Raw genomic sequence first — 115,343 nt, 5'->3', positions numbered from 1 at the left:
AACGGCCTTCAAGCAACGCATTGCCCACCTGAAAGCTGATGCACGTGTGCTGGCGGTCCCCACGGCAGAGGCCAACACCGCCGGCAGCTTGAAAAAACGTCAGGAGCTTGAGGCAGCAGGAGAGTCGCTGTTATTTTTCGCCGCGTCCTTCATACCGGTCATCGGTGAAGTGATGCTGGCGGTAACAGCGTTGCAGTTACTTCACTCGGTCTATCACGGCGTTGCCGCCTGGAGTCGTGGCGATACCGATGAAGCGTTGAATGATCTGCTCGACGTCGCAGACGCCGCGGCTCTGGGCATCATCACGGCCGGCGCAATAAAAACCACCGGGATCGCCACTCACCTGGTGAAAATCAGGTTGAGCGACAATAGCGAACGACTCTGGCACCCCGATCTGATGCCCTATCGGAATACACTTCAACTCCCTGAAAACATCCATCCCAACGCTCAAGGTTTGTATAAACACAACGCAAAAACCTATGTAGCACTGGAAGACCATTTCTATGAAGTAAAGGTCGACATCGCCACCCGGCAGTGGGAGCTGCAACACCCTTCTGATCCAAACGGGTATGCACCACAGATGGTACAAAACGATGCCGCCGGATGGCGCCATCTGCACGAGGCCCCGCACACTTGGGATGGGTTGAAACTGATCAGGCGTCTTGGCCCTGTCGCACGCAATATCCGCCAAGAAGCCGTCGAGCCCATTCTGCTGGTCTGCGGATTAGACAGATTGGCTCTCATTGAACTTCATCTGAACACCCAACGTCCGCCGGCCCTGCTGACCGATGTGTTGAAGCGCTTTGATTTGAGGCAGGAAATAAATGATTTCAAGATAGAACGCAGCAAAGGTACTAAAACCGGCACTTACTCACCGTTCATCTTGCTGCACCTGCTCACCACACTGAGCGGCTGGCCAACCACTCGATACCTGACCGTAGTCGACGGGACTGAAACACTCTTTGCTTTTGGTGACTCCGCCGATGCAACACTGCCAGAACTTAGATTGACCTACGCCCAACTCAGAAACGGCGAACTGACTGACGCTGTTGTCGAGAAGCTGGAAACTGAAGAGCTCAGTGAGCTGCTCAAAGAGCTGGCGCCCTCCACTGCCTCTAACGCAGAGCGCCTGGCACAGTGCCTCGAGATCAAACTTGCGGCGACAAAAGCTCTGCTGTTTTCAAAAGTTTATGCGCTGACCGATCAACCGGAAAACTCGATACAGGAACACATTCGCACCAAGTATCCAACGCTGCCAAAAAGCTATCTGCAACAAATGACACTTAGCCTCAGCACACTGGAAAAACAACAAATCGTGCGCAAAGGGCAGTTGCTGCCACTCATGGAAAAGGAAGCAGCCGAATATTCCAAAGAAGTCGAAACCGCACGTACTTATGAGGGGCTTTATCTTGATTCGGCTCGCCCGCTCGACACCGACAAACTCATCCTCACGAACCTCAAGCACTTGCCTCACTGGGCTGACTCGGTGCACATCGAAATGCGTGATGCAACCCTCAACGGCACATTGCTGAGCAGCGTCGGCAGTGACACAGCCGTTCATCGCAGAGTTCTGGTTCGAGTAGGCACGCAGTACAGGGCTTATGATGCTGCGGGAAATTCGCTTAATGGATTGGCCGACCTCTATACCTCGATCAAAGCGGCCCTGCCTGAAGCCGAGCGCTTTGCCATTGCCAATCGCTGGACTGACCGTGTCAAAACCGCGCTCAACAACGTCATTGAGCATTTACACAAACAACCTTTGGCTATTCGGGAAGCTGATGCGTCATGGGCTACCGAGCCCGTCACTCCAGGCGTGCCTCTTGATACCTATTTTGCCCGGCAAGAAACACCGACGAACCTGTCGTTGCGCGCAGATGGCGTTTATGAACAGCGCCCCCTACAAGGTGGCACGCACACGTATTACGTGCAGGAAAACCGCCTGTACTATCAAGTGCAATACGCCAAACCGGGTTGGCAAGTCATCGATGCGCGCAGCCCCTATCGAGCGTACAAGCCCTATGTGCGGAAAAAGGCTGGGGGTGGTTGGGAGATCGATACCGATAGCGGCTTACCGGGCGGCACTCCGGGCGTTGGCTCGTCCAGGCACCTCGATATTCCGGAGGAGGCAAGCGGCAGCTATCACAGCGCCACCGAATACATCATGCCTGTGCCATTCACTGCCGCCGAACGCGAGCGAATGTCCAGCATCAGATCCTTTCAACAGGCCATCAACACACGCGGCAAATATGATCGCGCCAACAACGGCCGTTACCCCCTCAGGGACTTGAAAGGGCAACCGTTACGCATCAAAAAAATTCAGCAGCAGGCCAGATCGGCTGATGGGGGTACCCGCTACCAGGCCGCGGCAATCAAACCTTACATTCAATGGGAGGGCTTCGAAGACGTAGCCAACCTGTACGAAGAGAAGCTGGCGCTACGCACATTCACCGCCGCCGACTGCAAGATGCCTGAGGAAAGGACCTTGATCGGGCAAGACATGGTGAGCAACAAAAAGCCGCTGGTTAAAGGGGAGATTCTTGGGGTCTATGGGGGAGGATTGATACCCGGTTATGTCGGTGTCGCCAGAAAGGACCCATTCCTCATCGATGTACTGCCCGGGAAGCTGTTCACCCACGCCCGACCTTCTACCGTTCTGTTGTCTGGAGACAATGTGCTGTCCCGAATGAATACTCTCTTCGAGTATGAACAGGGCAAGCCGGCACGACAGGCAACAACGGGTTACAACGTCGAAGCCGTGCCGTTCGATGTGGTGGTTCAAGCCCAAGGCGCAGGCAAGGAAAAATACTTGCTGTACGCCTTCTTTGCCACCGACGACATTCCCGTCGATAACGAGCTGCGTTGGAACTATGGCTACACCGAGCAAGCGATCAGAGCCCTGTTCGCCTGAAACACAGCTATCAACCGGACACCCTTGACGTTACTCGTCGTCGAAGTTGTAGCTGCCCGGCGCCAGGTTTTCGAAGCGGGTGTACTTACCGATGAACGCCAGTCGTGACGTACCGATCGGCCCGTTCCGCTGCTTGCCGATGATGATCTCGGCGATGCCCTTGTGCTCGGTTTCCGGGTGATACACCTCGTCCCGGTACACGAACATGATGACGTCGGCATCCTGCTCGATCGCTCCGGATTCCCGGAGGTCGGAGTTGATCGGGCGTTTGTTCGGTCGCTGCTCCAGGGAGCGGTTGAGCTGGGACAGCGCCACCACCGGGCAGTTGAATTCCTTGGCCAGGGCTTTCAAGGAACGGGAAATCTCGGAAATCTCGTTGGTCCGGTTGTCACCGCCAGAACCCGGGATCTGCATCAATTGCAGGTAGTCGATCATGATCAGCGCGATATCGCCGTGTTCACGCACCAGACGCCGGGTCCGCGCGCGCATTTCCGAGGGGCTGATACCGGCCGTATCGTCAATGAACAGCTTGCGATCGTTGAGCAAGTTGACCGCCGATGTCAGGCGCGGCCAATCGTCGTCTTCCAGGCGACCGGCACGAACCTTGGTCTGATCGATCCGGCCGAGGGACGACAACATACGCATGATCAGCGATTCGCCTGGCATCTCCAGCGAGTAAACCAATACGCATTTGTCGCTGCGCAGCACGGCGTTTTCCACCAGGTTCATCGCAAAGGTGGTTTTACCCATGGATGGACGGCCGGCGACGATGATCAGGTCAGACGGCTGCAGGCCGCTGGTCATACCGTCGAGATCGGTATAACCGGTGGACAGGCCGGTAATGGCGTTGTCCGTATTGAACAAGGTGTCGATGCGGTCGATGGCCTTGGTCAACAGGTCATTCACGCTCACCGGGCCGCCGGTTTTTGGCCGGGCCTCGGCGATCTGGAAAATCTGCCGTTCGGCTTCGTCGAGAATCTCTTCAGCCGAGCGGCCTTCCGGGTTGAAGGCGCTGTCGGCGATTTCGGTGGCGATGCCGATCAACTGCCGCAACGTCGCCCGCGCACGAACGATCTGGGCATACGCCTTGATGTTGGCGACGGACGGCGTGTTTTTTGCCAGTTCGCCAAGGTATCCGAGGCCGCCAACTTGCGACGTCTGGCCTTCCTTGTCCAATTGCTCGGCAAGGGTCACGACGTCGATCGGCGAGTTCTGGTCAGCGAGCTTGGCGATCGCGCGGAAGATCAAACGGTGGTCATGTCGATAGAAATCGCCGTCCGACACCTGATCAAGCACGCGTTCCCAGGCGTTGTTGTCCAGCATCAAACCACCGAGCACGGCCTGTTCGGCCTCGATGGAATGCGGCGGCACCTTCAGGGCAGCGGTTTGCAGATCGTATTGCTCGGGAGCGGAGATATCGTTCATGGCCACTTGGAATTAGATGTGAAAATCAGGAACTGCAGAAAGACAAAGGGCACGACCTGTAAACAGGATCGTGCCCGATGTTACCGGCAAGCACCCGAGGGCACCAGCCGACAAGTGCTGCTTAAGCTGCTACCACGACAACGCGTACGGTGGCTTCAACTTCGGCGTGCAGGTGCACGGCTACGTCGAATTCGCCTACGTTGCGGATAGTGCCGTTCGGCAGACGAACTTCGCTTTTTGCAACTTCAACGCCAGAGGCGGTCAGTGCATCAGCGATGTCGTGAGTACCGATCGAACCGAACAGCTTGCCTTCGTCGCCAGCGGTGGCAGTGATAGTCACTTCCAGCTCAGCCAGTTGGGCAGCGCGGCTTTCAGCCGAAGTTTTACGATCTGCTGCGGCTTTTTCCAGCTCAGCACGACGCTCTTCGAACGCAGCCAGGTTGGCAGCGGTCGCAGCGGTAGCTTTGCCGTAAGGCAGCAGGTAGTTACGACCGTAACCAGCCTTAACGTTCACTTTGTCACCCAGGTTGCCCAGGTTGGTGACTTTTTCCAGAAGGATCAGTTGCATGTGAAAATCCTCTTAACTTTTAACCTTCACCGTTCGCGCTATCGACGTCTTTCGGCGTCGAACGACCGCGAAAATCAATCAGGCTGTCGACGATGGCCAAGACCACCAGCAACGGATAGATCAGCTGCATGAACAGCAACAGCGTGACGTACAACCCCACCAGCCAGAACCTGGCCAGTCGCTTTTGCGCCACCAGCCCGTGAATCAGGGCCAGCCCGGCGAACACCAGCGGTACACTGCACAACGGCGTCAACATGGCCATCTGTGGACCGATGTTCGGTCCCAGAAGCATGAACGCCAGCAGCAACATCGCCAGCCCCAGCGGGAATCGGATGGCGCGAAACTCGCGACCAAAACCACCCGGGTTGTACAACAACGCCTGCCAGTAGCGCCCGACAAGCAGGCTCAGCACACTGACGATTTGCAACAAGGCCGCAATCAGGCCGGTCAGGACCGGTGCGATCAGGGACGCAAAATGCGCTTGCTCGTCTACCGACAACTTCTGGTAGACATCACCGAGTAGCGACGGCATGACTTTTATCAAAGCCTGCGCCAGCATCTCGATTTGGGGACCAAAAGCCGTCCCCAGCACCACTGAAAACACCACTCCCATCGCTATGCTGACCAGCAGCACGCGGTTCCAGGATTCGCTTGCGCGCAAAACCAACGCAAGGCTCCAAGACCCCAGCAGCACCAGAAGTGCCCGTGGGTCATCGGAGTAAAGCCACCAGATCAACGCCGGCAGCAGTCCCAGAGCAAGAACGCCCAGGGCGTCCTTCAATCCGCGCCGCAGGAGCACAAGGCAACCCGCGGCAGCACCCAACCAATACAACAACGGCAATGTTGCGCATCCGGCCACTACTAGAGTGGCCTGCATACGGCCGCGCATGATGAACTCAGCTATGGCACGCATGCTTTCAATCCTTTGCTACGTGTCGACTGCCCGGTCTCAGCGGCCGTGGCTGTCGGTGTAGGCCAGCAGGGCCAGGAAGCGGGCGCGCTTGATAGCGGTGGCCAGCTGACGCTGATAACGTGCTTTGGTACCGGTGATGCGGCTTGGAACGATTTTGCCGGTCTCGGATACATAAGCTTTCAGAGTGTTGAGATCTTTGTAATCGATCTCTTTCACGTCTTCAGCGGTGAAGCGGCAGAATTTACGACGACGGAAGAAACGTGCCATGTAATAGGCTCCTCAAAAGGTCCGTGGATTACTCGTCAGCGTTATCGCTGTTGTCGCTGTCATCACTGTCAGCGCTTTCAGCGCCTTCGTGCTCAGGACGGTCGCGACGCTCACGGCGCTCACTGCGGTTTTCTTCAGCCTTGAGCATCTCGGATTGGCCGGTAACGGCTTCTTCGCGACGGATGACCAGGTTACGGATCACTGCATCGTTGTAGCGGAAGTTGTCTTCCAGCTCGGCCAGGGCCTTGCCAGTGCATTCAACGTTCAGCATCACGTAGTGAGCCTTGTGAACATTGTTGATTGCGTAGGCCAGTTGACGACGGCCCCAATCTTCCAGACGGTGGATTTTGCCGCCGTCTTCTTCGATCAGCTTGGTGTAACGCTCTACCATGCCGCCGACTTGCTCGCTTTGATCCGGGTGGACCAAAAAGATGATTTCGTAATGACGCATGAATGCTCCTTACGGGTTGTAGCCTGCCGCTCAAAAGCGGTCAGACAAGGAGTGAATGACACTTATGGACTTGCTTGCGATAGACACATGCGTGCCTGCCGTCACAGCAAGGGGCGCAATTGTAGAGAAGGGACAGAAGAGGTGCAAGGCAATTGGTGATTATTTGAACAGCCACGACTATTTGCCCAAAACACAAACCACTGTGGGAGCTAGCCTGCTAGCGATGAGGAAAAAACATTCAATATTGATGTTGAATGTGACTCCGCCATCGCTAGCAGGCTAGCTCCCACAGGAGGGGGGGGGGTACCGCTGGATCAGGACTTCTTGGCGGTTCCGGCAGCCTTGACGCCGCGCTGGCGCTGGGCTTCAAACAGGCAGACGCCGGTCGCCACGGAAACGTTGAGGCTGCTGACGCTACCGGCCATCGGCAGGTGCACCAAGTAGTCGCAAAGATCGCGGGTCAGGCGACGCATGCCGCTGCCTTCAGCACCCATGATCAGGATGGTCGGGCCGGTCATGTCGTGCTGATACAGACTCTGCTCAGCCTCGCCCGCCGTACCGACAACCCACAAGCCACGCTGCTTGAGCTTTTCCAGGGTGCGCGCCAGATTGGTTACCGCAACCAACGGAATCACTTCCGCCGCGCCGCAAGCCACTTTACGTACCGTCGGGGTCAACGTCGCCGACTTGTCCTTCGGAACGATCACCGCCAGAGCACCGGCCGCATCGGCCGAACGCAGGCAAGCGCCGAGGTTGTGCGGATCGGTCACGCCGTCGAGCACCAGCAACAGCGGTGCGCCTTCGGTGCGATCGAGCAACTCGTCGAGCATCGCCTCGCCCCAGACCTGGCTCGGACTCACCTCTGCCACCACGCCCTGGTGCACGCCTTCAACCCAGGCATCCAGCTCACGGCGTTCGGCGTTGCCAACGGCCACGCGGTTTTCGTTAGCCAGCTCGATCAGCGTCTGAACACGCGGATCACTGCGGCCTTCGGCCAACCAGATCTGCTTGACGCGTTTTGGGTGGTGACGCAGCAACGCTTCTACAGCGTGCACGCCGTAGATCTTTTCCAACTGACTCATGACTTGGCCTTCGGTTTACGCGCCCCGCCGCTTTTGGCGGCTGGCGCAGAACCCGCTTTTGGCGGGCCTTTACGGTGTTTGCTCGTTTTGGCTGGCTTGCCGCCGGGAGCCTTGTCAGGCGCCGACCGTCCGGTCTTTCCCCCAGACGCCGCTTTACCGCCGCTTTTCGCTTCAGACAATAACGCCTGCTTCAATTCGCGGCTTTTGCGCAATTCGGCATTTTTCGCCGCAGCATCGCTCGGGCGATAGGCTTCGACAGCCTTTTCCTTGGCAGGACGACGACCGGTTTTCGCCGGGGCCGGCTCTGCAGCCGTTTTGGTAGCTGGCGCAGCGGTTTCAGTCCCGCGTTTCTTGCGACCAATCGGCGCACTGATGGTTTTTTCAGCCATCTCGAAGTCGATCTTGCGCTCGTCGAGGTCGACGCGCATAACGCGCACCTCAACGGTATCGCCAAGACGGAAGCTGCGACCGGTACGCTCACCGGCCAGGCGGTGGTGCACAGGATCGAAGTGGTAGTAATCGCCCGGCAGCGCGGTGACGTGCACCAGGCCTTCGACGTAGATATCGGTCAGTTCGACGAACAGACCAAAACCGGTCACGGCAGTGATCACACCCGGGAACGACTCGCCCACACGGTCTTTCATGAACTCGCACTTGAGCCAGTTCACGACGTCGCGGGTCGCTTCGTCGGCACGGCGCTCGCTCATCGAGCACTGCTCGCCGAGCTGCTCCAGGATCGCTTCGTCGTACGGGTAGATGCGCGCTTTCGGAATGGTCATCGCGCCAGCACGGCGAACGTGCGGGGTGTCCATTTTCGAATGGATGACGCTGCGAATCGCCCGGTGCGTGAGCAAGTCCGGGTAGCGGCGGATCGGCGAGGTGAAGTGGGTATAGGCTTCGTAATTCAGGCCGAAGTGGCCCTGATTATCGGCGCTGTACACAGCCTGGCTCAACGAACGCAGCATAACGGTCTGGATCAGATGGAAATCCGGACGGTCCTTGATGCTCGCCAGCAATGCCTGGTAGTCCTTCGGCGACGGGCCGTCCTTGCCTTTGTGCAGGGACAGACCGAGCTCGCCAAGGAAAGCGCGCAGTTTTTCCAGACGCTCCGGTGGCGGGCCATCGTGGACGCGGTACAGCGCTGGGATTTCGTGCTTTTTCAGGAATTCGGCGGTGGCCACGTTGGCCGCCAGCATGCATTCCTCGATCAGCTTGTGCGCATCATTACGAACGGTCGGACGGATTTCGGCAATCTTGCGCTCGGTCCCGAAGATGATCCGGGTTTCCTGCGTTTCGAAATCGATCGCGCCACGCACGTGACGAGCGGCCAGCAGCACTTTGTACAGCGCGTAAAGCTGCTTGAGGTGCGGCAGAACGTCGTTGTACTCGCCACGGAGCTCACGCGCCTCGGTGAGTTTCGGCGTTTCCAGCATCGCGCTGACTTTGTTGTAGGTCAGGCGAGCGTGGGAGTGAATCACCGCTTCGTAGAAGCAGTAGTCGGTCATCTCGCCGGATTTGGAGATGGTCATCTCGCAAACCATGGCCAGACGATCGACGTGCGGGTTCAGCGAGCACAGACCGTTGGACAGCTGCTCAGGCAGCATCGGCACGACGCGCTCAGGGAAATACACCGAGTTGCCACGAACCTGGGACTCGTTGTCCAGCGCCGAACCGATTTTCACGTAGCTGGAAACGTCGGCAATCGCCACGTACAACTTCCAGCCGCCGGAGAACAGGCGCAGCTTGCCCGGCTTGGCTTCACAGTAGACCGCATCATCGAAGTCACGCGCATCTTCACCGTCGATGGTCACGAACGGCAGATGGCGCAGGTCGATGCGCTTCTCTTTGTCTTTCTCTTCGACTTCCGGCTTGAGCTTGGCGGCCTCTTTCAACACAGCCTCAGGCCAGACGTGAGGAATGTCGTACGTGCGCAGGGCAACGTCGATTTCCATGCCCGGCGCCATGTAGTTACCCACGACTTCGACCACGTCGCCTTGCGGCTGGAAGCGTGGCGTCGGCCAGTGAGTGATCTTCACTTCGACGAACTGACCGATCTGGGCGTTGGCGTTACGGCCCGGCGTCACCAGCACTTCTTGCTGGATCTTCGGATTGTCCGCAACGACGAAACCAATGCCGCCCTCTTCGAAGTAACGGCCAACGATGGTCTCGTGGGCACGGGACACCACTTCTACGATCATGCCTTCGCGGCGACCGCGACGGTCGAGGCCGGAAACGCGGGCCAGGGCACGATCGCCATCGAACACCAGACGCATTTGCGCCGGGCTCATGAACAGGTCGTCACTGCCGTCGTCCGGGACCAGGAAGCCGAAGCCGTCACGGTGACCGCTGATGCGGCCCAGGATCAGGTCGAGCTTGTCCACCGGCGCATAGGTGCCGCGACGGGTATAGATGAGTTGAGCGTCGCGCTCCATGGCGCGCAGGCGGCGGCGCAGGGCTTCGATCTGGTCTTCTGTCGTCAGACCAAACTCTTCGACCAGCTGCTCGCGGTTAGCAGGCGAACCCCGATCAGCAAGGTGCTGAAGGATCAGTTCGCGGCTAGGAATAGGGTTGTCATATTTTTCCGCTTCACGAGCGGCCTCGGGATCGAGGGACTGCCAATCGGCCATTAGAGAGTTTTCACCTTGTCTATATGCGGGTTAGTTTGGCATAGGCGTAATGAAACGGGAAATTTCAGGCTATGAGAGCCCATCTAAAGCCCTTTATCGACAGCGCGAAGCTGAATTAAATGCCACTGGTAAAATTTTCCAGGTTTTTTCGACTTCAGGGGTTTACAGTTAAAAAGACGCTCCGTATAGTGCGCGCCATCGACGACGCAGACGCATTGTCGATAATGCCCAGATGGTGAAATTGGTAGACACGCCAGCTTCAGGTGCTGGTGACCGCAAGGTCGTGGAAGTTCGAGTCTTCTTCTGGGCACCAATTTCGAGCTTGAGATTAGATCAATTTCAAGGCTCACACAAAAACCCGCGAAAGCGGGTTTTTTGCATTCCAAGCCCCTGAATTATTAAAACTAAATCAGGGGTTTACAGATCAAAAAGCTCTCCGTATAGTGCGCCACATCAACAGCGGCAACGCTGAAGATTATGCCCAGATGGTGAAATTGGTAGACACGCCAGCTTCAGGTGCTGGTGACCGCAAGGTCGTGGAAGTTCGAGTCTTCTTCTGGGCACCAATTCAAATTTCAGAGTCGATCTGAAATTTCACAAAAACCCGCGAAAGCGGGTTTTTGCGTTTCTGGCTTTCAAAAATCTTATGAGAGCCACTGCGCGCCTTCTGTAGGAGCACGGCTTGCCAGCGATGGCGTCCTTGAGATCGCCATCGCGAGCAAGCTTAGCTCCTACAGATTGAGCGTTATGCCCGAGCCCGCTCTAGCAGAGCCGTCTTCGCCCCGCAAGGCGCACTTGAGAAACAATATCGTTTATCATTGTTTCAAGTTTTTGCAATGCGACAGTGAGGAACCTTGCGAATGATGTTTCGAAATACCCTGCGCCGCGGCCTGACCATGACCCTGCTCGGCCTGGCACTCGCCACTCCCCTCACCCAAGCCGCCGAACCGGTTTCCCTGACACTCTATAACGGTCAACACAAAGAAGTCGGCGATGCCATCGCCAAAGCCTTCGAAGCCAAGACCGGGATTCACGTCAATGTGCGCAAAGGCAGCAGCAACCAGCTCGCCAGCCAGGTCGTCGAAGAAGGTGCTCGCTCCCCTGCCGACGTGATCTACACCGAAGAATCGCCACCACTGAACAAACTCGGCGAACAAGGCCTGCTGGCGCAGACCGATGCTGCCACCCTGGCCGTTCTGCCCAAAGACTACGTCGCCGGCAACGGCACCTGGATCGGCATCACCGCGCGAGTCCGCGTCGTCGCCTACAACCCCAAGCTGATTGACGAAAAAGACCTGCCCAAGTCGGTCATGGAGTTCTCCGATCCGAAATGGCAAGGCAAGGTCGGCTTCGTGCCCACCAGTGGCGCGTTCCAGGAACAGGCCGTGGCAATCATCAAAGTGCACGGCATGGACGCGGCCGAAGAATGGCTGACCGGTTTGCGTGCTTTCGGCAAGACCTACAGCAACAACATGGTTGCATTGAAGGCAGTGGAAAACGGCGAAGTCGCTACCGTGCTGGTGAACAACTACTACTGGTTCGCCTTGCAGCGTGAAAAAGGTCAGCTCGATTCGAAACTGCATTACTTCACCGGCGGCGACGTCGGCGGGCTGATCACTGTTTCCAGTGCGGCCGTGCTGAAATCCAGCAAACATCCAAAAGAAGCCCAGCAATTCCTCGCTTACATGGCCAGCGAAGAAGGTCAGCGCGTGATCACCCAGACCACCGCCGAATACCCGCTGCACAAAGGCATGGAATCGGATCGCGGGCTCAAGCCGTTCAGCGAACTTGAGGCACCGAAGGTCACGCCAGCCGATCTCGGCAATGCCGAGCAAGCCCTGGACCTGGAACGTGACGTTGGCTTGAACTGATGAGCGTATCGTTATCCGCCCCCGTCGCGCGCGGGGGTTACGCGCCACGGCGCAAGCGGCCATCGATCTGGCTGCTGCTACCGGTTTTGCTGCTGGTGGTGCTCAGCCTGTTGCCACTGGCGTATGTCGGACTCAAAACCTGGCAGGCCGGCTGGGCTGAGGCGCTGCATTTGTTGTGGCGCCCTTATGTGTTTGGCCTGCTGCGCAACACGTTGGCGCTGATGGTCGGTGTGACGCTCGCTTGTGGCGTGATCGGCCTGTCACTGGCCTGGCTGCTTGAGCGCAGCAACTTGCCGGGGCGGCGCTTGTGGGGCGTGATTTTATGCCTGCCGTTCGCGGTACCGGCGTTTGTCAGCAGCTTTACCTGGGTCTCACTGAGTGCTCATTTCGAAGGCTTGGGCGGGGCGATCCTGGTGATGACCCTGTCCAAGTATCCGCTGATCTTTCTGCCGGTCGCGGCGACCCTGCGCAATCTCGACCCCTCCCTCGAAGAATCCGCCCGCACACTGGGGCAGAATCGCTGGGGCGTGTTTTTCAGAATTACCCTGCCGCTGCTCTGGCCATCACTGCTCGCCGGCTCGCTGCTGATCGCGCTGCACATGCTGGTGGAGTTCGGTGCTCTATCGATCATCGGCCTGCAGACGTTTACCACCGCAATCTATCAACAGTTCGAACTGGAATTCAGTAACGCGAATGCGGCGATGCTTTCCGCCGTGTTGCTGGCGCTGTGTCTGATGCTGTTGTGGCTGGAACTGCGCGTACGCGGCAAGGGCCGACACGTGCGCACCGGTCAGGGCGCGGCTCGGCATGCGGAACAGGTCCGGCTGGGGCCTTGGGCTGCCGTCGGACAACTTTATTGCCTGGCGCTGGCGATCATCGGCAGCGGTATTCCGCTCGGGATGCTGGCGTACTGGCTAGCAGTGGGTTCGTCGGCAGCATTCCCGGTGGCGGCGATCAGCGAGGCGCTGCTCTCCTCCCTGGCGTTGTCACTGGGCGGCGCGGCGCTGTGCCTGGTGCTGGCAGTGCCGGTGGGATTGCTGGTGGTGCGCCACAAGGGCCAATTGGCGATCTGGGCCGAACGCTTGCCGTATCTGCTGCATGCGCTGCCAGGACTGGTGATCGCACTGACGTTGGTGTATTTCGCCCTGCACTATGTGCCCGTGCTGTACCAGACTTCGGCATTGTTGCTGATCGCTTATGCGTTGCTGTTTTTGCCGCTGGCTCAGGCGCCGATTCGTACGGCGCTGAACAAGGCTGCGCCGCAACTGGAAGAGGCTGCGCGCACGCTGGGCGCATCGTCTTTCAGTGCGTTTTATCGGGTGACGTTGCCGATCATTTTCCCGGCGCTGGGCGCAGCGTTTGCGCTGGTGTTTCTGGATGCGATGAAGGAACTGACGGCGACGCTGCTGTTGAGTCCGACCGGGCTCAATACCCTGGCGACGGAAGTCTGGGCGCATACCGCTAATGTGGAGTTTGCGGCGGCGGCGCCTTATGCGGCGTTGTTGATTTTGGTGTCGGGGCTGCCGGTTTATCTACTTACTACCCGGATGTATCTGAGCCGCTGACATTGCCTTCGCGAACAAGCCCGCTCCCACATTTGATCTGAAGTGTTCACAAATCTTGTGTCCACCAACAATCACTGTGGGAGCGGGCTTGCTCGCGAAGAGGCCCGCCCAGTCGATACACATTTAAGCCCTGAACTGCCCCAGACTCGCCTTCAACTGCGCCGCCAATCCATCCAGTACCTTGCCGCTGGCCGTGGTTTCCACCACCGCTTGAGCCGCTTTCTCAGCCTGTGCATGAATGGTTTCAACCCGACCGCGCACCGCTTGCGCACCTTGCGCCTGATGCGCCGCTGCCTGCGTTGCCAGACCAATCGCCGCATGAACCTGCTCGACCGACGCCTGCACTGATTGCTGCAACCGCGCACTGTCACGCAGCACCAGCAAACCTTCGCTGGCCTGACGCCCGGCCTGACCGATCGCTGCCACCGCCTCACGCGCACCTTGTTGCAAGGCAACGATATGCGCCTGAATGTCGCCAGTGGAGCTCTGCGTCTTGCTCGCCAGCGCTCGCACTTCATCGGCGACCACGGCAAACCCGCGACCGGTCTCGCCCGCACGCGCCGCTTCGATCGCCGCGTTCAGCGCCAGCAGGTTGGTCTGCTCGGCGATCCCGTGAATCACCGTCAACACCACTTCAATTTGCTCACTCTGCTGCGCCAGCCGCTCGATGACTTTCGCCCCGGTGTCGACCTGCCCGGCCAACGCCTCGATCAGGCTGCCGACTTTCGCCGACGTCCGCGTGTTTTCATCCGTCGCCGAACGAATATCCACCACTTGCTGCAAGGCCGCCTGCATGGCATGACTTTCCGACTGGGCTTCATCAGCCATTTGCGACAACGCACGCAGGCTCTCGGCCACTTCATCGCGCTGCATGCCCGCCGCTTTATCGGCCCCGGCATTGCGCAAGGTCATCGCGCCGATTTCCACACCGGTACGCTGGGCCACATCGCCCGCTTCGCGCACGATCGGCTGCAACTTATCCACAAAGCGATTGACCGCCGAGGCCATGTCGCCGATTTCGTCCTTACTGTTGATCTGCACCCGCTTGGTCAGGTCACCCTCGCCCGCCGCCAGGTCATCCATGGCAACGATGAGCAGCTTCAAGCGATTGACCACTCGACGACCCAGCACCACCGCGAGCAACAGCAGCACACCGCAACCGACCAACGCGAGCCCCATGCCAATGCGCCAGCGCAAAGTGCCTGCCGCTTCCTGCACGGTGCTGGTGATGTTGGCCTGCATCGCTGAAGCCGTGGACTGCGCCGACTTCAGGCGCGCGCCCATCGCTGCAGCACTATCAGCCGCCGCGCCTTTGAGGCTGTCGCCGACCAGTTGATCACTGCTGGCGATCAGTGCCAAAAAGCGTTTGTCGAGGGCTGCCAGATCGACTTCCACGGAAGCGGTGGAAACACCCATCAAGACCTTGCCGATTTCCACGCCATTGGGGCTGATTGAGGCTTCGAGGTAGTAGACCGATGGATCGTTCTTCGCCGCATCCAGCACTTTGTCCAATGCGCGCTCGCCCTGGCCTTTCTCCAGCAGCGCTTTGTTGATCGGGTTCTCGCGGTTCAGATAGCGCGTCAGGTGCTGGCCAGTAGCGTCGTCGTAGATCACGAACAGCACGTTGGGATTGCGCTGGGCCCGGCGGGCGAATTCGGACAAGGTTGGAACGTCGCTGTCCCACATGGCGCGAGGTGCGACCGAAGCCAGAAGCTGCGCCATATCGTTGGCGGAGTCCTTCAGATCCTTCTCCAGCGTTGCACGCAGTTGTGCTTGCTCGTCCTTCAAACGTGACGACAGGCCGGCGGTGAGTCGCTGACGGGTATTGGTCGACAGGCTGTCGAGGCTCGACGTGACTTCCCGCCCCGCCTGCTCCAGTTCCCCGGAGAGCTTTTGACTGTCAGCACCCAGGCGAACACCTAAATCAACTTCCAGTGCGGTCACTGTGCTCCGGGTCAGGGCGACAGCTACAAGCACTTGCACCAAAAGGGCGATACCAAGGGTAACGAACACTGGCCGCAGAAGACGGCTTTGTAACAGTGAGAGAATGGCTGACACTTAAAATCCCTCTGCTTGGCGCCATTAAATTGATGGCGCACTGGAAGCGATGCTTTTAATCAACATCACAGCAAAGGTCGTGCCGCCCGACAGGCAGATACGACAAAGGCCCCAAATGAGGGGCCTTTGTGTTTTACATCAACGACTTATTAAGCGAACGGATGACGCAAAACGATGGTTTCGTTGCGGTCCGGGCCCGTCGAAATAATGTCGATCGGCGCACCGATCAGCTCTTCGACGCGCTTGATGTAAGCACGGGCGTTAGCTGGCAGCTCTTCCATGGTTTTGGCACCCACAGTCGACTCGGTCCAGCCCGGCACTTCTTCGTACACAGGCTGCAGGCCCACGTAGCTGTCAGCATCAGTCGGGGCAACGGCATTGCCTTGCGCATCTTTGTAGCCGACGCAGATGTTGATGGTTTCGAGGCCGTCGAGCACGTCGAGCTTGGTCAGGCAGATGCCCGAGATGCTGTTCACATCGATGGCACGACGCAGGATAACGGCGTCGAACCAGCCGCAACGACGGGCACGGCCGGTGGTAGCGCCGAACTCGTGACCTTGTTTGGCCAGGTGAGCACCCACTTCGTCAAACAGCTCAGTCGGGAATGGACCCGAACCTACGCGAGTGGTGTAAGCCTTGGTGATGCCCAGAATGTAATCCAGGAACATCGGACCAACGCCCGAACCTGTCGCCACGCCACCAGCGGTGGTGTTGGAGCTGGTCACGTACGGATAGGTACCGTGGTCGATGTCGAGCAACGAACCTTGGGCGCCTTCGAACATGATGTCTTTGCCGGCGCGACGCAGGTCGTGGAGCTCGGCCGTCACGTCCAGCATCAGCGGCTTGAGCAGTTCAGCGTATTCTTTGCACTCGGCCAGGGTTTTTTCGAACTCGATGGCAGGCTCTTTGTAGTAACCCACCAGCATGAAGTTGTGGTAGTCCACCAGTTCGCGCAGCTTGTCTTCAAAGCGCGGCATGTTGAGCAGGTCGCCCACACGCAGGCCACGCCGTGCAACCTTGTCTTCGTAAGCCGGGCCGATGCCGCGACCGGTCGTACCGATCTTCAGTTCGCCACGGGCCTTTTCACGGGCCTGGTCCAGCGCTACGTGGAAGGACAGGATCAGCGGGCAGGACGGGCTGATACGCAGGCGCTCGCGCACCGGTACGCCTTTCTCTTCCAGCTTGATGATTTCCCGCAGCAGAGCGTCGGGTGCAACCACCACGCCGTTGCCGATCAGGCACTGCACGCCTTCGCGCAGCACGCCCGACGGGATCAGGTGCAAGACGGTTTTTTCGCCATCGATCACCAGGGTGTGACCAGCGTTGTGGCCACCCTGGTAGCGCACTACGGCGGCAGCATGTTCGGTCAGCAGATCAACGATCTTGCCTTTGCCCTCATCACCCCATTGGGTGCCCAGGACTACGACATTCTTACCCATAACACTTGTCCTCATTCGCGCAAACTTGGTGCCGGCCGCAGCCGACAGGAAAACTCAAGAAGCCAGTGGCGATACTTGCCAAAGCCCGTTCTGCTGAATCAATTGCCGGTCGCAGTCCGCTTCACGGGCGGCGGCCAAAGGTTGCCCAGGCAACGCCTGAACGACACGCTGACCCTCACTGCGCAACTGGCAAACCTGCTGCCAGAGTGCTGCATCCGTACTGTCAGGCATCCAGATACCGCCAGACGGTAACTCGATCTCAGCACGCCCCAGGGTCACCAGGGTTTTCAAATCGGTAGAGAAGCCGGTTGCCGGACGGGCACGACCGAAGTCGGCACCGATGTCGTCGTAACGACCGCCCTGAGCAATGGACTGGCCAACACCCGGTACGAACACCGCGAACACCACACCGGTGTGGTAGTGGTAGCCGCGCAACTCGCCCAGGTCGAAATACAACGGCAACTCGGGGAAACGCGTGGACAGACGCTCGGCAATCGCCAGCAAGTCGTCCAGAGCGGCCAGTACTGGCGCCGGTGCATCCGCCAGACGCTCGCGGGCAGCGCTCAAGACTTCACGGCCGCCACACAGGTCAACCAGCGCCCGCAACATGCCCGACAGATCGGCAGGCAGGCCTTCGGTCAAGGTAATGACCTCGTCGATGGCCTTACGTTGCAACGCGTCAAACAACTGTTGCTCGACTTCACCGGACAAACCGGCGGCGCGAGCCAGGCTGCGGTAGATACCCACATGACCGAGGTCCATGTGCACATCCGGCACATCGGCCAGTTGCAGCATAGCCAACATCAGGCTGATGACTTCCACGTCGCTGCTCGGGCTGGCATCGCCGTATAACTCGGCACCCAGCTGGATCGGACTGCGCGAGGACGACAAGGCGCGCGGTTGAGCGTGCAGCACGCTACCGGCATAGCACAGACGGCTCGGGCCTTCGCGACGCAAGGTGTGCGCATCGATGCGCGCCACTTGCGGCGTAATGTCGGCACGGAACCCCATCTGCCGGCCCGATTGCGGGTCGATGACCTTGAAGGTACGCAGATCGAGGTCCTGGCCCGCGCCGGTCAGCAGGGATTCCAGGTACTCGATATGGGGAGTCACGACAAACTCGTAACCCCAGCTCTGGAACAGATCCAACACCTGACGACGCGCGACTTCAATGCGCGCCGCTTCTGGTGGCAGTACTTCTTCGATGCCATCTGGCAGCAGCCAGCGGTCTACCGTTGCCATTACGCCATTCCCCTATGATCCGGGCGGCAAGCCTTTGGGCGAGCCTTGAGTGAAGCAGAAAATGATCGGCTCATGCGCACAAACAACGCGCATGAACGACGCGGCGAAAAGCCTGAAATCGGCTTCACCAACCACTTTCCTCGAAAAACCTGTCGAGTCATTTCAACTCGGACGCCTGCATAAAAAACAGCAATCAAACGTGCAGACGCAAAAAAGCCGGGAATTTCCCGGCTGCCGCATCATACACACGTTTTCCCAAAGGATCACCCCGCCCGAGGCGTTAGCCGCCAGGCGGGGGATGATTCAGGTCAACGACGTATCAAGGCTTGGCTTTTTCCAGGTAACGGAAGAAGTCGCTGCTTGGGTCCAGGACCATGACGTCGGATTTGTTCGCGAAGCTTTCACGGTAGGCACGCAGGCTACGGTAGAAACCGTAGAACTCCTGATCCTGGCCGTAGGCCTTGGAGTAGATTGCAGCGGCCTGGGCATCACCATCACCACGAACCTCTTCAGATTCACGATAGGCTTCAGCCAGCAACACGCGGCGTTGACGATCAGCGTCGGCACGAATGCCTTCCGACAGCTCGTTACCCTTGGCGCGGTGCTCGCGAGCTTCACGCTCACGCTCGGAACTCATGCGTTCGAACACGCTGCGGTTCACTTCCTTCGGCAGATCGATGGCCTTGACCCGAACATCGACAACTTCGATACCCAGCTCTTTTTCCGCCATCTTGTTCAGCGAAGCCGTGATATCGGTCATCAGCGCATCGCGCTCACCGGAAACCACTTCATGCAGCGTGCGCTTACCGAACTGGTCACGCAGGCCCGACTCCAGACGACGGGAAAGACGCTCGTCAGCAATCTGCTTGAGGCCGGAAGTCGCGGTGTAGAAGCGCTCGGCATCTTTCACGCGCCACTTGGCGTAGGCATCGACCATGACGGCTTTCTTTTCCAGCGTCAGGAAGCGTTGTGTCGGTGCATCCAGCGTCATCAGGCGTGCGTCGAATTTGCGCACCTGGTTAACGTAAGGCACTTTCACATGCAGGCCCGGCTGAACATCAGTCTGGACTACACGACCGAACTGCAGCAGCACCGCACGCTCGGTCTGAGCCACGATGTAGAAGCAGTTCCAGGCAGCGATCGCCACGACGACGCCGACAATAAGGGCGATCAGCGATTTATTGCTCATCAGCGACTCTCCCTGGTACGTGCTTGCTGTTGCTGCAGATCGGCTGCACGCACATTCGCTTCATTGCTGGTGGCTGCCGCGCCGGTCACCGAAGTGCTGGTGTTGCGACCGCCTTCGACCATCTTGTCCAGCGGCAAGTACAGCAGATTGCTCTGGCCATTCTTGTTGCCGGTCACGAGAACCTTGCTGGTGTTGCTGAAGACTTCCTGCATGGTGTCCAGGTACAGACGCTGACGGGTCACTTCAGGTGCCTTGCGATACTCGCTCACCAGCTTGGTGAAGCGATCAGCCTCACCCTTGGCGCGCGAGACGGTTTCGTCACGGTAACCATTGGCATCTTCAATGATGCGCTGGGCCTGACCACGGGCTTCCGGCACGACACCGTTGGCGTAGGTTTCAGCCTGGTTACGCGAACGCTGCTCGTCTTCACGGGCGCGGATCACGTCATCGAAGGCTTCCTGCACTTCACGCGGTGCGGCTGCGCTCTGTACGTTGACCTGAGTGACGGTGATACCGGTGCGATAGGTATCCATGAAGCGTTGCAGACGCTCCTTGATTTCGCTGGCCATCAATTCACGACCTTCGGTCAGCACCTGGTCCATCGCGGTGGAACCCACCACATGGCGCAAGGCACTTTCGGTCGCGTGCTGCAGGCTGATTTCCGGCTGATCAACGCTCAGCACGAAGTCCTGCAGGTTGCTGATCTTGTACTGCACGGTCAGCGGCACTTCGACGATGTTCTCGTCTTCAGTCAGCATTTGACCCTGCTTGGTATAGGCACGCTCACGCGTGACGTTTTCCAGGTACTTGCGATCGATCGGCGGGAAGTAGATGTTCAGGCCCGGGCCAACGGTTTCGTAGTACTTGCCGAAGCGCAGCACCACGGCTTGCTCCTGCTCGTCGACTACATAGACCGCGCTGTACAGCCACACGGCCGCCAACACGACCAGGCCGATGCCGAGCAGACCGCCGAAGCCGCCACTCCTGCCCGAACCGCCACCGTCATCACCGCGTTTCTTACCACCACCGAACAACCCGTTCAGGCTTTCCTGCAGCTTTCGGAAGGCCTCGTCGAGATCCGGTGGTCCCTTGCGGTCGCCGTTATTGCGGCGTTTGCCACCCCAAGGATCCTGATTATTCGAGTTGCCACCCGGCTCATTCCAAGCCATAGCGCTCTCCATCTGATAAAGCAAAGACGCACCCACGGCGCGCCGACCAATGCTACAGAATGCCTGTCACCGCGGCACAACCGCTTTTTCAGGCTTTTATTGCAAAGTGTGTTGTTCGATGAATTCCATCGGTTGCAGACCTTCGCGACTCACCAGTCGATTCAACTCGACCCGTGGCAAGCGAACGGCCAGCAGGCTGATGCCTTCTTCGTCGTGTTCCTCTTTCTGCACCGCACCGAGTTCGAAAAACTGCGCACGCAGTCGAGCAAAACGTTGCGGCAAGCGCAAGGTGCCGATAAACAAATCACTGCCGAGTAACTCGGCAATGGCTTGCTCAAGCAATTCCAGACCAGTGCCATCACGCGCCGACAGCCATACCCGCTGGGGTTTGCCGTTTTCGTCGCGCTGGATTTGTGGCTCAACGCCTTCAAGCAAATCGAGTTTGTTATAGACCTCGAGGATCGGCAAGTCCTGGGCACCAATCTCGCCCAGCACCACCATCACCTGCTCGATCTGCAACATGCGATCGGGTTCGGCCGCATCGATCACGTGCAACAGCAGGTCGGAGTTGCTCGACTCTTCGAGGGTAGACCGAAAGGCCTCGACCAGCTTGTGGGGCAAATGGCGAATGAAACCTACAGTGTCCGCCAGGACAATCGGCCCCAGATCGTCCAGTTCCAGACGGCGCAGGGTCGGGTCCAACGTGGCAAACAATTGGTCAGCCGCGTAAACGTCGGATTTCGTCACGTTATTGAAGAGCGTGGATTTACCGGCGTTGGTATACCCCACCAGCGACACGGTAGGGATATCCGCACGCATACGCCCACGTCGCGACTGTTCGCGCTGACTGCGCACTTTCTCCAGCCGACCCTTGATCTGCCGCAGACGAACCCGCAGCAAACGGCGGTCGGTTTCGAGTTGGGTTTCACCCGGGCCACGCATGCCGATACCACCACCCTGACGTTCAAGGTGGGTCCAGCCACGAACCAGCCGCGTGCTCATGTGGTCAAGCTGGGCCAGTTCTACCTGGAGCTTGCCTTCATGGGTACGGGCACGTTGGGCGAAAATATCGAGAATCAGACCGGTACGGTCGATCACGCGACACTCGAAAACACGTTCGAGGTTACGTTCCTGACTGGGCGTGAGGATGTGATTGAAAATCACCAGATCGGCCTCTTCGGCCTTGACCAGGTCGCGCAGTTCCTCGACCTTGCCGCTGCCAATCAGGAATTTGGCGGTTGGCCGATGACGCGGCACGTTAAAAAACGCAACGGTCTCGGCGCCCGCCGAATTAGCCAGTTCCTGAAACTCCTGCGGATCTTCGCGCGCCTCAGGGTCCTGTCCATCCAAGTGAACGAGGATTACTCGCTCACCACCACCGTGGCGCTCAAAGAACAAAGGAGACTCCTATCAGGCGTTACCTGGCTCAGCGTCACCTGCTTCGGATTCGGTTGCGCTAGGCAGACGAATTGGACGAACCGGCACCACTGTAGAGATAGCGTGTTTGTAAACCATCTGGCTGACGGTGTTTTTCAGCAGGATAACGAACTGGTCGAAAGACTCGATCGTGCCTTGCAGCTTGATCCCGTTGACCAGGTAGATGGAAACCCCCACTTTCTCTTTACGTAAAGTATTCAAGTAAGGGTCTTGTAGCGAATGCCCTTTTGACATGTGCCGCACTCCTTTAAGGATTCAATATAAAAAATAGGTAAACAATGGCTTGTGGCCGTCACACCCCCAAGGATAGACGGCAATTGCAAGGACTCAGCTCAATATGGAGATGGTCCCAAGGTATTTCAAGGCGCGCGGCAGATTGTCGCAATCGAGGCTGTCCAACCAATGTAAATCAGCCCAACTGCGCAGCCAGGTGAACTGGCGCTTTGCCAATTGGCGCGTGGCAATGATTCCACGCTCCTGCATCTCGGCTTGCGTCAGCTTGCCATCCAGGTAGTCCCAGACTTGTCGGTAGCCTACTGCACGTATAGACGGCAACCCGGCATGCAGGTCACTTCGCTTACGCAGGGCTACGACCTCGTCAATGAATCCCTGTTCCAGCATATTCGTGAATCTTTGTTTAATTCGCTCGTGCAATACCTGGCGATTTGCCGGAGCAATGGCCAAGTTCGCGACAGTATAGGGCAATTGTTGCAGTCCCGAGGCGGCTGCTTCAGTACTTTGCGCAGATTGTTGCAACCTTAGTGCAGTCATGCTCTGACCACTGACGCGATAAACTTCCAGCGCCCGACTGAGTCGCTGCGGATCGTTCGGATGAATACGCGCCGCAGATTGCGGATCGATGACTGCCAATTGATCGTGCAAGGCTTGCCAGCCAAGGCGTGCAGCTTCTTCTTCGATCTGCGCGCGAATGGCCGGATCGGCCGCCGGCATGTCTGCCAGACCTTCAACCAAAGCCTTGTAATAGAGCATTGTGCCGCCCACCAGCAGCGGAATTTTGCCCCGCGCGGTGATCTCGGCCATGGCTTGGAGGGCATCACGACGGAAATCGGCGGCCGAATAGCTCTCTGCCGGGTCGAGAATATCGATCAACCGGTGTGGAAATTCAGCCAGAAGCTCTTTTGAGGGCTTGGCGGTGCCGATGTCCATGCCACGGTAGACCAGCGCCGAATCGACGCTGATCAGCTCGCAAGGCAAGACTTTAGTGAGTTCGATGGCCAGGTCGGTCTTGCCGGCGGCGGTCGGCCCCATCAGGAAAATCGCAGGAGGGAGCTGGCTCATCAACGACCGCGCAAAAACAGTTTGTCCAGATCGTCCAGGCCCAATTGGGTCCAAGTCGGTCGGCCATGGTTGCATTGACCGCTGCGTTCGGTGTTTTCCATGTCCCGCAGCAGACCGTTCATTTCCGGCAGGGCCAGGCGTCGATTTGCCCGAATCGCGCCATGGCAGGCCATTGTCCCGAGCAGCTCGTTCAGGTGCGCCTGAATCCGGTCGCTGGTGCCGTATTCCATCAGGTCCGCGAGGACGTCACTGACCAATCGATTGGCTTCTGCCTGCTTGAGCAGTGCCGGGATCTGCCGGATGGCCAGGGATTCCGGGCCCAGACGCTGCAATTCAAAGCCCAGGCGCTGGAACCACGCGACGTGTTCTTCGGCGCAATCGGCTTCACGCTGACTGACAGCCAGGGACTCCGGCACCAGCAGCGGCTGACCGCTCAGGCCTTCGCTGGCCATGGCGATTTTCAGGCGTTCGTACATGATCCGCTCGTGAGCCGCGTGCATGTCCACCAGCACCAGGCCCTGGGCGTTTTCCGAAAGAATATAGATGCCTTTGAGCTGCGCCAGTGCATAACCCAGCGGCGGAATGTCGTCCTGACCGGCCGGCAGCGCTACCGCGTTGGCTTCTGGCAAGGGTGCAAAAAACTCGCGATAAGCGGCCTGGGCCTCAGCCACCGGCACGCCGGACTGAGGCCGCGGCGAGTACTGATATTGATAACCGGCACCCGCACCCGAGCCGGCCGGCGTATTGAACGACGGCTGGGCCTGAGGCGGTTCCAGCAAGGCATTGGCCGCCAGACGCATTTCGCCCTGCGGACCGAACTCGCCAGCATCAATGCCGGTAGGTCGAACGATGGCCGTCGCGACAGGCGCGGCCAGATGGTCTTCCGGCCGCACATCGCCCAAGGCGCGGTGCAGGGTGCCGTAGAGGAAATCGTGAACCATGCGCCCGTCACGGAAGCGCACTTCGTGCTTGGTCGGGTGCACGTTGACGTCAACGCCTGCCGGATCGACTTCAAAGAACAGCACGAACGTCGGATGCCGGCCGTTGAACAGCACGTCGCGATAGGCCTGGCGCACCGCGTGGGCCACCAGTTTGTCGCGTACGGCACGGCCGTTCACAAAGAAATACTGCAAGTCTGCCTGGCTGCGGTTGAACGTCGGCAAGCCGACCCAGCCCCACAAATGCAGGCCATTGCGCTCGATCTCGATCGGCAGCGCCTGCTCGAGGAAACCCGAACCGCAAATCGCCGCCACACGCCGGGCACGGGCCGCGTCGTCATGGGCTTCATGCAGGCTGAGGATGGTCTTGCCGTTGTGGCGCAGATGGAACGCCACGTCAAAACGCGCCAACGCCAGACGCTTGATCACTTCTTGCAGGTGATCGAATTCGGTTTTTTCGGTTTTGAGAAACTTGCGGCGGGCCGGGGTGTTGAAAAACAAGTCACGCACTTCCACCGACGTGCCCACCGGATGGGCCGCTGGCTGCACGCGAGGCGCCATGTCCCGGCCTTCGGTTTCGACCTGCCAGGCTTGATCGGCCTCTTTGGTGCGGGACGTCAGGGTCAGGCGTGCCACGGAGCTGATCGACGCGAGGGCTTCACCGCGAAAGCCCAGGCTCATGACCTGCTCGAGGTCTTCCAGGTTGCGGATTTTGCTGGTGGCATGTCGCGCCAGGGCCAGCGGCAGGTCATCGGCAGAAATGCCGCTGCCATCGTCGCGCACCCGCAGCAGCTTGACGCCGCCCTGCTCCACATCGACATCGATACGCCTGGCGCCGGAGTCGAGGCTGTTTTCCAGGAGCTCCTTGATCACCGAAGCCGGGCGCTCAACCACCTCACCGGCGGCAATCTGGTTCGCCAGTCGCGGGCTGAGCAGCTCGATGCGAGCCGTGTTGGTCAGCACCTGGTTCATTCTTTGGCCGCCAGTTCAGTGCCGGGGATGGTCAGGTTCTGACCGATTTTCAGCTCGTCACTCTGTAGGTTGTTGGCGCTGCGCAGGGTGGCCGGAGACACCTGATAACGCACAGCGATCATCGCCAACGTCTCGCCCGGGCTCACCCGATGGTCACGTGGACCTTGAGCGATTTTGCCGGAATCACGTAGCCAGGCGATGTAGGTGCCCGGTGGCGGATTCTGCTGGAAGAACTGGCGAACACCGGCGCTGATCGAGCGTGCCAGCGCCTGCTGGTGGCTCGCCGCCGACAGTTTCGAGGCTTCGTTGGAGTTGGAGATGAAGCCGGTTTCCACCAGGATCGACGGAATGTCCGGCGATTTCAGCACCATGAACCCGGCCTGCTCCACCCGTTGTTTGTGCAACGGCGTGACCCGGCTGATGTTGCTCAAGACCTTTTGGCCAACGTCCAGGCTCGAAGTCAGGGAAGCGGTCATCGACAGGTCGAGCAGCACACCGGCCAGCATGCGGTCCTTGTCGTCGAGGCTGACGCTGCCAGCACCACCGATCAAGTCGGAGCGGTTTTCGCTGTCGGCCAGCCAACGGGCGGTTTCCGAGGTGGCGCCGCGATCGGACAAAGCGAACACCGACGCACCGAAGGCTGCCGCAGACGGCGCTGCGTCGGCATGGATCGAGACGAACAGGTCGGCGCCCTTCTTGCGGGCGATTTCGGTACGGCCACGCAATGGGATGAAGTAGTCGCCGGTGCGGGTCAGTTCGGCGCGGAAGCCTTTCATACCGCTGACCTGACGCTGCAATTCGCGGGCGATGGCCAGCACCACGTCTTTCTCGCGCTGACCGCGAGAGCCGGAGGCGCCCGGGTCTTCGCCGCCGTGGCCAGCGTCGATCACCACAACAATGTCGCGTTTGCCGGCCGGGGCTGGCGGCAGCTTCACCGCAGGCTCCACCGGAGTGACCGGGACAGGGGCGACCGTCGCGACGTTGGTCGGCGCCGGAATTGGCGCGGCATCGGCGGCGTTGTCGAACAAGTCGACCACCAGGCGATTGCCGTACTGGGCGTTTGGCGCCAAGGTAAAACTTTTCGGCGTCACGGCTTTTTTCAGGTCGATGACCACCCGCAGATCGGTTGGCGTACGTTGAGCCGAGCGCATGGCGGTGATCGGAGTGTTCGAACTGTTGACGTTCAGCGGCGCCCCCAGAGTCGCGCCATTGATGTCGATGACCAGCCGATCCGGTGCGGTCAGGGTGAAGACACTGTGCTGGACAGGACCGCTCAGATCGAACACCAGTCGTGTGTTGTCTGGAGCCCGCCACAGGCGAACGCTGTTGACCTTCGTCTCGGCCACAGCGTCGACGGTCACCGCCAAAAACAACAATCCTACGGCAGCTACCATCGCGCGAAAGCGCATACCTAACCCCATCATTTAATTGGTTTCCAATGCCAAAGCGGCACACCACGACTCGCCACGCGAGCCCTGGGACAAAATTTTCAGCGAACGCCCGCTGTCTTGCGGGCCAATGGTAATGGTCAGGTCAGGCTTTGGCAAAAAGCCTGCACCCTTTTCGGGCCATTCGATCAGGCACAACGCATCGTCGTCGAAATAGTCACGGATCCCGAGGTACTCCAGCTCTTCAGGGTCGACCAGGCGATAGAGGTCGAAATGGAAGGCCCGGATTTCGCCAATCTCGTAGGGTTCGACCAGGGTGAAGGTCGGACTTTTTACCGCGCCTACATGCCCCAAGCCACGAATGATGCCCCGAGACAGCGTGGTTTTCCCCGCCCCCAGGTCCCCTTCCAGAAAAATCAGACCGTGCCCTTGAGTGGTTTTTGCGATGCGCGCGCCAAACGCGGTCATCGCCTCTTCATCAGCCAGGTACAGGGTTATTTCAGACACGGTGCTTGCTCCTCCAACAACTGACGAATGGCTGGAATCAGATCACTGGCCGCCAGCCCACGGCCCGATTTACCTTCTTGCGCGCCAGCATTGGCGTGCAGCCAGACGGCCAGGCAGGCGGCGTCGAACGCCTCCATGCCTTGCGCCAGCAACGCGCCGACCAGACCGGCCAGCACATCACCCAAACCGGCGGTGGCCATCGCAGGATGGCCCTGATGACACAACGCCAGACGCCCATCGGGGCTGGCGATCAGGCTGCCGGCGCCTTTGAGCACCACGACAGCTGTATATTTTTTGCTCAATGCGCGAGCCGCCGCAGGACGATCGGCCTGCACTACGGCAGTGCTCACCCCCAACAAGCGCGCCGCTTCGCCTGGATGCGGCGTGATCACACAGTCCTTGGGCAAGCTCACGTGCTCTGTGGCCAGCAGATTCAATGCGTCGGCGTCCCAGACTTGCGGCAGCGGCGCCTTGGCAGCCGCCGACAAAAGGCTGCGCCCCCAGGAAGCCTGACCCAAGCCTGGGCCGACAACCAGCACGGAAACCTTTTGCAGCAGTTCCATCAGTTGATTGGCCGACGAAGTGCCCAACACCATGGCTTCAGGAATTCTCGCCAGCGCGGCCGGAACATGTTCACTGCGCGTGGCCACGGACACCATGCCCGCGCCGCTGCGCAGGGCACTTTGTGCGCTCAGCAGGATGGCGCCACCAAAGCCGCGATCACCGCCGATCAGCAGGACGTGGCCGAATTTGCCTTTATGGGAGGTTGGAGCCCGGCCCGCCAGACGCGGCAACGAACTGGCCGTCAGGCGACGTGCACTGATGGCGACGCCGTTAAACGACTCGGGGGAGGCCTGCAGATCGTTGAACACCAACGCCCCAACCACGTCTGCAGCATCACCAGTGAACAGACCCAGTTTCAGGCCGATGAACGTCACCGTCAGGTCAGCCCGCACCGCAGCGCCGAGTATTCGGCCGGTATCAGCGCACAACCCCGAAGGGATATCCACCGCCGCAACCGGCAGCCCGCTGCCGTTGATCGCCGCAATGGCGCCCGCGTAGGGTGCTCGCACCTCACCCGTCAGGCCGGTGCCGAGCAAGGCATCCAGCACGATACCGTGCAACTCAGACTGTGCGCTCCAGGCTTGAACCGCGACACCTTCGGACACGGCCTCGGCATGGGCTGATGCCGCATCACCCTGTAAACGCTTGGGATCACCGACCGCCAACACCCGCACATGCCAGCCGGCACGTCGGGCCAGCACGGCCACCAGATAACCGTCGCCGGCGTTATTGCCATGACCGGCCATGACACTCAATTCATTCGCCGACGGCCAATGGCGGACCAGCGCACGCCAGGTCGCCCGCGCCGCGCGCTGCATCAATTCGAAGCCCGGTGTGCCGGCCGCAACCAGGCTTGCATCGAGGGCTCGCACTTGCGCGGCGCTATACAGCGCGTCGGGTAAATCATCTTTAGTGTGCGGCATGCGTCTTCGGGCTCCGATGTCTGGCAGAATTATACGCACCTCAGCTCCGGTTTCTCTCGCCTCATGCCCGCAATTACCACAGACCTGCCCGCCCTCGCCCAATCCATCAAGGACTGGGGCCGCGAGCTGGGCTTTCAGCAAGTCGGCATCAGCGGCCTCGACCTGGCCGAGCATGAGCAGCACCTGGAACGCTGGCTCGCGGCCGGCTACCACGGCGAAATGGACTACATGGGCGCCCACGGCAGCAAACGCTCACACCCGGACGAGCTAGTGCCCGGCACGCTTCGGGTGGTTTCCCTGCGCATGGACTACCTGCCAGGTGACACCGAAATGGCCAAACGCCTGGCACAACCTGCAAAAGCCTACGTCTCGCGTTATGCCTTGGGCCGCGATTACCACAAATTGATCCGTAAACGCGTGCAACAACTGGCCGATAAAATTCAGGCCGAAATCGGCCCGTTTGGTTTCCGCGCCTTCGTCGACAGCGCGCCGGTGCTGGAAAAAGCCATCGCGGAACAGGCCGGTCTGGGATGGATCGGCAAAAACACCCTGGTCTTGAATCGCAAGGCCGGCAGTTACTTCTTTCTCAGCGAACTGTTCGTCGACCTGCCGCTGCCCGTCGACCCGCCTCACACTACCGAGCATTGCGGCCGCTGCACCGCATGCCTCGACATCTGCCCGACCAACGCCTTCGTCGGCCCGTACGTGCTGGATGCCCGACGCTGCATCTCCTACCTGACCATCGAACTGAAAAGCGCGATCCCGGAAGATTTGCGGCCACTGATCGGCAATCGGGTATTTGGCTGTGATGACTGCCAGATTGTCTGCCCGTGGAACCGCTTCGCCCGTCCGTCCGGCGAAAGCGACTTCAAGCCACGGCACAATCTGGACAACGCGGAGTTGGCAGAGCTGTTCATGTGGGATGAGGAGAAGTTTCTCAGCAGCACTGAAGGTTCGCCGTTACGCCGGGCGGGTTATGAGCGATGGCTGCGAAACCTGGCGGTTGGCCTAGGCAATGCTCCGTCGAGCATTCCGGTGCTGGAAGCGTTGAAGGCTCGCAGGGATTATCCGTCAGAGTTGGTGCGAGAGCATGTGGAGTGGGCGTTGAAGCAACATGACCAGCGCGCTGGCAACGAAGGATCTCGCCCTTAACAAATGGGGTAATTTGATGATGAACTACCCCATTTGAAGTCGAATTACCCTATTAAGAGCAAACCGCCAGGACTAGCAATCTTCGTTCAAGCCTCGTCGTTATAAACAAACTTCGGCATTTCCCAATGAAACCGGATCGCCAGCAACCGCAGCAGGAAGCCGCCAAACAGCGTGATCAAAATCGCCTGTTCACCCGGCAATTGCAGGTAAATGCACAGCATGTAGCACCACGCCGCCGCGAACGAGACGCTGGCGTAGAGTTCGCGGCGGAAGATCAGCGGGATGTCGTTGCAGAAAATGTCGCGCAGGATGCCGCCGAAAACCCCGGTGATCACACCGCTGACGGACGCTACGAGCATGCCGTGGCCCATTTCCAGCGCGGTCATGCAGCCGATCAGGGTAAACGCCACCAGGCCCACAGCATCGAGCACCAGAAACAGCGAGCGCAGATGGCGCATCCAGCGTGCGGCGAAGACCGTGAACATCGCCGCCACCGAGGTTAGCACCAGGTATTCCGGGTGTTTGACCCACGTCAGCGGGTAGTGGCCAAGCAGCACGTCACGCACCGAACCCCCACCCAACGCCGTGACGCAGGCAATCAGCACCACGCCAAACCAGTCCATTCCGCGACGGCCGGCAGACAGGGCACCGGTCATGGCTTCGGCGGTAATGGCAATCAGGTAAAGCATCAGCAACATGGTGGCGGTCCTTGCAAGAAGGCGCGCAGTCTAGCCATTTAGTCCCGGCACCAAAAGAGGGCAAAACAGACACTGAGACCTGTGGCGAGGGGATTTATCCCCGTTGGAGTGCGAAGCGCTCCCCTGCATTCTTTCAGTGGCAACGCATTCGCAGGTTTTACGACTGCTTCGCAGCCGAACGGGGCGGTGCGACGTTTCGATAAATCCCCTCGCCACAGAAAGCCCCCTCGCCACAATGGCCAGCGAGCACCCAATCAGAACTTGATGAAGTTCTTGCGATAGTGCTGCAGCTCGGCGATCGATTCGCGGATGTCGTCCAGGGCCAGGTGAGTGCTGCCCTTTTTGAAGCTGTCGCGCACGTCCGGCGCCCAGCGTGCGGCCAACTCTTTCAGAGTCGACACGTCAAGGTTGCGGTAATGGAAGAAGCTTTCCAGGGATTTCATGTGCGTATAAAGGAAGCGACGGTCCTGGCAGATACTGTTGCCACAGATCGGCGACTTGCCCTTCGGCACCCATTTTTCCAGGAAAGCGATGGTTTGGGCTTCAGCTTCGGCCATGCTGATGCGGCTGTCGCGAACGCGCTGGGTCAGCCCGGAGCCGCCGTGTTGACGGGTATTCCACTCGTCCATGCCAGCAAGAATTTCGTCGCTGTGATGGATAGCGATCACCGGACCTTCGGCCAAGGTGTTCAGGTCGCTGTCGGTAACGATGGTGGCCATTTCAATGATGACGTCGGTATCAGGGTTCAGACCGGTCATTTCCAGGTCGATCCAGATCAGATTCTGCGGGTTTTGCATGTGTCGGCTCCTAGGCAATGCTGCGCAGTTTAGCCTAGGGCGGCGGCCGGGCGTGCTAAACTCGCGGCCGTTTTACCTAATCGCTGCATTCTTGATACGGAACACCCATGGCCAAACGCCAACTCAATCGTCGTCAAAACTGGCGCATCGAAAAGATTCAGGGCGAACGCGCTGCCCGCGCCGCCAAACGCGAGTCCTCGGCTGTCGAGGCACTTGAGGGTGGCGATCTGGGTCCGGAACAGACCGGCCTGGTGATCGCGCACTTCGGTGTGCAGGTCGAAGTCGAAGCCCTCGATGGCGATCTGGCCGGCCAGGTATTCCGTTGTCACTTGCGCGCCAACCTGCCGGCGCTGGTGACCGGCGATCAGGTGGTCTGGCGTGCCGGCAACCAGGGCATCGGCGTGATCGTGGCGCAACTGCCGCGTAAAACCGAACTCTGCCGTCCGGACAGCCGTGGTCAGCTCAAGCCTGTAGCGGCCAACGTCGACATGATCGTCATCGTCTTCGCGCCGCTGCCCGAGCCTCATGCCAACCTGATCGACCGTTATCTGGTCGCTGCTGAGCACGCAGGGATTCGTCCGCTGCTGCTGCTCAACAAGTTCGACCTGATCGACGAGCAGAACGCCCCCGCGCTGAATGCCTTGCTGGCGGTTTACCGCACGCTGGGTTATCCGGTGCTGGAAGTCTCGGCGCACCACGGCAATGGCATGGAGCAATTGCAGGCACAACTGGACGGGCACATCAGCGTATTCGTCGGCCAGTCCGGCGTCGGCAAATCCTCGCTGGTCAACACTCTGTTGCCGGAAGTCGAAGCCCGTGTCGGCCCGCTGTCCGAGCTCTCCGGCCAGGGCACTCACACCACCACGACCGCGCGGTTGTTCCACTTCCCCGGCGGCGGCGAGTTGATCGACTCCCCGGGTATCCGCGAATTCGGCCTGGGCCACGTCAGCCGTGCCGACGTCGAAGCCGGCTTCATCGAGTTCAACGACTTGCTCGGCACCTGCCGCTTCCGCGACTGCAAGCACGACCGCGAACCGGGTTGCGCCCTGCTCAAGGCCTTGGAAGAGGGTCGCGTGCAGCAGCAACGGATGAACAGCTATCGCTCGATCATCGCGAGTTTGCCGGAAACCAGCTATTAATTAGCCGGGATCATTTTCGTGACGCCGCGAAAATGATCGACAGACAGCAGAGACAAAAAAGCCGCGATCATCTCGCGGCTTTCTGGTTTCAGGGTATTGTTTTTCAAGCTTCCAGTCCGAGGCGTCGCAGCCATCCCGAATCAACAAATGTGAAGCAATGAATTAATTGAGGCTAAAAGCTTCTTGAATGGACTTGATCAAGCGATCGCCATCCACCCCTTTGTAACCTAGGGGGTTTGACGCAAGCTCAGCGAGCACTTGGCTGAGAAATGACGTCATATCGAGAGCAATTCGTTCGGGGAGCTCGGTCATTCCTTCTGTAAGACCGACAGAAAGCAAGATCACATCTTTGAAGTGCTTTTTGATATCACGACTGTCCACTTGTACGCCGTTCTCGATCTGCGCCTTCTTGTTAAGCCAGGCATGGGCTTTGAGCGGAACGAGCCTATCAGCCCCAATGTGACTAATTTCACGTGTGTGGTCGACGCCGGTCAGGAGAAAGTTGTAATACTCATCATCTAGGATGATCGCAGAAAGGCTTGCGGCTTGCTCTTCTACGGGGACTTTGGTCATTCGGGCCGCTTCTTCGTGCTCCAGGCCATCTGGCACACGAGAAAAAAGCTCAACCTGAACTGGAAAAGATTTGTCCTCAGGGTTCTGGAAACGATAGAAAACAGGGGAGCCCCCTTCACTGTCTCCATTTTGGCGAATGGCATACCCGCCGTCCTTGATGAACTTCCAGAACTGACCTACAAACTCACGATTGAGAGCCTCAACAACTAGTACAACATCCAGATCCTTGGTAGCTCGAAATTTCTCATCCAGAAGCTCCATGGTAATGGATGCTGCCACCCCGCCAATCAGAACGTAGCTACCTTGGTAGTCTTTGAAATACTCTCTAAAACGGTCGATACCCACTACCATTTCACGTTCTCCATCATTTCATCTAAACACATTTGCACCCGGTCATCATGTTCATCCTTGAGACTCAGGTAGAGAGAAAATGGGTCTACAGTCCCAATGGCTGTGTTGCTTTGCGGAGGGGCATAGCTCCAAAACTGAATGCAACACGCTGCATGGTTTTGCGGCACCTCATAATAGGGGGATGTGGTCTCAAATTTCGATTTTGCAGTCTTTGATACTGAGCCCCAAACGCCGAACTCGTCTCCATATGCCGCATTCATCTTCCCTCCGTGCTCGGACTGAGCGAGCTTTCGAATGTGATCGAACTGCCCAGTCGTCATTGCGAAACCAGGTACTTTTGGACTAGCGAGAAGGCTCATCTCTGCCAGGGCCGCCTCCCCCGTCATCAGCATGGGGGTGTCAAACGCCTCAGGAATTGCATTTAACCAAAGCGTTTTTTTAACCGGTGTACGCATGTAGGCCTTCGACACATCCCAAGTCTCCTTGGGAGACAAGTGGAAAAAGATCGCGGTTTCACCCTTTTCCTTTCCAATCTGAACGATGTCCAAGTCGGTCAGCTCCTTGATGGCTCTGGTGACGGTCATTTTCGCGTAGGTAAAGGATTTTTCGAAAGTTGAGCGAGTGGTAAGTAGCTCGCGCTGCCATCCTTTAATCAAGAATTGAATAAGCATGGATTGGGTCGCGGGGCTCAGAACCTGAGGTTTTTCCAAGCGCTGCCTATAGTATTCACGCAAATCCATTCCAAAGGCCGGAAGGTAAAGCTGGTTTCCAGGCACGATGAATTGAACGCCTTTCTCGACCAGTCGCTTTCTGTCATAGCTCGGGATCGTGTCTGTGACGAAGATCATGAGGTCGCCGGTTTCGGGCGACTTCTTGAGCATCTGAAGGTTGTTGATTGCCTGCATATGCTTGGCGATATCAGCAACGCTAGCTTCTCGCTGTGGACGTTCCTTGAGGATGAGGCACCTGTCGCCCAAGATTTCCGTGACGAAAAACTCGTAACGGTCACGCAGCGCATACGGAAGGATTTTGACGTGTTCCCAAGGTTTCAAGCGCAGCTGTAAGCCAAGCACGCTTTCTACATAGGCCTTGAGTTCGATCAGGTCACGTCTCTCAGGGAGGTCGTGGTCATCTCTGGTGAAATCAACCATAGTCATTCTTCCGTATCACGATTTCATCACGATATCAGAGGCTCTGATAGCGTGCAAAATTCCTGATATTCCTCCGCGGATTTTGATGCAGGTCCTGCGAAGCGAGATAAAAGATTGGGCGTGAGTGACGCGAGCGTCCGCCCACGCAGTGCTGGCTCTCATGGTGCCCCGCTTATTGAGGCTAAAAATGGCGTCCACTTAGGTGGACACCATCGCCCTAACCGTTGGGATCAGGAAGGTGGCTTGGCCGGACGCGCGTTCAAGTGACCTGAATTACGCGATGATCTCGGCTTTCTGATCTTCAGCGTGCAGCTTTTTCCAGCGTCCACCCCAGCACATCCAAGGCATCACAGCCATCCTGGATCAACATGTGCGCAGTATTGGCGAAATGCTCCAGATCATGGCCTTCGGCGTTTTTGATGCACAGGCAGGTGACGCTGTTGAGCAGATTACGCGCGGCTTTAAGTCGATGGACGGCGGTTTCAAGAAGATCGGAAGCGCGGGCTTCGGTGTCGATGTACAGCGTCGGGCCGACGCTGAAGTTGCCTTGGAGCGGGTGATACTTAGCCATGGGTCAAAACTCCGGATAATTTCGAGAGATTTCATCTGTGGTTCGACCGGCTAAGATCGGTCACCGCGTTGGCAGCAACGGCGGAACTATAGTCAGATGTTTGTACGACTGAGAACCCCAGCACGAAATTTCAGATCGTTCCTATAGCCACCACCAACGCACAAACAACAGACACAAAAAAGCCGACATCTCTGTCGGCTTTTTCATGGGTCACTGCTTCGGCGGTTCACCCGGCTTCGGCGCCGGGTTGTCGAACAAATTCAACCGTTCACGAAGCTCATGCGCCGGCAACGGCTCTTTATCTGCCGGTAACGCGTTAGGGTCGGCTGGCTTGGCGGGTACTTCGCCCGGGCCGCCCTGCCCTTGCGCCGGCGTTGTTTCTGGAGCCGGTTCCGCACCTTGCGAACCTTCGATGGCACGCTGGGCTTTCTTGGTCAGCACAATAATGTCGATACGGCGATTGATCGGATTGAACGGGTGCTCGCGATCGAACAACGCCGATGAGGCATAACCGACGACGCGCGCCACCTGCGCATCCGGATAGCTGCCGGCGACCAGCGCACGACGGGCAGCGTTGGCACGGTTGGCCGAAAGCTCCCAGTTACCAAAGTCACCGGTGCCCGTGTACGGCTTGGCATCGGTGTGGCCGCTGATGCTGATCTTGTTCGGCACTGCTTTGATGGTGTCGGCCATGGCCAGCAGGATGTCTTCGAAGTACGGTTTCAGACGAGCTGAGCCTGAGTCGAACATCGGCCGGTTTTCGGCGTCCACGATCTGGATGCGCAAACCGTCCGGCGTGATTTCGAAACTGATCTGGTCTTTGAATTTCTTCAGCTGCGGGTTCTCTTCGACCTTGGTCTGCAGTTCTTGCAGCAACAGCTCGAGACGCTCCTTCTCGACCTGCTCGGCCATGCCTTCAACCTGCTCGGTGTCGATGGTCACCTTGTCTGGCTGCGGCTGGGATTTCACCTCGGGGTTGAGGGTGTTCTCCGGCGCCAGGGTCGGTGTGCCGCCCAGGTCGATGATGTACGGCGTGCCGCTTTCGGAAAAGCCGACCGGGTCCTTGAAGTAACCGGCAATGGCGATCTTCTGTTCAGGCGTTGCGGTCGACAGCAGCCACAGCACCAGGAAGAACGCCATCATCGCCGTCGCGAAGTCCGCGAAGGCGATTTTCCAGGCGCCCCCGTGATGCCCGCCGGCGATGCGCTTGACGCGCTTGATGATTATCGGCTGGTTATTTTCCATGAATTAACGTCCGCGGACCGCTTGTTCCAGCTCAGCAAAGCTAGGACGGTGCGCCGGGTACAGAACTTTACGACCGAACTCTACCGCCAGCGATGGCGGCATGCCGGAAGCCGAAGCGACCAGCGAGGCCTTGATGGCTTCGTAGATGTTGAGTTCTTCCTTGGCATCGTGGGCCAGGGAGTGGGCCAGCGGACCAAAGAAACCATACGCCGCGAGAATACCGAAGAAGGTACCGACGAGGGCTGCACCGACGTGCAGGCCGATGGATTTCTGATCACCTTCACCCAGGGAAGCCATGGTCACCACGATACCGAGTACCGCCGCGACGATACCGAAACCCGGCATGGCGTCGGCAATACCGTTCACCGCGTGGGATGGATGCTCGAGGTCTTCCTTGAGGCTGTAAAGCTCCATGTCGAACAGGCCTTCAAGCTCATGGGGCGCCATGTTGCCGGAAGACATGATGCGCAGGTAATCGCAGATGAACGCGGTCATGCGTTCGTCTTTTAATACCGCAGGGTATTTGGCGAAGATCGGGCTCGCAGCGGCGTCTTCAATGTCGCCCTCAATAGCCATCATGCCTTCGCGGCGGCTCTTGTTGAGGATCTCGTAGATCAGGCCCAGCACTTCCAGATAAAAAGTGTGGTTGAAACGCGAACTGAACATGCCCAAGGATTTCTTGAGCACGTGCATGGTCATGTAACCGGGGTTGGCCTGCAGGAATGCACCGAGGGCCGCACCACCAATAATCATCACCTCAAAGGGCTGAATCAGGGCGGCAATTTTGCCGTGGGAGAGCACGTATCCGCCGAGCACGCTCGCGAATACGACGATGATGCCGATTAATTTAGCCATAGGTAGGAGAGCACTTACTGAGTCGGGTTCAAGGTCATATTCGGAAGTTAAAAAATCTCTTCTTCTACTTATCGGCAAAACTGCGCCAGACTATAGCCAGTTCAGGCGAAAAGCCAATTTGGCCCGCTCCGGGCATAGGTAATGCAGACGATGATCGCGTCCAGACATGGCTAACGAAACGAACGTTCCAACTCCAAAACCGACCACTCTCGAAGGCTGGGTCAAGCTTCTCGATGGCGTGCGCCTGCCGGTTCCGCAAGCCAGTCATGACCGTGTCTGCAAGGCCATCGCCAACAGTCGCAGCTCCCTGCGCGATATCGCCGAACTGATACAGGACAGCCCGGCGCTGGCCTTGAGCGTGATTCGCGAAGCCAATCGCCACACCCACGGCAGCATGACCGAGCCTGCGGAAAACCTTGAGGTGGCGATCAATCGCCTCGGTTTGAAGCGCACCGAAGAACTGCTCGCCCGGTTGCCTGCCCAGCCGCAATCGGAGATCCCGATCGCCCTGCGTCAGCTACAGCTGATCAGCCAGCACGCGACCCAACAGGCCAACGGTTTTTTCGCCAGTCGCCTGGCGCGGCTGTGGCAGGACATCCACTGGGGCAGCCTTTTGTTTCTCTCGCCGCTCTGGCCGATGGCGTTGACTCATCCGCAGTTGCTCGAAGAGTGGGAGCTGCGGGTCATCCACAAAGGCGAGTCGGCGCGCAAAGTCGAAAAGCAATTGTTCGGCGCGCGCCTGCTGGATATCTGCCTGGCGCTCGTGGACATCTGGCGCCTGCCGATCTGGGTGCAGCAGGGTTACCGGCTGCTGCTCAACGAGCAACGTGAGCTGGTGAAAGTGCTGCGCATCGCGCGCGACAGCGATCATCCATTGCGCCAGCAGAACCGCCTCGATGACGATCCGACCCTGCGCCGCTGGCTCAATCAACCGGCCAATACGGTGCTGCTGGCCAACGGTCTGGCGCTGTCGGCGCAACAGGCCTGGGACAGTCCGCACAGTGAACGCTGGCAGTACCTGACCAGCCTTTACCTGCAAATGCCGATGGACGAGGTGCAGCAGCAGTTGCACCAACAGGCCGCCAACAGCGCCCGCCATCACGCCATGCCGGACCTTTGGCACCCGGCCGTTTCACTGATCTGGCCGTGGGGCATGATCCGCGTGCACGCAGGCTTGCTGCCGGCCCCGGCGCCGACGGCCGAAGACCTGGCGAAATGGCGCAGACAGTGTGCCGAGTTGCTGGTCGAGCCCAGCCGCTTCACCAATGCCATGCACTTGACCACCTCTGCCCGGGACGCTTTGGTCGCGTGCGGCATGCGTCGGGTGATGATCCTGATGGCCGACCGTACTCACGCCAATCTGCGGGTGCATCAAACGGCCGGGCTGCCAAAAGAAGTGGCCGGTCTGAACTTCGTCGTCAGCCAGAGCACCGTGCTGCAACGCCTGCTTTCGCAACAGGCCCAAGTGCGCCTGACGCCGGCCAACAACGCACAATTCTCGGCCATGCTGCCGGCCAGCCTGCGCTCACAGTTCGGCGGCGAACACTTGCTGCTGCGTTCACTGGTCAATAATGGTCGGGTGATCATGATTGTGGTGGCGGATCAGGGCGGCGGGCCGTTCTCGGAAATCACCGTACAAGCCTTCGGCAAAACCGCGCAGTGCATCGAAAAGGCACTGCACAGCTTTAGTCAGCGCGGCCAATGACGCTGCTATACAATCCTCCCTTTTGTGCTCTGGAGACCTCACATGTCTGACTTCTCTGGCTTGCCGCTGGTGATCGAGCCGAGCGACTTGCTCCCTCGTCTTGACGCCCGCGAACTGATTCTGGTGGACCTGACCAGCAGCGCCCGCTATGCCGAAGGGCATATCCCCGGTGCGCGTTTTGTCGATCCGAAACGCACGCAACTCGGTCACCCACCTGCGCCGGGGCTGATGCCGCCGCAAGCGGCGCTCGAAGCATTGTTCGGTGAGCTGGGACACAACCCCGATGCGGTCTATGTCGTCTATGACGACGAAGGCGGCGGTTGGGCCGGGCGCTTTATCTGGCTGCTGGATGTCATCGGCCATAGCAAGTACCACTATGTCGACGGCGGCCTGAAGGCCTGGCTGGCAGAAGGCTTGCCCATGTCGATCCAGATCCCGGCGCCGGTCGGCGGCCCGGTTGCGCTGACCCTGCACGACGAACCCACGGCCACCCGCGAGTACCTGCAAAGCCGTCTCGGTGCCGCCGATCTGGCGATCTGGGACGCACGCGGGCCGCTGGAGTACTCCGGCGAGAAAGTCCTGGCGGCCAAGGCCGGGCACATTCCCGGCGCGGTCAATTTCGAATGGACTGCAGGCATGGATCAGGCGCGCAACCTGCGCATCCGCACCGACATGCCGCAGATCCTGGAAAAACTCGGGATCAGCAAAGACAAAGAAGTGATTACCCACTGCCAGACACACCATCGTTCTGGCTTCACCTATCTGGTGGCCAAATCCCTCGGTTATCCGCGGGTCAAAGGCTACGCCGGTTCCTGGGGCGAATGGGGCAACCACCCCGATACGCCCGTAGAGATTTAAGGTTTTTAAGGACAGTTAATGAATAAGCGTTTGTTTATCCTCAGCCAATACCTGCTGCCCCATCACCTGCTGTCGCGCCTGGCCGGCTGCATCGCCGAATGCCGCGTACGCTGGTTCAAGAACGCCTTCACCGCCTGGTTCGCCAAGCGTTATCAGGTGGACATGTCGCAGGCGCTGGTCGAAGACCTGACCGCTTACGAGCACTTCAATGCGTTCTTCACTCGCGCCTTGAAAGACGGCGCTCGCCCGCTGGACGAGACGCCTGGCGCGATCCTCAGCCCGGCCGACGGCGCGGTCAGCCAACTCGGCCCGATCGAACACGGTCGAGTGTTCCAGGCCAAGGGCCACAGCTTCAGCGTGCTGGAATTGCTGGGCGGCGACGCTGCCAACGCAGCGCCGTTCATGGGCGGTGACTTCGCGACTATTTATCTGTCGCCGAAGGACTACCACCGCGTGCACATGCCGTTGGCCGGCACCCTGCGCGAGATGGTCTACATCCCCGGCCGGATCTTCTCGGTCAACCAGACCACCGCCGAAAACGTTCCGGAACTGTTCGCCCGCAATGAGCGTGTGGCGTGCATTTTCGACACCGAGCGCGGGCCGATGGCCGTGGTGCTGGTGGGCGCGATGATCGTTGCGTCGATCGAAACCGTTTGGGCCGGGTTGGTCACGCCGCCGAAACGCGAGCTGAAAACCTTCCGCTACGACGAAGCTGCCCGTGCACCGATCCATTTGGAGAAAGGTGCAGAACTGGGCCGCTTCAAACTGGGTTCGACCGCTGTCGTGCTGTTCGGGCCTGATCAAGTGAAATGGGCTGAAGAGCTGGCGGCCGGTTCGCCGGTGCAGATGGGCCAGGGCATGGGCCTGGCAAAAGCCTGATCCCTGATCCGAACCCCGCGAACGTCTTCGCGGGGCCGGACATTTCGGTGGGTGCCGTTACTCTATCTGTCCACGGAAGCCGATCGGCCCTTCGTTAGCGTAGGTATTGGTGCCACTGAGGTTTTTCCCTCCATCACTGGAGGTCACGCTCAACGCCACAACGTTCTGATTATCACGGCCGCCGATGACCCATTTGCCACCCGGATGCCATGGAGCGTCGTTGCCGCCCCACTGATTTTCAACGTTGTACTGGTTCTGGCCCGTGCGCTGAGCCTTGAAGCCAATGGGACCTTCACCCGCATACGTCATGGTGCCGGTGAAACTCTTGCCGCCATCGCCCGATTTGATCTCGATCGCGACAACGTTCTGGTTGTCCCGCGCGCCTAGCGTCCAGTCTCCGCCCGGATGCCAGGGTGCCGAACTACCGCCCCATTGATTTGCCACTACATATCTAGACATAAACTTCATCTCCTTGAAGTTACAAAGAGACCTGCCCTGCGTAGGCAGCAGGCCGTACGACCGTGCGTATCCAGTCGCACGACTGTCAGATTAGTAGTACGCCCGGATGGCACTCGACTGACAGACAAACGGTAAAAACCCATAGCTGCTACAGTCAGGTCATTCACTGCCCATTTACCGGTTGGAGTTTTTTCACGGCATGAATGAGACCAGCCCCCATCTTCTGCTACGCGCGCCCGTCCCGCTGCAGGTGCGTCTGTCGTTCTGTGAAGCCACCCCGCGCGACCTCAAGCGCTGGATCGCCAATCTGCCCAAAGCCAACATCGGCGAAACCGCTCGCCAGCTGTATCAAGGCTTGAGCGAACTCAACCAGCTGTTCACGCCCAGTGACAATCGCCTGCAATTGCTCGAACTGCTGCGGCCCGAGGTGTATTACGTCTGCAAACACCTTGAGCAGCATTTCCTGCATCAGTCGATTGTCCTCGACGAGCGTTCCCGCAAGATCGCCAACCTCTGCCAGGCGCTGCAAAGTCACTTGGCCATTGGTTATAAACAAATTGTCGTGCGCATCACACCAACGTTCAGCAAGGACCGTGCGCCGCTGCTGACCCAGGCGCTGCAACGGGCGCTCCATTGCCTGAACGGGTCGCTGATTCGCGCGACCAAACTCTATTGCCCCGTGCCGGAAGGCCTGTGGCTGGAGCTGCATCAACTCTACCGGATCGCCTGCGCGCACCGGCTCCAGCACACGAGCCTGCGCGATGAGCTGGCCAACCAGACGCAAACCCTGAGCATCGAACAGACGTACGTGGTCGCCTTGCTGCTGGGCGCCTCACGCTGCAACCAACTGCGCCAGCACCAGATTGCCCGGGTGGCCGAAGTGCTGGAACCCTGGAGCCAATGGATCAAGCTGCAACCCGGCAAACCGGCCACCGGGTTATTTGCCGTCGCGCCAGACCTCGACACCGGACCGCGTTACCGCACCAAGTTCCGCGCCGAGCAGCAAGAGAGCTTGTTGGGGATTGATCCGCAGCCGTTGGTCGCGGCAATTGAAGCTCATTTGCAAAAAAACGACAGCTCATCGCCACTGCCCATGTCGACAGGGTTAAGCCTGGACTCGTTGCAACACCTTCATGCCGCCTGGGGCCAGACGGCCGAGCGCAGTTTCCATCGCACCGTTGGCCAAGGCACGTTGACCCTGTGCATAGGCATGAGTGCGCTGCACTTTTATCTGGGTGGGCAACGCTCATTCAGCGACATCCTGAAAAACCAGGGCGCCCGGCCTGCAAAGTTTTCGGTAACGTCAGCGACCGGCCGGGAAAAGGACCAATGGCACCAGGCCTTCGACGCCGCGCCCCAAGGCAATGCAGACGCTCTGTTGCCCTACGAAGAGATCGAATACCCGCAGCTTCAGAATGACGACAGCCACGCAGCATCCGACCGCAATCAGCACTTCCCGACCCATGTTCTGTCAGTGATCAATCACAGCCCCGGCGGTTACTGCCTGGCCTGGCCCGGCGCTGTGCCGGCCGAGTTACAGGCAGGCGAGATGGTCGGTATCGAGGATTCTGCCGGTCAGGGTTGGAGCATCGCGGTGGTGCGCTGGATCCGCCAGGTGCGCGGCGGCGGCACGCAAATGGGCATCGAGCAGGTTGCGCCCTGCGCCGAGCCTTGCGGCCTGCAATTGGTACGCACCCGTGATGACCACAGCCAATACCTTCGAGGTCTGTTGTTGCCGCAAATCAGCGCCATCGACGTGCCGGCCACCCTGCTCGCGCCGCGCCTGCCCTTCCAGGAGGGCAATAAGGTCATGATCAATACCCACGGCGAGGAACGTCGGGTCGGGCTGGAGCGGCGGGTGGCGAGCACCAACAGTTTCAATCAGTTCGCCTACCGCCCACTGGAGGCCGCGAAAAACGACAACGCCGCAGTGAGCGGCGCTGAGGAGGATTTTGATTCGTTGTGGAAAACACTTTGAGGGAGTAGCAGATCCCTGTGGTGAGGGGACTTGTCCCCGTTGGGCTGCGAAGCGGCCCCCAGCGTTCTCTCAGGCAGACCGAGTTATCTGGATTTGCGACTGCTGCGCAGCCGAACGGGGTGGTGCGGCATTCCGATAAATCCCCTCGCCACAAATGTGAACACCCGCGCTTAAGTGAACAGCATTACTCACCACAGAGGCCCTTTTAGTCAATGCAAGACTTAAAGCTGCCCGTCGCGATCCCGGAAGCCCAGCAGATACAGCACGCCATCCAGCCCAAGGGTGGAAATCGCCTGCTTCGCCGACTGCTTGACCAGCGGCTTGGCACGGAACGCCACGCCCAACCCGGCAATCGCCAGCATGGGCAAGTCGTTGGCGCCGTCGCCGACCGCAATGGTCTGTTCCAGACGCAAACCTTCCTTGTGCGCCAGTTCCTTCAGCAGATCCGCCTTGCGTTGCGCATCAACAATCGGCTCGACCGCCACGCCAGTCACTTTGCCGTCCACCACTTCCAGTTCGTTGGCGAACACGTAGTCAATGCCCAGCTTGGCCTGCAATTGCTTGGCGAAGTAGGTAAAGCCGCCCGACAGGATGGCGGTCTTGTAGCCCAGACGCTTGAGTTCGGCGAACAGTGTTTCGGCACCTTCGGTCAGACGCAGGGAGGCGCCGATGGAATCCAGCACGCTGACGTCCAGCCCTTTCAACAAGGCCAGGCGCTCCTTGAAGCTGGCGCGGAAGTCCAATTCGCCGGCCATCGCCCGCTCGGTGATCGCAGACACCTGATCGCCCACGCCGGCAGCCTTGGCCAGTTCGTCGATGACTTCGGCCTCGATCAGCGTCGAGTCCATGTCGAACACCGCCAGGCGACGGTTACGACGGAACAGTGAATCTTCCTGGAAGGCGATATCAACGTTCAGTTCCTGCGCGACGCTGAGGAATTCGGCCCGCAGCGCTTGCGGATCCGCCGCTTCGCCACGAACGGAAAACTCGATGCAGCCCTTGCCCTGATCGGCCGGGGTGTCCAGCGGCATGCGCCCGGACAGACGATCGATGTGGTCGATGTTCAGGCCATATTTGGCGGTAATCGAACTCACGGCCTGCAATTGCCCGGCGGTCACTTTGCGAGTCAGCAGGGTCACGATGTGGCGTTTCTTGCCCTGATTGCCAACCCACTGCTGGTAATCCTCTTCGGACACCGGCGTGAAACGCACCTGCTGATCGAGCTTATACGCCGTGAACAGGATGTCCTTGAGCACCGACTTGCCTTGCTCGGTGTCAGGAATTTCAACCAGGATGCCGAACGACAAGGTGTCGTGGATCACCGCCTGACCGATGTCGAGAATGTTCACACCACCCTGGGCCAGAACGCCGGTAATGGCCGCAGTCAGACCCGGACGGTCGACTCCCGTGATGTTTATCAGGACGATTTCGCGCAAGGCGCACCCCCGCAGGTGGAAAAAAACCGCATTCTACCCACATTCAGTGACCATCGGGCACCGTGAGCGCTTTGACGGTCTAGGGCCTGTCGCTATACTGCGCGTCAACTCCACGGACAAAAGAGCCGAGCTCAAGTGAACCGGCCCACGCCAGTAAAAACCGATAACTTCTTTCTGCTGATCTTCCGTGCACTGCGCCACCGCCGTGTACCGATTGCATTGCGCATCGCCAGCCATAACGTGATCCTGGTCGCTCTGGCCCTGGTGATCTATGCCTGCGTGATGGGTTTGCAGTTCAAGCAGGCCATGCACGAGCAGGCGGATGCGCTGGGCGAAAGCCTGACCACCCAGACTGCCACGTCCGCCACAGAGCTGTTGGTGTCCAACGACATCCTCAGTCTCAATGTGCTGCTCAACAACCTGACCAAAAACAAGCTGGTGGCTCACGCTGCCATCTACAGCGTGGATAACCGCATCCTCGCCGAAGCCGGTCAGCGCCCCAAGCACAGCCTGCTGGGCGAAGCCGAAGGCATGTACCAGAGCAAGATCACTTTCCAGGATGTGACCGCCGGGCAACTGCGCATCAGCCTGGACATGGATCAGTTCCAGCAGCCGATGACCATCAGCCTGCAAAGCATGGGCATTTTGAGCGCGATTCTGCTGGCGCTGTCCCTGGCCTTGAGCCTGCGCCTGGGTCGGCACATCTCCACGCCGTTGCTGCAATTGCGGGTGTGGCTGCGCCATATCGACGAACACACCCCGGCCACCGAGCGTCAGGATGAGATCGGCGATCTGGCCCGTCAGCTGCACGCCGACTTCGCACCAGAGCCCGCCGAGCCGGAACCTGCTCCCGAGCCTGAATACGACGAAAGCGACTACGAAGACGCGGACGATAACGAGCCAACCTTCGAAGTGCGCAATTTGCGTGACCCGAGTTTCGATGAATCCAAGCCTGTGGCCGGCCTCAAACCTGCGCCACGTCGCATTGTCAGCACCGTTGAAGACGATGATGACGACGATGCATTTGCCGACTTGCGCGATGAATCAGCTTCGACCGCACCGAAACCGGTCGCCAAACCGCAACTGTCGAACGTGCCGCAGCACAGCGCGGTGCTGGCCGTGCAACTGGGCGCTCAGGATCAGCTGCGTCGTCTGCCCCGCACACGCCTGGAAGAACTGCTCAAACGCTATCGCGACTGCCTCGATCAGGCCGCCTCGCTCTACCAGAGCGAGCTGCACACCCTGAACGATGGCAGCACGCTGATGTTGTTCCATACCGAAGACAGCGGCGACGACTACCTGACCAATGCCATCTGCTGCGGTGAGTTGTTGCGGGCTCTGGGCCATCAGTTGCAGATCGAAGTCGCCGACAGCGGCATCACCCTGCAATTGCAACTGGGCCTGACCCTGGGTGACGAACTGTTCGGCCTGAGCCAGATCGATCTACTGCTGACCGAAACCGCCCAGGATGCGCTGGCCCTGTCGCAACACAGCCGCAACCTGTTGCTGGTGGAGCGCAAGATCGGTGACGACGCGCTGATCCGCCAGCGCGCTCGAATCCGACCGATCGCAAGCCCGGAAGGCGCTTGTTGCGTAGAGCGGCTGATGGAGCCTTATCCGTCGATGCTTGAGCGGCAACTGGCGCGGATGCACGAACGTCGGGCGTAATAGCCCCGTTATGAAAAAGCCCGCAGACGAGTAATCGTCTGCGGGCTTTTTATTGCCTGCTCTGGCCTCATCGCGAGCAGGCTCGCTCCCACAGGGATCTTCTGTGGACGCATCCTCTGTGAGTCATCAGATATCCCCTGTGGGAGCGAGCCTGCTCGCGATGAGGCCCTCAGCAGCAAAGGAGATCCCCAACCCGCAGAAACAACAAAGCCCGCATCTCTGCAGGCTTTGTGTTGAATCCATCCAGGCTCAGAACCTGAACACTTCCATATCGGTCCTGATCGGCGACGCCATCGGGATCTTCGGCTGTTTGTCCTGCTCGGCAGCAGGGGCCACAGGCTTAGACGACGGTTTGCGCGGCGCTTCGGCGATCGGCGGCTGATTCGCCAGCGGCTTGAGGGCCGTCGACAGTTGCTGGGCCAGACGCTGCAACAACACACCCTGAGCCTGAACCTGAGCCGCCGTGCCACCGGCATGTTGCTCTTGCAGGTGAATGATGCGGTTATCACGAACCTGGCCACGACGGTCGATCAGACGCCATTGCGCATCAAGGATCGCCGGTTGCGCCTCACCCGAGTCCAGGCGAGTAATCGTCAGGAGAACCTGCACATCCGGCGTGAAGCCCACTGTCGCTGGCGCCAGCACTACGCGCTGGCTGTCCAGATGACCGGCGACCTGACGCAGCAGCAGTTGATCGATATCCGACGACAGGCTACCCGCCCAACGACCGTCAGCCGACGCTTGCAGGCTGCCATCCGGCTGTCGCTGCAACAACGTTTCGCGTTGCAGATAATCGGCTACCGTTACCGGACCCAGCAATACAGCCATGCCCGCGCTTTGCGCAGGCTGAGCCGGACTTCCGCTGTCCAGCTGATACAGCGACACCGGTTGGTGAACGCTGCAACCCGCCAGGCCAAGTACGCCAGCGAGCATCAAAATAAAAGGAAGGCGCAGAGCAGTCATCGTCCCATCCAGGTGGTTGCCACAAGGCTAACCACAGTGAAAATACTCAATAAATATGAAGAACGCTCGGCCACGCCGGCGCTTGAAAGGCCATATCATCCGTGAATATGCGTTCCGACTCCAGCGCCAAAGCGTCGATCTACGCGTTAAATCGTAGATCGAGCGCTCTAGGACGCCTAATTGAGGTTTTCGACGAGCAGCGCATCTACCCTCTGAAAGCCACGTGGCAATTTGTTCCCACGACGTCCACGCTCACCTTTGTAGTGTTCGAGGTCGTCCGCTTTTAGTGACAAGGTACGTTTTCCGGCCTGCAGCACCAATGTGGCGCCATCCGGCAGAACGGCGATGTCCGTGACATATTCTTCCCGGCTGGCAACACGCTCGCCGGAAATCCCGATGATCTTATTACCTTTACCTTTACCTAATTGTGGCAGATCGCTGATTTTGAAGATCAGCAGGCGACCTTCGGTGGTCACCGAGGCGAGCCAGTTTTGCTCACGATCAGCCACCGGACGCGGCAGAATCACCTTGGCGTTGTTCGGCAGACTTAACAGCGCCTTACCCGCCTTGTTCTTGGCTTGCAGGTCCTCACCTTTTACCACGAAACCGTAACCGGCGTCGGACGCAATTACATACAGCGAATCGTCTTCCGGCATCAGCACGCATTCGAAGCTCGCCCCTGGCGGCGGCGTCAGACGACCGGTCAGCGGTTCGCCCTGGCCTCGGGCCGATGGCAGCGTGTGCGCGGCCACCGAATAGCTGCGACCGGTGGAATCGATAAACACCGCAAACTGGTTGGAACGTCCGGGCGCCAAGGCCTTGAAACCATCCCCGGCCTTGTAGGAAAGACCGGTGGCGTCGATTTCGTGACCTTTGGCGGAACGAACCCAGCCTTTTTCCGACAGGACGACGGTCACTTTCTCGTTCGGCAGCAGATCGTGCTCGGTCAGGGCCTTGGCTTCAGCGCGTTCGACGATTGGCGAGCGACGGTCGTCGCCGTAGGTTTCGGCGTCCTTGATCAGCTCGGTGCGCACCAGTTTTTTCAGCTTGGCTTCGCTGCTCAGCAGGGCTTGCAGCTTGGCCTGTTCCTTGAGCAGTTCATCCTGCTCGGCACGCAGCTTCATTTCTTCCAGTCGCGCCAACTGACGCAAACGGGTGTCGAGAATGTAGTCGGCCTGGATTTCGCTCAGGGCGAAACGTGCGATCAGCGCGGCTTTCGGGTGCTCCTCGGTGCGGATGATGTGGATCACTTCATCCAGGTTGAGGTAGGCGATCAACAAACCGTCCAACAGGTGCAGGCGACGCTCGACCTTGTCGAGGCGGAATTGCAGACGACGACGCACAGTCTGGACCCGGAACTCCAGCCACTCGACCAACAGCGCACGCAGGTTTTTCAACTGCGGCTTGCCGTCCAGACCGATGATGTTGATGTTGACCCGGTAGCTCGACTCCAGCTCGGTGCTGGCGAACAGGTGGGTCATCAATGCATCGTGGTCAAAGTTTTTGCGTGCGCCCGGAATAATCACGATCCGACACGGGTTTTCGTGGTCGGATTCGTCTCGCAAGTCAGCGATCTGCGGGGCTTTCGACGGTTTGGCCTGCATCATGGCCGCGATCTGTTCCAGCACTTTGGCGCCAGACACCTGATGCGGCAGCGCCGTGACGATGATGTCGCCGTCTTCGATGTGGTACACGGCGCGCATGCGCACCGAGCCCTTGCCGGTTTCGTACATTTTCAGCAGGTCGGCGCGCGGCGTGATGATTTCCGCTTCGGTCGGGTAATCCGGCCCCTGGATGTGCTCGCAGAGCTGTTCGACCGTGGCTTTGGGCTCATCGAGCAAACGCACGCACGCCGTGGCGACTTCGCGCAGGTTGTGCGGCGGTACGTCGGTGGCCATGCCCACGGCGATGCCGGTGGTGCCGTTGAGCAGGATGTTCGGCAAACGCGCCGGCAACACCAGCGGCTCGTCGAGGGTGCCGTCGAAATTCGGCCCCCAGTCCGCAGTGCCCTGGCCCAGTTCGCTGAGCAGCACTTCGGAATACCGCGATAGCCGCGCCTCGGTGTAACGCATGGCGGCGAAGGACTTGGGATCATCCGGCGCACCCCAGTTACCCTGGCCGTCGACCAGCGTGTAGCGATAGCTGAACGGCTGGGCCATCAGGACCATGGCTTCGTAGCAGGCCGAGTCGCCGTGCGGGTGGAACTTACCAAGTACGTCACCGACGGTACGCGCCGATTTCTTGTGCTTGGAATCGGCGTCCAGCCCCAACTCGCTCATCGCGTAGATGATGCGCCGCTGTACCGGTTTCAGGCCGTCGCCGATATGCGGCAAGGCACGGTCCATGATCACGTACATGGAATAGTTGAGGTAGGCATTTTCGGTGAAGTCAGCCAGTGACCGGCGTTCTACACCGTCCAGGCTGAGATCAAGGGAGTCGCTCATGCGGGCCTCATCGGTTCGTTGTCTGGCGCAGCAGCATGGTGCCACCGCGCTGGGTAAATTCAAGTTTGTTCAGCGCGCTCATTCCGAGCAGCACTTGCTTGCCATCCAGGCCTGGCACGACGAGGGCGCGCACATCACGCAGCACAATGTCGCCCAGTTGCAGCCGGTCGATGCGGGTTCGGTAACCCTGGGTTCGACCGTTGGCTGTGCTCAGGGTCACCCCGAAGCCTTTTTCCAGTTTCAGCCGTTCGGCCAATTCCGCCGGGATCGACACGTCGGTCGCCCCGGTATCGAGCATGAAATCCACCGGCTGGCCGTTGATCTGGCCGCTGGCGACGAAGTGACCCTGTGTGTTGCTGGCCAGTTTCACTTCGATAAAACCTTCGCCCTGCTCAGAGCTGATGACGGTGTTGGGGTTCTGCTGACGTGCCTCCCACTGACCGAAAAACCGCGTCGCCAGAAACAGCGCCGCGCACCAGGCCAGCACCATAAATACCCGGCCGGCGCGTTTACCCGGCGTTTGCTGGCTCACGGCTTGGCGCTCCAGCCGCCCTCAGGCGCGGCAAAGCGCCAGACGATCGGACGTTCCTCGCCATCGGCGCGGGCATCGTTGTTGTTGTCGGTGCCAATCCACGCGCCCTCGGCGTCAACAATCAACGCTTCGGTCAGGCCGTAAGGATTGGAATAGCGGCGATGCGCCTGCAAGGCTTCATCGGCAAACGACCAGCAGCGCTCGACCTTGGCCGTCACCGGATCACGGCGGCAGATCTGGTAAGCGTTGCGCTCAAGGGTAAACAGCTTGCCGTTGAACAGCGACAGGTCGGAAAAGTCTCTGGACACTGCTTTGGCTCGGGGAAACTGCGCCGGCTGCATTTCTTTCCCGGCTTCGCTCAGCAACACACAGCCACCATCGCAATCCCATACCGTTTGTTTGCGCTTGATCAACAACAATCCACGGCTCTGACGCTCGGCGGCGAGCCACAATTGATCACCCGCCGGATTGATCGCCAGCCCCTCGAACAACGCATTGAAGTGCAGCAGCATGCCGCTGGCCCGGGCTTCGCGAATCAGCATCGGCGAGATCTTCAGCCAGGACGATGGCCCAACGGGCGGCACTTGCAGAATCGCCGCATGGGATTCGCTGACGATATAGCGGTTACCGGCGCTGTCGCAGGTGATGCCTTCAAAATCCAGATCCCCGCCACGGACAAACGACGCCAGCCAGGTCCGCGAACGCAGGCCCCAGGGCAAACCGCTGTCTGGCACCGGCGGCACGCCGATGCCCACGGTTTCGGCTTGCCATACCCTGTCGCGGGTATCGAGCCGGTAAATCTGATCGTCGTCGCGATCCGACACCGTCCACATATCCTTGCCGCACTGGGCCAACCCTGACAGGTTGCCGCCGCGCATACCGTCAACGGGATGCTCGGACAACAGGCGCAGTTCCGGCACCGGTTCGGCAAACACCGAAACCGAGGTCAGAAGTAACGCACACGCCAGGGCAAAGCCAACCCGCATCAGCCAAGAACCTCGGCCAGATTGCCTTTGGATTCCAGCCAGGATTTGCGGTCACCGGCGCGTTTCTTCGCCAGCAGCATGTCCATCATTTCCGAGGTCGCTTCAAAATCGTCCAGCGTCAGCTGCACCAGACGCCGAGTGTTCGGGTCCATGGTGGTTTCGCGCAGCTGTGGCGGGTTCATTTCACCCAGACCTTTGAATCGTGTGACCTGCGGCTTGCCGCGTTTCTTCTCGGCCACCAGACGATCGAGGATGCCATCGCGCTCGGCTTCGTCCAGGGCGTAGTAAATCTCTTTGCCCAGGTCGATACGGTACAACGGCGGCATCGCGACGTAGACGTGACCGGCATCCACCAACGGGCGGAAATGCTGGACGAACAACGCGCACAGCAACGTGGCGATGTGCAGACCGTCGGAGTCGGCGTCGGCGAGGATGCAGATCTTGCCGTAACGCAGCTGAGCGATGTCCGCCGAGCCCGGATCGACACCGATGGCCACGGCGATGTTGTGCACTTCCTGGCTGGCCAGCACTTCGCTGCCATCGACTTCCCAGGTGTTCAGGATCTTGCCGCGCAACGGCAGGATCGCTTGAAATTCTTTGTCTCGTGCCTGTTTGGCCGAACCGCCGGCGGAATCACCTTCCACCAGGAACAGCTCGGAACGCATCGGGTCCTGCCCGGCGCAGTCGGCGAGTTTGCCCGGCAGTGCCGGCCCCGCCGTGATGCGCTTGCGCTCGACCTTCTTGCTGGCCTTCAGACGACGGCCGGCATTGTTGATCGCCAGTTCCGCCAGCAACATGCCGGTTTCCGGGTTGGCGTTGAGCCACAGGCTGAACGCGTCCTTGACCACACCGGAAACGAATGCCGCCGCTTCACGGGACGACAGACGCTCTTTGGTCTGGCCGGAGAATTGCGGCTCTTGCATCTTCATCGACAGCACGAAAGCGATGCGTTCCCAGACGTCTTCCGGCGCCAGCTTCACGCCGCGTGGCAGCAGGCTGCGGAATTCGCAGAACTCGCGCATCGCATCGAGCAAGCCCTGACGCAGACCGTTGACGTGGGTACCGCCCTGCGCCGTCGGGATCAGGTTGACGTAGCTTTCCTGAACGCTGTCGCCACCTTCCGGCAACCACAGCAGCGCCCAATCGACCGCTTCTTTGTTACCGGCCAGGCTGCCGCAGAACGGTTCGTCCGGCAGGCGTTCGAATTCGCTGACCGCGTCCACCAGATAGGAGCGCAGGCCGTCTTCGTAATGCCATTCGACTTTCTCGCCGGTGGCCTTGTCTTCAAAACTGACCAGCAGCCCCGGGCACAGAACGGCCTTGGCCTTGAGTACGTGCTTGAGGCGGCTGATGGAGAATTTCGGCGAATCGAAGTACTTCGGGTCCGGCGCGAAGAACACGCTGGTACCGGTGTTGCGCTTGCCGACGGTACCGATGATTTCCAGCTCGGTTTTCTTGTAACCGTCGGCGAAAGTCATCTGGTATTCGTTGCCGTCACGCTTTACACGCACCCGGACTTCGTTCGACAAGGCGTTGACCACGGAAATACCTACCCCGTGCAGACCGCCGGAGAACTGGTAGTTCTTGTTGGAAAACTTGCCGCCCGCATGGAGCTTGGTGAGGATCAGCTCGACGCCCGACACGCCTTCTTCGGCGTGGATATCCACCGGCATGCCACGGCCGTCATCGCTGACTTCCAGGGAGTGATCGGCGTGCAGGATGACCTGCACCGAGGTTGCGTGCCCGGCCAAGGCTTCGTCGACGCTGTTGTCGATGACTTCCTGGGCGAGGTGGTTCGGCCGACTGGTGTCGGTGTACATGCCGGGGCGTTTGCGCACCGGGTCGAGGCCCGAGAGGACTTCGATGGCGTCTGCGTTATAAGAGCTAGCGCTGGGAGTGGCCATGGGGTCTCGTCGTCCGCCTGTAAAAAGAGTGTTCTGTGAAAAAGAGGTGACGACTCACAGTGCAGTGAAATCAATCGCCTGATACAAATCTGCGCCGATGCCGGCAAAACTCAGCATTGCCGGCAATTGCTCGGCAAAACCCTGGAAGCTATGGTCGCCGCCGGCCTGGATGCGCAAGGCACAGGCCCGGTAATACTGCTGGGCGAGGCGGTAGTCCAGCGTTTCATCGCCGGTCTGCAACCACACCTGATACCGCTGCGGGTCCTGGGGCGCCGGCACTTCCAGCTCGGCCAGGGCCGTCACGTGGTCGTGGGTCAATTCCCAGGCCTCATCGGTATACAGGTTTTTCTGCGTCCCCAGATACCCGTCGAACATCCGGTGCGGACTGACGGCAGGGTTGATCAACAGGGCCTTGAGGCCATGGCGCTCGGCCAGGTGAGTCGCATAGTAGCCGCCGAGTGAGCTGCCGACCAGCAGTGGCCGCCCAAGCTCCTCAATCGCCTTGTTTAGCTGACCGATGGCCTCACGCGGATGGTGATGCAAGGCCGGGACGCGCAACTGATCGCTCAAGCCCAGACGCTCCATTACCTGTACCAACTGCGTGGCCTTTTTAGACGAAGGCGCACTGTTGAAACCGTGAATATAAAGGATCGAACCAGACATTTGAGCTCCCTGTGCGTCGGGTAAAGAGGCGCAGTTTACAGGGTGTCGGGGGAATCGGGGACATCCGCAGAAATGAGGGTGTCTGTGCCGCCGCCTTCGCGAGCAAGCCCGCTCCCACATTGGATCTGTGTCGTTCACAAATCCCCTGTGGGAGCGGGCTTGCTCGCGAAAGCCGCGACTCGGTCCTGCTGAATGACAAAAAAGTCAGTAGCCGCTGGAGCCGTAATCCACCTGGAAGTCGAAGCCGGTGACACGTTCCACGCCGGTTTCCAGCTGGCCATCCGGCAACAGTCGCAACCACCGATACCCCGGCGCCTGGTCACTGACCTTGAAATCATCACTGCCCGGTTCGAACTGAATACACGTCGAAGGCGAGGCGATCAGCCGCACGCCATTGCGATCCTGGTCGATCTCCTGATGCACATGCCCCCACAAAACAGCACGTACTTGTGGAAACCGATCCAGCACCGCAAACAGCGCCTCAGGATTACGCAATCCAATGGGCTCCATCCACGCACACCCGATCGACACTGGATGATGATGGAAGCACACCAGATGATGCCGCTCCGGCGCCTCACTCAACGAGCGGGCCAGCAACTGTAGCTGCTCATCCTGCAAATACCCCGGCACCGAACCCGGTACGGCCGAATCGAGCAACGTGACGCGCCAGTTACCGATATCCACCACCGGCTCCAGCAAGGCACTCTGCACGGCAGCCTCAGCCATGATCTGCGGCTCATCATGATTGCCGGGAATCCAGCGCGCCGGCGCATCGAGTTGCCGCGTCAGGTCGCGAAACAGTTGATAGGACTCCAGCGTTCCGTCCTGAGACAGATCGCCACTGGCAATGATCAGGTCGATCTGCGGCTGCTGAAGCCGCACCAGCTCGATGACTTTTTGCAGGCTGTCACGGGTATTCATGCCCAATAACGTCCCGTCCGCCTCGGCAAACAGATGACTGTCGGACAGTTGCACCAGCAACGCCGAATCGGCGGTGGTCAATGTGGATACGCTCGGCAAGGCGTTCTCCCAGGGCTGAATCACGGGATGGATGAGTGCCGCAATTATGCTGGGGGATGATCAAAAGGGGAAACCTGTGAAGCTGACGCAGTTCACAACTACCGCTACCGCACAACCGCATACTCGTGTCCGCAGGCCAGGCAATGGCTCAGCCATTCACCCAGGAACATATTCAGCTGGGCCTTTTCGTCCGGCTGATGCATTGAGGCATTCGGGTAAGGATAGATACCGCGAAAGCGTCGCGCATGTTCGGCGCTGACGACTTCGGCCATGCACGCGTCGTGATAGACCTGAACTTCCAGTTGCGGCACCGGCAGCCACGGCAGGCTGTGTTCCTGGCGCACTTGCAAGGTTGTGGTGTACGGGCAGACTTGAAGGACTTCGAGGGCCAGCACGCCGAGCATCTGATCGCCGTGGGTCACGGCAATGCGCCGCGCCTCCGGTTCGTTGCGCATGTCCGGCAGCAGTCGCATCAGGCGCGCGTAGTTGGCCTCGCAGGAGGCTTGCAGCCCCACGAGGTCGACCCTGTAGCGATCGCGCAGTTTGTTTACGACCATAACCCCCTCACTTCAACGCGGTTCAAAGCTAGCCATTGCAAGGCAATGATGCTGGCCGCGTTGGCAATTCGTCCGTCGCGTACGGCCTGCAGGGCATCTTCGAACGCCCAGACCGTGACGCGGATATCTTCTGCTTCTTCCTCCAGCCCATGCAGGCCGCCGACGCCGGTGCTGTCGCAACGCCCCAGGTACAAGTGCACAAATTCATTGCTGCCGCCCGGCGATGGAAAATATTGGGTCATCGGCCAGAGCGCCCCGAACACAAGCCCAGCTTCCTCCTGCGCTTCGCGGTGAGCAACTTCTTCCGGCACTTCATCCTTGTCGATCAGACCGGCGACCAGTTCGATCAGCCATGGATTGTCGGTTTTGCCCACAGCGCCGACGCGAAACTGCTCGATCAACACCACTTCATCGCGCTGCGGATCGTACGGCAGCACGCACACCGCATCGTGGCGAACGAACACTTCACGATTGATCTCGCGACTCATGCCACCGGCAAACAATTCGTGGCGCAAGTGCACACGATCGAGCTTGTAGAAGCCCTCATAGCACTTTTCGCGCCGAACGATATCAATGGCGGTCGGTATGGCGTTGGCAAAATCAGTCATGACAATCCTCGCTTACTGCAAATCCGTTATGAGGCTCCTTGTTTGTTACTTGCAACCTCGACTTCGCGCCATCCTAACGCGCCCACGACCTTTGATGCAGCCCCTTTCCAGTCAGCGGGATAGACGGTGAGGGCGAAACCAACTCTAATTAGCTTAGTGGCGAACTGACTGCTTCGTTGATAGTCGAAGCGGATAACTTTTTGCCTTTCCCTGTTTTATGAAGGACGCCCATGTCGCTTTTTAAAATCGCCTCCGTGGCTGCAATCGCCCTGACCCTGGGCGCCTGCCAGAGTTTGTTCCAACCCAACTACCGGACGCCGCTGGAAACTACCCGCGATGCATCCGAACAGCTGAAACCGGGTTGCACAACAGCTGACTGCCCGCTGGTGAACATCGATACGCTGCACTTCCCTGCCGAACCGCAGTTGGACGGCATCGTCGAAAAACGCCTGCTGCAATTGACCCGCACCTCGCCCGACGCCCCGATAGCGCCGACGCTGGCAGCGTATCGCGAGCAATTTTTGAGCAGTGCCGGCCCGCGTAACAGCAGTTACCTGCAAGCCAAGGTACGTGAGCAGCATGACGGCTTGGTGATCGTCGAATTTTCCAGCTACCTGGACACCGGCGGCGCCCATGGCACGCCGGGCCGCAGTTTCATCAACTATTCGCGCCAGCAACACAAAGTGCTGACACTGTCGGACATGTTGGTGCCGGGGCAGGAAGAGGCGTTCTGGAAAGCCGCGCAGGTGGCGCACAACAGCTGGCTGATCAGCACCAAGCTCGATCAGGAGCCAGAGTTCGTGAAGAGCTGGCCCTTCGCCAAAACCCAAAACGTGGCGCTGACGTACGGCGGGGTGATCCTCAAGTACGAAGTGAGCTCCATCGCACCTTACGCGCTGGGTCACGTCGAACTGAAGATCCCTTACCCTCGCCTGAACGGCATTCTCAAGCCCGAGCTGTTTCCTGGCCGTAACTGAAGGCCCGACCCAGCACGAGTTGCAGCAGCCCTGCCAGAATCAGTGACGGCAGGGTTGCGCCGATGTCCGGGTACAGATTAGCCAGCAAATGATAGGTGCTTACCCCGCCCAACCAGGCGAGCAACGCCGGCCAGCGCAATGCGGCTGACGCCACGCGAGCACCGCGTTTGCGCAGGATGAAGTGATCCACCAGCACCACGCCGAACAGCGGCGCAAACACCGAACCGATCAACAGCAGGAAGTTCTGATACTGGGCCAACGGCGCCAGGCACGCGATCAGCGTGCAGATCACGCCAATCGCCAGCGCCAGATGCTCGACCTTCATTCGCAGCAGAATTCCGCTGGAAACGGCTGCCGAGTGAATGTCGGCGAAGGCATTTTCCGACTCGTCCAACAGAATCAGCAGCAGCGGAATCCCCAGGCCCGCACCGGCCAATGCCAACAGCAAGGCATTCACTTCACCGCTCGGCGCGAACGCCAGGGTGTAGGCCACACCCAGGCTCATCAGCCAGAAGTTGCCAATAAAGAAACCCACTGCCGTGCCGCCAAACACATTTTTCGCACGCTTGCCGAAACGCGAGTAGTCGGCAATCAGCGGCAACCACGAAAGCGGCATGGCGATGGCAATGTCGAAGCCCACGGCGAACGGCATCGAACCATCACCGGCCTGCGCCCACAACGCCGCCAGATCGGCTTTGGCGAACAGGTTCCAGGTCAGCCAGATGCACGCGGCCAGCAGCAACCAGATGCCCCACTTGCGCAGGATCTGACGGACGAACGTCAGCGGACCACTGACGGCCAGTAAGGTCGCCAAACCGCCAAAGAACACGGTCCACAGCAGTGGATTCGACAGCAGGCTGCCTTCGCTGAACGCCCGCGCACCCAACAGGCTGGCGGCGTCACGCATGACGATGATTTCGAACGAGCCCCAACCAATCAGTTGCAGCAGGTTCAGCACGGCCGGCAGGCTCGCGCCTTTTGCACCGAGGCTGAGTTTGAGCGCGGCCATCGACGACAGACCCGTGTCGCTGCCGATCACGCCAACCGCCGCCAGCAAAAGAACACCGACCAGCGTGCCAAGGAAGATGGCCAGCAGCGAGCCGGACAGGCCCAGACCTGGCGCGAGCAGAGCGCCGGTCTGCAGGACCATCAGGCCGATGCCGAGAGAGAACCATAGGGAAAACAGATCGCGGCCGCCGAAGACACGTTTGTCTGGGGGCACTGCAATATCAGGGGAATACGTGCTGGGTTGAATGCTCAAGGGTGTTATCTCAGAGGGACATTTGTTGTTGTGTAGATCGCTATCGCCAGCAGGCTGGCTCCCACAGGGGACTTGTGAACACCACAAATCCAGTGTGGGAGCCAGCCTGCTGGCGATGGGGCAGGTGCAGGCCCCACCGCTTCAGGTCAGATCAAACCTTCTTGTACAGCTGACTGCCTTCCTGCTTGAACCGCTCGGCCTGTTCCGCCAATCCCTGGGCGACTTCGGCATCAACGGTTTCGATGCGCTGGTTGGCCGCGTACTCACGGACTTCCTGAGTGATTTTCATCGAACAGAATTTCGGCCCGCACATGGAGCAGAAGTGCGCGACCTTGGCCGAATCTTTCGGCAGGGTCTCATCGTGATACGAACGAGCCGTGTCCGGATCGAGGCCCAGGTTGAACTGGTCTTCCCAACGGAATTCGAAACGCGCCTTGCTCAAGGCATTGTCGCGGATCTGCGCGCCCGGATGCCCTTTTGCCAGATCGGCGGCATGCGCGGCGATCTTGTAGGTGATGATCCCGGTCTTCACGTCATCCTTGTTCGGCAGACCCAAGTGTTCCTTGGGCGTCACGTAGCAGAGCATGGCGCAACCGAACCAGCCGATCATCGCCGCACCGATACCCGAAGTGATGTGGTCGTAGCCTGGCGCGATGTCCGTGGTCAGCGGGCCGAGGGTGTAGAACGGCGCCTCGTCGCAGCATTCCAGCTGCTTGTCCATGTTCTCTTTGATCAACTGCATCGGCACGTGGCCAGGGCCTTCGATCATGCATTGCACGTCGTGCTTCCAGGCAAGCTTGGTCAGTTCACCGAGGGTTTCCAGCTCACCGAATTGCGCCGCGTCGTTGGCGTCGGCAATCGAGCCCGGACGCAGGCCATCGCCCAGCGAGAAGCTGACGTCGTAGGCCTTCATGATTTCGCAGATGTCTTCGAAATGGGTGTAGAGGAAGTTTTCTTTGTGGTGCGCCAGGCACCACTTGGCCATGATCGAGCCGCCACGGGACACAATGCCGGTCACGCGCTTGGCGGTCAGCGGCACGTAGCGCAACAGTACGCCGGCGTGGATGGTGAAGTAGTCGACGCCCTGCTCGGCCTGTTCGATCAGCGTGTCACGGAACAGCTCCCAGGTCAGGTCTTCTGCGGCGCCGCCGACTTTTTCCAGGGCCTGATAAATCGGCACGGTACCGATCGGCACCGGCGAGTTACGGATGATCCACTCGCGGGTTTCGTGAATGTGTTTGCCGGTGGACAGGTCCATGACCGTGTCCGACCCCCAGCGAATGCCCCAGGTCAGTTTCGCCACTTCTTCTTCGATGGACGAACCCAAAGCGCTGTTGCCGATGTTGCCGTTGATCTTCACCAGGAAGTTACGGCCGATGATCATCGGTTCCAGTTCGGTGTGGTTGATGTTGGCCGGAATGATCGCGCGACCGCGGGCGATTTCTTCACGGACGAATTCGGGGGTGATAATTTTCGGCACGCTGGCGCCAAAGCTGTAACCGGCGTGTTGCTGGTCCAGCAGGCCAGCGGCGCGGGCCACTTCAAGCTTCATGTTTTCGCGGATGGCGACGTATTCCATCTCGGCGGTGATGATGCCTTTGCGGGCGTAGTGCATCTGGCTGACGTTGGCGCCGGCCTTGGCCCGGCGCGGGTTGTTCACGTGGGCGAAACGCAGCTTGGTCAGCTCCGCATCGGCGAGGCGTTCCTGACCGAAGCTGGAACTCAGACCTGGCAGGCGCTCGGTGTCGCCACGGGATTCGATCCACGGCGAACGTACATCGGCGAGACCTTTGCGCACGTCGATGATGACGTTAGGGTCGGTGTACGGGCCCGAAGTGTCGTACACAACGACCGGCGCGTTGATCTCGCCGCCGAAGTCGGTCGGGGTCACATCAAGGCTGATTTCGCGCATCGGCACGAGGATGTCCGGGCGAGAGCCCTGAACATAAATTTTTTGCGAGCGGGTAAACGGCTGAACCGATTGCTGATCGACCTTGGCCGAGTCACTCAAGTTGGTTGCGATTTTTGATTTTGTAGTCATCACGGGCTCTCCAGACACACATCCAGGCAGTGGATTTTTTGTCGGAGCGAACCTGTAAACGAATGGACGCACGGGCGCTGGGAAAACCAGCTGTGCTGTGCTCAGTGCTCGAGGGGTGTTCGATTGTCGAACAACATCCCGGACGAAGCACAAGAGGACTCGCCGGGTGACGAGAAATCTTGTTCCCTACGCAGGCGCTAACCTGATCAGGTTCAACGGGATCCGAAATTATTCGATCTCAGCCTCATAGCAAGGCACCCCGACAAGAACCCGGCCAGTCTAGACACAACCGGCAAAGAACGCCAACACCGCAGTAAACACCATGATGAATGGCGCAATTACAGGATTGTTGCGGCCGTTGCGCACAACTACACTCGCTACGCCATACCGCACCTTGACGCTGTATGAGCCGCGCCGTAGCCTTGGCGCTCAAATTATCAGCGTAATTTTTTAGGGATGGCCTCATGCTGCGCAAACTTTCACTGGCTCTTGCCGTGTCTTGTGCGTCCAATGGAATGGCCTGGGCAGCAGAAGCGCCCTTATCGACCAAGAACGATCTGGTCAGCGTCTATCAGGAAGCGGTGGACAACAACGCCGACCTTGCTGCAGCCATCGCTCAATATGGCGCCCAGAAAGAAGTCGTGCCCCAGGCCCGCGCCGGGCTGTTGCCGAACCTCTCTGGCGGCGCCGAACTTGCCAACGTGCGCACGGTGATCGATCAGCCTTCGGCTACCGCCAACCGTAATGCTCATTCCTATCAGGCGACCCTGGCGCAACCGCTGTTCCGTGCTGATCGCTGGTTCCAGTTCCAGGCCGCCAAAGACGTTAACGAACAGGCTGCATTGCAGCTCTCGGCAACCCAGCAAAACCTGATCCTGCAATCTGCCGTCAGCTACTTCAATGTCTTGCGAACCCAGGACAACCTGGCGTCAACCAAGGCCGAAGAAGCCGCGTTCAAACGCCAGCTCGATCAGTCCAACGAACGCTTCGACGTCGGTCTCTCGGACAAAACCGATGTGCTGCAATCGCAAGCCAGCTACGACACCGCCCGCGCCAACCGAATCGTCGCGCAGCGCCAGGTCGATGATGCGTTCGAAGCCCTGATCACCCTGACCAACCGTCAGTACAACTCGATCTGGGGCATTGCCCATACCTTGCCGATCCTGCCGCCAGCACCGAACGACGCCAAGGCCTGGGTCGATACGGCAGCCAGACAGAACCTCAATTTGCTCGCGAGCAACTACGCCGTCAGCGCCGCCGAAGAAACCCTCAAGCAGCGCAAGGCCGGCCATGCACCCACCGTGGATGCCGTGGCGAAATACGAGAAAGGTGACAACGACGCTCTGGGCTTCAGCAACCCGAACGCCTTCGGCCAGCCTTACGGTGGCAACGTCGAGCAAACGACGGTTGGCCTGCAACTGAACATCCCGATCTACAGCGGCGGCCTGATCAATTCCCAGGTGCGTCAATCGTATGCGCAGCTGGATCAGTCCGAGCAGCAACGTGAATCCTTGCGCCGGCAAGTGGTGGAAAGCACCCGCAATCTGCATCGCGCCGTGAACACCGACGTCGAGCAGGTGCAGGCGCGCAAGCAGTCGATCATCTCCAACCAGAGCGCGGTGGAAGCGACCGAAATCGGTTATCAGGTGGGCACACGGAACATCGTCGACGTGCTGGATGCCCAGCGTCAGCTGTACACCTCGGTGCGCGACTACAACAACACGCGTTACGACTACATCCTCGACAACCTGCGTTTGAAACAGGCCGCGGGCACGTTGAACCCGGGGGATTTGCAGGACCTGGCGCGTTACCTCAAGGCTGATTACAACCCGGATAAAGACTTCCTGCCGCCGGATCTGGCGAAGGCTGCGGCGGAGCAGTTGAAGGCAAATCCGACGCAATAAAAAGAAAGATCGCAGCCTCGTTTCACTCGACAGCTCCTACAGGATGAATACAAATCCCGTGTAGGAGCTGTCGAGTGAAACGAGGCTGCGATCTTTTTGTGTCAAGCGATTCGGTCTAACGCTCGATCAACCGCCCCAACCCATCCAGCAACCGCTGCAACGCGCCCTGATTGGTGCGCATGACTTTCAGCCCCGCCTCCGCCATCCGCTGCGCATCGCGCGGCAACTCGAACAGCCGCTGCACCGCCAGCGCCAGACCTTCGGCATCCTCCACTTCCTGCAACGCCCCGGCACTGCGCAGTTGCGCGGCGATTTCGAGGAAGTTAAACAGGTGCGGTCCGCTCAACACAGGTTTGGCCAGAGCCGCCGGCTCCAGCAGGTTGTGCCCGCCGTTCGGCACCAGACTGCCGCCAACAAAAGCGCTGTCGGCCAAGGCATACAGAAACAGCAACTCACCCATGGTGTCGCCCAGCAGCACCGAAGTTTGCGCGGTGACCGGGTCGCCAGTGGAGCGACGGACCGTGGCGAAACCCTGTTGCCGACACAGCTCGAACACCGGGTTGAAACGCTCTGGATGACGCGGCACCAGAATCAGCAACGCATCGGGATGATTGGCGAGCAACTGGCGATGAGCCGCCAGCACTACTTCGTCTTCGCCTTCGTGCGTACTGGCCGCAATCCACACCGGACGCTCCTGCGCCTGCCATTGCGCACGCAACTCGGCGGCACGCTGAAGCAGTGCCGGGTCGATGGTCAGGTCGAACTTGATCGAGCCGGTCACTTCCACGGTTTGCGAACGCGCACCCAAATTGCGGAAGCGCTGGGCCTCGGTCTCGGTCTGCACCGCGAACAGGCTCATCTCGGCGAGCATCGGCTGGGTCAGTTTGCCGAAGCGGCCATAGCCCTTGGCCGAACGCTCGGACAGTCGCGCATTGGCCAGGGCCACGGGAATCCCACGCCTGGCGCACTGATGGATATGGTTCGGCCAGAGCTCGGTTTCCATGATCACCGCCAGTTTCGGCTGGACCCGATCAAGGAATCGCTTCGCTGCGCAAGGCAAGTCGTAAGGCAAATAGCAGTGCTGGATGCGCGGCTCATTGGCGAACAGCGCGTGGATGCGCTCCGATCCGGTCGGGGTCATGCAGGTCACGGTAATGGGCAACTGTGGATAACGCTGCAGCAAGGCGCGAATCATCGGCGCCGCGGCAATGCTTTCGCCCACCGACACCGCGTGCACCCAGATGCCGCCCGTTTTCATCGTCGGTAACCCGAAGGAGAAACGTTCGCCAATGCGCTTGGCGTACGCCGGCGCCTTGCGCGCCCGCAGCCACAGCCGAATCGCTACCAATGGCAGCCCCAGGTAAAACAGCGCGGTGTAGAGAGTTCTATTCATGGCGGCGGAGTTTATCGGCTTTTTTCACCGATCGCCTGCAAGTGCACGGCAAAACGTTCCGCCAGCCAACGAGCCGCCGGCCCCAGAGGCTCATCGCGGCGCCAGACCAGCTCCACCACCAGCGCTGGCGGGGTCCATTCACTGACCAGTTCAATCATTAGGCCCTGATACGCCGGGTACTGCACCACGTGGCGCGGCAGCCAGGCCCAGCCGAGGCCGCGCACCAGCCATTCAGCCATCACGTAAAAACTGTCGGCCCGCCAGACTTGCGGGCTGGCCGGTTCGCTTCCGGGATAGACACTCGACTGTGTGGACATCAGCAACTGACGATGCTGCGCCAGTTGCTGACAATCGACCTGAGCCTGCTTCGCCAATGGATGCCCGACGCCGCACACCGTGACCATTTCAACGCTGCCCAACACCCGCCGCTCGAGCGCTTCGGGAATCTGGTCGTGATAAAACAGCAACCCCAGATCGGCCCGACGCTCCACCAGTTTGCGCGCGACATCGCCTTGGGCTGCGCTGGTCAGCTGCACTTCAAGGCTGGGAAATTGTTGAGCCAGGGCTTCGAAGCTTTCGATGATCGGCTGATAAGGCATCGCCTCATCCTGGGCCACACGCAAACGCGCCTCCTGGCCGCGCATCATGGCCAGCGCCCGACCGTTAAGGCGCTCGCATTGACGCAGCACTTCACGCGCCTCATCCAGCAACGCGTTACCGGCCTCGGTGAGCTTCGGCTGGCGGCCGCTGCTACGGTCGAACAGGCTGACACCCAGGTCCTCTTCCAGCAGCGCAATCGAACTGCTGACCGCCGACTGCGCCTTGCGCTGATCCCGCGCTACCGCAGAAAACGAACGCTGCTCCGCTACGCTGACAAACAGCCTCAGCTGCTCCAGATTCCATTGTGTGTTCATGGATCAACCCATCTTCAGAACAGATAGGTAATGACTTTACCGCATCTGGTGAATCTCTAAAATGCCGACCTCAGAAAGCAACACTTCACACGAGGATGCACCCATGACCGCTTACTACTACCTGGCCATTGCCATCTGCGCCGAAGTGATCGCCACCGTTTCGATGAAAGCGGTCAAAGGCTTCAGCACCCCGCTGCCGCTGATTCTGGTTATTGTCGGTTATGGCATCGCCTTCTGGATGCTCACGCTGGTGGTGCGCAGCGTTCCGGTGGGCGTGGCTTACGCGGTGTGGGCCGGCATGGGGATCGTGATGGTCAGCGTTGCGGCGCTGTTCATCTACGGGCAGAAACTGGATGTGCCGGCGATGATGGGGATGGCGCTGATCGTATTGGGCGTCGTTGTCATCCAACTCTTCTCCAAAACCGCCGGGCATTAAGCCCGAAGGAAAATCCCCTGTGGCGAGGGGATTTATCCCCGTTGGGCTGCGAAGCGGCCCCAAAACATGCAACCGAGTTTTTTCTGACACACCGAGACAACCGAATTTACGACTGCTTCGCAGTCGAACGGGGATAAATCCCCTCGCCACAGGAGTCTTCGCAGCCAAGAGGACATTGATCGCCAGCAAAACCTCCAATCTTCGAGTCTGTATACTGCGCCCTCGTCTTGAACACTGAGGTCGCTGCATGCCATCCGTTATTTCCACCGACGTTTTGATTGTCGGCGCTGGTGTCGCCGGCCTCTGGCTGAATGCGCGCCTGCGCCGCCAGGGTTTTTCGACCGTGCTGGTGGAAAGCGCCAGCCTCGGTGGCGGGCAAAGCTTGAAATCCCAAGGCATCATCCATGGCGGCGCCAAGTACGCATTGCATGGCGCCTTGACCGGCGCCTCGGAAGCCATCGCCGACATGCCTCGGCGCTGGCGCGAAGCCCTGGCCGGTGACGGCGAACTGGACCTGACCGGCGTGCGCCTGCTGTCCGAAGCCCATTACCTCTGGTCCCCCGGCACGATCGCCGGCAATCTCACCAGTTTCTTCGCCAGCAAGGCCGTGCGCGGACGTGTCGATCAGGTCAAGGGCGAGCAATTGCCGCCCGCCCTGCAAGACAAGCGCTTCAAGGGCAAGGTCTATCGTCTGGCGGAACTGGTGATCGACGTGCCGAGCCTGATCCGACGCCTGGCCGATCTGGCGGGTGACGGCCTGCTTGCCGGTCAGAACATCGAACCGTTGCTGGAGGGTGGAAAACTGGTCGGCCTGAAGGTCGACGAGCGCGAGATTCGTGCCCAGCGCATCGTCTTCAGCGCCGGCGCTGGCACGGCAGCGCTGCTCGAAGCCCTGGGGTTGAGCCAGCCCGCCATGCAACGCCGTTCGTTGCACATGATCATCGTCAAGGGTCCGGGGCTCAAACCGCTGTATGCCCACTGCCTGGGCGGCGGCACCAAGCCGCGCATTACCGTGACCACCCATCCGGCCGCCGATGGTCAATGGGTCTGGTACCTGGGCGGCGATATCGCTGAAGCCGAAGGTGTCGCCCGCGAACCCGCCGAGCAAATTGCCACCGCGCAGAAAGAACTCGGCCAGTTGCTGCCATGGATCGACCTGAGCACAGCGCAATGGGCCACCCTTCGAGTGGATCGCGCCGAGCCGTTGCAATCGGGACTGACCCGTCCTGACAATGCATTCCTTGCCGAAGAAGGCCGGCTGCTGGTCGGTTGGCCAACCAAACTGGCGCTGGCTCCGGACTTTGCTGATCGCGTCATCGCGTCCTTGCAGCGCGACGGCATCCAGCCAAGCCATCCGGCGGCGCCGCTGCCCGACCTGCCAAAACCGCCGATGGGCGTCCCTGCCTGGGAGCAACTGCTGCCATGAGCCAACCGACCCTGCACGATCTGCACCGCCCGTTGGGCAGCACCGGCCTGCTGGTTTCGCCACTGGGGCTGGGCACGGTCAAACTCGGCCGTGACCAAGGCGTGAAATATCCCAACGGCTTCCAGATTCCCGATGACGACGAAGCGCGCATGCTGCTCAAACTCGCGCGCGACCTGGGCATCAACCTGATCGACACAGCGCCGGCCTATGGTCGCAGCGAAGAACGCCTAGGTCCGTTGCTGCGGGGTCAGCGCCAGGACTGGGTGATCGTCAGCAAGGTCGGCGAAGAGTTTGCCGACGGCCAGTCGAGCCACGATTTCAGCGCCGCCCACACCCGGCGGTCGGTGGAACGTAGTCTGCAACGGCTGGAAACGGATTTCATCGATCTGGTGCTGGTGCACTCCGACGGCAACGACCTGGCCATCCTCAACGACAGTGAAGTCTATGCGACCCTCGCCGAGCTGAAGAGCGAAGGCAAGATTCGCGGCTTCGGTTTTTCCGGCAAAACCGTCGAAGGTGGTTTGAAGGCTCTGGAACAAGGTGATTGCGCGATGGTCACCTACAATCTGAACCAGCAGAACGAGAAGCCGGTCATTGACTATGCTGCTGCTCACGGCAAAGCCATTCTGGTCAAAAAAGCCCTCGCCAGCGGTCATGTTTGCCTGAGCCCGGGGGTGGACCCTGTCCGCGCCAGCTTCGAGTTGTTGTTTGAACATCCGGGTGTTGCCAGTGCTATTGTCGGGACCATTAATCCGCTGCACCTCGCCCATAACGTCGCGACCGTTGCCCAGGTCCTACGTCGAAACTGATGCCGCCCACGCGGCCTTAAGCAGGAGCCGACATGCCGCGTACGCTCATAAGAAAGAACCCGAGCAACTTCAAGACCCTGCCGTTATTCGTCGAAGCGACTCCCGAAGGCCTGAGTTATCAAAGCGTCGGGATGCCGCTCAATTTCTCCCAGACGCTGCAACGGCGCCGCCCGGTGACGGTCGCCGACACTCAGCGGTTTTCGCTTGAGCTGGCCAATCTCGGGGTTTCGGTGCGCCTGACCCTGCATTGGCAGAACCGCGATTACTGGGTGTTGGTGCGTCAGCGTCGGCAAGACCGCGGCGACGTGGTGCTCAAGCTGATCTCCGGCTACGTGCCCGCCCATGAGCTGAACCTGCCACTGCACACCGCGATTCAGGAAATTGCCGAAGAGTGCCTGCTGGAAACCCCGGAAGGCTGGCTCGGCGGTCGCTTCAATGACACTTGGCTGCCGGCACCCTACTCGTCCGCGCTGCATTACCGTGAAGCCCTGCCGTTTCGCCTGACGCCGTTGTCCGGTTCGGCGCGGCCGGTGCGTTGCGCCAAGATGCAGTTGATCGAACGCCCGCGGGCTTACGTGCATTTGCCGACGGCCTCGCTGCAATTGATCTATGACTTGCGTCTGGACGTGCCCAAGGAGGCCAAATCCCTCAGCCTGTTCCATGTCGACGAGCGACTGGAAGGCGATCAACTGGTGGCCCGCCTGGATCGAAAACGTCCCGATTTGTACTTGATGCCGCTGCAGGATGGCCAACCGATGGCCGAGCTCTACACCTTGAAAAAGGATCAGCTGTACCCGGCGAGTACTCGCGGGTTGTACCTGGCAGAGAGTTTTGCCCAGCAGGAAGGCTGGCTGGTGAGGGATGAGCGGATTCGCTGGAAGGATTGGGTGCAGCAACAGGGCTTGAGCCCGCCGGGGAAAGATTCAGGTTTGGCGCGGTTGCGTGGGAAGGCAAAGCAATTGCTGAAGAAAATCGTACCGCGGAAAAAAGTCAGCTCCTGATTGATCGTTCCCACGCTCTGCGTGGGAATGCAGCCCGGGACGCTCTGCGTCCCAAAGCGGACGCAGAGCGTCCATTGAGGCATTCCCACGCAGAGCGTGGGAACGATCAGAGTTACTCGGACTTGCGGATCTTCTCGACAATCGCGGTAGTCGAGCTGTTTTCCACCAGCCCCAGCACTTTCACCGTTCCGCCGTAAGCGGTCACGATGTCCGCGCCGACAACCTGCTCGATTCCGTAGTCCCCGCCCTTGACCAGCACATCCGGCTTGACCTCGCGCAGCAGGTTTTCGGGGGTGCCTTCAGCGAAGCTGATCACCCAATCCACGGCGCCCAGACCTGCCAGTACGGCCATGCGACGGTCGACGCTGTTGATCGGACGACCCGGGCCTTTCAGGCGGCTGACCGAGGCATCGTCGTTGACCGCCACGATCAAGCGATCGCCCTGAGCCCGCGCCTGTTCGAGGTAGGTCACGTGGCCGGCGTGCAAAATGTCGAAGCAGCCGTTGGTGAAGACAATCTTCTCTTTATGCGCACGCGCATCATCGACCGCCAGCAACAGCTGCTCCAGGCCGAGTACACCGCGCTCCGAACCTTCTTCACGCTGGATGGCGCGACGCAGTTCCGGCGCGCTGATGGCTGCCGTACCCAGTTTGCCGACCACGATACCCGCCGCCAGGTTGGCCAGGGCCACCGCGTGGGGCAGTTCTTCACCAGCGGCAATGGCCGCCGCCAGGGTGGAAATCACCGTGTCGCCGGCACCGGTCACATCGAACACTTCACGGGCACGGGCCGGCAGGTGCAGCGCCGGATGATCCGGACGCAACAGGGTCATGCCGTGTTCGCCGCGGGTGACCAGCAATGCGCCAAGGTCAAGGTCGTGCATCAGCTGCGCGCCCTTGCTCACCAGTTCGTGCTCATCGGCGCAACCGCCGACGATGGTTTCGAATTCGCTGAGGTTCGGAGTGATCAGGCTCGCACCACGGTAGATCGAGAAATCCTTGCCCTTGGGATCGGCCAGCACCGGAATGCCACGGGCACGTGCCGCCTGGATCAGCACCTGATGGTTTTTCAGCGCGCCTTTGCCGTAGTCGGACAGCACCAGCACTTTGATGCCTTCGAGCAATTCGTCGACTTGCTCGCCCAACGCCAGCGCATCGGTGGCGAACGGTTCTTCGAAGTCGATACGCAGCAGTTGCTGATGACGGCTCATGACCCGCAGCTTGACGATGGTCGGTTGGTGCGCAATGCGCTGGAACAACGCCCGTACGCCAGCGCCTTTGAGGCTATTGGCCAGACTGTCGGCGGCTTCATCGTCGCCGGTCACGCCGACCAGCGAGGCTGGGGCGCCGAGGGCGGCAATGTTCAACGCAACGTTGGCGGCACCGCCCGGGCGGTCCTCGATTTGCTCGACCTTGACTACCGGTACCGGCGCCTCAGGGGAAATCCGTGAGGTACCACCATGCCAGTAACGGTCGAGCATGACATCGCCGACCACCAAGACAGGGGCTTGATCGAATCGCGGCATGGACAACTTCATGGAGCAACCCACATACAAAATGAACAGGGGCGCGATATTAACACAGGGTTGGCGTGGGCTTGCGCATGGCATTAATGAGAGGATTTTTTGCGGCCGCCACCCCTCGGTGGCGGCCAGCGGGGGTCAGGCGATACCCGCAGTAACCGGCTCGTCCAGGCCCATCGCATGCAGGCGCGAGTAGTAGCCGTTTTGCGCCAGCAGTTGAGCGTGGGTGCCGCGCTCGACGATTTCGCCATGATCCATGACCAGGATCAGGTCGGCTTTCTCGATGGTCGACAACCGGTGAGCAATCACCAGTGTGGTGCGACCTTTCATGACCTGATCCAGTGCCGCCTGAATGTGCCGCTCGGACTCGGTGTCGAGCGCCGACGTTGCCTCGTCGAGAATCAGTAACGGTGCGTTCTTCAACAAGGCCCTGGCAATCGCCAGGCGCTGACGCTGGCCACCGGACAGCAACACGCCGTTTTCCCCGACCTGGGTGTCCAGGCCCTGCGGCATCTCCGCAATGAAGTCCATCGCGTAAGCATCCTTGGCAGCCTTTTCAATGTCGGCACGGGGTGCGCCGGCCAGGTCACCGTAAGCGATGTTGTTGGCGATGGTGTCGTTGAACAGGGTCACATGCTGCGTCACCTGCGCCACGTGTCGACGCAGATTGCGCAGACGATAGTCTTCGACTTCCACATCATCGAGCATGATTTCGCCGGTTTCGTGATGATAGAAACGCGGAATCAGGCTGGCCAGGGTCGACTTGCCGCTGCCCGAGCGACCGACCAGGGCAATCATTTGCCCCGGTGCCGCGGTGAAGCTGATGTTCTTCAGCACTTCACGCTCGGTCCCTGGATAGGTGAAGCTCAGATTGCGCACTTCCAGATGGCCGCTGACGCGATCGCGCTCGACGGTACCCTGGTCAATCTCGGGCTCGACGTCCAGCTGCTCGAAAATGCTCTCGGCACCGGCAACGCCTTTCTGAATTGTCGAGCTGACTTCCGACAGCTGCCGAATCGGCTTGGGCAGCAGGCCCGCCGCGGTGATGTAGGCCACCAGGTCACCGGCGGTGGCATCGCCGCGCAGGAACAGCACCAGGAACATCAGCACCGCCATGGCGGTGTAGATCACCAATTGCAGCATGGGCGTGTAGACCGCACCGGTCTTGGTCATGCGCAGTTGCTTGTCGGTGTTGCCCTGGCTGGCTTCGGCGAAACGACGCTCTTCATAGCTCTCGCCACCGAAGCTGCGCACCACGCGATAGCCCTGGATGGTTTCGGAGGCCACGTGAGTCACGTCGCCCATCGCCACCTGGATTTTCTTGCTCTGCTTGCGGAATTTTTTGCTGGTGCTGCTCACCATAATCGCGATGATTGGCAGGATCGCCAGCATCACCAGGGTCAGTTTCCAGTTCATCCACAACAGGTAAGCGAACAGGAACACCACGGTCAGGCCTTCACGAATGACCACTTTGATGGCGTCCGTGGCCGCACCGGTGACCATGGTCACGTTGAAGGTGATGCGCGAAATCAGGTGCCCGGAGTTATGGGTGTCGAAATAACGGTTGGGCAATACCAGCAACTTGTTGAACAGCTCGACTCGCAAGTCGTGGACCAGCCCCAACGATACTTTGGCCAGGTAGTAGTTGCCCAGGAAAGACCCCAGGCCTTGCCAGGCGGCGATCAGGATGATCAGCAGCGGCACGGCCATCAGCAACTGCAAGTCTTTCAGGTAGGGAACAGTCGGGAAGAGCACCGCTTCAGGGTTGCTCAGACCATCGACGAAATATTTGAGAATCCCTGCGAGCATGGGCTGCGTCGAGGCAAAAATCACAAAGCCGACGATACTGATGGCAAACATGCCCCAGTACGGGCGCACATACGACAGCAGGCGCAGGTAAATCTTCAAGCTCGACGGCGCAGGCGAATCAGGGCTGGTCATGAGAACCCGTTGTATGAGAAAAGAGCCCGCGAGTGTAACACAGGCCATTTTAGTCGCTGAGCTGCGGTAACATGGCCGGCTATCCATGCCTCACGGCGCCCAACCCGGAGTATTGATGCAAGCGCTTGATCACACCCGATATCTCGCCCTGCGCGAGGGAGCACAAGTCCTTGAAGCGGATGGTTCGGGGGACAAGGTTCTGCGGTTGACGGACGGTTCAATACTCAAACTGTTTCGCCGCAAACGCCTGCTGACGTCGGCCGCGTGGTACCCGTACGCCAAACGCTTTGCCGACAACTGCGATGCGTTGCGTGAACGGCAAATCCCCTGCCCGTCGATTCGTCAGGTTTACCGTATTGCGAGTATCGAGCGCGATGCCGTGCACTACGATCCACTGCCGGGCCAGACCCTGCGTCAGCTGCTGGACATCGAGGGCGATGCCGATCCGTTGCGCGGCCAATTGGGGGTCTTCATGGCCACGTTGCATGAGCGGGGGATTTATTTTCGCTCGGCGCACCTGGGCAACATCGTGCTCACCCCCGAGCATCAGCTGGGCCTGATCGACATCGCCGACATGCGGGTGTATCGACGTCCGCTGCGCAAGACTCTGCGACTGCGCAACTTCAAGCATATGGTGCGCTACCCGCAAGATCGGCAATGGTTGCTCGACGGTCGCGGCGAAGTCTTCATGCACAATTATGGCCAGACCCAGAGCATCTGCTCCCCGGAGGAACTGAGCGTCGCCCTGCAAAAATGATCTGAGCGCCTTCGCCTCCGGGGAGGAAGCGAAGGCCAGGCATTACGCCAGCGCGGGTTGTCGCGCCTTCAGCACGCGAGAGAGGATCATCGCGGCGGGCAGCAGTACCAGTGGCCACAACTCGTCAGGGTTACCAATCAGCAAACTGCCATCGAAGTTCAGCATCACCAGCGCACACGCCAGGTACATACCCCACGCGTCGCGCAGACGCCAGGCCTGCCAAAGGGAGGCGGCCATCAGCGCTACGAACAACGCCAGAGCGACTCCGCCGCTGTACAGCCCCAGGGCTACGAAAATGTTGTGCGGATGCTGAATCGGCATCCAGCCATCGAGTACCTGGGTGGTGTGGAAGTTGATGCCACAGCCCAGTGCCCAGCCGCAGTGGCGCCACTCGCCGACCATGATATGGAAAATCTCGATGCGGTATGAATCACCTCGGTTCCAGAGGGACTGGTACCAGGCTTCGTTGTGCACCACCAGGAACAGCAGGCCTAAAACGATTGCGCAAATTGCCACCGCACCGCCTACCAGCCGCGGCTTGTGGTAAATGCCGTAAAGCACCCAGAGACTAAACAGGAACACAGCCCCCACAAACGCAGTACGCGTCTGCAGGACGAAGGCTACCGCGAACACTGACAAAACGATGGCCAGGCCAGCTTCGATGTACTTTCGCGTCTTTAGCCAGATTGGCAGCGCCAGCGCCAACGCACAGAACAGCCAAATGCTGGCGTAGATGACGTTCTCCAGGCGCGCCGGAAGCAGCGCCACCCGGCCGCCGACGGCGAACTCACCGGTGGCCCAACCGTAGAGCGCGCTGCCGAAAATGTACAACGTCAGAATCCAGAACTGAGCGCGAACAAACGCCGCACTGCGGAAGAACTGCGGATCGGTGAAGGCGCCGGCCACCATGACGAACATCAGTACATAGAAGATGTGTTTGTAGAACTGCATCTGCCCTGCAATCGTCGCAGGCACCAGAAACCATAGAATGAACGCCAGCCAACCCCACGCCAGCGGCTCCTTGAGCAAGCCCGCACCGCGTTCCTTGATCAGGAAGATCAGGCCCGGCAATACCATCAAGGCGTAGAACAGGTTGTTGGTCCACTTCGACGACCAGCCCACCACAAAGCTCAAAAGGAACAAACAGAGCGCCGTTCCGAAATACGCCATTGTGTTCTTTCCTGGCTTCATGCCGCTAAATTCCATGTAGCACCCAACCTATTGCCAGACCCAAGATAAGAGCTGCGATCAGCTTCAGCCGATCGAGACGTTTACGCCGTAATTTGTTCTCCCGCTCCTTCGGGACCACCACATGCTCACCGAAACCGGTGTGTAATACCGCGTCGTTTTCCAGAATCAACGCGTAGCGGTTTTCGCCAGCATACAGACGCGACAGGTCTTTCTCCCCGGAAAATCCGGAATACGGTGCATGCATCAAGTAATCCGCGCGACGGCGCAGCCCTGGATTAAAGGAAAAACCTTGCCACTCGGCTTTTTGCGAGCCCAGTACGTAGAAAGGAATGCCATGGCTGACTTTGCGCTCGTTCAGGAACACGTAAGGGCTGTGAACCATCAGGTCATGATTGAAGCTGCGCAGCCACACTTGCAGTGCCTGCGGATCTTCTTCCAGCAAGCATTGGGACTCTTCGATGAACCCTTCGCGGTAGAAGTCCCAGTCGTCTTCACAGTGGAAAATCCACGATGTCTGCACCTGAGCATAAGCAGCATCGATGGACCGCAACTGCCCCAGGCGTGGCTTGTTGATGAAGAACTGGGTATGCGCCCTCCAGTGCTCCGGAATACAGGCCTCTACGGCGCTGTCGCCGGAGTCCTCTGTAATGAACACCTTACGGATGGGAGCCGTGTTGAACCGGTCAAACGTCTCGAGGGTACGCTTCAACAGATCGAAGCGACCGCAACTAGTGATTACAACCGAAATGTCGCTAGTCTCGCTGAACAGCATTTATTTGCACCGCACCATAGGTTGTTTAATTGCCCGGCTTCACAGCCCCAGCGACAAGCGTAATTTTTCTTTCCAGCCCAGCGGGACATGCTCGCGCAGCGGCGCACGCAGGGCGTCGACAATCGCATGCCCTACAGCCCGGAACGTGTAACGCTGCTCTACCAAAGCCTGTCCGGCCAATGAAATGGTCTCGGTCAGCTGAGGGGACTCGCGCAACACCGCCAGTTTTTCCCTGAGTTCGTCGCGGGTTCGATAGAGCACGATGTTGTGCATATCGACAAACCCCAGCGCGCGATTCTCGGCTTCCCCTTGATCGTAAGCAAACAGCACACAACCACAGGCCATGGCCTCGAAATTCTTGATCATGTATTCGCCCATGCCGACGTCGGCACTCACGAAGTAACGGATCCGGCTCAACGTCTCGCAGTATTCTTCACCCGACTTGGTGCGGGTGATCAGCAGGTTTTCCACTTCGGCCACGGACTCGAGCATGGCCTTGCGCCCGGCATACGCCACGCTGTTGAGACTGCCGACAAAACCCAGCTCGATATCCCGTTCACGCTGGCAGTTTTGCAACAGTGCCTGATCGTAGCCCTTGGGCACGAAATGCGCGTCAAACCCTTCCTCGCGCAAGCGCTGGCTGACCATGAAGCCCGAGCTGATCACCCGCGCCCAAGGCAGCTTGCGGTAATGGGCGCTGAACTTGCCGGTGTACTTGCACGGGATGTAGTTCTGGTACGCATCGTGTTCCAGAATAACCAGATTGGGCAGGGTTTGTATGAACCTCACCTGTCTGATTTCTTTTTTGAAGCGCAGGAAAAAAACAATCCGGTCGTAGCGGGTAACATCGACATGCTTGCGGAAATATCCACGCAAGTCGTCCTGCTCCGCGCTGGTCAGCTCACGCTTGTCGCAGTCGCAGTGCTCGGCGATACCGTCATACAGTCGATCGAGGATCGCTCGCTGCTCTTTCTGCACCAGAAACAGAACTTTCAATTGGTCTCTCTCTTTCCAGACAGCTCTTGGACCCAGAATAATTCGTGGCGTCGCACCGCTTTACGGAAGAACTCGTTTTCGCCGAAAGCCGGCCAGCGTCGGGCCGCCAGACAGCGTTGTATCGCCCGGCGAAGTAGACGCTTGAGGGGAAGTCGGGGCTGAAGGTCGTGCATCATGCCCAACGACATAGCCTTGTGCCACTGCTTTTCAGCCGACAAACAAAGCGCCCAGGGCCGCAACGGTTCGTGATCATTGATCTGTGGCGGCAGTGTTACACCGGTACCGGCATCACCCATTGGCCAGCGATCGTTGTCGTGTAGATGATTGGCGTAATGCAACAAGGTTTCGGGCTGCCAGGCTGTACCGTTGAGTGCCTGCATCACCGCTTGCTGTGAGCATAGATGGTCTGGGTGCGGGTCGAAACGCGGATGTGGCAAAACGATGACCTGAGGCTGGATACGCTCGATCAACTCACTCAGGTCGGCCAGCAGATTGTTCCAGGACGGTATGCCATCGACGTCACTGCCCAGGGCAAACGGATTGAACCGTCGAAAATATCGGGTATCCCCCAGTTGTGCCTCACGGGATACCACGGCCTCGGTCGGCGTGCTTTGCATGGCGGGCAATTGCAGGCAGAAATACCCCAAATGTATGCAGCGCTCCTGAGGTACACCGCCCCACAGCGGCACACTGAGACTGTCCCAGGCGCGAAGCGAGCCTTTCAACCGAGACGCTTCGACGCCATTGAGCCCCATCTGCTGATAGTGCCCGGCCTCTATTTCACCGGCAGTCAGGGTCACAATCCAGCTTTGACTGGCGCTGCTGTACAAGCCGAATGCGGCCAACTCGGCATCGTCGGCATGTGGCGCGATCACCATCACCCGTTGACGGCTGTAATCCGGATGCTCGAACACCCTGAGCACCGGCTCACCCAGCAGTCGGCAGAATCGCCCGCGCAGGCGTAACTCACCTTGCGACAGAACGTGCGCCTGACCACTGAGGTTGAGGTAACGCAGGCCGTTCACACCACGCTCGAACGTTTGCCGGTCCGGGTGGTCCCCCCCCGACAACTCGACCACGGGATCGATGAAGCGTCCCAGCCAAGTGCTTTTTATCCGCAGCGCCAAGACCAGCGTGGCGTCGTCGACCAGCATGACACCGTCGTCCAAGCGCAAACGCTCACCGTCAAGATGAACCTTGGGCTGCTGGGTGTACGGTGGAAAGCTGTACTGATAATCGTCTTTGGGCGAATAAAACAAATGGTCGGCAAACCATGCCTCGTGGGCAATCCAGCCCAGAACCGCGAGCACCAACGGCAGCCACCAGCTCACCAGCACACCCATGGCAATCAATAGCACCAGCGCGATGAGCAGACCGATGCGTTTGTTGCGCCGATGGCGCTTGAGCAATTGCTGTTTGCGGTTCATGGGCTGACTCATACGGTGAACACCGGCACAGGATTGCACCAGCGATCCTTGTATTCACGGTCGGCGCGGCCGAAAGAAAAGCGCAAGGGTTTGTCCAACGCCCGGGCATGCTCCCAGGCGCTTTGCGTATTGAGAAAACTCAGCACGCTGCCCGGACTGAATTCGCGGGTTTCAGGATCGACGCCGCCATTGATGTACTCGACGCTGATCCACTGCGGTGTCTCGACACGGTAGACCAGTTGAATCGCTATTGGCGCATCGTTGAGAAAAATCACCGAACCGATCAGCAAATCACGCAGCAACTCGATGACCTCAGCCATGCGCTCGGCCCCCGTCGCCGGGAATCCCCAGCGACGCAGGAACAAGTCGCAATAGATCGCCGCCAGTTCACTGCTGGAAAACTCGGCGACCGGCCGAACCAGTCCGCCCGCTTCTTCCAGCAATCGCAATTCACGGCGCTGGTTGTAGCGAAACTTCTTCGACAGTTCTTCGGGAGTGCGGGCCATCGCCAACTGTTCAGCCTGCAACTTGATGCCGGTGAAGCGGCCTTCATTCAGCGCCGACAGGTAGCGTCCACGATGACGTAGCGGCGCTTGTGCATCGGCTGCGGCCGGCAGGATGAACTCGGCATTACCGAGGTCGAACAGGCCTTTTTTACCGCAGCGTTTGAGTACGTCCTTGGACAAGGCGAGGTCGCGGCCCCAGGTCGGGATCGCGGCTTTGACTTCACCGTTTTGCTCCCAGGCCAGGTAGCGCACAGGAATGTCGGCCAACTGCGAAAGCCGCTCGACCACCATGGGATGAGTGGCGACGCTGCCGCCATATCGTTGCCAGGCCTGGGCATATGTCGAGGCGTCGACTACCGCCCAGCCACGTTCGCGCCAGCCTTGAAATCGGTTGAGCATCAGCCCCTCGGCGCCAGTTCGGTAACGTGCGGCAAACGCCAGAAGGCATCGCGTACCGCGCGGTCGGAGAAGCGCTCACGCAAGCGATCGAGCATCAGCTCGGCGCACTGGTGACGCTGCTGCTCGTCCATCGCGGCCAGATGTTGCAGCCCTTGAGCCAAGCGTTCAGCATCGCCCAGCGGGAACAGAATACCGATACCCTCGACCACTTCCTTCGCCCCGCCACACGCCGTGGCGAGCAAGGGCACACCGGCAGCCATGGCCTCCAGCAGCACCATGCCGAACGGTTCGTGATCGGAACTCAGGGCAAACACATCGAAAGCACGGAAATAACGTCGGGCTTCAGGCACCTGACCGAGAAACAGCACGCGGTCGCCGATACCCAGCTCACGGGCCAGGGCCTTGAGGTCCTGTTCCAGTCGACCGGCACCGAGAATCACCAATTGACTGCTGGCGGGCAAACCCGGCAACGCCGCAGCAAAACCGTGCAGCAGCGTGGTCTGATCCTTGTCCGGATGCAGCCGTCCGACATTGCCGACAACCCAGGCATCCGGCGCCAGGCCGAGGGTTTCCCGGGCCTCGCGAACCGACACCTGGCTGTCCTGCAAGGTCTGCACATCGATACGGTTATAGAGCGTCTGAATCCGCGCCGCCGGCCACTTCGGCAGGCAATGGCGCATGTCGTCGCGCACGGCATCGGAAACCCCGAGCAGGCTCAGGCGCTTGCGGAAAATATTGGCGAAGAGTTTGCGCGTGCCGCGCTTGTAATCGTCAAACGCGTGATGCACGCCAATCACCGGCAACGACGTGCCGAGCAAGGCGATATAAATAGGTTTGAAACGGTGAGCGATGCAAAAACTGAAATTGCGCGAGGCGGCGATCTTGCGCAGATCGCTGATGGCGCCCAGCTTCAGGCCACGAATGGCCTTTGAGCTGTATTCCATGAACAGCACTTCATCGCAAGCGCAGCCTGCGGCGACTTCGGCATCGGCAGCCCCGGTCAGAAACACCGTGGTCACTCGATAACCGGTCCCCGCGAACAGGCTGGCGTACTGCCGGGCGCAGTCCAGAAACGGCCCGTCATAGCCGTGACAGAACTGCAACACATGGCGTTCAGCCGAGCGTGTCATATGCGTCCGCGCCCTCTTTGACCACCAGGATGTCTTCCATGATCAGATACTGTAGATCGGAACCGAAGAACATGTTCAGGGCATCCGTCGGCGAGCAGATCATCGGTTCGCCACGACGGTTGAGCGAGGTATTCAGCGACACGCCGTTGCCGGTCAGTACTTCCAGCGCCTTCATCATGTCGTAGTAACGCGGGTTGTATTCGCGCTTGAGCACCTGGGCCCGGGACGTACCGTCTTCGTGGACGACTTCCGGTACGCGGGTTTTCCACTCTTCTGCCACTTCGAAGGTGAAGGTCATGAACGGCGCCGGGTGGTCGACCTTGATCATCTGCGGGGCCACAGTGTCGAGCATCGACGGGCAGAAAGGCCTCCAGCGCTCGCGGAACTTGATCTGGTGGTTGATGCGGTCAGCCACGCCAGTCGCACTCGGGCAACCAATGATCGAACGACCGCCCAAGGCGCGCGGACCGAACTCCATGCGGCCCTGGAACCAGGCTACCGGATTGCCATCGACCATGATTTTGGCGATGTTTTCCGGCATGTTCTCAAGCTTGCGCCAGACCGGCTTGCTCGGGTGACGGGCACACGCGGCGAGCACGTCTTCGTTGGTGTACGACGGGCCGAGGTAGACGTGTTCCATCTTCTCGACCGGCACACCACGGGCGTGGGACACATAGGCCGCCGCGCCGACCGCGGTGCCGGCATCGCCGGACGCTGGCTGCACGAACAGCTCTTTAACATCATCGCGGGCGATGATTTTCTGGTTCAGCTTGACGTTCAACGCACAGCCGCCGGCGAAGGCCAGCTTGCCGGTTTCCTTGAGCACGTCGCCCAGGTAGTGGTCGATCATCTGCAGCGAGATCTTTTCGAACAGCGCTTGCATGCTCGCGGCGTAATGGATGTACGGCTCGTCGGCGATGTCGCCTTCGCGCTTGGGACCCAGCCACTCGATCAGCTTCGGCGAGAAGTAGAAACCTTTGCCTTTCTCTTTATAACGACGCAGGCCAATGACGTTGGCATAGTCAGTGTTGATCACCAGCTCGCCGTTCTCGAACGAAGCCAGGCGCGAGAAATCGTATTTGCTGGCGTCGCCATACGGCGCCATGCCCATGACCTTGAACTCACCGTCGAGCATCTCGAAACCGAGGAACTCGGTGATCGCGCCGTACAGGCCGCCGAGGGAGTCCGGATCGAAGAATTCCTTGATCTTGTGGATCTTGCCGTTTTCTCCGTAACCGAAAAAGGTCGTGGCGTACTCACCCTTGCCATCGATCCCCAGGATCGCGGTTTTCTCTTTGAAACCGGAGCAGTGATAAGCGCTAGAGGCGTGAGCCAGGTGATGCTCGACCGGCTCGATCTTGATTTTCTTCGGATCGAAACCCAATTGCTCGAGGCACCAGACAATCTTGTTGCGATAGCGCTTGTAGCGACGGTTGCCCATCAGGATTGCGTCGAGCGCGCGGTCCGGGGCGTACCAGTAACGTTTGGCGTAATGCCAGCGAGCCTTGCCGAACAGGCTGATCGGCGCGAACGGGATCGCTACCACATCAACGTCGGATGGCTTGATGCCGGCCTGCTCGAGGCAGAACTTCGCCGACTCGTAGGGCATGCGGTTCTTTGCATGTTTATCGCGCACAAAGCGCTCTTCCTCAGCCGCCGCGACCAGCTTGCCGTCGATGTACAACGCTGCGGAAGGATCATGGCTAAGGGCGCCGGACAGGCCAAGAATCGTCAATGCCACAGGGGTCTAGCCTCTTTAGTCTGCATGCAGGCGCAAAGCGCCTCAAAGATTAATGTGCCCTCGCAAAGGGCGAGTGGCAGCTAAAGGGCGGGATTATAGCGTAAACATGGCGGGAATGACCCAGCGCTTATTACCCCCGTAAATATGATCCGGGCGAAAGCAGGCGGCATTGCTCATCCGCGGCCTGCTCGCCAATAGATGCTGAGATTGCCGTCGGTAGCCTGGCGGTAAACCGTATAGGGCAGGAGGACGGTATCGAAAACACCCGACAGGGTGAAATCCACCAATACGAACGGCAAAAGAATACCCGTGGGATCAGGCGCTGCGTTCAATACGCAAAAGTCGTAGGCCAGGCCGCTGTAGATGCGCGGGATGGATTGACAGTAGGTCTTTTGCTTTCTAAGGCTACGAGCCGCGTCTTCGTCATCCTGCAGCACTGTAACAGCGGTTCCGCAGCCTGATAAAACCAGTGCGAAAGTGCTCAGTAACACCGTCGTTTTTATTGTCAAAATCTGCCCTCCGTGAACGTCAGGCAAACTAGCATCGCGGCTATTCAGGGCACAGTTCACGGGTTCTGCAGATCATGTAGGACATTTCATAAGAACCTGTCCCTTAATCTCGGGTGGATGTTCTGGCCCCATCGCGAGCAGGCTCGCTCCCACAGTGGTCTGGTGTACACCGATCCATTGTGGGAGCGAGCCTGCTCGCGATGGGGATTCAGGCAGCGCTAGAGATATCTTTGGGAAGACGCTGATCGATGACCTGATACAGCGCGCTGCTCTCAGGCCAATTGCGCATGAACCTTGCCCGATCCCGCGCATACGCCGGGGCGAAGCTGCTGAGCGTGGCATGCTGACACATCGAATCCAGATCGATCAGCGCCCAGCGATCGTGCTGCCAGAACAGGTTATGCCCCTTGAAATCCCCGTGACTGATCCGCTCGCCAATCAGCTCGGCAAACAAATGATCCAGCGCCAGCAATTCGGCTTCCGGTGCCTCACCGCTTTCGACATAAGGCGCAAAGCGCTCGATGATGTCCGGCCCCGGTAAATACTCGGTCACCAGATAAGCCCGACTGCGCAACCAGAGAAAACGCTTCTCCAGCAACGCCAATGGCTTGGGCGTGGCGATGCCGAGAAACGCCAGGCGATTGCCTTCGCGCCAGGAGTGCCAGGCACGGCTCGGGCGCCAGAAGCGTTTGAGCCAGTGGGCAAAACCTTTGATGTTGTAGCGCTTGATCACCAGCGCACGACCCGCCACCTCGACCTTGCCGACGCTCGCCGCGCCGCCGGTCTTGTACAGATGGCCCTGATCGAGCAACGTATCGGCCTGCGCCAGCACCGGCAGCATCGCCGCCTCTTCCTCGCGGCGAATCGCCCGTAAGCCGAACGCTCCGCGCTGGACACTGAACAGCGTGCATTCGCGGCCAATCTTGATCAGGTAGTCCTTGAGACGCCAGCTGCGAACCTTGCTGATCTGCTTCTGCAACGCTTCCATGGGCAAGGCATGTTCGCCGTTGCTCAGCAGGTAATACACCAGCAATTCTTCGGTATAGGGCTCCAGCGACTTGGGCAGCTGGGCGAAAAACACCCCGAGGTTTTCCAGGACTTTCTGCCGCGACAGCGGTTGGCCAGGCGTTTCGGAGCAGACGCCGCCGCCATCGATCAAATACAACCGGCCGCGCTGGCGCAAGAGGTTGTCCAGGTGCAGGTCTTCCTGCCAGAGCCCCTTGCGATGCATTTGGCCGATAGCGCCCAATGCCTCGGCCAGCACAGCCCCTTGCATATCCGCCAGCACCGGCAAATGCTCGACCTGTTTCCAGGTTTCACCGAGACTTTCGGCGCCCTCGATGAACTCGAACAGCAGCCAGCCGCCCTCGCCGTCCTTCAGGCCATCAGCCAGCAACAACGGCGTGGTCAACCCCTGAGCCGCCAGCAACCGCACGCCGTCCAGCTCACGCTGGAAATGCCGCGCTGCCTTGCTGCCGACCAGCAACTTGGCCAGCACCGGCCGGCCACGCCAGACGCCGGCACCGACGTAACGCTGACCGGGCAATACCCGCAGCAGACTGAGCAACTGCAATTCGGCAGGCCCGGCGGCATCGGCCAATGGAATGTTCAGCGGCAGGCTCGGGCTGCGTCCTGCGTTTTTCAGTTCCGACAAACGCATCAGCGCGTCTCCTTATGAGTGCGCCGCGCGGTCAGTCGCCCCAGCCAGCTGTCGATCAGCGAACTGTCTTGCGATTGATCCAGATAGGCAGCCAGCAGCTCGCGCAACTGCGCTTCGCTCCACTCAGGCGACCGACGCAGCAACGGCTCCAGGTCTTTGGCCCGATCACGCAGACCAAACAGCAACGGCCGGGTCTTTTCCAGGTCGATCAGTTGGGCCAGATAACCGTCACCGGTGGCCTGGAGAAAAATGTGCTTGGGGTAGAAACAACCGTGAACCTGACGCGCGCCGTGCAGGCGACGAGCCAATTGCCCACAGGCCTTCAGAATGGCCGAATGCTGCGCCGAACTCAGGTCCGACCAGCGCTGCAACAGCGAATCCAGGTCATCCCAACCGTCCAGGGCACGGGTCAGCAGAATCGCCCGGACTTCGCCGTCGACTTTGCGCTCACCGAAAAACGCCGCTTTCAACGCTGGAATACCGAGCTTTTCATAGCGACTGATATTGCGAAATTCACGGGCAAAGCTCGGCTCGCCAAAGGGCGCATGCAAGGTGCGCATCTGGTAGTTGCTCTGGCGTTTGAGGTAGTAGCCATGACCTTCCAGATCCAGCCGAAACACGCTACTCCAGCCACCGCGACCGGTGTTGGGCTCATCCACAGCGTCGAGCTGCTTGGCCCAGAGTGCGTCGAAGGTGCCGAGGCCGTGACGCTCAAGCAGCGCACGGTCTTCAGCCGCCAGAAAATCAGTCATTCGCGCCCCTCGAAAAATCTCACCACGTGCCGAATCCGTTTTTTGTCGGCGTCATTCAGCCGATCACACTGGCGGTATTGCAGGTAAAAGCGCAGGCGCTGGGTAGCCGACAAGTGATATTTGGCGACCTTGTCCAGACAGGCCAGGTCCTTGGTGATCCGGTACTTGAGCCAAAAGCCGCGCCAAAAATCGCCATTGGGGCAGTCGATCAAAAACAGTCGGGGTTCATCGTCGATCAGCAGGTTGCGCCACTTCAAATCGTTATGGGTGAAGCGGTGGTCGTGCATGGTCCGGGTATAACCCGCCAGCTGCCGGCTGACGTTATCGACCCAGGCGCGGTCCGCCAGCTTTGGATCATGCCGCTCGGCCAGGGCCGACAAGTCTTCGGTATGTGGCAGCTCACGGGTGATCATTGCCCCGCGATCGTACGCCGCACCGCGACGTTCCAGGCCCCAGGCCACCACTTCGGCGGTAGGAATGCCCCACTTGGCGAAGCGCTTGAGGTTCTGCCACTCGGCTTTCACCCGAGGCTTGCCCAGGTAACGGCGCAGACCTTTGCCCGCACCCACGTAGCGTTTGACGTAATAGTTGACGCCATTGCGCTGGACGCGAATGACCTCGGACAACAGGTCGCGCGTCAGGCGTTCACCCTGAAGCGCAAACACAGCCTCAAGACTGCCGAAATCTTCTGCCAGATCGCTGTACTCAGGCTCCAGTGTCCAACCCGCCATCAGAGCGCGTCCCCGTATCGCTGTTTACGGTCGTAGAGTTTGTTGGCCTTGCCTTCGAGCCAGGCGAGCAACCCGGCTTCCTCGCCCAGAATCTGGCGCAGGGGCTGCTGGAAATACCCCTTGAGGAAACGCAGTTTGTCGCGACGGGTCAGGCCAATGTCCAGCGCCGAAAAATACAGTGCCGCCAGGTCCTTGTTGCGCCAGCGCCGGGTAATCGTCGGACGGGTCTGCGCGCGGTGCAGGTCGATCACCGAGAGCCTGAAATCGTCGGCCGTTACCGGTTTGTCGGTGTGCAGCAGAAAGTGGCAGATGTAGCAGTCGCGATGGTTGACCCCGGCGCGGTGCATCATGCCGGTCATGCGCGCGACTTCGGCGATCAGCGCACGCTTGAGTTTTGGCTCGGGCGGGTGCTTGACCCAGTCGATGCTGAAATCTTCAAGGCTGACAGTGGGCGCCAGCTCTTCGGTGACGATGAACGAATGCTGGTCCGCCGGGTTGCGGCCCTTCTCGCCGTAAGCCACGGCAGTCATGGTCGGCACGCCGACTTCTTGCAGGCGCTGGATGGCCTTCCATTCCTGGCCGGCACCGAGCACCGGCAGCTTGGCGGTGAGCAGGTTCTTGAAGATCTCGCCCCAGCCAATGCCACGGTGGATCTTTACGAAAAAGCCACTGCCATTGACTTCGGTACGCAGGGTCCGGCGCGCTTCAAGTTCGCGGTATACCTCGCCCTGGAGGTTCTCGACTTCGGCGAACGGGTCGCGTCCGGCCCAGAGGCTCTTGAACGGTTCAGCCAGCATCAACTTCATTAAGCGTGCTCCGCCAGAATCACATCGGCCGCGTGCTGCGGCATGCTGTAGAGGTCGGCCGTCTCGGCGAAGGCCAGACCATTGCGGCTCCAGGCCGCCCGTGCTTGAGCGTCGCTCAACATACCGGTCAGGTACTGGGTCAACTGCGCCTGATCGAAAGGCTCGTCCAGCACCAGACCGGCGTCGGCCTCGGCGATGTAATGGGCGTAACCACACACCGCGCTCACCAGCACCGGCAGCCCGGCCACCAGGGCTTCGAGCAACACAGTCCCGGTGTTTTCGTTGTACGCCGGGTGAATTAACAGATCGGCGCCGAGCAGAAAACGCGGGATGTCGCTGCGGCCTTTAAGGAACGTCACGTTATCGCCGAGCCCCAGTGTGGCGCTCTGCATCTGGAATAATTTGGGGTCGTCCTGGCCAATTACAAACAGCCGGGTGCGTTTCTTCAGATCGGCGGGCAATGCGGCCAGCGCCTTGAGGCTGCGATCCACGCCCTTGGTCTTGAACCCGGAGCCGATTTGCACCAGCAGCAGCTCATCGTCTTTCAGGTTGAATTCGCGACGGAAGTCGGCGCGGATCTCGGCAGCATTGGCCGGCGCGCGACGGTCCTGGGAAATGCCCGGCGGCAGCAAATGGAAGCGCTCAAGCGGCGTGTCGTAATGCTTGATGAACAGTGGCTGCTGGACTTCGGAAATCATCAGCACTTCGGTCTTGGCGTCCTTGGCGAACACGGCGCGCTCGTACTCGGCGAAGTGCCGGTAGCGGCCCCAACGACGGTACAGCGAGTTGCGCAGGTTCTGTGCCTTGTCTTCGAAGCAGCCATCGGCGGCGTAGTAGACGTCCAGACCCGGCATTTTGTTGAAGCCGATCAGCCGATCCACAGGACGCTTGGCCAGATCCGCTTCCATCCACTCGCTGAGCTTCTCGTTGCGTCGATGATTGAAGAACGCCTTGACCGGCGCCACCAACACTTCGAAGCCCGGCGGAATGTCGCCCTCCCAGATCAGCGTGTAGACCCGAATCTGATGGCCGCGTTGCTGACATTCCAGGGCGATGCGCATGAAATCGCGCTGCAAGCCCCCGAATGGAAAGTACTTGTACAAGACGAATGCCAATTGCATCAGCGCAGCTCCTCAGCCAGTAACAACGTGCTCAGTCGGGTCGCGACACGCTCGGGATTCAGACGCGTGAAGCACAGGGGCCACTCGCGCTTAAGGTCAAACTGACGGGCATCTTCGGCCGTCGGTTGATACGTACATTTCTTTTGCATACACGGCGCACAGGGGAAATCGCTGGCCATGTGGATCTGCGCTTTACCGTAGGCGCCGGTCAGGCCCGGGTTGGTCGGGCCGAACAGCGACAGCGTCGGCACGTCCAGCGCTGCGGCGAGGTGACCGAGACCGGTGTCCACCGCCACGCAGGCTTGCGCGCCGGCCAGCACTTTGCCGACACCCGCCAGGTTCAGCTTGGGCAGCACTTCGACGTGCCGCATGTCTTTGGCGATGCGCTCGGCCCGGGCTTTCTCGATCGGATTACCCCACGGTAGCTTCACCGCGACACCAAGATAGCCGACGCGCTCGGCCAACTCGCGCCAGTAGGCTTCAGGCCAGTGTTTGGTGTCCCACGTGGTGCCGTGCAGGAACACCACATAAGGATTCTTGCGCGGCAGCTCCACCAGTCGCTCGATGTTCAGGCCGTAATCGCCCAGGCCTTTGGGCAGGTCGTAACCCAGGGCCACGGCGAACAGCTGACGCACTCGCTCTACCGCGTGTTGCCCACGGGCCACGGCCAGACGCCGGGAATAGAAGCGGGCGGCAATCGGCTCGCGGGCCGAGTTTTTATCCAGCCCGGCCACCGGGGCTTTGGCGTATCGGGTCAGCAAGGCACTTTTCAGCAGGCCCTGGGCATCGATCACCAAATCATATTTGTTGGCGCGAACGCTTTGCTTGAAGCGCTTCCACTCGCCACTCTTGATGGTCTGCCAGATGTTTTTGCGCCAGCGACGGATCGCCACCGGAATCACCTTGTCCACGGCCGGGTGCCAGGTCGGGATTTCGGCGAAGCCCTCTTCAACCACCCAATCGAACTGGATGCCGGGGATCGCCCGTGCCGCGTCGGTCAGCGCCGGCAACGCGTGAATCACGTCGCCCAGCGAAGAAGTCTTGATCAGCAGTACCCGCAAACTATTTGACCTCGACCACAGTGCCCTGCAAACGTTGCAAGGCTTCGTTCACCGCTTGCGGCATGAGCTGGCGCAGGCAGTTGTAATGACCGAAACGGCATGTGCGATCGAAGCAAGGGCTGCATTCGATGCCCAGTCGCACGATCTCGACGTGCTCGGCCAGTGGCGGTGTGAAACCCGGCGACGTCGAGCCGTAAATCGCCACCAACGGGCGATTCAACGCAGCGGCGACGTGCATCAGGCCGGAGTCGTTGGACACCACCGCGTCGGCGCAGGACATCAGGTCGATGGCTTCGGCCAGGGAAGTGCCGCCGCTGAGGTTCACCGACTCTTCACGCAAACCGGGAATCAGCCGCGAGCGGATGTCTTCGCCGACGGCGTGATCGTTCTTCGAACCGAACAGCCAGACTTGCCAGCCTTCGCGGATTTTCGCTTCGGCTACCTTGGCATAGTGCTCGGACGGCCAGCGCTTGGCCTCGCCAAACTCGGCGCCGGGGCACAGCACCAACACCGGACGGTCGAGAGCCAGGCCGAACTTGGCCAATGCCGCTTCGCGAGTGACCGGGTCAATCTGCAGGCTCGGCCGGGGATACGGGGTCGGCAGTTCGGAACCCGGCTCGTAAGCCAGGGCCATGAAGCGTTCGATCATCAGCGGGTAACGTTCTTTGTCCAGCGTGCGCACGTCATTGAGCAGGCCGTAGCGGAATTCGCCACGCCAGCCGGTGCGTTTCGGGATGCCGGCGAAGAACGGCACCAATGCCGACTTCAGGGAATTGGGCAGCAGGATCGCCTGGTCGTACTGGCCGGCCAGGGATTTGCCGATGCGCCGACGCGTCGCCAACTCCAAAGCACCGTGACCGAGCGGAAAGCTCAAGGCCTGGCGTACTTCGGGCATGCGCTCAAGAATCGGCCGGCTCCACTCGGGGGCCAGCACGTCGATTTCGCATTGCGGGTGGCGCTGTTTGAGACACTGAAACAGTGTCTGCGCCATCACCATGTCACCGACCCAACTGGGCCCAACGATCAGAATTTTCATGTGGTTTCCATAAACGAGCCGGGGAGGCATACGCCTCCCCGCCTCGAGAATCACTGCGGGAGCACGGCTGCTTGCGATGGGTCATCACCTTCAACATTATTGTCGACTGTCATTCCGCTATCGCGAGCAGGCTCGCTCCCACATTGGGATTTGGTGTACATCGATCTGCGAAACACTGCAGATCTACTGTGGGAGCGAGCCTGCTCGCGATGGCGGAATGACAGTCAGCATAAATGTTGAATGTGACGACCTCATCGCGAGCAGGCTCGCTCCCACAGGGGTATCAGGTGTTGCAAATATTCCGTTTCAGCTTAGCCCCAGCTCGCGCCAGATCCGCACTACCTGCCGTCGTTCGTCCACGAACTGGTCGCCCGGTATCACCCCGGCGTCCTTCTGCAAGGCCTGCCGGTGAGCGGCTGAACGGTAGGCTTTATAGGCCTCGCGCAACAGGCTGGCGTCTTCGGCGGGCATCAGCCCTTCCTCCTCCAGCCCTTCCAGAATACGGATATTGTCCGTCCAGCGCAGCAAGGGCGGATGCGATTCGGACCACGCCAGGGCCGCGTATTGCACCATAAATTCAATATCGACGATACCTCCGGCGTCCTGCTTGAGATCGAACGGCGCCGTGGCCTCGAAGGCATTTGCTCCGGTGCCCGCCGCGGTGCTCTTGCTGCCAAGGTTATCGCGCATTTTGGCGCGCATCTCGCTGACCTCCTGGCGCAACGTCGCCAGGTCACGCGGCTTGCCCAATACCGCCGCGCGGACTTTCTCGAATGCCTGGCCGACGTCCGGGCTGCCCACCAGCACCCGCGCCCGCACCAGTGCCTGATGTTCCCAGGTCCAGGCTTCATTTTCCTGATACCGGGCAAACGCACCGAGCGAACTCACCAGCAACCCCGACGCGCCGGACGGTCGCAGACGCATGTCCACTTCATACAGCTGACCGGAGTTGGTCTGAGCCGTGAGCAAGTGAATGATCCGCTGCCCCAGCCGAGTAAAGAATTGCGCGCCGTCGATAGGCTTCGGCCCGTCGGTTTCCGCCTGCGGGTCGCCATCGTGGATGAACACCAGGTCCAGGTCCGAACCATGCCCCAATTCCAGACCGCCGACTTTCCCATAACCGACAATGATGAAGCCGGGATCGCACAACGTACCGTCGGTACGCTGCGGCGTACCGTATTTGGCCACGGTCTGGCGCCAGGCCAGGGCAAGCACTTGTTCCAGGATCGCTTCGGCGAGCCAGGTCAGGTAATCACTGACCTTCATCAACGGCAGGCTGCCGGCGATTTCCGAAGCGGCGACACGCAAGCGGTGCGCCAGCTTGAAATGTCGCAGGGCTTCCATTTGCTGCTCAAGGTCGTCCTCGGGAATCCGCGTCAAACGCTCGCGCAACTCGGCGGCCAGTTCCGGCGCCAGTGGCGGCTTGAACAGTCGACCTTCGTTGAGCAATTCGTCGAGCAGCAGCGGAAAGCGGGTGATCTGTTCAGCGATCCACGGGCTCGCGGCGCACAAGGTCAACAAGCGTCGCAGCGCGCCGGGGTTTTCGGTCAGCAACACCAGATACGCGGAACGACGGGCCACGGCTTCCACCAGCGGCAATACTCTTTCGAGCACCAGATCCGGATTGGCGTGTTCCACGGCCTGAGCCAGCAACCGTGGAATAAAGGCATCGAGGCGCTCGCGCCCCAGTCGTTGCATCGCGCGCAATTGCGGACTGCTGCGCAAACCGGCCAACGCTTTCAGGGCTTTGGTGGCATCAGCGAAACCGCCCTCTTCCAACTGACGGCAAGCGGCCTCTTCATCCTGAGCCTCTTCCCACAACGGCAGCCATTCACCGCCGACCACCACTTCGCTTTCGGTGCCTTCCTCTTCGTCGGGATCGGCAATCACCTGCCCGAAGTGCCAGGCCACGCGACCGCGCCAATACATCAGCTGTTCGTGGAAAGCGGTCCAATCGGCGAAGCCCAACATAAAGGCAATGCGCGCCTGATCCTGAGCGCCGTCCGGCAGCATCTGGGTCTGGCGGTCGGCAATCGCCTGGATCGCGTGCTCGGTGTACCGCAGGAATTCGTAGCCTTCGCGCAGTTCGCTGATCACCGCCGGCGGCAGGTAACCCTGACCTTCCAGCGTACTCAGTACTTTTAATAGAGGACGCTGCTGCAAGCTCAGGTCGCGGCCACCGTGGATCAGCTGGAATGCCTGGGCGATAAATTCGACTTCACGAATGCCACCGGAGCCGAGTTTGATGTTGTCGGCCATGCCCTTGCGCCGGACTTCCTGCTGAATCAGCTGCTTCATGGTGCGCAGCGCTTCGATGGCCGAGAAGTCGAGGTAACGCCGGTAAACGAACGGCCGCAGCATGTCTTGCAATTGCGCGCCGGCCACTTGATCGCCGGCCACCACCCGCGACTTGATCATCGCGTAGCGTTCCCAGTCGCGGCCCTGATCCTGGTAATACTGCTCCAGCGCATTGAAGCTCAGCACCAATGCGCCGGCCGAACCGTAAGGCCGCAGGCGCATGTCGACGCGAAATACAAAACCGTCGACGGTCATCGGGTCCAGGGCCTTGATCAGGCGCTGGCCGAGACGAATGAAAAATTCCTGGTTATCCAGCGAGCGTTTGACCCCGACGGTTTCGCCACCTTCGGGATAGGCGAAGATCAGGTCGATGTCCGACGACAGGTTGAGCTCCACCGCACCGAGCTTGCCCATGCCGAGAATGACCATTTGCTGCGGCTCGCCGCTGCGCCGGCCAGTCGGCACGCCGAACTGCTGACAATGCCGCGAGTACAACCACTGATAGGCCTGATCGATGCTGGCATCGGCCATGTCCGAGAGGTCGCGGCAGGTCTGGATCAGATCGCACTGACGCGTCAGGTCGCGCCAAATGATCCGCACTTGATGACGGGTACGTTGACGTCGCAGGGCGCGACCGAGCTCATCGTCGGTTTCCGCTGCATTCACCGCTGCCGCAATTTGTGCACACAGCTCGCCGGGCGCGAAATTTCGGTCCAGCTCACCGGACTGCACCAGCTCCAGCAACATCAATGGGTCACGGACACTTTGTTCAATCACGAAGTCGCTGGCAGCGGTGACGCGGGCAAATTGTGCCCAGCGTTCAGGCGTCCAGGCGGCCAGGCCATGGTCGTCGTCGAGGCCGGCGACGGCCGCTCGGAACGACTGCTCGGCGCGGGTGACAAACGGCAAGAGGATGCCAGGCAGTTCGGCAAGCGAAGGGAGGCTCATGGTCTATCCTTGATCGGCGTGTAGAGGGCTGCATGTAGTGATTCGCGAGAATGCACTACCTGATCGACTGTCGAACAAAGGTTAGAAATAGCTGAAATTTCTTTTTTTTTGGCAGACAGCATCAAGCTTTCACCTTTTCTGGTTGGCAAAAGACCAACCTTAACGATTATTCTCACAACGCAGCTGGAGGCCACAAGCCGCTCATCTGTAGTTTTACTACTCGTATATACATCCGAAAGGCTGAAATGCCCGATGATTTGTAGTAAAACTACACGCCGCCGGAACAACCTCTCGGCAATCCAAGAATTTATATCGTCTGCCCACAAGGCCAGTCGCAAACTCAGGCAACCGATTCTGGAAGCCTTTCCGCCCTGGAGCAAGCCATGCAAGACCTCGATCCCGTCGAAACCCAGGAATGGTTGGACGCCCTGGAATCGGTTCTCGACAAAGAAGGCGAAGACCGCGCTCACTATCTGATGACCCGTATGGGCGAACTCGCAACCCGTAGCGGTTCGCAATTGCCTTACGCCATCACCACGCCATACCGCAACACGATCCCCGTTACCCACGAAGCACGCATGCCTGGCGACCTGTTCATGGAACGCCGCATTCGCTCGCTGGTACGCTGGAACGCGATGGCCATGGTGATGCGTACGAACCTGAAAGATTCTGACCTGGGCGGTCACATCTCCAGCTTCGCCTCCAGCGCAACCCTGTATGACATCGGCTTCAACTACTTCTTCCAGGCCCCGACCGACGAACACGGCGGCGACCTGATCTACTTCCAGGGCCACACCTCGCCAGGCGTTTATGCCCGTGCGTTCATGGAAGGCCGCATCACCGAAGACCAGATGAACAACTTCCGTCAGGAAGTCGATGGTCAAGGCCTGTCGTCCTATCCGCACCCGTGGCTGATGCCTGATTTCTGGCAGTTCCCGACCGTATCCATGGGTCTGGGCCCGATCCAGGCGATCTACCAGGCACGCTTCATGAAGTACCTGGAAGCCCGTGGCTTCATCCCTGAAGGCAAGCAAAAAGTCTGGTGCTTCCTGGGCGACGGCGAGTGCGACGAGCCGGAATCCCTGGGCGCGATCTCGCTGGCTGGCCGCGAGAAGCTCGACAACCTGATCTTCGTTATTAACTGCAACCTGCAGCGCCTTGATGGCCCGGTTCGCGGCAACGGCAAGATCATCCAGGAACTCGAAGGCGTGTTCCGCGGTGCTCAGTGGAACGTGACCAAAGTCATCTGGGGCCGTTTCTGGGACCCACTGTTGGCCAAAGACGTCGACGGTATCCTGCAACGTCGCATGGACGAAGTCATCGACGGCGAGTACCAGAACTACAAAGCCAAAGACGGCGCGTTCGTTCGTGAACACTTCTTCAACTCGCCAGAACTCAAGGCGATGGTTGAAGACTTGTCCGACGACGAGATCTGGAAACTCAACCGTGGCGGCCACGACCCGTACAAGGTCTACGCGGCGTACCACGAAGCGGTCAACCACAAAGAACAACCGACCGTCATCCTGGCCAAGACCATCAAAGGTTATGGCACCGGTGCCGGCGAAGCGAAGAACACCGCGCACAACACCAAGAAGGTTGATGTTGAAAGCCTGAAGCTGTTCCGCGATCGTTTCGACATTCCGGTCAAAGACGAAGAGCTGGAAAACCTGCCGTTCTTCAAGCCAGAACCAAACAGCGCCGAAGCCCGTTACCTGAGCGAGCGCCGCACTGCACTGGGCGGTTTCGTGCCACAGCGCCGTGCGAAGAGCATCAGCGTGCCAACGCCGCCACTCGATACCCTCAAGGCAATCCTTGATGGCTCGGGCGACCGTGAAATTTCCACCACCATGGCGTTCGTGCGGATCCTCGCGCAACTGGTCAAGGACAAGGAAATCGGCTCGCGCATCGTTCCGATCATCCCGGACGAAGCCCGTACTTTCGGTATGGAAGGCATGTTCCGTCAGTTGGGCATCTACTCCTCCGTCGGCCAGCTCTACGAGCCAGTCGATAAAGACCAGGTGATGTTCTACAAGGAAGACAAGAAGGGCCAGATCCTCGAAGAAGGCATCAACGAAGCGGGCGCCATGAGCTCCTTCATCGCTGCCGGTACTTCGTACTCCAGCCACAACCAGCCAATGCTGCCGTTCTACATCTTCTACTCGATGTTCGGCTTCCAGCGTATCGGCGACCTCGCCTGGGCCGCTGGCGACAGCCGCACCCGTGGCTTCCTGATCGGCGGCACCGCCGGCCGGACCACGCTGAACGGCGAAGGCCTGCAACACGAAGACGGTCACAGCCACATCCTGGCTGCCACCATCCCGAACTGCCGCACCTTTGATCCAACCTACGGCTATGAGCTGGCGGTGATCATCCAGGACGGCATGAAGAAGATGACCGAAGAGCAGCAGGACGTTTTCTACTACATCACCGTGATGAACGAGTCCTACCAGCAGCCAGCCATGCCGGCCGGTGTCGAGGAAGGCATCATCAAGGGCATGTACCTGCTCGAGGAAGACACCCGCGAAGCGGCGCACCACGTTCAGCTGATGGGCTCCGGCACCATCCTGCGCGAAGTTCGCGAAGCGGCGAAAATCCTGCGTGAACAGTTCAACGTCGGCGCTGACGTGTGGAGCGTTACCAGCTTCAACGAACTGCGTCGCGACGGCCTGGCCGTAGAGCGCAGCAACCGTCTGCACCCGGGCCAGAAGCCTAAACTGAGCTATGTCGAAGAGTGCCTGAACGGCCGTCAAGGTCCGGTCATCGCGTCTACCGACTACATGAAGCTGTTCGCTGAGCAAATTCGTCAGTGGGTCCCGTCCAAGGAATTCAAAGTCCTGGGCACCGACGGTTTCGGCCGCAGTGACAGCCGTAAGAAGCTGCGTCACTTCTTCGAAGTCGACCGTCATTTCGTGGTGTTGGCAGCCCTGGAAGCCTTGGCTGACCGTGGTGATATCGAGCCTAAAGTGGTGGCAGAAGCCATCGCCAAGTTCGGGATCAACCCGGAAAAACGCAACCCACTGGACTGCTGAGGAGACACTCTGTGAGCGAACTCATTCGCGTACCTGACATCGGCAGCGGTGAAGGTGAAGTAATCGAACTATTTGTGAAGGTCGGCGACCGTGTGGAAGCGGACCAGAGCATCCTGACGCTTGAGTCGGACAAGGCGAGCATGGAAATTCCTGCGCCCAAGGCCGGCATCGTCAAAAGCATCAAAGTGAAGCTGGGCGATCGCCTGAAAGAAGGCGACGAACTGCTGGAGCTGGAAGTCGAAGGTGCCGCTGCTGCGGCCCCTGCGGCGGCTGCTGCGCCGGCTGCCAAAGCTGAAGCGAAACCGGCTGCTGCTCCTGCTCCGGCAGCAGCTGCACCGGCCGCAGCTCCGGCTGCCGCCAGCGTCCAGCAAGTGCACGTGCCGGACATCGGTTCGTCGGGCAAGGCCCAGATCATCGAGATCCAGGTCAAGGTCGGCGACACCGTCGAGGCTGATCAGTCGCTGATCACCCTGGAATCCGACAAGGCCAGCATGGAAATCCCTTCGCCTGCCGCTGGCGTGGTCAAGAGCATCAGCGTCAAGCTCAACGACGAAGTCGGCACTGGCGACCTGATTCTGGATCTGGAAGTAGCGGGTGCTGCGGCCCCTGCTGCTGCCGCGCCAGCCCAGGCGGCTGCGCCAGCTCCGGCCGCCGCTGCTGCTCCAGCCGCCGCGCCTGCTGCACCGGTTGCCGACAGCGTTCAGGACATTCATGTCCCGGACATCGGCTCTTCGGGCAAGGCCAAGATCATCGAAGTCCTGGTCAAGGCCGGCGACACCGTTGAAGCTGATCAGTCGCTGATCACCCTGGAATCCGACAAGGCGAGCATGGAAATTCCATCGCCTGCCGCTGGCGTGGTGGAAAGCGTTTCCGTCAAGCTGGATGACGAAGTCGGTACCGGCGACCTGATCCTGAAGCTGAAAGTCAAAGGCGCTGCGCCTGCTGCTGCCCCGGCGACCGCCGCTGCTGCACCAGCACCTGCGGCGGCCAAGGCTGAAGCTGCTCCGGCAGCCGCCGCCCCGACACCGGCCGCACCGGCTGCTGCACCGGCCAAACCGGGCGCCAAGGTTCACGCTGGCCCGGCTGTACGCCAACTGGCTCGTGAGTTCGGCGTCGAGCTGAACGCTGTCGGCGCCAGTGGTCCGCACGGTCGCATCCTGAAAGAAGACGTGCAGGTTTACGTCAAGGCCATGATGCAGAAGGCCAAGGAAGCACCGGCCGCTGCTGCTGGCGTAACCGGCGGCGCGGGCATCCCGCCGATTCCGGTCGTGGACTTCAGCCGCTTCGGTGAGACCGAAGAAGTGCCGATGACCCGCCTGATGCAAATCGGCGCGTCGAGCCTGCACCGCAGCTGGCTGAACATTCCGCACGTGACTCAGTTCGATTCGGCTGATATCACCGACCTGGAAGCGTTCCGTATCGCTCAGAAAGCCGTTGCAGAGAAGGCTGGCGTCAAGCTGACCATCCTGCCGCTGCTGCTCAAATCCTGCGCGCACCTGCTCAAGGAACTGCCGGACTTCAACAGTTCGCTGGCACCAAGCGGCAAAGCGATCATCCGCAAGAAATACGTGAACATCGGCTTCGCCGTCGACACCCCTGAAGGCCTGCTGGTACCGGTCATCAAGAACGTCGATCAGAAGAGTCTGTTGCAACTGGCAGCCGAAGCCGCTGTGCTGGCCGCCAAAGCCCGCGACAAAAAGCTCACCGCTGACGACATGCAAGGTGCCTGCTTCACCATTTCCAGCCTCGGCCACATTGGCGGCACCGGCTTCACGCCGATCGTCAACGCGCCGGAAGTGGCGATCCTCGGTGTTTCCAAGGCAACCATCCAGCCAGTCTGGGACGGCAAAGCCTTCCAGCCGAAACTGATGCTGCCACTGTCGCTGTCCTACGATCACCGTGTGATCAACGGCGCCGCTGCTGCACGCTTCACCAAGCGTCTGAGCGACCTGCTGGCGGACATCCGCACCATCCTGCTGTAACACCGACCGGCCCTCCTTCACCGGAGGGCCCGTCGCGTTCCACGTTTTCCGAGCGCCACGCTCGTACCTCAACCCCGCCAGTTTGGCGGGGCTTTTTTTGCCTGGAAGAAAGTCACCCGACGCCCCTTTTCCTACATTCGCGGCTTACGTCGCCCACAACTCCAGTCCACTTCTTCTCGATATTTATTGCTAACCAATAACTAAGCTTAGTTCAACTAATTATCGTCAAACCTTCATCTGCCAATTTTGCTTAACTAGTATTAATTCGAATGGATTCGAACATGTTCAAACCGACTGTCGGCCCCATTATGGGCCACACAACAACTAACCACGCACGCATCTTCTTGCGTGGCGAACTTCAAAACAATGCACCGGTCTTTGCAGGCATTCGTTATCGCCGGCTCGGCGAAGAGCGATGGTCCCGAGGTGTATTTGCAAAGTTAACGATCTTGCATGATATGTCCGATGTCATCGCACTCAACGATCTTGCCGCCGATACCGAGTACGAATACCAGGCGGGCTGGTTCAGCCCCATGAGCCCGGTGCACACCGTGGAAACGGTTCAGGAATTGCCGCTGCAATGGCCGCGCGACATCTACCGGTTTCGCACACAGTCCAGCAAAACCACGATTCCACGGGCCTACATCGTCGGTTCATGTCGCTACCTGCGCATGACCGCTGGCATCCCGTCTGCGCCGCATCTGGGGGACCGGATTTTCGCCTCGATCACGAATCTGGCGCAGAAGGCCGAGCCGCCCATCAGTGCTATGCTGATGACCGGCGATCAAATTTATGTCGATGACCTGAACGTCATTGCTCCCGACCGGGAATACAAGGCAATACTCAGTAAGTACCGCGCCGCTTTTTCCCAACCCAATATTGCAAAGTTAATGTCCGGCGTGCCGACTTACATGATCCTCGACGATCACGAAACAGAAGACAACTGGCCCGCCAACGAAAGTAAAGCCGATGCCTACTTATACAAAAACGCCATCGCGGCGTATGAGTTGTATCAAGCCAGTCATAGCCCGGCGCATGAACTTCTTGCCAACGGGCAAATAAATAGAAAACTGCAGCACTATTGGTATCAATTCGCCGAAGGTGATATCGAATGGTTTGTCACTGACAGTCGAACCCGACGCAACCTGTCGGCCAATGATCGACGCATCCTCGACGAAGAGCAGGAACAGGCCTTGTGCAAATGGTTGATTCACAGCCGAGCCAGGGTCAAATTCGTGGTCACCAGCGTGATGTTCTATCCCGACCGCAAAGCCCATGGCGACGACGCCTGGAAGGCCTTTCCCGAACAGCGTCTGCGGCTGCTGGAGACCATTCGTACACACCGTATCAAGAACGTCTTCTTCGTTTCCGGCGATGTCCATGGCTCCCTGACCAGTCGCCTGACCCATAGCGAGGACCCGGACTTCGAAGTTCACACCATCGTTTCTTCACCGCTGTGCAACAGCAAGCTGCTGCCGTACGCCAAGGCATCCACCTTCATCCTCGATCAACCGTTGGCGCGAACAGCCGTTGGCGACTATCAGCATGGCCTGACCAGCCAGGTGGTCAGCCAGGACAATTTCGCTCATTTGATTGTCGATGCCGAACAGGTTCGCGTCAGTTATCACAATCGGGACGGCAACTTTTTGCAGTCGACCAACATTAAATTGCGTTAATGCCACAACACTTGTGGGAGCGGGCTTGCTCGCTCCCACAGGTTGTAATCCTTTAGCTGAGCCTATTTTTGTGCTTGAAAACATTACTTTTTGGCCCTCGACTGGAGAAATCCTCCCTCCTGCCGACATATTCTTATAGCACTTGGCCTTCATGTCTCTTGTCAGTCAGTGTCGCAATGATGCAACCTTGCCGCAGGTCACAGTAAAAAGGGCGAGAGCCCGGCGCGTTCAGCCTATTCGAAGCGAGTTTCCCTCCATATGAAGAGCCAACCCGATGCCGCCAGCCGTATGGTGGCCGAGGTAGTGACGCAGTTGCCTGTGCCCTCGCGGCTTGGCATGCTGCGTTTCGAACGGCTGAATGAAGCGAGCTGGGCGCTGCTGTTTCTCGATCCCAATTGCGAACGACAGTTCGGCCTGCCGGCGGTGGAGCTCTGTGCTCTGGTCGGCTCGCCCTACGCCAGCCTGATGGAGCCCGAAGCGCGTTATCAGCTGCATGACGCGGTTCAGCAGCAACTCACCCAAGCCCCGCATTACCTGATCCGCTACACCCTGCACACCGCCGCAGGCCCCTTGAACCTGCTGGAACTGGGCGAAGCCTACAAACAACACAATCGACACCTGCTGCGCGGCTACCTGCTGGTGGTCGACGGCCTGTTCGAGGGCGAGCAACTGTTGCCGTCCCTGGACCTCGAAACCCAGAACTCTCGCCTGCAAATCGCCCTGGAACTCAATCAGCGCGCCCAGCAGGAACAGCTTCTGCACCTGGACCGGGTGCGCGCCCAGCAAGACTTGATCCTGCTGCTGACCCGTCAGCGCTATAGCAGCAACAACTCCCTGAAAGAAGCCGCCGAACTGATCACTCGCAGTGCCTGCGACATTTACGAAATCGACTGCGCCAGCCTGTGGAACCTCGAAGGTTCACAGCTCGTGCCGATTTCGGCCTATCACCGCGCCAGCCAGGAATACCTGCTGCCGGAGCCGATTGACGTCAGTCTCTTCCCTGATTACCTGGACGCCTTGCACACCGGCCGCGCCATCGACGCCCACAACGCCATGTGCGACCCGCGCACCCGGGAAATGGCCGAACACCTGCGCTCGCGTGATGTGAACGCCATGCTCGACGCCAGCATCCGCGTCGACGGCCAAGTGGTCGGCGTACTCTGCCTGGAACAGACCGGTACGACCCGCGCCTGGCAATCGGACGAAATTGCTTTTGCCGGTGAGTTGGCGGATCAGTTTGCCCAAGTCATCAACAACCACAACCGCCGCACCGCCACCAGCGCCCTGCACCTGTTCCAGCGTGCGGTCGAGCAAAGCGCCAACGCCTTTTTGCTGGTCAATTGCGACGGTGTGGTGGAATACGTCAACCCGAGTTTCACGGCGATTACCCAGTACACCACCGAAGAAGTCCACGGCCAGCGGCTGTCGGAACTGCCGGCACTGGAAAACCTCAGCGAGCTGCTGTTCGACGCGCCCTCGGCGCTGGCCAAGAGCAACAGCTGGCAGGGTGAGTTCAAAAGCCGCCGTAAAAACCTCGAACCCTACTGGGGCCAGTTGTCGATTTCCAAGGTTTACGGCGACAACCGTGAGCTGACGCATTACATCGGCATCTACGAAGACATCACCCAGACCAAGCTCGCCCAGCAGCGCATCGAGCGTCTGGCTTACACCGATAACCTGACCAACCTCGGCAACCGCCCGGCCTTCATCCGCAACCTCGATGAACGTTTCGCCCGAGACAGCGATACCCCCATCAGCTTGTTGCTGGTGGACATCGACAACTTCAAGCGGATCAACGACAGCCTCGGCCACCAGACCGGCGACAAACTGTTGATCAGCCTGGCCCGACGCCTGCGCAACAGCCTGAGCCCGAGCGGCAGTCTGGCGCGGTTCGCCAGTAATGAATTCGCCGTGCTGCTGGACGACACCGACCTGCGGGCGGGCCAACAAATTGCCAATCAATTGCTGGCGACCCTCGACAAACCGATGTTCGTCGACAACCAGCTGATCAGCGTCACCGGCTCCGTAGGCCTGGCCTGCGCGCCGCTGCACGGTCGCGACCCGCAAACCCTGATGCGCAACGCCGGCCTCGCCCTGCACAAGGCCAAAGCCAACGGGAAACATCAGGTTCAGGTGTTCACCGAAGCGCTGAACGCCGAAGCCAGTTACAAATTGTTCGTCGAAAACAACCTGCGCCGCGCCCTGACCCAGAACGAGCTGGACGTGTTCTACCAGCCCAAGCTCTGCCTGCGCAGCGGTCGTCTGTTGGGGATGGAAGCGCTGCTGCGCTGGAACCATCCGGAAAAAGGCATGATCCGCCCGGACCAGTTCATCAGCGTCGCCGAAGAAACCGGCCTGATCATTCCCATCGGCAAATGGGTCGCCCGCCAGGCGTGCCGCATGAGCAAAGACCTGACCGCCGCTGGCCTGGGCAATCTTCAGGTGGCGATCAACCTGTCGCCCAAGCAGTTCTCCGATCCGGACCTGGTGTCGTCCATCGCCAACATCCTCAAAGAAGAAGCGCTACCGGCAAACCTGCTGGAACTCGAACTCACCGAAGGCCTGCTGCTGGAAGCCACCGAAGACACCCACTTGCAGCTCGATCAGCTCAAGCGCCTGGGCCTGACCCTGGCCATGGATGACTTCGGCACCGGTTACTCGTCGCTCAGCTACCTGAAAAAATTCCCGATCGACATCATCAAGATTGATCGAAGCTTCATCCACGAAATCCCGGACAACCAGGACGACATGGAAATCACCTCCGCAGTGATCGCCATGGCCCACAACCTGAAACTCAAGGTCGTGGCTGAAGGCATCGAAACCGCCGAGCAGTTGGCTTTCCTGCGCCGTCACCGCTGCGACGTCGGCCAGGGTTACCTGTTCGACCGACCGATCCCCGGCGTAGAGCTGATCGAAAAGCTCAAGCGCTACCCGCGTGGCCCGCTATCTCTATAACACTGCAGTCTCCCTGTGGGAGCGAGCCTGCTCGCGATAGCGGTGTATCAGCGACAACGATGCAGACTGCCACGACGCCATCGCGAGCAGGCTCACTCCCACATTTTGGGTAGTGATTAACTTGGCATCATTGGGCAAACTGGCGGTCTGACTTTCTACATTCAAACCTGACTGAGAGGACTGATCATGGTTCTGCGCTCGGAAATTCTGGTGAACAAAAACGTGCTCCCGACTAAAGAACAAGCTCTGCCCGGCCGTGAAACCCCAATGACCGTGCCGGAAAAACACTTCGTCCACGACGCCCCGCTGCTCGGCCCGTTCGCGATGGACGTGGATTTCGCGATCTTCGGCCTCGGCTGCTTCTGGGGCGCAGAGCGCAAGTTCTGGCAGCGCGAAGGCGTGGTCAGTACGGCGGTGGGCTACGCTGGCGGCTTTACGCCGAACCCGACGTATGAAGAAGTCTGCTCGGGCCTGACCGGCCATAGCGAAGTGGTACTGGTGGTCTACGAGCCGGCGAAAGTCAGCTACGAAGAGCTGCTGAAAATGTTCTGGGAACTGCACAACCCGACTCAGGGCATGCGCCAGGGCAATGACATCGGTACTCAGTACCGCTCGGTGATCTACGCCACCAACCCGACTCAACTGGCGGCGGCCGAACACAGCAAGCAGGTGTTCCAGGCGGAGTTGACCAAGGCTGGGAAAGGCACCATCACCACTGAAATCGACGAAGCCCCGACGTTCTACTTTGCCGAGGCTTACCACCAGCAATACCTGGCGAAAAACCCTGAAGGGTATTGCGGGATTGGCGGTACCGGCGTGACTTGCCCGATCTGACACCGCACTGATCGTTCCCACGCTCTGCGTGGGAATGCCTCAAGGGACGCTCTGCGTCCGCTTCGGCAGGGACGCGGAGCGTCCCGGGCTGCATTCCCACACAGAGCGTGGGAACGATCACTGGTCAACTCTCAGCGATCAACCAATCCATCTGCCACCCACCCTGGGTCTGCCCCAACTTCTTGGACAACCACGGCAGCAACTCACGCAATTCCTCTTCCAGCCCCCACGGCGGATTCGCAATCGCCAACCCCGAACCGTTCAGGCTGTTCGGCGTATCCAGCGGATGCACCAGCAACTCGACCCGCAGCAACTTCGGCGCGCCCGTACCCGCCAGGTCCTGATAAAAACGACGCAACAGGCGCTGGTCCTTCACCGGGTACCAGATCGCCGCCACCGTTTGGCGCATCCGGCCAATCGCCTCTTTCAGCGACGCCGCACAGCGCTGCATCTCATCCAGCTGCTCGAACGGCGGATCAATCAACATCACCGCCCGCTTCTCCTGCACTGGCAACATCGCACGCGGCACATGCCAGCCTTCACCCAGATGCACCTTCACCCGACGGTCGCCCGCCATGTTGTCCTTGAGCAGCAAGCCGTCCTCGGGGTGCTTCTCATTGAGCATCACCCGATCCTGCGGCCGCGTCAGCCGCCGCGCCAACTCCGGCGACCCCGGGTAATAGCGCAACTGACCATCCGGGTTCATGTCGTGCAGCACCTTCATGTAATCAGCGGTCAACGCCGGCAGATCCGGCTGATCCCACAAACGCGCAATACCTTCCAGGTACTCACCGGTACGGCTCGCCTGATCACCCTGCAGGTCATACAGACCAATGCCGGCGTGAGTGTCGAGATAGGCAAACGGCTGCTCCTTGCGCGACATCAAAGCGATGATGCGGGTCAAAGTCAGGTGTTTGAACACATCGGCGTGATTGCCGGCATGGAAGGCGTGACGATAATTCATGGCTGCTCCTGCGAAGGGCGGGAAGTTTACCTTGAAGCGAGGCGAACGTCAGGGCCTCACAGCCGAGCGGGCAGACGAAAACCCGCTGGCGAGGGCGCGTGCGACCGGCACATACTCCCGACACACCGAGCGACACACTCACCCCAACCAATGACAGGGAATCAAAAAACCGATGCGTATTCTATGGTCGGCGCTTGTTTATTTACTGTCGGCAAGCCACGTTTTTGCTGACGAGTCGCACATGGCGGAGGCGCGCCAATCCTTAAAAAATTACGGGCTTAGCCATTGCATTCTCAAGCACTTTAAAGAGAAGTCCGAGTTAGAAGCGGATATCGGGCGATCGGCGGGTGCTTACTCGTTCATGGGTAACGGCATGCATACCGTGGTTCAGGATGAAGACACCTTGAAGGTCACACATGACCCTTACATGAATACCCGAATCTACGTATTTAATGCTTATGACAACACCTCATCTGTCAGCAAATACACGGACAAGAAGCTGGTAATGCATGGATGCTTGAGCGTTTACAACTCGCCGGCGTTTGACGCCTTTATCAAGACCCAGGATCAATTCATCACCGAATAAGCTTCTGAAACCCACCATTCAGATCAGATTAGTGCTGAACAGACTGAGATCCAGATTTTTCAAACACCGATAATAAAACTCAGCGCTACTGCTGACTTGGTCATGCCTGAAATCAAGTATCGGCTTATAGAGCGACTGAATCGCGGGGTCCTTGATGGATCGCATACTGTCCAGGACAAGACAGATTTCATAAATCTTCTCCTCCCGCTCCTCGTTCATACGCCGATAGTCTTCTCTCGACATAATTCCAAGAAAACGAGAGAAAATAAAAAGGTAGACCCGCGTTATTTCTAAACATCCACAGAAACGTCTTTGCCAGCAAGCCTACAAAATATAGCCGTGCCAGACAGGCAGGATCGGCGGCAAAATCCAGCAGACCCTTGACGCCGAAAAACTGAAAAACTGCGATTTCAAAGCGTGCTGCATCGCCATCATCGCCACTTTCATAGGCATCGATGATGATATCGCTGTAGGCCCATTCTTCGATTAATTCCCGTGTTAGCTGTTGACCCGACATACCTGCCCTCTTGTTTTCAGGAAACGCTTTTAACGCGCCGCTCTGCGTTCCAGCCACACTGCCGATTCGGGCCTGACACCGATGTGACGCAGAGCGTCACGGGCTGCATTCCCACGCAGAGCGTGGGAACGATCTTTCAGCAGCCCTACTCCGAAGACCGAGCCTTCAATCGTCGCCCTAACACATCCAGCACATCACACCCATCCCGCAACGGAATGGCACAGAGCAAAGCAAAATCACTAAGAATGAAGGACTGACACTCGATCGAACCGCGCATGGACAAGTTCTCCATCACTTGGGTGACGGCCCGAATTCGGTAGTTGGCCGCGTCATACAAAACATCCAGCGGCGCTTGGGTGTCGACGAACAGGGTCGGCATGTCGTCGCAATTGCTGGTGAGCGCCATGAAACGGCTTTGGGGATGGGGGGTTGGTTTTACGTAGGGTGGATCGGGGTGAAGTGTTTTCATTTTTTGAGACCTTGGTGGATAAATTCAAGCTACCAACGGCCTTTCCTACGGGCTTGGGTGGCAGCCGTGCGCGGGAGTAGGAAACTGAGGATCCACCAAACTCAGCCACGCCGAAGCGTGTCCCACGCACAGCCGCCGCGAACGATCTTACGGACACGAATAAAGTGCCGCAATCAAACGACAGCGCTGACGCGCGGTGAATTTCCAAGGGTTCCTACACCCTGCCACTGCATTTGCAGCGACAGCCAAAGACTATCCATGGATCTCACTTCGCACCAGTTCATGGAAACCGATATGGTTTGAAGGAAACTTCCGACGATCTTGCCCAGAAATTTCGCTCAAAAAAGCAAACGTGGCAAAAGGCTTCACTGAAGCTGGGCTTGATTTCGCCGCCTGTGAATCCACCACCTATAGCTGCCGCTCAGTAGCGACAGAATTCGGCCCAGAGTGTGTAAAAACGCCTGCCACTCTCTTACCGCCGACTTCAGACGGAGCAGAATGCCAAGCTATCAAGATCGATCTCGGTGTAGCTCCCAAAATCGCCCTTGTAGAGACAAATCTTGGAAACTCCTAACTCGGCCTGTAAGAACTCAACAAGCTTTCTAAGGTTACCGTTTTTAGACATCGTAGTCGGACTTACTACCATTGCCTGTCCGGGTCCGTCATCGTAAAGTCTGATCAGAAACACATCCTCTTCGTTCTGTATGTCGTAGTTATAACCGCGGTACGCATATCCAACATCGTAGTCGACATCATCAAATCGAGTAGATTTCACTATCTTCAAAGCAGCAGTCCGTCAAATATCACTCATCAACATAAATGGTACGGATTTATTTGTTGAGCAAGGAATTGGAATAACGCGGAAAATCTAGCACTCATTATTCTGCATCCTGAGCCTTAGTTTAAGTACTAGCCTTCACCAAGTTGAAAAGTCCTCCTGACTCGCTTTATACAGATCATCAACCCACGCTTCGGACAATTTGACGTACACATCCTCAAAAAACGCTTTTGGATCTTTCATTTCATTCCACCCAAGAGGAAGCGAGGAATGAGACCTCGAATCATGCTCCAAAATTTCAGCAAACACACTTGAGTCACCATCAAGAGCCTCTCTCAACACAAAAAACAAAACAAACTTGTGTCGATAACTCAACGCAGCGAAGCGCTTGACAATAAACCGGGATATTAAAAATTCTCTATCTGAAGGACACTCAGGATCGTACGCCGACAATTCAACCCCAAGACTCTCCTCGCGATCATATATATCGAACCCACCAAGAAAGTGCTCTACGCTTGGATTATATTGAACATTCAGATACGGATGCATCAGCATTAGATTTTCTCTATAGGATAAAGCGCTATAGGCTGCAATGTCTCAAAGTCGAATTTCATCTCAAAGGCATTCATCTGAGGAATAAAACGCGGATTTTCTGGATCTAAAGGATTAGGCTCATATCCCTGACCTACATTTTCAGCCTCCATTCTTACTACCAAATTTCCTTTTCTATCCTCCCCAGTAAAACGAGACATTTTTCTAGTCTCCCTTGTCATCGCTTCATTATAAGCATTCAGCTGTGCTCTATAGCTTATAAACCTAGAGCTTGGAACGGCTCTCCACCTCTTGCTTTCACCATGAAGTTCGCAGCTAGTGGATTTTTGCTGAACAGCAGAATCCGAGCTCTCCGCCCGATTCTTATACGTAGCTCGCAGCATAGAAATCCATTTTTTAATAGATATTAATAACGCCATTTTTCAAAAACCGACCATAACGGAACAAAATAAAATACTAAAAAGCAAAAAGAGGAAGGATTTATTGCTCTTACTAACAATACCTTCGAAACCGGCATAAAAAATAAATCCGCCCCCCTTTATTGACAACTCATCAAAATCAATAGCTCAACACTACCAATTAACTTTACACTTAAAGTAGAGATTTGACATAGAGCCAGAAACCCTCTCTACTTCTCCAAGATTCACATATTCACTGCTAAAAAGGGGACGGACTTATTTACTCTCTCGAATAGGCCTCATGAATATTTCTCAGCAGTGTATCCGCTAGCTACTATTGTCAGAATAACATTGCAATCGCGAGCACTAGTAAAGCAGTAATTAATCCCTACGTCCGAAGGATCAATTAAAATCAACTCCTGGGACAAGGAAGTGACATCTCTCACAAGCATTTCAGACACCTCCACCCCTACCGCGCCAACAGACTTGAAACCTAGAACATTTTCAAAAGTAATTATCCAACGCTCTTCCCGCCAATCCAAAAACTCTAAAAAAATGCGCTCACGCTCACACATTATCTTTTCAATGGTGCCGTCTGAAACTGGAAATTCCGTCATTTTGAAGTACCTGGGTGTTTTTCACCCGCAATGAAGCCAGTTCCATGGCCGAGCTTATATCCGTCAGGCTTTACTTTCACCACAGCCTTCTTCTTATCCGCCTGACTCCAACTTAAGTGACTGGGTTTTAGTTCCAAATGATAGTGCTCACCATGGTGTCTCGCGTTAAATTTCCCGACATCTCCAGGATGACTTTCAAATCTAATAATTGTATCCGAATTAGGTCGCCACACCATTCTCAGACTTCCATGTTGTGTTTTTGAAACTTTGGGCTGGACCCCTAACGCTTCTGTAAGCTCGTTTGGATCTTCAGGAAAGTGAGTGCGCGCGTTAGGCAGCGCCGGCTCACCCTCATCCATCCTAGCGCCAGTCGTATCATCCGGCGCCTTACACCCAGGCTTATTCGGTGGCGGGCAATTCCCGCTCAACCCCAACGGATCAACCCACCCCGTCGGATTCGGCGTGTACTGGTACTGGTTCAGCCCGCCCGCCAACTTGATCGGATCTGGCGTCAGGTACCGACCAATATCCGGATTGTAGTAGCGATGCCGGTTGTAATGCAGACCACTCTCAGCGTCGAAGTACTGCCCCTGAAACCGCAACGGTTGCTCGAGCTGCTCTCCCCCACCGAACGCGAGGCGAGTGACCTTGCCGTAGGCGTTGTACTTCGCCGACCAGACGATTTCGCCGCTGTAATCCGTGAGTTCTTGCGGCGTACCGAGGTGATCGAGCTGGTAGTAAAACGGGCAGGCCTTGCGCGGGCCTTTGCCGTCGAGAATGGCCAGTGGGCGGAAGCTGCCGGGTTCGTAGAGGTAGCTGCGGTAATGCTCGCGGCTGCTTTCGGCGATGAGGTGGTCGCCTTGCCAGAAGAACTCGGTGGTTTTGCCGTCGACGGTTTTGCTGATACGGCGGCCGAAGGCGTCGTAGCGGTAGCTGGCGCTGTGGCCGTCCGGGGTCGTGACGCCGATGAGGCGGTGCTGGCAGTCGTAGCGGTATTCGGTGACGAGTTTTTGCGCGGTGCCGCGGCGCTCGCGGATCAGGTTGCCAAAGGCGTCGTAGTCGTAGTGGCGGTCGCCTTGCATCAGCAGGCGGTTGCCTTTGACGGTGGTCGGGCCTGGACGATCCTGCATCAGCAGGTTGCCCGCCGGGTCGTGGGCGAAGCTTTCCGGTTGTTGATCGCGGGTGTGGCGGACGCGGGTCAGGCGGTTGAGCGGGTCGTAGATGTAGTTGCGTTGGCCGTGACGGGTGTCGGCGATGCTGTCGAGATTGCCGTTGGGGCTGTAGGCATAGTCGCGGCGATACAGCGGTTGGTGCTGTTGACTGACAGCGTGGGCCTTCAATCGGCCCTGATCGTCGTAGGCATATTCGCTGAGCAGTTGCCCCTGCTGGCGTTGCTGTTCGCGGCCGAAGGCGAATTGGTGAGTGGTGAGCCGCGCGCCGTTGAGGTCGATCGCCGTCAGCGCGCCGCCCTTGGCGTGGTGGTAATCGAGTTTGCTGCCGTCCGGCAGGCGCAAGCGATTGAGCTGGCCGCAGGCGTCGTAGCCGTAGCGCAAGGTGCCCCAGCCCTGATGCTCGGTGATCAGCCGATCCTGCGGGTCGTATTCGAACTCCAGCGGGTGGTCGTGGCCGTCGTCGACGCTGACCAACCGGCCGAGGCTGTCGTAGCGGTATTCAACCTGGATGCCGTCGGGCAGGGTTTTGACCCGCAGGCGCCCGGCCGAGTCCCGCTCGTAAGCGGTCATCAGCTGCGAGCCGTCCTCGCCGAACTCGGTTTTCTCCAGCAGCTGGCCATTGAGGTCGTAGGTGTACGCCGTGCGTTGGCCGTCGAATCCGGTTTCCTGTCGGATCAAGCCGTTGGGCGTGTAGTCCAGGCGATATTTTTCGCCGGATTCGTTTTCGATTTCCGTGAGTAACAGCTGGGCGTTGTCGTAGCGGTATTGCAGCTGGGTGCCGTCGGGATTGAGGCGGCGGCTGACCAGGTGCAGGTCGTCGACGTATTCGTAACGGGTGACGCGACCCAGTTCATCGCGTTCGGCGGTGATCTTGCCGTAGGCGTTGTAGCTGAACGCGCGGCTGGCGCCGGTAGGAAGCGTGGTCTGGATCAGTCGACCGACGGCATCCCATTGGTACTGGGTGACGGCGCCGTGTTCGTCCTGACGGGTAATCTGCCGCCCCAATACATCGTAGGAAAACCGCCGCTGACCGCCGTCCGGTAAGGTTTCTTCGAGCAGTTGCCCCAGGGCGTTCCAGACGAACACATGCCGACTGGTGTCCGGGTAGCGGATCGACAGCAGTTGCCCTTTGTCATCGTAGTGATAGTGGGTGACCTGACCGTGGGGGTCGGTCGCTTCGGTGATGTCGCCCTGGGCATTGCGCTGATATTTCCACACCGCTTGGCCGCGATACCGTGCGTGCAGGAAACCGTTGCGATACTCGTAGGCCGTCGGTTCGTCGTCCGGCGGAATCAGCGCGATAAGGCGTCCGACTTCGTCGTAACGGTATTCGGTGACGGCGCCGAGCGGGTCCTGCTCGGCCAGCAACCGACCGTTGTCGTCGTAGGCCTTGAGGTGCTCGCCACCGTCCAGTTCGACCTTGCGCACCAGCCGCGCCCGGTCGTCGTGGACGTAAACCTCTTCGCTGCCATCGATGTTCTGAACGGTGACACTGCCCTCGTCATCCCAGACGTAACGCGCGTCCATCTGCGCAAACGACGCCCAGTGGCGGATGCATCGGGCGGCCTTGCCGGACCGTTCCCACTCCCAGAAGAAACTCGCCCCACCGGCCAACTGCCGTTGCAGGATGACGTGCTGATCGTCGTAGTCGTAGCGCTCGCTTTCGCCAGCGGCGTTGGTGGCTTCGATCAGTTGATCGCGTTCGTCGTAGCTGTAACTGACCAACGTCTGCTCGGTGTGCCAAGCCTCGTCGAGGGTTTGGGCCGGGACAAAAACCTGATAGTCGACGGCGACCAAATGGCTGCGGTCATAGCGCAATCGCAAGGCGCGGCCAGCGCCGTTGTCGAGGCGTTTGATGCGGTCTTGCCGGTCGCGGGTGATGCGCAGGCGGTTGTCATAAGCGTCGCTGATGGTCGTCAGCCGACCGTTATGAAAGTGATAGAACCGTGCGTCGTCACCCGCCTGGGCAAGGATCAGTTCTTCGGGTTCATCGCCCAGATAAATTGCCGCCCGCGACAGGCTGTTGTGGATCGCCGGGCGTTCGCTGGTTGGCAACGGGAAGGTGGTGCGCCGGTTTTCGTGGTCGATCCAGATGACGGTGTCGCCATCGATTTCCAGTCGATGAGACAGCGAATGGCTCCAGCCGAAGCCGAGGCCGTCATCGATTTCAGCGGCACTGGTGCGATAGAGCCGGGTGAAGTCGAACGGCAGGATGCCGTCCAGCAAGCCGTCGGTGAGGGTCAGCAGTTCTTCGCCGGTGACCATCGACACCGGACATTTGTTGGTGGCGGTTTTATCAACGGAATCGGCGCTGTCGCCGTTGGGGTTTTTCGCCTAATTCGGGGCGTCGTCGTGGTGTTCGTCTTTTTTCAGCGTGGTGTTGCGCTTGGCATCCCAGCGCAGTTGCATGCGCCCTTTTTTCATACCCGCAGCAACACCGCGTGCGGCGACTTTTTTGTAGCGGTCGACGTAGGTAGTGAAGCTGTTGATGATGCTGAAAATCGCTTTGACGAAGCCCTGAACAGCGTCAACGATCCGCGCGCCATAGTTCGCAAGGCGCATCCCCAGATAGGCAATGCCCGCACCGGCACCGGCGAAAGTCAGGACAACCCCGATCAGAATGTCGATGAGCAACTGCACTATTACCGTCGACACGGCTTCGGCAGTTTTACCGGCAATCTCGCCGGGCGGCAGCATGTCCAACCAGAGGCTGGCGGTGCGCAACAGCAGGCACAGCGCCGCTTCGTCACTGGCCAGCAGTTGGGCTTTTTCCATGACATCGGGAGCGGTTTGCGCGAGTTTCTTCAGCTCTGCGGCGCTCTCGCCCAACCGCTCACCAAACTTCCCGGGATCCTTGAGGATCTCCGAAAGCAGGCCGATGCCGTCCCACACGCCCTCGATTGCCGCCCAACTTCCCGCGAGCATTCCATTGCCTACAGCAACCGCAGAAGATTCCGACCACTTCGGCTTGAATGTCTTCCATTCATCACGCAGCCATTTTTCAAGTTCTTTCGTCAGGCCGTTGTAGGAAGAGAAAAGATCTTCAACTTGCTGCGGCGTGACTTCGTGGTGAACATGAACGCGGTAGAACTTGCCGGGTGTACCGGTGAACGTTCCCTTGCCGTTTTTATCGAGTGTGACCAGCGTCTTCTCGCCGCCCTCACTGGCAATCACATCGACCTGAATATTCCCCACAGGGATGTCATAAACCGATTCAAACTTGCTCTCTATCTCTAGCGTTCCACCCTTTGGGCATTGCACGACGGAGGAGAGAAAATCGTCGTCGCCACTGCTCACCGCGGTGCTGGTGCTGCCGAATCGAATGATCCGTTCCATGCCCATTAGCGAAGGCAAATCAGCCGCGTGACTGGCCTTGTCCGCCGTCCGATTGAACCAGTGCTTTAACTGTTCGCGATAAAGAGAAAGGGTGTTTGGGAAACTGTCGAGCTCCTGCTCGATCCGTACGATCTGGTCCATCAGTTCAGCTCCGCCATCAGGTAGTCCACCAAGGCTGTTTTGGGTGCCTGAGGCAGGTCCGGTGTTTCAAGAAAGATCGCGACCTTGTGGCGCAAAACGCTTTCGGAAAACGCCTCAAAAAGATCAGGACGTTCCTCGCTCAACCACTTCAGCAAGTTGCTGATGCGGGTTGTTGCGGACTCTTCTGCGAGGTGTTTGAGCAGCGATTCGGAAACTTCCCACCATGGAAAAACACGAGAAGCTTTCAGCGCACTACCACCAATTTCGACCGATTGGCCATTGATCAAACAACGCCCGATCACCGGCAGCAGCTGCGTAGCGTCAACCTCGGCAGACCGAAGAATCGACAGCAAATAACGCCCGTCCCAAAAGCGGAAAAACACCGCGTTACCGTTGGGCAAAAGGACTTGAGTGAGGCTGCGAAGATGCTCGACCAACACCTCCTGAGGGGCAGAAGAAACCGCCAGCCAACCCCAATCACGAGACTCGGTATTGGCAACCCATTCCAAAAACTCACTGCCAGCAGCGACGATTCCGACATAGGGCATTACCGGTTCCCACTCGGCGTAAGCGGTGTCAGCCCAGATCGGACTGGGTGCTTGAGCGGAGATCGAACGCTGCCAGGCTTTAAACGGTTCAGCGGCGCTCGCACTGCTGAAAACCGCGAACAACCGCTCGGAAGGTTTGAGTGGTTGGCGATCCAGCCAGTCGAGAGGTGACAAGTGATCAGGCTGCACAGACACCATCCTTGCAGCGCTCGCATTCTTCGCAGAATGGCGCATCGCTTTGCAGGCTCATGATCTGTGCGGCGCTCAGCAGAGCGGCCGGGGCGGCGACGAGTTTCAATGGCGTATCCGGCGACACGGGCGCAGCGGCCATCGACGGCATCAACCCGCCACCGACCTGAATTGGCACGCTGCTGAAAATCCCGCCGGGACCGATGTTGATCCACTGCCCGCCCGCCTGAATCGTCGCGCTGGCCCCGCCGTCGATGACCACTTGCTGACCGGCGCTGACATGGAATTGCTGACTGGCATTCAGCGCCTGGCTGGTCACCCGAATGTGTCGGTCACCGACCACCACCAGGTGATCATCCAGCTTCACTTCGGTCTGGCGCTGGCCATGGGTGATGCGCTGCTCGTCGGCTTTCAGCTCATGGCGAGCGGTGCCGGTGACGACGATGCTGCGGGTGTTATCGACCTGCACCTGTTGATCATTCAGTACGTGCTGAGTCCAGTTTCGCTGGGCGCGCAGGTAGATTTCCTCGGCGCCCTTGCGATCCTCGATGCGCAATTCGTTGTAACCGCCGCCACCGGGACTGCTCTGGCTGCGGAAAATGCTGCGGGTTTTGTCGGCGGGCAGATCAAGCGGCACCGGGGTTGCGGCGTTGGGCAGGCAACCCATCACCAGCGGTTTGTCGGCATCGGCGTCGACGAATCCCACCAGCACTTCCATACCGACCCGCGGGATCATCACGCTGCCATAACGGTCGTGCGCCCAGCCGGTGGCGACGCGCAGCCAGCAACTGGAGTGTTCATCGAGCTGACCGTCACGGTCCCAAGCCAGCTGAACCTTGACCCGACCGAACTCGTCGCAATGGATTTCACTGTCGGTCGGGCCGGTGACCACGGCAGGTTGATAGCCGAGCATGCGTGGTTTTTCTGGCCCAAGTGGAGGGCGAAACGAAACGTCCCACGGTGTTGCCAGAAAGGTATTGCGATAGCCCTGGAAATCATCCGGGCCGTCGCTGGTAACCGACTCTTCCAGCACTTGCGGCTGGCGGCCACGGTGTTCGATTTCGGTGATCAACCACAGGTCATTCCATGCCTGACGCGGATGCTCGGCCAGGTGTAGGAAATGCCCGCTGACCAAAGCCGATTCGTCACCACGACCTTCGGCCTGACGGAAGTCGGCGTTGTGGCGTTCGAGGGCTCGTTGGGCCAGATGCTTGCCGTGTTCGCGGTCGGTGAATTGGCCCGGGAAGTGGTAATCCTCGAGCACCGGTCGCAGCTCACTGTCGAGGCGGCTTTCAAGTTGCAGGCGAGGTTTTTTGAAGTCGTAGTCGCGACGGGTTACCGCTGTCGTCCGGGTTTCCAGGCGCACGTTGAAACGTTTGATGGCCGGCGCATCCGCCGCCATTCCGCTGCCTGGCAGGTAGAGCGTCGGTTCAGGAAGACGAGGGAAAACCGTCTGGTCATCGCCAAACACCAACAGGTGCCCGTCGGGGCTGTGCTGAAAGTGGTAGTGAATGCCGAGCTCGGCACACAGCCGCTGGATGAACGCCAGATCGCTTTCGGCGTATTGCACGCAGTACTCGCGCGCAGGGTAGTCGCTGCCGAGCCGGAACTCGAAGGCATCGCGCTGGATGCCGTGGTCTTTGAGAATTTGCGCGACGATCGCCGGCACGCTTTTGTGCTGGAAGATCCGCTGATTGATGCGCTGACCGAGGTAGGCCAGACGCGGCACGAGGCTGATTTGGTAGCCCGTCAGACGTTGCCCGGAATCGCTTTGGCCAACGCGAAAAATCTGACCATGAATGCCGGAACCCTGCGCATCAAAACTCAGAAATGCCTGACGATGCAGGAGGCTTTCGAGTTCGATGTCCGGCCGTTCGCTGACCAGTTCCAGGTCAAAACGGTAGGGCTGGCTGATGGCTTCCGTACCTGTGAACTCAAGCACCTTGAGCTCATTCTGGACGCCGTCGATCGTCAACGTGAAGCGCGGTTGATTGGCAGGAGCGAACATCCGATGTGTCTCAGCAGAATGAAGGCGGGCGATTCTGCATGAGCGACAAGGGGTGTTGATGGAGGGGCAGGAAAATCAGATTTGCCCTACTTTTTTAGAGATTTTTCCTTCAAAAAACAGGACAGGGAACTACATACATTCCCCTCAGAAGCACCATCATCCCCTGTGGGAGCGAGCCTGCTCGCGATGGCGGTTGATCATTCAACATTGATGTCGACTGACCCGACGCCATCGCGAGCAGGCTCGCTCCCACAGTGGAACTTCGATGCATTGATAGCTGCGCCAACCCAAAAAAAACGGCCCGCCTCCATCAGGAAGCGGGCCGTTTTCATGTTCGGCGAAAGGTCAGAGCATCAGCTCATCCCGATCACTTGTTCAGGCGGAAATCTGCCTCGGCGGCGGCGAAGCGCTGAAGCATGCCTTTAGTAGGCTCGCCCGATTTGCTGACGAAGTAGATCGCCAGGCTGGCGAAGATGAAGCCCGGGATGATTTCGTACAGGCCCAGCAGTTCGAAGTGTTTCCACACGATCACGGTGATCGCGCCGACCAGGATGCCGGCCAGTGCGCCGTTGCGGGTCATGTCTTTCCAGATCACGGAGATCAGGACAACCGGACCGAAAGCAGCACCGAAACCAGCCCAGGCGTAGCTGACCAGACCCAAAACGCGGTTTTCCGGGTTAGCGGCCAGAGCGATAGCGATCAAGGCAACCAGCAGCACCATGGCACGGCCGACCCAGACCAACTCGACCTGGGAAGCGGTTTTACGCAGGAAGGTTTTGTAGAAGTCTTCGGTCAGGGCGCTCGAGCACACCAGCAATTGGCAGCTCAAGGTGCTCATCACAGCAGCCAGAATGGCCGACAGCAGTACACCGGCAACCCATGGGTTGAACAGGATCTTGGCCAGTTCGATGAACACACGTTCGTGGTTTTCGCTCACTGGCATGGCCACGGCAGGGTTTGCCGAGAAGTAGGCAATACCGAAGAAGCCTACAGCCACGGTGCCGCCCAGGCACAGGATCATCCAGGTCATGGAGATACGGCGAGCGTTAGCGATCGACTTGACCGAATCCGCCGCCATGAAACGCGCCAGGATGTGCGGCTGGCCGAAGTAGCCCAGGCCCCAGCCCATCAA

At 59.1% G+C, this 115,343-nt stretch carries 91 protein-coding genes, 2 tRNA genes, 1 pseudogene and 1 riboswitch (2 of these 95 only partly in view); of the genes and pseudogenes, 25 read left to right on the top strand and 69 right to left on the bottom strand.

The window, feature by feature from the left end:
• Positions 1 to 2,908 carry the 3' portion of a dermonecrotic toxin domain-containing protein gene (locus tag IB252_RS19710; RefSeq protein ID WP_192409986.1) on the top strand. The gene continues 1,058 nt to the left of window position 1, outside the view, so 2,908 of the gene's 3,966 nt are visible here — the last part of the coding sequence; its start codon lies off the left edge, out of view; it ends in the stop codon at positions 2,906 to 2,908.
• Positions 2,909 to 2,938: 30 nt separating this feature from the next.
• Here the strand turns inward: IB252_RS19710 and dnaB are convergent, their stop codons facing one another.
• The 7 genes from dnaB to rnr all read right to left on the bottom strand — a co-directional run bounded on the left by dnaB (position 2,939) and on the right by rnr (position 10,241).
• Entirely contained in the window at positions 2,939 to 4,333 is a 1,395-nt protein-coding gene (dnaB, locus tag IB252_RS19705) for a replicative DNA helicase (protein ID WP_033055553.1), read from the bottom strand.
• 121 nt (positions 4,334 to 4,454) lie between these two features.
• Entirely contained in the window at positions 4,455 to 4,901 is a 447-nt protein-coding gene (gene rplI / locus IB252_RS19700; RefSeq protein ID WP_003197251.1) for a 50S ribosomal protein L9, read from the bottom strand.
• Between the two features lie 19 nt (positions 4,902 to 4,920).
• Positions 4,921 to 5,814: a hypothetical protein gene (locus IB252_RS19695; RefSeq protein ID WP_056746335.1), complete on the bottom strand. Its 894-nt coding sequence runs from the start codon at positions 5,812 to 5,814 to the stop codon at positions 4,921 to 4,923.
• Between the two features lie 36 nt (positions 5,815 to 5,850).
• Positions 5,851 to 6,081 (bottom strand): 30S ribosomal protein S18, encoded by a 231-nt coding sequence (gene rpsR / locus IB252_RS19690; protein WP_002551829.1) that lies wholly within the window; start codon positions 6,079 to 6,081, stop codon positions 5,851 to 5,853.
• A 28-nt stretch (positions 6,082 to 6,109) separates the two neighbouring features.
• Entirely contained in the window at positions 6,110 to 6,532 is a 423-nt protein-coding gene (rpsF, locus tag IB252_RS19685; RefSeq protein ID WP_003217491.1) for a 30S ribosomal protein S6, read from the bottom strand.
• Positions 6,533 to 6,846: 314 nt separating this feature from the next.
• Entirely contained in the window at positions 6,847 to 7,614 is a 768-nt protein-coding gene (gene rlmB, locus IB252_RS19680) for a 23S rRNA (guanosine(2251)-2'-O)-methyltransferase RlmB (protein ID WP_192409985.1), read from the bottom strand.
• Positions 7,611 to 10,241, bottom strand: coding sequence for a ribonuclease R (rnr, locus tag IB252_RS19675; RefSeq protein ID WP_192409984.1), 2,631 nt, complete (start codon positions 10,239 to 10,241; stop codon positions 7,611 to 7,613). Before rnr ends, rlmB begins: the two co-directional genes overlap by 4 nt.
• 226 nt (positions 10,242 to 10,467) lie before the next feature.
• Between rnr and IB252_RS19670 the strand changes: the two genes are divergently transcribed.
• The 4 genes from IB252_RS19670 to IB252_RS19655 all read left to right on the top strand — a co-directional run bounded on the left by IB252_RS19670 (position 10,468) and on the right by IB252_RS19655 (position 13,677).
• Positions 10,468 to 10,554: transfer RNA gene (locus IB252_RS19670), tRNA-Leu, on the top strand.
• A gap of 166 nt (positions 10,555 to 10,720) precedes the next feature.
• A tRNA-Leu gene (locus tag IB252_RS19665) sits at positions 10,721 to 10,807 on the top strand.
• Positions 10,808 to 11,101: 294 nt separating this feature from the next.
• Entirely contained in the window at positions 11,102 to 12,112 is a 1,011-nt protein-coding gene (locus IB252_RS19660; RefSeq protein ID WP_111449255.1) for an iron ABC transporter substrate-binding protein, read from the top strand.
• The gene (locus IB252_RS19655) at positions 12,112 to 13,677 is read left to right on the top strand and encodes an ABC transporter permease (RefSeq protein WP_192409983.1); all 1,566 of its coding nucleotides are present in this window, start codon (positions 12,112 to 12,114) and stop codon (positions 13,675 to 13,677) included. The genes IB252_RS19660 and IB252_RS19655 overlap by 1 nt, the downstream gene beginning before the upstream one ends.
• A 123-nt stretch (positions 13,678 to 13,800) precedes the next feature.
• Here IB252_RS19655 and IB252_RS19650 read toward each other — a convergent pair whose 3' ends face one another.
• The 12 genes from IB252_RS19650 to IB252_RS19595 all read right to left on the bottom strand — a co-directional run bounded on the left by IB252_RS19650 (position 13,801) and on the right by IB252_RS19595 (position 28,802).
• Positions 13,801 to 15,735: a methyl-accepting chemotaxis protein gene (locus IB252_RS19650; RefSeq protein ID WP_192409982.1), complete on the bottom strand. Its 1,935-nt coding sequence runs from the start codon at positions 15,733 to 15,735 to the stop codon at positions 13,801 to 13,803.
• A gap of 149 nt (positions 15,736 to 15,884) precedes the next feature.
• Positions 15,885 to 17,174, bottom strand: a complete 1,290-nt coding sequence (locus IB252_RS19645) for an adenylosuccinate synthase (protein ID WP_074873214.1) — start codon at positions 17,172 to 17,174, stop codon at positions 15,885 to 15,887.
• Positions 17,175 to 17,228: 54 nt separating this feature from the next.
• Complete coding sequence (locus tag IB252_RS19640; protein ID WP_111449258.1) at positions 17,229 to 18,416, bottom strand: ATP phosphoribosyltransferase regulatory subunit; 1,188 nt, start codon at positions 18,414 to 18,416, stop codon at positions 17,229 to 17,231.
• A gap of 319 nt (positions 18,417 to 18,735) precedes the next feature.
• Positions 18,736 to 19,605, bottom strand: coding sequence for a protease modulator HflC (gene hflC, locus IB252_RS19635; RefSeq protein WP_008156983.1), 870 nt, complete (start codon positions 19,603 to 19,605; stop codon positions 18,736 to 18,738).
• Positions 19,605 to 20,774 (bottom strand): FtsH protease activity modulator HflK, encoded by a 1,170-nt coding sequence (gene hflK / locus IB252_RS19630; RefSeq protein WP_008156982.1) that lies wholly within the window; start codon positions 20,772 to 20,774, stop codon positions 19,605 to 19,607. The genes hflC and hflK overlap by 1 nt, the downstream gene beginning before the upstream one ends.
• 96 nt (positions 20,775 to 20,870) lie before the next feature.
• On the bottom strand, positions 20,871 to 22,172 hold the full coding sequence (gene hflX, locus IB252_RS19625) for a ribosome rescue GTPase HflX (RefSeq protein WP_111449259.1): 1,302 nt from the start codon (positions 22,170 to 22,172) through the stop codon (positions 20,871 to 20,873).
• A gap of 12 nt (positions 22,173 to 22,184) precedes the next feature.
• Positions 22,185 to 22,445 (bottom strand): RNA chaperone Hfq, encoded by a 261-nt coding sequence (hfq, locus tag IB252_RS19620; RefSeq protein WP_007902656.1) that lies wholly within the window; start codon positions 22,443 to 22,445, stop codon positions 22,185 to 22,187.
• 93 nt (positions 22,446 to 22,538) lie between these two features.
• Positions 22,539 to 23,510 (bottom strand): tRNA (adenosine(37)-N6)-dimethylallyltransferase MiaA, encoded by a 972-nt coding sequence (miaA, locus tag IB252_RS19615; RefSeq protein ID WP_192409981.1) that lies wholly within the window; start codon positions 23,508 to 23,510, stop codon positions 22,539 to 22,541.
• Positions 23,510 to 25,420 (bottom strand): DNA mismatch repair endonuclease MutL, encoded by a 1,911-nt coding sequence (gene mutL, locus IB252_RS19610; RefSeq protein ID WP_412548175.1) that lies wholly within the window; start codon positions 25,418 to 25,420, stop codon positions 23,510 to 23,512. Before mutL ends, miaA begins: the two co-directional genes overlap by 1 nt.
• Positions 25,417 to 26,844 carry an N-acetylmuramoyl-L-alanine amidase gene (locus tag IB252_RS19605; RefSeq protein WP_111449262.1) on the bottom strand — a complete coding sequence of 476 codons (1,428 nt, stop codon included), beginning with the start codon at positions 26,842 to 26,844 and terminating at the stop codon, positions 25,417 to 25,419. Before IB252_RS19605 ends, mutL begins: the two co-directional genes overlap by 4 nt.
• The gene (gene tsaE / locus IB252_RS19600; protein WP_192409980.1) at positions 26,845 to 27,315 is read right to left on the bottom strand and encodes a tRNA (adenosine(37)-N6)-threonylcarbamoyltransferase complex ATPase subunit type 1 TsaE; all 471 of its coding nucleotides are present in this window, start codon (positions 27,313 to 27,315) and stop codon (positions 26,845 to 26,847) included.
• The gene (locus IB252_RS19595) at positions 27,303 to 28,802 is read right to left on the bottom strand and encodes an NAD(P)H-hydrate dehydratase (RefSeq protein ID WP_192409979.1); all 1,500 of its coding nucleotides are present in this window, start codon (positions 28,800 to 28,802) and stop codon (positions 27,303 to 27,305) included. Before IB252_RS19595 ends, tsaE begins: the two co-directional genes overlap by 13 nt.
• Before the next feature lie 63 nt (positions 28,803 to 28,865).
• On the opposite strand from IB252_RS19595, the gene queG reads away from it, so the two are divergent.
• Positions 28,866 to 29,954, top strand: a complete 1,089-nt coding sequence (gene queG / locus IB252_RS19590; RefSeq protein WP_192409978.1) for a tRNA epoxyqueuosine(34) reductase QueG — start codon at positions 28,866 to 28,868, stop codon at positions 29,952 to 29,954.
• 86 nt (positions 29,955 to 30,040) lie between these two features.
• Here queG and IB252_RS19585 read toward each other — a convergent pair whose 3' ends face one another.
• Positions 30,041 to 30,652 carry a trimeric intracellular cation channel family protein gene (locus IB252_RS19585; protein WP_008153267.1) on the bottom strand — a complete coding sequence of 204 codons (612 nt, stop codon included), beginning with the start codon at positions 30,650 to 30,652 and terminating at the stop codon, positions 30,041 to 30,043.
• Between the two features lie 254 nt (positions 30,653 to 30,906).
• A complete protein-coding gene (gene orn, locus IB252_RS19580; protein ID WP_111449266.1) occupies positions 30,907 to 31,449 on the bottom strand; it encodes an oligoribonuclease in 543 nt (180 codons plus the stop codon).
• A 107-nt stretch (positions 31,450 to 31,556) separates the two neighbouring features.
• On the opposite strand from orn, the gene rsgA reads away from it, so the two are divergent.
• A complete protein-coding gene (gene rsgA, locus IB252_RS19575) occupies positions 31,557 to 32,588 on the top strand; it encodes a small ribosomal subunit biogenesis GTPase RsgA (RefSeq protein WP_192409977.1) in 1,032 nt (343 codons plus the stop codon).
• A 162-nt stretch (positions 32,589 to 32,750) separates the two neighbouring features.
• Here the strand turns inward: rsgA and IB252_RS19570 are convergent, their stop codons facing one another.
• The 5 genes from IB252_RS19570 to motA form a co-directional block, all read right to left on the bottom strand.
• A complete protein-coding gene (locus IB252_RS19570) occupies positions 32,751 to 33,512 on the bottom strand; it encodes a hypothetical protein (RefSeq protein WP_192409976.1) in 762 nt (253 codons plus the stop codon).
• Complete coding sequence (locus tag IB252_RS19565) at positions 33,506 to 34,663, bottom strand: hypothetical protein (RefSeq protein WP_192409975.1); 1,158 nt, start codon at positions 34,661 to 34,663, stop codon at positions 33,506 to 33,508. The genes IB252_RS19570 and IB252_RS19565 overlap by 7 nt, the downstream gene beginning before the upstream one ends.
• 301 nt (positions 34,664 to 34,964) lie before the next feature.
• Positions 34,965 to 35,234 carry a hypothetical protein gene (locus tag IB252_RS19560; RefSeq protein WP_192409974.1) on the bottom strand — a complete coding sequence of 90 codons (270 nt, stop codon included), beginning with the start codon at positions 35,232 to 35,234 and terminating at the stop codon, positions 34,965 to 34,967.
• Positions 35,235 to 35,444: 210 nt separating this feature from the next.
• The gene (gene motB, locus IB252_RS19555) at positions 35,445 to 36,479 is read right to left on the bottom strand and encodes a flagellar motor protein MotB (protein ID WP_192409973.1); all 1,035 of its coding nucleotides are present in this window, start codon (positions 36,477 to 36,479) and stop codon (positions 35,445 to 35,447) included.
• A gap of 3 nt (positions 36,480 to 36,482) precedes the next feature.
• The gene (motA, locus tag IB252_RS19550; protein ID WP_111449276.1) at positions 36,483 to 37,334 is read right to left on the bottom strand and encodes a flagellar motor stator protein MotA; all 852 of its coding nucleotides are present in this window, start codon (positions 37,332 to 37,334) and stop codon (positions 36,483 to 36,485) included.
• A 166-nt stretch (positions 37,335 to 37,500) separates the two neighbouring features.
• On the opposite strand from motA, the gene IB252_RS19545 reads away from it, so the two are divergent.
• From IB252_RS19545 to asd, 3 genes are read left to right on the top strand one after another with little or no spacing between them, the layout of a single operon-like run.
• On the top strand, positions 37,501 to 39,039 hold the full coding sequence (locus IB252_RS19545) for an HDOD domain-containing protein (RefSeq protein ID WP_192409972.1): 1,539 nt from the start codon (positions 37,501 to 37,503) through the stop codon (positions 39,037 to 39,039).
• 42 nt (positions 39,040 to 39,081) lie between these two features.
• A complete protein-coding gene (rhdA, locus tag IB252_RS19540) occupies positions 39,082 to 39,897 on the top strand; it encodes a thiosulfate sulfurtransferase (protein ID WP_111449278.1) in 816 nt (271 codons plus the stop codon).
• Positions 39,898 to 39,915: 18 nt separating this feature from the next.
• Entirely contained in the window at positions 39,916 to 40,776 is an 861-nt protein-coding gene (asd, locus tag IB252_RS19535) for an archaetidylserine decarboxylase (protein WP_046045706.1), read from the top strand.
• A gap of 57 nt (positions 40,777 to 40,833) precedes the next feature.
• Here the strand turns inward: asd and IB252_RS19530 are convergent, their stop codons facing one another.
• Entirely contained in the window at positions 40,834 to 41,235 is a 402-nt protein-coding gene (locus IB252_RS19530; RefSeq protein WP_042932429.1) for a hypothetical protein, read from the bottom strand.
• 199 nt (positions 41,236 to 41,434) lie between these two features.
• Here IB252_RS19530 and IB252_RS19525 point away from each other — a divergent pair, with 199 nt between their 5' ends.
• Complete coding sequence (locus IB252_RS19525; protein ID WP_192409971.1) at positions 41,435 to 43,213, top strand: molecular chaperone; 1,779 nt, start codon at positions 41,435 to 41,437, stop codon at positions 43,211 to 43,213.
• Between the two features lie 221 nt (positions 43,214 to 43,434).
• Here the strand turns inward: IB252_RS19525 and serB are convergent, their stop codons facing one another.
• A complete protein-coding gene (gene serB / locus IB252_RS19520) occupies positions 43,435 to 44,649 on the bottom strand; it encodes a phosphoserine phosphatase SerB (RefSeq protein WP_008153333.1) in 1,215 nt (404 codons plus the stop codon).
• Between the two features lie 135 nt (positions 44,650 to 44,784).
• Between serB and IB252_RS19515 the strand changes: the two genes are divergently transcribed.
• On the top strand, positions 44,785 to 46,317 hold the full coding sequence (locus tag IB252_RS19515) for an AhpA/YtjB family protein (RefSeq protein ID WP_111449280.1): 1,533 nt from the start codon (positions 44,785 to 44,787) through the stop codon (positions 46,315 to 46,317).
• Positions 46,318 to 46,566: 249 nt separating this feature from the next.
• Here the strand turns inward: IB252_RS19515 and IB252_RS19510 are convergent, their stop codons facing one another.
• The 9 genes from IB252_RS19510 to IB252_RS19470 form a co-directional block, all read right to left on the bottom strand.
• Complete coding sequence (locus IB252_RS19510; protein ID WP_192409970.1) at positions 46,567 to 47,280, bottom strand: membrane integrity-associated transporter subunit PqiC; 714 nt, start codon at positions 47,278 to 47,280, stop codon at positions 46,567 to 46,569.
• A gap of 176 nt (positions 47,281 to 47,456) precedes the next feature.
• Positions 47,457 to 49,724: a DNA topoisomerase IV subunit A gene (gene parC / locus IB252_RS19505; protein WP_008153344.1), complete on the bottom strand. Its 2,268-nt coding sequence runs from the start codon at positions 49,722 to 49,724 to the stop codon at positions 47,457 to 47,459.
• Positions 49,725 to 49,731: 7 nt separating this feature from the next.
• The gene (locus IB252_RS19500; RefSeq protein ID WP_192409969.1) at positions 49,732 to 50,256 is read right to left on the bottom strand and encodes a TIGR02281 family clan AA aspartic protease; all 525 of its coding nucleotides are present in this window, start codon (positions 50,254 to 50,256) and stop codon (positions 49,732 to 49,734) included.
• Positions 50,253 to 51,242, bottom strand: a complete 990-nt coding sequence (locus IB252_RS19495) for an esterase-like activity of phytase family protein (protein WP_192409968.1) — start codon at positions 51,240 to 51,242, stop codon at positions 50,253 to 50,255. The genes IB252_RS19500 and IB252_RS19495 overlap by 4 nt, the downstream gene beginning before the upstream one ends.
• Positions 51,242 to 53,146 (bottom strand): DNA topoisomerase IV subunit B, encoded by a 1,905-nt coding sequence (gene parE / locus IB252_RS19490; RefSeq protein ID WP_192409967.1) that lies wholly within the window; start codon positions 53,144 to 53,146, stop codon positions 51,242 to 51,244. Before parE ends, IB252_RS19495 begins: the two co-directional genes overlap by 1 nt.
• A gap of 54 nt (positions 53,147 to 53,200) precedes the next feature.
• Positions 53,201 to 53,809, bottom strand: coding sequence for a YqiA/YcfP family alpha/beta fold hydrolase (locus IB252_RS19485; protein ID WP_008153348.1), 609 nt, complete (start codon positions 53,807 to 53,809; stop codon positions 53,201 to 53,203).
• Positions 53,810 to 54,013: 204 nt separating this feature from the next.
• Complete coding sequence (cpdA, locus tag IB252_RS19480) at positions 54,014 to 54,829, bottom strand: 3',5'-cyclic-AMP phosphodiesterase (RefSeq protein ID WP_192409966.1); 816 nt, start codon at positions 54,827 to 54,829, stop codon at positions 54,014 to 54,016.
• Between the two features lie 104 nt (positions 54,830 to 54,933).
• Positions 54,934 to 55,386: a DUF1249 domain-containing protein gene (locus IB252_RS19475; RefSeq protein WP_008153350.1), complete on the bottom strand. Its 453-nt coding sequence runs from the start codon at positions 55,384 to 55,386 to the stop codon at positions 54,934 to 54,936.
• Positions 55,377 to 55,994 carry an NUDIX domain-containing protein gene (locus tag IB252_RS19470; RefSeq protein WP_192409965.1) on the bottom strand — a complete coding sequence of 206 codons (618 nt, stop codon included), beginning with the start codon at positions 55,992 to 55,994 and terminating at the stop codon, positions 55,377 to 55,379. Before IB252_RS19470 ends, IB252_RS19475 begins: the two co-directional genes overlap by 10 nt.
• Positions 55,995 to 56,224: 230 nt before the next feature.
• Here IB252_RS19470 and IB252_RS19465 point away from each other — a divergent pair, with 230 nt between their 5' ends.
• Positions 56,225 to 56,971: an RsiV family protein gene (locus tag IB252_RS19465; RefSeq protein WP_192409964.1), complete on the top strand. Its 747-nt coding sequence runs from the start codon at positions 56,225 to 56,227 to the stop codon at positions 56,969 to 56,971.
• Here the strand turns inward: IB252_RS19465 and cytX are convergent.
• Positions 56,940 to 58,232, bottom strand: a complete 1,293-nt coding sequence (gene cytX / locus IB252_RS19460; RefSeq protein WP_192409963.1) for a putative hydroxymethylpyrimidine transporter CytX — start codon at positions 58,230 to 58,232, stop codon at positions 56,940 to 56,942. The two genes, IB252_RS19465 and cytX, sit on opposite strands and share 32 nt — an antisense overlap.
• Before the next feature lie 151 nt (positions 58,233 to 58,383).
• On the bottom strand, positions 58,384 to 60,273 hold the full coding sequence (thiC, locus tag IB252_RS19455; protein ID WP_192409962.1) for a phosphomethylpyrimidine synthase ThiC: 1,890 nt from the start codon (positions 60,271 to 60,273) through the stop codon (positions 58,384 to 58,386).
• A gap of 166 nt (positions 60,274 to 60,439) precedes the next feature.
• Positions 60,440 to 60,545, bottom strand: a riboswitch (TPP riboswitch).
• A 192-nt stretch (positions 60,546 to 60,737) separates the two neighbouring features.
• Between thiC and IB252_RS19450 the strand changes: the two genes are divergently transcribed.
• Positions 60,738 to 62,177 (top strand): TolC family outer membrane protein, encoded by a 1,440-nt coding sequence (locus IB252_RS19450; RefSeq protein WP_192409961.1) that lies wholly within the window; start codon positions 60,738 to 60,740, stop codon positions 62,175 to 62,177.
• Positions 62,178 to 62,292: 115 nt separating this feature from the next.
• On the opposite strand, the gene waaA is transcribed toward IB252_RS19450, so the two are convergent.
• Both waaA and IB252_RS19440 read right to left on the bottom strand, forming a co-directional pair.
• Entirely contained in the window at positions 62,293 to 63,570 is a 1,278-nt protein-coding gene (gene waaA, locus IB252_RS19445; protein ID WP_192409960.1) for a lipid IV(A) 3-deoxy-D-manno-octulosonic acid transferase, read from the bottom strand.
• Between the two features lie 11 nt (positions 63,571 to 63,581).
• A complete protein-coding gene (locus tag IB252_RS19440; protein ID WP_192409959.1) occupies positions 63,582 to 64,484 on the bottom strand; it encodes a LysR family transcriptional regulator in 903 nt (300 codons plus the stop codon).
• 103 nt (positions 64,485 to 64,587) lie between these two features.
• On the opposite strand from IB252_RS19440, the gene IB252_RS19435 reads away from it, so the two are divergent.
• The 4 genes from IB252_RS19435 (at position 64,588) to IB252_RS19420 (ending at position 68,156) form a co-directional block, all read left to right on the top strand.
• A complete protein-coding gene (locus IB252_RS19435) occupies positions 64,588 to 64,920 on the top strand; it encodes a DMT family transporter (RefSeq protein ID WP_008146221.1) in 333 nt (110 codons plus the stop codon).
• Between the two features lie 247 nt (positions 64,921 to 65,167).
• Positions 65,168 to 66,346 carry an NAD(P)/FAD-dependent oxidoreductase gene (locus tag IB252_RS19430; RefSeq protein WP_192409958.1) on the top strand — a complete coding sequence of 393 codons (1,179 nt, stop codon included), beginning with the start codon at positions 65,168 to 65,170 and terminating at the stop codon, positions 66,344 to 66,346.
• On the top strand, positions 66,343 to 67,155 hold the full coding sequence (locus tag IB252_RS19425) for an aldo/keto reductase (RefSeq protein WP_192409957.1): 813 nt from the start codon (positions 66,343 to 66,345) through the stop codon (positions 67,153 to 67,155). Before IB252_RS19430 ends, IB252_RS19425 begins: the two co-directional genes overlap by 4 nt.
• A gap of 32 nt (positions 67,156 to 67,187) precedes the next feature.
• Positions 67,188 to 68,156 (top strand): metal ABC transporter ATPase, encoded by a 969-nt coding sequence (locus tag IB252_RS19420; RefSeq protein WP_111449297.1) that lies wholly within the window; start codon positions 67,188 to 67,190, stop codon positions 68,154 to 68,156.
• A gap of 112 nt (positions 68,157 to 68,268) precedes the next feature.
• Here the strand turns inward: IB252_RS19420 and hldE are convergent, their stop codons facing one another.
• Both hldE and msbA read right to left on the bottom strand, forming a co-directional pair.
• Positions 68,269 to 69,693: a bifunctional D-glycero-beta-D-manno-heptose-7-phosphate kinase/D-glycero-beta-D-manno-heptose 1-phosphate adenylyltransferase HldE gene (gene hldE, locus IB252_RS19415; protein ID WP_033055483.1), complete on the bottom strand. Its 1,425-nt coding sequence runs from the start codon at positions 69,691 to 69,693 to the stop codon at positions 68,269 to 68,271.
• A gap of 123 nt (positions 69,694 to 69,816) precedes the next feature.
• Positions 69,817 to 71,619, bottom strand: a complete 1,803-nt coding sequence (gene msbA, locus IB252_RS19410; RefSeq protein WP_192409956.1) for a lipid A export permease/ATP-binding protein MsbA — start codon at positions 71,617 to 71,619, stop codon at positions 69,817 to 69,819.
• A gap of 115 nt (positions 71,620 to 71,734) precedes the next feature.
• On the opposite strand from msbA, the gene IB252_RS19405 reads away from it, so the two are divergent.
• Entirely contained in the window at positions 71,735 to 72,376 is a 642-nt protein-coding gene (locus tag IB252_RS19405) for a toluene tolerance protein (RefSeq protein ID WP_192409955.1), read from the top strand.
• 42 nt (positions 72,377 to 72,418) lie between these two features.
• Here IB252_RS19405 and IB252_RS19400 read toward each other — a convergent pair whose 3' ends face one another.
• The 16 genes from IB252_RS19400 to glnE all read right to left on the bottom strand — a co-directional run bounded on the left by IB252_RS19400 (position 72,419) and on the right by glnE (position 91,460).
• Positions 72,419 to 73,546 (bottom strand): O-antigen ligase domain-containing protein, encoded by a 1,128-nt coding sequence (locus IB252_RS19400; protein WP_225607497.1) that lies wholly within the window; start codon positions 73,544 to 73,546, stop codon positions 72,419 to 72,421.
• Between the two features lie 25 nt (positions 73,547 to 73,571).
• A complete protein-coding gene (locus IB252_RS19395; RefSeq protein WP_192409953.1) occupies positions 73,572 to 74,339 on the bottom strand; it encodes a glycosyltransferase family 2 protein in 768 nt (255 codons plus the stop codon).
• 39 nt (positions 74,340 to 74,378) lie between these two features.
• Complete coding sequence (locus IB252_RS19390; protein ID WP_192409952.1) at positions 74,379 to 75,335, bottom strand: glycosyltransferase; 957 nt, start codon at positions 75,333 to 75,335, stop codon at positions 74,379 to 74,381.
• The gene (locus IB252_RS19385; protein WP_192409951.1) at positions 75,332 to 76,762 is read right to left on the bottom strand and encodes a PIG-L deacetylase family protein; all 1,431 of its coding nucleotides are present in this window, start codon (positions 76,760 to 76,762) and stop codon (positions 75,332 to 75,334) included. The genes IB252_RS19390 and IB252_RS19385 overlap by 4 nt, the downstream gene beginning before the upstream one ends.
• Positions 76,763 to 76,770: 8 nt before the next feature.
• Positions 76,771 to 77,667, bottom strand: coding sequence for an antimicrobial resistance protein Mig-14 (locus IB252_RS19380; protein ID WP_192409950.1), 897 nt, complete (start codon positions 77,665 to 77,667; stop codon positions 76,771 to 76,773).
• Positions 77,667 to 78,797 (bottom strand): glycosyltransferase, encoded by a 1,131-nt coding sequence (locus IB252_RS19375; RefSeq protein ID WP_192409949.1) that lies wholly within the window; start codon positions 78,795 to 78,797, stop codon positions 77,667 to 77,669. Before IB252_RS19375 ends, IB252_RS19380 begins: the two co-directional genes overlap by 1 nt.
• Positions 78,781 to 80,538: a carbamoyltransferase gene (locus IB252_RS19370; RefSeq protein ID WP_111449307.1), complete on the bottom strand. Its 1,758-nt coding sequence runs from the start codon at positions 80,536 to 80,538 to the stop codon at positions 78,781 to 78,783. The genes IB252_RS19375 and IB252_RS19370 overlap by 17 nt, the downstream gene beginning before the upstream one ends.
• A gap of 173 nt (positions 80,539 to 80,711) precedes the next feature.
• Positions 80,712 to 81,047, bottom strand: a complete 336-nt coding sequence (locus tag IB252_RS19365; protein WP_111449309.1) for a YceK/YidQ family lipoprotein — start codon at positions 81,045 to 81,047, stop codon at positions 80,712 to 80,714.
• 208 nt (positions 81,048 to 81,255) lie between these two features.
• A complete protein-coding gene (locus tag IB252_RS19360; protein ID WP_192409948.1) occupies positions 81,256 to 82,707 on the bottom strand; it encodes a lipopolysaccharide kinase InaA family protein in 1,452 nt (483 codons plus the stop codon).
• The gene (locus IB252_RS19355) at positions 82,707 to 83,459 is read right to left on the bottom strand and encodes a lipopolysaccharide kinase InaA family protein (protein WP_192409947.1); all 753 of its coding nucleotides are present in this window, start codon (positions 83,457 to 83,459) and stop codon (positions 82,707 to 82,709) included. The genes IB252_RS19360 and IB252_RS19355 overlap by 1 nt, the downstream gene beginning before the upstream one ends.
• Positions 83,456 to 84,190 (bottom strand): lipopolysaccharide kinase InaA family protein, encoded by a 735-nt coding sequence (locus IB252_RS19350; RefSeq protein WP_192409946.1) that lies wholly within the window; start codon positions 84,188 to 84,190, stop codon positions 83,456 to 83,458. Before IB252_RS19350 ends, IB252_RS19355 begins: the two co-directional genes overlap by 4 nt.
• Positions 84,190 to 84,996 (bottom strand): lipopolysaccharide core heptose(I) kinase RfaP, encoded by an 807-nt coding sequence (gene rfaP, locus IB252_RS19345; RefSeq protein ID WP_192409945.1) that lies wholly within the window; start codon positions 84,994 to 84,996, stop codon positions 84,190 to 84,192. The genes IB252_RS19350 and rfaP overlap by 1 nt, the downstream gene beginning before the upstream one ends.
• Entirely contained in the window at positions 84,996 to 86,117 is a 1,122-nt protein-coding gene (locus tag IB252_RS19340) for a glycosyltransferase family 4 protein (RefSeq protein WP_111449314.1), read from the bottom strand. Before IB252_RS19340 ends, rfaP begins: the two co-directional genes overlap by 1 nt.
• The gene (gene rfaC, locus IB252_RS19335) at positions 86,117 to 87,178 is read right to left on the bottom strand and encodes a lipopolysaccharide heptosyltransferase RfaC (protein WP_008146265.1); all 1,062 of its coding nucleotides are present in this window, start codon (positions 87,176 to 87,178) and stop codon (positions 86,117 to 86,119) included. The genes IB252_RS19340 and rfaC overlap by 1 nt, the downstream gene beginning before the upstream one ends.
• A 1-nt stretch (position 87,179) precedes the next feature.
• On the bottom strand, positions 87,180 to 88,214 hold the full coding sequence (waaF, locus tag IB252_RS19330; RefSeq protein WP_074873060.1) for a lipopolysaccharide heptosyltransferase II: 1,035 nt from the start codon (positions 88,212 to 88,214) through the stop codon (positions 87,180 to 87,182).
• A 306-nt stretch (positions 88,215 to 88,520) separates the two neighbouring features.
• On the bottom strand, positions 88,521 to 91,460 hold the full coding sequence (gene glnE / locus IB252_RS19325) for a bifunctional [glutamate--ammonia ligase]-adenylyl-L-tyrosine phosphorylase/[glutamate--ammonia-ligase] adenylyltransferase (RefSeq protein ID WP_192409944.1): 2,940 nt from the start codon (positions 91,458 to 91,460) through the stop codon (positions 88,521 to 88,523).
• 383 nt (positions 91,461 to 91,843) lie between these two features.
• On the opposite strand from glnE, the gene aceE reads away from it, so the two are divergent.
• From aceE to msrA, 5 genes are all read left to right on the top strand, one after another.
• Positions 91,844 to 94,489, top strand: coding sequence for a pyruvate dehydrogenase (acetyl-transferring), homodimeric type (gene aceE, locus IB252_RS19320; protein ID WP_111449320.1), 2,646 nt, complete (start codon positions 91,844 to 91,846; stop codon positions 94,487 to 94,489).
• 11 nt (positions 94,490 to 94,500) lie between these two features.
• Positions 94,501 to 96,471, top strand: a complete 1,971-nt coding sequence (gene aceF, locus IB252_RS19315; protein ID WP_192409943.1) for a dihydrolipoyllysine-residue acetyltransferase — start codon at positions 94,501 to 94,503, stop codon at positions 96,469 to 96,471.
• Positions 96,472 to 96,752: 281 nt separating this feature from the next.
• Positions 96,753 to 98,147 (top strand): alkaline phosphatase D family protein, encoded by a 1,395-nt coding sequence (locus IB252_RS19310; protein WP_192409942.1) that lies wholly within the window; start codon positions 96,753 to 96,755, stop codon positions 98,145 to 98,147.
• Positions 98,148 to 98,405: 258 nt separating this feature from the next.
• Positions 98,406 to 101,102: a putative bifunctional diguanylate cyclase/phosphodiesterase gene (locus tag IB252_RS19305; RefSeq protein ID WP_192409941.1), complete on the top strand. Its 2,697-nt coding sequence runs from the start codon at positions 98,406 to 98,408 to the stop codon at positions 101,100 to 101,102.
• 186 nt (positions 101,103 to 101,288) lie between these two features.
• Positions 101,289 to 101,936 carry a peptide-methionine (S)-S-oxide reductase MsrA gene (msrA, locus tag IB252_RS19300; protein ID WP_192409940.1) on the top strand — a complete coding sequence of 216 codons (648 nt, stop codon included), beginning with the start codon at positions 101,289 to 101,291 and terminating at the stop codon, positions 101,934 to 101,936.
• Positions 101,937 to 102,060: 124 nt separating this feature from the next.
• On the opposite strand, the gene IB252_RS19295 is transcribed toward msrA, so the two are convergent.
• A complete protein-coding gene (locus IB252_RS19295; RefSeq protein WP_111449325.1) occupies positions 102,061 to 102,900 on the bottom strand; it encodes a 23S rRNA (adenine(2030)-N(6))-methyltransferase RlmJ in 840 nt (279 codons plus the stop codon).
• A 172-nt stretch (positions 102,901 to 103,072) separates the two neighbouring features.
• On the opposite strand from IB252_RS19295, the gene IB252_RS19290 reads away from it, so the two are divergent.
• Complete coding sequence (locus IB252_RS19290) at positions 103,073 to 103,486, top strand: hypothetical protein (protein WP_192409939.1); 414 nt, start codon at positions 103,073 to 103,075, stop codon at positions 103,484 to 103,486.
• A 187-nt stretch (positions 103,487 to 103,673) separates the two neighbouring features.
• Here the strand turns inward: IB252_RS19290 and IB252_RS19285 are convergent, their stop codons facing one another.
• The 9 genes and pseudogenes from IB252_RS19285 to putP form a co-directional block, all read right to left on the bottom strand.
• Positions 103,674 to 104,003 carry a hypothetical protein gene (locus IB252_RS19285; RefSeq protein WP_192409938.1) on the bottom strand — a complete coding sequence of 110 codons (330 nt, stop codon included), beginning with the start codon at positions 104,001 to 104,003 and terminating at the stop codon, positions 103,674 to 103,676.
• 145 nt (positions 104,004 to 104,148) lie between these two features.
• A complete protein-coding gene (locus IB252_RS19280) occupies positions 104,149 to 104,472 on the bottom strand; it encodes a hypothetical protein (RefSeq protein ID WP_134100045.1) in 324 nt (107 codons plus the stop codon).
• 916 nt (positions 104,473 to 105,388) lie between these two features.
• Positions 105,389 to 105,805, bottom strand: coding sequence for a hypothetical protein (locus IB252_RS19275; RefSeq protein ID WP_192409937.1), 417 nt, complete (start codon positions 105,803 to 105,805; stop codon positions 105,389 to 105,391).
• Entirely contained in the window at positions 105,805 to 106,002 is a 198-nt protein-coding gene (locus IB252_RS19270; protein WP_192409936.1) for a hypothetical protein, read from the bottom strand. Before IB252_RS19270 ends, IB252_RS19275 begins: the two co-directional genes overlap by 1 nt.
• 497 nt (positions 106,003 to 106,499) lie before the next feature.
• Positions 106,500 to 106,817, bottom strand: coding sequence for a hypothetical protein (locus IB252_RS19265; RefSeq protein WP_192409935.1), 318 nt, complete (start codon positions 106,815 to 106,817; stop codon positions 106,500 to 106,502).
• Positions 106,814 to 111,466, bottom strand: a pseudogene (locus tag IB252_RS19260) (RHS repeat-associated core domain-containing protein). Before IB252_RS19260 ends, IB252_RS19265 begins: the two are co-directional and overlap by 4 nt.
• On the bottom strand, positions 111,466 to 112,203 hold the full coding sequence (locus tag IB252_RS19255) for a DUF4123 domain-containing protein (RefSeq protein ID WP_192409934.1): 738 nt from the start codon (positions 112,201 to 112,203) through the stop codon (positions 111,466 to 111,468). The pseudogene IB252_RS19260 and the gene IB252_RS19255 overlap by 1 nt, the downstream one beginning before the upstream one ends.
• A complete protein-coding gene (locus IB252_RS19250) occupies positions 112,193 to 114,211 on the bottom strand; it encodes a type VI secretion system tip protein VgrG (protein ID WP_192409933.1) in 2,019 nt (672 codons plus the stop codon). The genes IB252_RS19255 and IB252_RS19250 overlap by 11 nt, the downstream gene beginning before the upstream one ends.
• A gap of 367 nt (positions 114,212 to 114,578) precedes the next feature.
• Positions 114,579 to 115,343 carry the 3' portion of a sodium/proline symporter PutP gene (gene putP, locus IB252_RS19245; RefSeq protein ID WP_192409932.1) on the bottom strand. The gene runs 720 nt beyond the window's last position, so the window shows 765 of its 1,485 coding nt (coding positions 721-1,485); its start codon lies off the right edge, out of view; it ends in the stop codon at positions 114,579 to 114,581.

Source organism: Pseudomonas sp. PDM10, assembly GCF_014852295.1.
GTDB lineage: Bacteria > Pseudomonadota > Gammaproteobacteria > Pseudomonadales > Pseudomonadaceae > Aquipseudomonas.
This window is presented reverse-complemented; position numbering and strand designations above follow the sequence as displayed.

Bases quoted from the DNA above. Each gene is read 5' to 3' on its own strand.
- IB252_RS19355 (WP_192409947.1), bottom strand. From the start codon at position 83,459: ATGACTGATTTTCTGGCGGCTGAAGACCGTGCGCTGCTTGAGCGTCAC.
- IB252_RS19440 (WP_192409959.1), bottom strand. From the start codon at position 64,484: ATGAACACACAATGGAATCTGGAGCAGCTGAGGCTGTTTGTCAGCGTA.
- IB252_RS19305 (WP_192409941.1), top strand. From the start codon at position 98,406: ATGAAGAGCCAACCCGATGCCGCCAGCCGTATGGTGGCCGAGGTAGTG.
- IB252_RS19360 (WP_192409948.1), bottom strand. From the start codon at position 82,707: ATGCGTTTGTCGGAACTGAAAAACGCAGGACGCAGCCCGAGCCTGCCG.
- rnr (WP_192409984.1), bottom strand. From the start codon at position 10,241: ATGGCCGATTGGCAGTCCCTCGATCCCGAGGCCGCTCGTGAAGCGGAA.
- IB252_RS19340 (WP_111449314.1), bottom strand. From the start codon at position 86,117: ATGCAATTGGCATTCGTCTTGTACAAGTACTTTCCATTCGGGGGCTTG.
- IB252_RS19530 (WP_042932429.1), bottom strand. From the start codon at position 41,235: ATGTCTAGATATGTAGTGGCAAATCAATGGGGCGGTAGTTCGGCACCC.
- miaA (WP_192409981.1), bottom strand. From the start codon at position 23,510: ATGAGCCAGCTCCCTCCTGCGATTTTCCTGATGGGGCCGACCGCCGCC.
- rfaP (WP_192409945.1), bottom strand. From the start codon at position 84,996: ATGAAGTTGATGCTGGCTGAACCGTTCAAGAGCCTCTGGGCCGGACGC.
- IB252_RS19485 (WP_008153348.1), bottom strand. From the start codon at position 53,809: ATGTCTGGTTCGATCCTTTATATTCACGGTTTCAACAGTGCGCCTTCG.
- rpsF (WP_003217491.1), bottom strand. From the start codon at position 6,532: ATGCGTCATTACGAAATCATCTTTTTGGTCCACCCGGATCAAAGCGAG.
- IB252_RS19570 (WP_192409976.1), bottom strand. From the start codon at position 33,512: ATGGTAGTGGGTATCGACCGTTTTAGAGAGTATTTCAAAGACTACCAA.
- rlmB (WP_192409985.1), bottom strand. From the start codon at position 7,614: ATGAGTCAGTTGGAAAAGATCTACGGCGTGCACGCTGTAGAAGCGTTG.
- IB252_RS19645 (WP_074873214.1), bottom strand. From the start codon at position 17,174: ATGGGTAAGAATGTCGTAGTCCTGGGCACCCAATGGGGTGATGAGGGC.
- IB252_RS19465 (WP_192409964.1), top strand. From the start codon at position 56,225: ATGTCGCTTTTTAAAATCGCCTCCGTGGCTGCAATCGCCCTGACCCTG.
- IB252_RS19475 (WP_008153350.1), bottom strand. From the start codon at position 55,386: ATGGTCGTAAACAAACTGCGCGATCGCTACAGGGTCGACCTCGTGGGG.
- IB252_RS19425 (WP_192409957.1), top strand. From the start codon at position 66,343: ATGAGCCAACCGACCCTGCACGATCTGCACCGCCCGTTGGGCAGCACC.
- IB252_RS19525 (WP_192409971.1), top strand. From the start codon at position 41,435: ATGAATGAGACCAGCCCCCATCTTCTGCTACGCGCGCCCGTCCCGCTG.
- IB252_RS19450 (WP_192409961.1), top strand. From the start codon at position 60,738: ATGCTGCGCAAACTTTCACTGGCTCTTGCCGTGTCTTGTGCGTCCAAT.
- IB252_RS19605 (WP_111449262.1), bottom strand. From the start codon at position 26,844: ATGATGGGGTTAGGTATGCGCTTTCGCGCGATGGTAGCTGCCGTAGGA.
- IB252_RS19270 (WP_192409936.1), bottom strand. From the start codon at position 106,002: ATGTCTCGTTTTACTGGGGAGGATAGAAAAGGAAATTTGGTAGTAAGA.
- msrA (WP_192409940.1), top strand. From the start codon at position 101,289: ATGGTTCTGCGCTCGGAAATTCTGGTGAACAAAAACGTGCTCCCGACT.
- IB252_RS19405 (WP_192409955.1), top strand. From the start codon at position 71,735: ATGCAAGCGCTTGATCACACCCGATATCTCGCCCTGCGCGAGGGAGCA.
- IB252_RS19380 (WP_192409950.1), bottom strand. From the start codon at position 77,667: ATGCTCAACCGATTTCAAGGCTGGCGCGAACGTGGCTGGGCGGTAGTC.
- rpsR (WP_002551829.1), bottom strand. From the start codon at position 6,081: ATGGCACGTTTCTTCCGTCGTCGTAAATTCTGCCGCTTCACCGCTGAA.
- IB252_RS19560 (WP_192409974.1), bottom strand. From the start codon at position 35,234: ATGGCTAAGTATCACCCGCTCCAAGGCAACTTCAGCGTCGGCCCGACG.
- IB252_RS19295 (WP_111449325.1), bottom strand. From the start codon at position 102,900: ATGAATTATCGTCACGCCTTCCATGCCGGCAATCACGCCGATGTGTTC.
- IB252_RS19435 (WP_008146221.1), top strand. From the start codon at position 64,588: ATGACCGCTTACTACTACCTGGCCATTGCCATCTGCGCCGAAGTGATC.
- IB252_RS19430 (WP_192409958.1), top strand. From the start codon at position 65,168: ATGCCATCCGTTATTTCCACCGACGTTTTGATTGTCGGCGCTGGTGTC.
- rhdA (WP_111449278.1), top strand. From the start codon at position 39,082: ATGTCTGACTTCTCTGGCTTGCCGCTGGTGATCGAGCCGAGCGACTTG.
- IB252_RS19285 (WP_192409938.1), bottom strand. From the start codon at position 104,003: ATGTCGGGTCAACAGCTAACACGGGAATTAATCGAAGAATGGGCCTAC.
- queG (WP_192409978.1), top strand. From the start codon at position 28,866: ATGCCCGCAATTACCACAGACCTGCCCGCCCTCGCCCAATCCATCAAG.
- IB252_RS19250 (WP_192409933.1), bottom strand. From the start codon at position 114,211: ATGTTCGCTCCTGCCAATCAACCGCGCTTCACGTTGACGATCGACGGC.
- IB252_RS19695 (WP_056746335.1), bottom strand. From the start codon at position 5,814: ATGCGTGCCATAGCTGAGTTCATCATGCGCGGCCGTATGCAGGCCACT.
- motB (WP_192409973.1), bottom strand. From the start codon at position 36,479: ATGGAAAATAACCAGCCGATAATCATCAAGCGCGTCAAGCGCATCGCC.
- IB252_RS19470 (WP_192409965.1), bottom strand. From the start codon at position 55,994: ATGACTGATTTTGCCAACGCCATACCGACCGCCATTGATATCGTTCGG.
- waaA (WP_192409960.1), bottom strand. From the start codon at position 63,570: ATGAATAGAACTCTCTACACCGCGCTGTTTTACCTGGGGCTGCCATTG.
- IB252_RS19280 (WP_134100045.1), bottom strand. From the start codon at position 104,472: ATGAAAACACTTCACCCCGATCCACCCTACGTAAAACCAACCCCCCAT.
- parE (WP_192409967.1), bottom strand. From the start codon at position 53,146: ATGGCCACTCCCAGCGCTAGCTCTTATAACGCAGACGCCATCGAAGTC.
- rplI (WP_003197251.1), bottom strand. From the start codon at position 4,901: ATGCAACTGATCCTTCTGGAAAAAGTCACCAACCTGGGCAACCTGGGT.
- IB252_RS19275 (WP_192409937.1), bottom strand. From the start codon at position 105,805: ATGCTGATGCATCCGTATCTGAATGTTCAATATAATCCAAGCGTAGAG.
- thiC (WP_192409962.1), bottom strand. From the start codon at position 60,273: ATGACTACAAAATCAAAAATCGCAACCAACTTGAGTGACTCGGCCAAG.
- IB252_RS19510 (WP_192409970.1), bottom strand. From the start codon at position 47,280: ATGACTGCTCTGCGCCTTCCTTTTATTTTGATGCTCGCTGGCGTACTT.
- mutL (WP_412548175.1), bottom strand. From the start codon at position 25,420: ATGAACCAGGTGCTGACCAACACGGCTCGCATCGAGCTGCTCAGCCCG.
- IB252_RS19495 (WP_192409968.1), bottom strand. From the start codon at position 51,242: ATGCGGGTTGGCTTTGCCCTGGCGTGTGCGTTACTTCTGACCTCGGTT.
- waaF (WP_074873060.1), bottom strand. From the start codon at position 88,214: ATGAAAATTCTGATCGTTGGGCCCAGTTGGGTCGGTGACATGGTGATG.
- aceE (WP_111449320.1), top strand. From the start codon at position 91,844: ATGCAAGACCTCGATCCCGTCGAAACCCAGGAATGGTTGGACGCCCTG.
- IB252_RS19310 (WP_192409942.1), top strand. From the start codon at position 96,753: ATGTTCAAACCGACTGTCGGCCCCATTATGGGCCACACAACAACTAAC.
- IB252_RS19400 (WP_225607497.1), bottom strand. From the start codon at position 73,546: ATGGCGTATTTCGGAACGGCGCTCTGTTTGTTCCTTTTGAGCTTTGTG.
- hflK (WP_008156982.1), bottom strand. From the start codon at position 20,774: ATGGCTTGGAATGAGCCGGGTGGCAACTCGAATAATCAGGATCCTTGG.
- glnE (WP_192409944.1), bottom strand. From the start codon at position 91,460: ATGAGCCTCCCTTCGCTTGCCGAACTGCCTGGCATCCTCTTGCCGTTT.
- IB252_RS19545 (WP_192409972.1), top strand. From the start codon at position 37,501: ATGGCTAACGAAACGAACGTTCCAACTCCAAAACCGACCACTCTCGAA.
- IB252_RS19265 (WP_192409935.1), bottom strand. From the start codon at position 106,817: ATGACGGAATTTCCAGTTTCAGACGGCACCATTGAAAAGATAATGTGT.
- hfq (WP_007902656.1), bottom strand. From the start codon at position 22,445: ATGTCAAAAGGGCATTCGCTACAAGACCCTTACTTGAATACTTTACGT.
- IB252_RS19565 (WP_192409975.1), bottom strand. From the start codon at position 34,663: ATGGTTGATTTCACCAGAGATGACCACGACCTCCCTGAGAGACGTGAC.
- IB252_RS19655 (WP_192409983.1), top strand. From the start codon at position 12,112: ATGAGCGTATCGTTATCCGCCCCCGTCGCGCGCGGGGGTTACGCGCCA.
- IB252_RS19660 (WP_111449255.1), top strand. From the start codon at position 11,102: ATGATGTTTCGAAATACCCTGCGCCGCGGCCTGACCATGACCCTGCTC.
- rsgA (WP_192409977.1), top strand. From the start codon at position 31,557: ATGGCCAAACGCCAACTCAATCGTCGTCAAAACTGGCGCATCGAAAAG.
- msbA (WP_192409956.1), bottom strand. From the start codon at position 71,619: ATGACCAGCCCTGATTCGCCTGCGCCGTCGAGCTTGAAGATTTACCTG.
- IB252_RS19595 (WP_192409979.1), bottom strand. From the start codon at position 28,802: ATGCCGCACACTAAAGATGATTTACCCGACGCGCTGTATAGCGCCGCG.
- IB252_RS19385 (WP_192409951.1), bottom strand. From the start codon at position 76,762: ATGAACCGCAAACAGCAATTGCTCAAGCGCCATCGGCGCAACAAACGC.
- IB252_RS19640 (WP_111449258.1), bottom strand. From the start codon at position 18,416: ATGGCAACGGTAGACCGCTGGCTGCTGCCAGATGGCATCGAAGAAGTA.
- orn (WP_111449266.1), bottom strand. From the start codon at position 31,449: ATGCAAAACCCGCAGAATCTGATCTGGATCGACCTGGAAATGACCGGT.
- motA (WP_111449276.1), bottom strand. From the start codon at position 37,334: ATGGCTAAATTAATCGGCATCATCGTCGTATTCGCGAGCGTGCTCGGC.
- hldE (WP_033055483.1), bottom strand. From the start codon at position 69,693: ATGAAGTTGTCCATGCCGCGATTCGATCAAGCCCCTGTCTTGGTGGTC.
- asd (WP_046045706.1), top strand. From the start codon at position 39,916: ATGAATAAGCGTTTGTTTATCCTCAGCCAATACCTGCTGCCCCATCAC.
- IB252_RS19420 (WP_111449297.1), top strand. From the start codon at position 67,188: ATGCCGCGTACGCTCATAAGAAAGAACCCGAGCAACTTCAAGACCCTG.
- IB252_RS19395 (WP_192409953.1), bottom strand. From the start codon at position 74,339: ATGCTGTTCAGCGAGACTAGCGACATTTCGGTTGTAATCACTAGTTGC.
- IB252_RS19375 (WP_192409949.1), bottom strand. From the start codon at position 78,797: ATGACACGCTCGGCTGAACGCCATGTGTTGCAGTTCTGTCACGGCTAT.
- parC (WP_008153344.1), bottom strand. From the start codon at position 49,724: ATGAGCGACTCCCTTGATCTCAGCCTGGACGGTGTAGAACGCCGGTCA.
- hflC (WP_008156983.1), bottom strand. From the start codon at position 19,605: ATGAGCAATAAATCGCTGATCGCCCTTATTGTCGGCGTCGTCGTGGCG.
- IB252_RS19350 (WP_192409946.1), bottom strand. From the start codon at position 84,190: ATGGCGGGTTGGACACTGGAGCCTGAGTACAGCGATCTGGCAGAAGAT.
- IB252_RS19585 (WP_008153267.1), bottom strand. From the start codon at position 30,652: ATGTTGCTGATGCTTTACCTGATTGCCATTACCGCCGAAGCCATGACC.
- IB252_RS19290 (WP_192409939.1), top strand. From the start codon at position 103,073: ATGCGTATTCTATGGTCGGCGCTTGTTTATTTACTGTCGGCAAGCCAC.
- dnaB (WP_033055553.1), bottom strand. From the start codon at position 4,333: ATGAACGATATCTCCGCTCCCGAGCAATACGATCTGCAAACCGCTGCC.